The 112841-nt window shown below is 67.4% G+C and carries 104 protein-coding genes, 4 tRNA genes, 11 pseudogenes and 1 riboswitch (2 of these 120 cut by a window edge); of the genes and pseudogenes, 37 read left to right on the forward strand and 82 right to left on the reverse strand.

Annotation, left to right across the window (positions count from 1 at the left end; genetic code table 11):
• The 7 genes and pseudogenes from clpX to ACQ86A_RS12020 form a co-directional block, all read right to left on the reverse strand.
• Positions 1 to 855 (reverse strand): annotated as a pseudogene (gene clpX / locus ACQ86A_RS11990) (ATP-dependent Clp protease ATP-binding subunit ClpX) (its annotated part extends 402 nt beyond the left edge of the window); the annotation flags it as partial.
• A gap of 120 nt (positions 856 to 975) precedes the next feature.
• On the reverse strand, positions 976 to 1752 hold the full coding sequence (locus tag ACQ86A_RS11995) for an AAA family ATPase (protein WP_431277275.1): 777 nt from the start codon (positions 1750 to 1752) through the stop codon (positions 976 to 978).
• Between the two features lie 28 nt (positions 1753 to 1780).
• Positions 1781 to 2449 carry an ATP-dependent Clp protease proteolytic subunit gene (locus ACQ86A_RS12000; RefSeq protein WP_431277276.1) on the reverse strand — a complete coding sequence of 223 codons (669 nt, stop codon included), beginning with the start codon at positions 2447 to 2449 and terminating at the stop codon, positions 1781 to 1783.
• 26 nt (positions 2450 to 2475) lie between these two features.
• The gene (locus ACQ86A_RS12005) at positions 2476 to 3075 is read right to left on the reverse strand and encodes an ATP-dependent Clp protease proteolytic subunit (protein ID WP_431277277.1); all 600 of its coding nucleotides are present in this window, start codon (positions 3073 to 3075) and stop codon (positions 2476 to 2478) included.
• A 104-nt stretch (positions 3076 to 3179) separates the two neighbouring features.
• Complete coding sequence (locus ACQ86A_RS12010; RefSeq protein WP_431277278.1) at positions 3180 to 3653, reverse strand: tetratricopeptide repeat protein; 474 nt, start codon at positions 3651 to 3653, stop codon at positions 3180 to 3182.
• Between the two features lie 79 nt (positions 3654 to 3732).
• Positions 3733 to 5148 (reverse strand): trigger factor, encoded by a 1416-nt coding sequence (gene tig, locus ACQ86A_RS12015; protein WP_431277279.1) that lies wholly within the window; start codon positions 5146 to 5148, stop codon positions 3733 to 3735.
• A gap of 52 nt (positions 5149 to 5200) precedes the next feature.
• Positions 5201 to 5278, reverse strand: a tRNA-Pro gene (locus ACQ86A_RS12020).
• Positions 5279 to 5444: 166 nt separating this feature from the next.
• Between ACQ86A_RS12020 and ACQ86A_RS12025 the strand changes: the two genes are divergently transcribed.
• Positions 5445 to 5518, forward strand: a tRNA-Gly gene (locus ACQ86A_RS12025).
• Positions 5519 to 5640: 122 nt separating this feature from the next.
• Here the strand turns inward: ACQ86A_RS12025 and ACQ86A_RS12030 are convergent.
• The 5 genes from ACQ86A_RS12030 to ACQ86A_RS12050 all read right to left on the reverse strand — a co-directional run bounded on the left by ACQ86A_RS12030 (position 5641) and on the right by ACQ86A_RS12050 (position 10265).
• A complete protein-coding gene (locus tag ACQ86A_RS12030; protein ID WP_431277280.1) occupies positions 5641 to 7059 on the reverse strand; it encodes a cell wall-binding repeat-containing protein in 1419 nt (472 codons plus the stop codon).
• Positions 7060 to 7064: 5 nt separating this feature from the next.
• Positions 7065 to 7712: an HNH endonuclease family protein gene (locus tag ACQ86A_RS12035; RefSeq protein WP_431277281.1), complete on the reverse strand. Its 648-nt coding sequence runs from the start codon at positions 7710 to 7712 to the stop codon at positions 7065 to 7067.
• Between the two features lie 187 nt (positions 7713 to 7899).
• Positions 7900 to 8112, reverse strand: coding sequence for an Rv0909 family putative TA system antitoxin (locus ACQ86A_RS12040; protein WP_431277282.1), 213 nt, complete (start codon positions 8110 to 8112; stop codon positions 7900 to 7902).
• Between the two features lie 82 nt (positions 8113 to 8194).
• Complete coding sequence (locus tag ACQ86A_RS12045) at positions 8195 to 8851, reverse strand: response regulator transcription factor (protein ID WP_431277283.1); 657 nt, start codon at positions 8849 to 8851, stop codon at positions 8195 to 8197.
• A gap of 22 nt (positions 8852 to 8873) precedes the next feature.
• Complete coding sequence (locus ACQ86A_RS12050) at positions 8874 to 10265, reverse strand: sensor histidine kinase (RefSeq protein ID WP_431277284.1); 1392 nt, start codon at positions 10263 to 10265, stop codon at positions 8874 to 8876.
• A 220-nt stretch (positions 10266 to 10485) separates the two neighbouring features.
• Between ACQ86A_RS12050 and ACQ86A_RS12055 the strand changes: the two genes are divergently transcribed.
• Positions 10486 to 10968 carry a Dps family protein gene (locus ACQ86A_RS12055; protein ID WP_431277285.1) on the forward strand — a complete coding sequence of 161 codons (483 nt, stop codon included), beginning with the start codon at positions 10486 to 10488 and terminating at the stop codon, positions 10966 to 10968.
• 73 nt (positions 10969 to 11041) lie between these two features.
• On the opposite strand, the gene ACQ86A_RS12060 is transcribed toward ACQ86A_RS12055, so the two are convergent.
• Genes ACQ86A_RS12060 through ACQ86A_RS12075 form a run of 4 tightly spaced genes read right to left on the reverse strand, consistent with a single transcriptional unit; the run spans position 11042 to position 14617 of the window.
• Entirely contained in the window at positions 11042 to 12496 is a 1455-nt protein-coding gene (locus ACQ86A_RS12060; RefSeq protein WP_431277286.1) for an amidohydrolase, read from the reverse strand.
• On the reverse strand, positions 12493 to 13131 hold the full coding sequence (locus ACQ86A_RS12065) for an FMN-binding negative transcriptional regulator (RefSeq protein WP_431277287.1): 639 nt from the start codon (positions 13129 to 13131) through the stop codon (positions 12493 to 12495). The genes ACQ86A_RS12060 and ACQ86A_RS12065 overlap by 4 nt, the downstream gene beginning before the upstream one ends.
• 23 nt (positions 13132 to 13154) lie before the next feature.
• On the reverse strand, positions 13155 to 14129 hold the full coding sequence (locus tag ACQ86A_RS12070) for an Fpg/Nei family DNA glycosylase (RefSeq protein ID WP_431277288.1): 975 nt from the start codon (positions 14127 to 14129) through the stop codon (positions 13155 to 13157).
• Positions 14129 to 14617 carry a ribose-5-phosphate isomerase gene (locus ACQ86A_RS12075; RefSeq protein WP_431277289.1) on the reverse strand — a complete coding sequence of 163 codons (489 nt, stop codon included), beginning with the start codon at positions 14615 to 14617 and terminating at the stop codon, positions 14129 to 14131. The genes ACQ86A_RS12070 and ACQ86A_RS12075 overlap by 1 nt, the downstream gene beginning before the upstream one ends.
• A 115-nt stretch (positions 14618 to 14732) precedes the next feature.
• Between ACQ86A_RS12075 and pepN the strand changes: the two genes are divergently transcribed.
• The 9 genes and pseudogenes from pepN to ACQ86A_RS12120 all read left to right on the forward strand — a co-directional run bounded on the left by pepN (position 14733) and on the right by ACQ86A_RS12120 (position 24606).
• A complete protein-coding gene (pepN, locus tag ACQ86A_RS12080; protein WP_431277290.1) occupies positions 14733 to 17276 on the forward strand; it encodes an aminopeptidase N in 2544 nt (847 codons plus the stop codon).
• 109 nt (positions 17277 to 17385) lie between these two features.
• Entirely contained in the window at positions 17386 to 18297 is a 912-nt protein-coding gene (locus ACQ86A_RS12085; protein WP_431277291.1) for an ATP-binding cassette domain-containing protein, read from the forward strand.
• A complete protein-coding gene (locus tag ACQ86A_RS12090; RefSeq protein ID WP_431277292.1) occupies positions 18248 to 19120 on the forward strand; it encodes an ABC transporter permease subunit in 873 nt (290 codons plus the stop codon). Before ACQ86A_RS12085 ends, ACQ86A_RS12090 begins: the two co-directional genes overlap by 50 nt.
• A 10-nt stretch (positions 19121 to 19130) precedes the next feature.
• On the forward strand, positions 19131 to 19256 hold the full coding sequence (locus ACQ86A_RS12095; RefSeq protein ID WP_431277293.1) for a hypothetical protein: 126 nt from the start codon (positions 19131 to 19133) through the stop codon (positions 19254 to 19256).
• The gene (locus tag ACQ86A_RS12100; protein WP_431277294.1) at positions 19244 to 20470 is read left to right on the forward strand and encodes a sensor histidine kinase; all 1227 of its coding nucleotides are present in this window, start codon (positions 19244 to 19246) and stop codon (positions 20468 to 20470) included. The genes ACQ86A_RS12095 and ACQ86A_RS12100 overlap by 13 nt, the downstream gene beginning before the upstream one ends.
• Positions 20467 to 21143, forward strand: a pseudogene (locus ACQ86A_RS12105) (response regulator). The gene ACQ86A_RS12100 and the pseudogene ACQ86A_RS12105 overlap by 4 nt, the downstream one beginning before the upstream one ends.
• A gap of 54 nt (positions 21144 to 21197) precedes the next feature.
• Positions 21198 to 22349 (forward strand): mechanosensitive ion channel domain-containing protein, encoded by a 1152-nt coding sequence (locus tag ACQ86A_RS12110; RefSeq protein ID WP_431277295.1) that lies wholly within the window; start codon positions 21198 to 21200, stop codon positions 22347 to 22349.
• A gap of 1 nt (position 22350) precedes the next feature.
• Positions 22351 to 22737 carry a globin gene (locus ACQ86A_RS12115; protein ID WP_431277296.1) on the forward strand — a complete coding sequence of 129 codons (387 nt, stop codon included), beginning with the start codon at positions 22351 to 22353 and terminating at the stop codon, positions 22735 to 22737.
• A 207-nt stretch (positions 22738 to 22944) separates the two neighbouring features.
• Positions 22945 to 24606: an FAD-binding dehydrogenase gene (locus ACQ86A_RS12120; protein WP_431277297.1), complete on the forward strand. Its 1662-nt coding sequence runs from the start codon at positions 22945 to 22947 to the stop codon at positions 24604 to 24606.
• 29 nt (positions 24607 to 24635) lie between these two features.
• On the opposite strand, the gene ACQ86A_RS12125 is transcribed toward ACQ86A_RS12120, so the two are convergent.
• Positions 24636 to 25334, reverse strand: a complete 699-nt coding sequence (locus ACQ86A_RS12125) for a hypothetical protein (protein WP_431277298.1) — start codon at positions 25332 to 25334, stop codon at positions 24636 to 24638.
• Positions 25335 to 25376: 42 nt separating this feature from the next.
• On the opposite strand from ACQ86A_RS12125, the gene ACQ86A_RS12130 reads away from it, so the two are divergent.
• Complete coding sequence (locus tag ACQ86A_RS12130; protein ID WP_431277299.1) at positions 25377 to 26249, forward strand: acyl-CoA thioesterase; 873 nt, start codon at positions 25377 to 25379, stop codon at positions 26247 to 26249.
• Positions 26250 to 26260: 11 nt separating this feature from the next.
• On the opposite strand, the gene ACQ86A_RS12135 is transcribed toward ACQ86A_RS12130, so the two are convergent.
• The 3 genes from ACQ86A_RS12135 to ACQ86A_RS12145 are packed head-to-tail and all read right to left on the reverse strand — an operon-like array spanning position 26261 to position 27532.
• Positions 26261 to 26653 carry a hypothetical protein gene (locus tag ACQ86A_RS12135; RefSeq protein ID WP_431277300.1) on the reverse strand — a complete coding sequence of 131 codons (393 nt, stop codon included), beginning with the start codon at positions 26651 to 26653 and terminating at the stop codon, positions 26261 to 26263.
• Positions 26650 to 27027 carry an anti-sigma factor family protein gene (locus tag ACQ86A_RS12140; protein ID WP_431277301.1) on the reverse strand — a complete coding sequence of 126 codons (378 nt, stop codon included), beginning with the start codon at positions 27025 to 27027 and terminating at the stop codon, positions 26650 to 26652. The genes ACQ86A_RS12135 and ACQ86A_RS12140 overlap by 4 nt, the downstream gene beginning before the upstream one ends.
• Before the next feature lie 7 nt (positions 27028 to 27034).
• Entirely contained in the window at positions 27035 to 27532 is a 498-nt protein-coding gene (locus ACQ86A_RS12145; RefSeq protein ID WP_431280435.1) for a sigma-70 family RNA polymerase sigma factor, read from the reverse strand.
• A 147-nt stretch (positions 27533 to 27679) separates the two neighbouring features.
• Here ACQ86A_RS12145 and ACQ86A_RS12150 point away from each other — a divergent pair, with 147 nt between their 5' ends.
• Positions 27680 to 28105, forward strand: coding sequence for a ubiquinol-cytochrome c reductase iron-sulfur subunit (locus ACQ86A_RS12150; protein WP_431277302.1), 426 nt, complete (start codon positions 27680 to 27682; stop codon positions 28103 to 28105).
• Here the strand turns inward: ACQ86A_RS12150 and ACQ86A_RS12155 are convergent.
• The 5 genes from ACQ86A_RS12155 to msrA form a co-directional block, all read right to left on the reverse strand.
• Positions 28102 to 28599 carry an acyl-CoA thioesterase gene (locus ACQ86A_RS12155; RefSeq protein ID WP_431277303.1) on the reverse strand — a complete coding sequence of 166 codons (498 nt, stop codon included), beginning with the start codon at positions 28597 to 28599 and terminating at the stop codon, positions 28102 to 28104. The genes ACQ86A_RS12150 and ACQ86A_RS12155 overlap by 4 nt on opposite strands.
• 13 nt (positions 28600 to 28612) lie before the next feature.
• Positions 28613 to 30295 (reverse strand): energy-dependent translational throttle protein EttA, encoded by a 1683-nt coding sequence (gene ettA / locus ACQ86A_RS12160; protein WP_431277304.1) that lies wholly within the window; start codon positions 30293 to 30295, stop codon positions 28613 to 28615.
• Positions 30296 to 30349: 54 nt separating this feature from the next.
• Positions 30350 to 30877 (reverse strand): DUF6993 domain-containing protein, encoded by a 528-nt coding sequence (locus tag ACQ86A_RS12165; RefSeq protein ID WP_431277305.1) that lies wholly within the window; start codon positions 30875 to 30877, stop codon positions 30350 to 30352.
• A gap of 50 nt (positions 30878 to 30927) precedes the next feature.
• The gene (locus ACQ86A_RS12170) at positions 30928 to 31371 is read right to left on the reverse strand and encodes a single-stranded DNA-binding protein (protein ID WP_431277306.1); all 444 of its coding nucleotides are present in this window, start codon (positions 31369 to 31371) and stop codon (positions 30928 to 30930) included.
• A gap of 132 nt (positions 31372 to 31503) precedes the next feature.
• The gene (gene msrA, locus ACQ86A_RS12175) at positions 31504 to 32031 is read right to left on the reverse strand and encodes a peptide-methionine (S)-S-oxide reductase MsrA (RefSeq protein ID WP_431277307.1); all 528 of its coding nucleotides are present in this window, start codon (positions 32029 to 32031) and stop codon (positions 31504 to 31506) included.
• 47 nt (positions 32032 to 32078) lie between these two features.
• On the opposite strand from msrA, the pseudogene ACQ86A_RS12180 reads away from it, so the two are divergent.
• Both ACQ86A_RS12180 and ACQ86A_RS12185 read left to right on the forward strand, forming a co-directional pair.
• Positions 32079 to 33091 (forward strand): annotated as a pseudogene (locus ACQ86A_RS12180) (aldo/keto reductase).
• Between the two features lie 136 nt (positions 33092 to 33227).
• On the forward strand, positions 33228 to 33917 hold the full coding sequence (locus ACQ86A_RS12185; RefSeq protein WP_431277308.1) for a hypothetical protein: 690 nt from the start codon (positions 33228 to 33230) through the stop codon (positions 33915 to 33917).
• Positions 33918 to 34002: 85 nt separating this feature from the next.
• On the opposite strand, the gene nadE is transcribed toward ACQ86A_RS12185, so the two are convergent.
• A complete protein-coding gene (gene nadE, locus ACQ86A_RS12190; protein WP_431277309.1) occupies positions 34003 to 34854 on the reverse strand; it encodes an ammonia-dependent NAD(+) synthetase in 852 nt (283 codons plus the stop codon).
• 75 nt (positions 34855 to 34929) lie between these two features.
• Here nadE and ACQ86A_RS12195 point away from each other — a divergent pair.
• Together ACQ86A_RS12195 and ACQ86A_RS12200 are read left to right on the forward strand one after the other, a co-directional pair.
• Positions 34930 to 35929, forward strand: a pseudogene (locus tag ACQ86A_RS12195) (cation:proton antiporter).
• On the forward strand, positions 35926 to 36144 hold the full coding sequence (locus ACQ86A_RS12200) for a hypothetical protein (RefSeq protein ID WP_431277310.1): 219 nt from the start codon (positions 35926 to 35928) through the stop codon (positions 36142 to 36144). The pseudogene ACQ86A_RS12195 and the gene ACQ86A_RS12200 overlap by 4 nt, the downstream one beginning before the upstream one ends.
• A 25-nt stretch (positions 36145 to 36169) precedes the next feature.
• On the opposite strand, the gene ACQ86A_RS12205 is transcribed toward ACQ86A_RS12200, so the two are convergent.
• Complete coding sequence (locus ACQ86A_RS12205) at positions 36170 to 37024, reverse strand: LysR substrate-binding domain-containing protein (RefSeq protein ID WP_431277311.1); 855 nt, start codon at positions 37022 to 37024, stop codon at positions 36170 to 36172.
• Between the two features lie 155 nt (positions 37025 to 37179).
• Between ACQ86A_RS12205 and ACQ86A_RS12210 the strand changes: the two are divergent.
• The 3 genes and pseudogenes from ACQ86A_RS12210 to ACQ86A_RS12220 all read left to right on the forward strand — a co-directional run bounded on the left by ACQ86A_RS12210 (position 37180) and on the right by ACQ86A_RS12220 (position 39116).
• A pseudogene (locus tag ACQ86A_RS12210) lies at positions 37180 to 38483 on the forward strand (MFS transporter).
• 33 nt (positions 38484 to 38516) lie between these two features.
• The gene (locus ACQ86A_RS12215) at positions 38517 to 38999 is read left to right on the forward strand and encodes a DUF1905 domain-containing protein (protein WP_431277312.1); all 483 of its coding nucleotides are present in this window, start codon (positions 38517 to 38519) and stop codon (positions 38997 to 38999) included.
• A gap of 44 nt (positions 39000 to 39043) precedes the next feature.
• A tRNA-Arg gene (locus ACQ86A_RS12220) sits at positions 39044 to 39116 on the forward strand.
• Between the two features lie 18 nt (positions 39117 to 39134).
• Here the strand turns inward: ACQ86A_RS12220 and ACQ86A_RS12225 are convergent.
• Complete coding sequence (locus tag ACQ86A_RS12225) at positions 39135 to 39395, reverse strand: LapA family protein (RefSeq protein WP_431277313.1); 261 nt, start codon at positions 39393 to 39395, stop codon at positions 39135 to 39137.
• A 107-nt stretch (positions 39396 to 39502) separates the two neighbouring features.
• Positions 39503 to 39814, reverse strand: coding sequence for a thioredoxin family protein (locus tag ACQ86A_RS12230; protein WP_431277314.1), 312 nt, complete (start codon positions 39812 to 39814; stop codon positions 39503 to 39505).
• Positions 39815 to 39915: 101 nt separating this feature from the next.
• Here ACQ86A_RS12230 and ACQ86A_RS12235 point away from each other — a divergent pair, with 101 nt between their 5' ends.
• From ACQ86A_RS12235 to ACQ86A_RS12255, 5 genes and pseudogenes are all read left to right on the forward strand, one after another.
• The gene (locus ACQ86A_RS12235) at positions 39916 to 40704 is read left to right on the forward strand and encodes an SGNH/GDSL hydrolase family protein (RefSeq protein WP_431277315.1); all 789 of its coding nucleotides are present in this window, start codon (positions 39916 to 39918) and stop codon (positions 40702 to 40704) included.
• 9 nt (positions 40705 to 40713) lie between these two features.
• Positions 40714 to 41333 (forward strand): annotated as a pseudogene (gene orn, locus ACQ86A_RS12240) (oligoribonuclease).
• Between the two features lie 50 nt (positions 41334 to 41383).
• Positions 41384 to 41459: transfer RNA gene (locus tag ACQ86A_RS12245), tRNA-His, on the forward strand.
• A gap of 101 nt (positions 41460 to 41560) precedes the next feature.
• Positions 41561 to 42163, forward strand: coding sequence for a hypothetical protein (locus ACQ86A_RS12250; protein ID WP_431277316.1), 603 nt, complete (start codon positions 41561 to 41563; stop codon positions 42161 to 42163).
• 153 nt (positions 42164 to 42316) lie between these two features.
• Positions 42317 to 44344, forward strand: coding sequence for a glycosyl hydrolase family 28-related protein (locus ACQ86A_RS12255; protein WP_431277317.1), 2028 nt, complete (start codon positions 42317 to 42319; stop codon positions 44342 to 44344).
• Positions 44345 to 44404: 60 nt separating this feature from the next.
• On the opposite strand, the gene ACQ86A_RS12260 is transcribed toward ACQ86A_RS12255, so the two are convergent.
• Positions 44405 to 44959, reverse strand: coding sequence for an ArsR/SmtB family transcription factor (locus ACQ86A_RS12260; protein ID WP_431277318.1), 555 nt, complete (start codon positions 44957 to 44959; stop codon positions 44405 to 44407).
• 75 nt (positions 44960 to 45034) lie between these two features.
• Between ACQ86A_RS12260 and ACQ86A_RS12265 the strand changes: the two genes are divergently transcribed.
• The 4 genes from ACQ86A_RS12265 (at position 45035) to ACQ86A_RS12280 (ending at position 48852) form a co-directional block, all read left to right on the forward strand.
• A complete protein-coding gene (locus ACQ86A_RS12265) occupies positions 45035 to 46282 on the forward strand; it encodes an MFS transporter (protein ID WP_431277319.1) in 1248 nt (415 codons plus the stop codon).
• Between the two features lie 349 nt (positions 46283 to 46631).
• The gene (locus ACQ86A_RS12270; protein WP_431277320.1) at positions 46632 to 47384 is read left to right on the forward strand and encodes a hypothetical protein; all 753 of its coding nucleotides are present in this window, start codon (positions 46632 to 46634) and stop codon (positions 47382 to 47384) included.
• A gap of 35 nt (positions 47385 to 47419) precedes the next feature.
• Positions 47420 to 48496 (forward strand): hypothetical protein, encoded by a 1077-nt coding sequence (locus tag ACQ86A_RS12275; RefSeq protein WP_431277321.1) that lies wholly within the window; start codon positions 47420 to 47422, stop codon positions 48494 to 48496.
• A gap of 5 nt (positions 48497 to 48501) precedes the next feature.
• Positions 48502 to 48852: a metallopeptidase family protein gene (locus ACQ86A_RS12280; protein ID WP_431277322.1), complete on the forward strand. Its 351-nt coding sequence runs from the start codon at positions 48502 to 48504 to the stop codon at positions 48850 to 48852.
• Between the two features lie 12 nt (positions 48853 to 48864).
• Here ACQ86A_RS12280 and ACQ86A_RS12285 read toward each other — a convergent pair whose 3' ends face one another.
• From ACQ86A_RS12285 to ACQ86A_RS12310, 6 genes are all read right to left on the reverse strand, one after another.
• On the reverse strand, positions 48865 to 49131 hold the full coding sequence (locus ACQ86A_RS12285; protein WP_431277323.1) for a hypothetical protein: 267 nt from the start codon (positions 49129 to 49131) through the stop codon (positions 48865 to 48867).
• Positions 49132 to 49140: 9 nt separating this feature from the next.
• Positions 49141 to 49752: an ATP-binding protein gene (locus ACQ86A_RS12290; RefSeq protein WP_431277324.1), complete on the reverse strand. Its 612-nt coding sequence runs from the start codon at positions 49750 to 49752 to the stop codon at positions 49141 to 49143.
• Positions 49733 to 50515: an energy-coupling factor transporter transmembrane component T family protein gene (locus ACQ86A_RS12295; protein ID WP_431277325.1), complete on the reverse strand. Its 783-nt coding sequence runs from the start codon at positions 50513 to 50515 to the stop codon at positions 49733 to 49735. Before ACQ86A_RS12295 ends, ACQ86A_RS12290 begins: the two co-directional genes overlap by 20 nt.
• Positions 50512 to 52152 carry an ABC transporter ATP-binding protein gene (locus tag ACQ86A_RS12300; protein ID WP_431277326.1) on the reverse strand — a complete coding sequence of 547 codons (1641 nt, stop codon included), beginning with the start codon at positions 52150 to 52152 and terminating at the stop codon, positions 50512 to 50514. The genes ACQ86A_RS12295 and ACQ86A_RS12300 overlap by 4 nt, the downstream gene beginning before the upstream one ends.
• A complete protein-coding gene (locus ACQ86A_RS12305; RefSeq protein WP_431277327.1) occupies positions 52071 to 52691 on the reverse strand; it encodes an ECF transporter S component in 621 nt (206 codons plus the stop codon). The genes ACQ86A_RS12300 and ACQ86A_RS12305 overlap by 82 nt, the downstream gene beginning before the upstream one ends.
• A 33-nt stretch (positions 52692 to 52724) precedes the next feature.
• Positions 52725 to 52825, reverse strand: a riboswitch (TPP riboswitch).
• Between the two features lie 50 nt (positions 52826 to 52875).
• Entirely contained in the window at positions 52876 to 53202 is a 327-nt protein-coding gene (locus tag ACQ86A_RS12310; protein WP_431277328.1) for a spore germination protein GerW family protein, read from the reverse strand.
• A gap of 103 nt (positions 53203 to 53305) precedes the next feature.
• Between ACQ86A_RS12310 and ACQ86A_RS12315 the strand changes: the two genes are divergently transcribed.
• Positions 53306 to 54220, forward strand: a complete 915-nt coding sequence (locus ACQ86A_RS12315; protein WP_431277329.1) for an endonuclease/exonuclease/phosphatase family protein — start codon at positions 53306 to 53308, stop codon at positions 54218 to 54220.
• A gap of 38 nt (positions 54221 to 54258) precedes the next feature.
• Here ACQ86A_RS12315 and ACQ86A_RS12320 read toward each other — a convergent pair whose 3' ends face one another.
• Positions 54259 to 55527 carry a DNA polymerase IV gene (locus ACQ86A_RS12320; protein ID WP_431277330.1) on the reverse strand — a complete coding sequence of 423 codons (1269 nt, stop codon included), beginning with the start codon at positions 55525 to 55527 and terminating at the stop codon, positions 54259 to 54261.
• Positions 55528 to 55570: 43 nt separating this feature from the next.
• Here ACQ86A_RS12320 and ACQ86A_RS12325 point away from each other — a divergent pair, with 43 nt between their 5' ends.
• From ACQ86A_RS12325 to ACQ86A_RS12335, 3 genes are all read left to right on the forward strand, one after another.
• Positions 55571 to 56575 (forward strand): aldo/keto reductase family protein, encoded by a 1005-nt coding sequence (locus ACQ86A_RS12325; protein ID WP_431277331.1) that lies wholly within the window; start codon positions 55571 to 55573, stop codon positions 56573 to 56575.
• Positions 56576 to 56627: 52 nt separating this feature from the next.
• Positions 56628 to 57656 (forward strand): LLM class flavin-dependent oxidoreductase, encoded by a 1029-nt coding sequence (locus ACQ86A_RS12330; protein WP_431277332.1) that lies wholly within the window; start codon positions 56628 to 56630, stop codon positions 57654 to 57656.
• Between the two features lie 97 nt (positions 57657 to 57753).
• A complete protein-coding gene (locus ACQ86A_RS12335; RefSeq protein WP_431277333.1) occupies positions 57754 to 58692 on the forward strand; it encodes a hypothetical protein in 939 nt (312 codons plus the stop codon).
• A gap of 35 nt (positions 58693 to 58727) precedes the next feature.
• Here the strand turns inward: ACQ86A_RS12335 and ACQ86A_RS12340 are convergent, their stop codons facing one another.
• Complete coding sequence (locus ACQ86A_RS12340; protein ID WP_431277334.1) at positions 58728 to 59201, reverse strand: VOC family protein; 474 nt, start codon at positions 59199 to 59201, stop codon at positions 58728 to 58730.
• Positions 59202 to 59260: 59 nt separating this feature from the next.
• Between ACQ86A_RS12340 and ACQ86A_RS12345 the strand changes: the two genes are divergently transcribed.
• A complete protein-coding gene (locus ACQ86A_RS12345) occupies positions 59261 to 60049 on the forward strand; it encodes an SGNH/GDSL hydrolase family protein (protein ID WP_431277335.1) in 789 nt (262 codons plus the stop codon).
• A 41-nt stretch (positions 60050 to 60090) separates the two neighbouring features.
• On the opposite strand, the pseudogene ACQ86A_RS12350 reads toward ACQ86A_RS12345, so the two are convergent.
• Positions 60091 to 62540 (reverse strand): annotated as a pseudogene (locus ACQ86A_RS12350) (phosphoketolase family protein).
• 62 nt (positions 62541 to 62602) lie between these two features.
• On the opposite strand from ACQ86A_RS12350, the gene ACQ86A_RS12355 reads away from it, so the two are divergent.
• From ACQ86A_RS12355 to ACQ86A_RS12365, 3 genes are all read left to right on the forward strand, one after another.
• Entirely contained in the window at positions 62603 to 63451 is an 849-nt protein-coding gene (locus ACQ86A_RS12355; RefSeq protein WP_431277336.1) for an alpha/beta fold hydrolase, read from the forward strand.
• Positions 63452 to 63690: 239 nt separating this feature from the next.
• Positions 63691 to 64062, forward strand: coding sequence for a GNAT family N-acetyltransferase (locus ACQ86A_RS12360; RefSeq protein WP_431280436.1), 372 nt, complete (start codon positions 63691 to 63693; stop codon positions 64060 to 64062).
• Positions 64063 to 64079: 17 nt separating this feature from the next.
• A complete protein-coding gene (locus ACQ86A_RS12365) occupies positions 64080 to 64979 on the forward strand; it encodes an EamA family transporter (RefSeq protein WP_431277337.1) in 900 nt (299 codons plus the stop codon).
• Between the two features lie 42 nt (positions 64980 to 65021).
• Here ACQ86A_RS12365 and ACQ86A_RS12370 read toward each other — a convergent pair whose 3' ends face one another.
• From ACQ86A_RS12370 to alaS, 43 genes and pseudogenes are all read right to left on the reverse strand, one after another.
• The gene (locus tag ACQ86A_RS12370; protein WP_431277338.1) at positions 65022 to 65876 is read right to left on the reverse strand and encodes an ABC transporter permease; all 855 of its coding nucleotides are present in this window, start codon (positions 65874 to 65876) and stop codon (positions 65022 to 65024) included.
• Entirely contained in the window at positions 65863 to 66843 is a 981-nt protein-coding gene (locus tag ACQ86A_RS12375; protein WP_431277339.1) for an ATP-binding cassette domain-containing protein, read from the reverse strand. Before ACQ86A_RS12375 ends, ACQ86A_RS12370 begins: the two co-directional genes overlap by 14 nt.
• A complete protein-coding gene (locus ACQ86A_RS12380; RefSeq protein ID WP_431277340.1) occupies positions 66840 to 67913 on the reverse strand; it encodes a LolA family protein in 1074 nt (357 codons plus the stop codon). Before ACQ86A_RS12380 ends, ACQ86A_RS12375 begins: the two co-directional genes overlap by 4 nt.
• Before the next feature lie 111 nt (positions 67914 to 68024).
• On the reverse strand, positions 68025 to 69440 hold the full coding sequence (gene pyk, locus ACQ86A_RS12385; RefSeq protein ID WP_431277341.1) for a pyruvate kinase: 1416 nt from the start codon (positions 69438 to 69440) through the stop codon (positions 68025 to 68027).
• 91 nt (positions 69441 to 69531) lie between these two features.
• Complete coding sequence (locus ACQ86A_RS12390) at positions 69532 to 70989, reverse strand: glutamate synthase subunit beta (protein WP_431277342.1); 1458 nt, start codon at positions 70987 to 70989, stop codon at positions 69532 to 69534.
• Positions 70982 to 75558, reverse strand: a pseudogene (gene gltB, locus ACQ86A_RS12395) (glutamate synthase large subunit). The gene ACQ86A_RS12390 and the pseudogene gltB overlap by 8 nt, the downstream one beginning before the upstream one ends.
• A 149-nt stretch (positions 75559 to 75707) precedes the next feature.
• Positions 75708 to 76697, reverse strand: a complete 990-nt coding sequence (gene lgt / locus ACQ86A_RS12400) for a prolipoprotein diacylglyceryl transferase (RefSeq protein WP_431277343.1) — start codon at positions 76695 to 76697, stop codon at positions 75708 to 75710.
• Positions 76698 to 76770: 73 nt separating this feature from the next.
• Positions 76771 to 77577, reverse strand: a complete 807-nt coding sequence (gene trpA / locus ACQ86A_RS12405; protein ID WP_431277344.1) for a tryptophan synthase subunit alpha — start codon at positions 77575 to 77577, stop codon at positions 76771 to 76773.
• Positions 77574 to 78785 (reverse strand): tryptophan synthase subunit beta, encoded by a 1212-nt coding sequence (trpB, locus tag ACQ86A_RS12410; RefSeq protein ID WP_431277345.1) that lies wholly within the window; start codon positions 78783 to 78785, stop codon positions 77574 to 77576. Before trpB ends, trpA begins: the two co-directional genes overlap by 4 nt.
• Positions 78785 to 79555: an indole-3-glycerol phosphate synthase TrpC gene (gene trpC, locus ACQ86A_RS12415; RefSeq protein ID WP_431277346.1), complete on the reverse strand. Its 771-nt coding sequence runs from the start codon at positions 79553 to 79555 to the stop codon at positions 78785 to 78787. Before trpC ends, trpB begins: the two co-directional genes overlap by 1 nt.
• Positions 79556 to 79558: 3 nt before the next feature.
• Positions 79559 to 79789, reverse strand: a complete 231-nt coding sequence (locus ACQ86A_RS12420) for a DUF6704 family protein (protein WP_431277347.1) — start codon at positions 79787 to 79789, stop codon at positions 79559 to 79561.
• A gap of 106 nt (positions 79790 to 79895) precedes the next feature.
• Complete coding sequence (locus ACQ86A_RS12425) at positions 79896 to 80660, reverse strand: Trp biosynthesis-associated membrane protein (RefSeq protein WP_431277348.1); 765 nt, start codon at positions 80658 to 80660, stop codon at positions 79896 to 79898.
• Positions 80644 to 82194, reverse strand: a complete 1551-nt coding sequence (locus ACQ86A_RS12430; protein WP_431277349.1) for an anthranilate synthase component I — start codon at positions 82192 to 82194, stop codon at positions 80644 to 80646. The genes ACQ86A_RS12425 and ACQ86A_RS12430 overlap by 17 nt, the downstream gene beginning before the upstream one ends.
• On the reverse strand, positions 82191 to 82589 hold the full coding sequence (gene hisI / locus ACQ86A_RS12435) for a phosphoribosyl-AMP cyclohydrolase (RefSeq protein WP_431277350.1): 399 nt from the start codon (positions 82587 to 82589) through the stop codon (positions 82191 to 82193). Before hisI ends, ACQ86A_RS12430 begins: the two co-directional genes overlap by 4 nt.
• Positions 82586 to 83349: pseudogene (gene hisF, locus ACQ86A_RS12440) on the reverse strand (imidazole glycerol phosphate synthase subunit HisF). The gene hisI and the pseudogene hisF overlap by 4 nt, the downstream one beginning before the upstream one ends.
• Positions 83349 to 84188, reverse strand: a complete 840-nt coding sequence (gene hisG / locus ACQ86A_RS12445) for an ATP phosphoribosyltransferase (protein ID WP_431277351.1) — start codon at positions 84186 to 84188, stop codon at positions 83349 to 83351. The pseudogene hisF and the gene hisG overlap by 1 nt, the downstream one beginning before the upstream one ends.
• A 47-nt stretch (positions 84189 to 84235) precedes the next feature.
• Positions 84236 to 84499: a phosphoribosyl-ATP diphosphatase gene (locus ACQ86A_RS12450; RefSeq protein ID WP_431277352.1), complete on the reverse strand. Its 264-nt coding sequence runs from the start codon at positions 84497 to 84499 to the stop codon at positions 84236 to 84238.
• 9 nt (positions 84500 to 84508) lie between these two features.
• Complete coding sequence (gene rpe / locus ACQ86A_RS12455; protein ID WP_431277353.1) at positions 84509 to 85186, reverse strand: ribulose-phosphate 3-epimerase; 678 nt, start codon at positions 85184 to 85186, stop codon at positions 84509 to 84511.
• A 9-nt stretch (positions 85187 to 85195) separates the two neighbouring features.
• Positions 85196 to 86617, reverse strand: coding sequence for an RsmB/NOP family class I SAM-dependent RNA methyltransferase (locus ACQ86A_RS12460; protein ID WP_431277354.1), 1422 nt, complete (start codon positions 86615 to 86617; stop codon positions 85196 to 85198).
• Positions 86614 to 87525, reverse strand: a complete 912-nt coding sequence (fmt, locus tag ACQ86A_RS12465; protein WP_431277355.1) for a methionyl-tRNA formyltransferase — start codon at positions 87523 to 87525, stop codon at positions 86614 to 86616. Before fmt ends, ACQ86A_RS12460 begins: the two co-directional genes overlap by 4 nt.
• Before the next feature lie 61 nt (positions 87526 to 87586).
• Positions 87587 to 89587, reverse strand: a complete 2001-nt coding sequence (locus ACQ86A_RS12470) for a primosomal protein N' (RefSeq protein ID WP_431277356.1) — start codon at positions 89585 to 89587, stop codon at positions 87587 to 87589.
• A gap of 1 nt (position 89588) precedes the next feature.
• Positions 89589 to 90781, reverse strand: a pseudogene (metK, locus tag ACQ86A_RS12475) (methionine adenosyltransferase).
• A gap of 33 nt (positions 90782 to 90814) precedes the next feature.
• Positions 90815 to 92122 (reverse strand): bifunctional phosphopantothenoylcysteine decarboxylase/phosphopantothenate synthase, encoded by a 1308-nt coding sequence (locus ACQ86A_RS12480; RefSeq protein WP_431280437.1) that lies wholly within the window; start codon positions 92120 to 92122, stop codon positions 90815 to 90817.
• Positions 92123 to 92206: 84 nt separating this feature from the next.
• Complete coding sequence (gene rpoZ, locus ACQ86A_RS12485; RefSeq protein ID WP_431277357.1) at positions 92207 to 92464, reverse strand: DNA-directed RNA polymerase subunit omega; 258 nt, start codon at positions 92462 to 92464, stop codon at positions 92207 to 92209.
• 67 nt (positions 92465 to 92531) lie between these two features.
• A pseudogene (gmk, locus tag ACQ86A_RS12490) lies at positions 92532 to 93496 on the reverse strand (guanylate kinase).
• Positions 93489 to 94358, reverse strand: coding sequence for an orotidine-5'-phosphate decarboxylase (gene pyrF / locus ACQ86A_RS12495; protein ID WP_431277358.1), 870 nt, complete (start codon positions 94356 to 94358; stop codon positions 93489 to 93491). The pseudogene gmk and the gene pyrF overlap by 8 nt, the downstream one beginning before the upstream one ends.
• Positions 94355 to 97645, reverse strand: coding sequence for a carbamoyl-phosphate synthase large subunit (gene carB, locus ACQ86A_RS12500; protein WP_431277359.1), 3291 nt, complete (start codon positions 97643 to 97645; stop codon positions 94355 to 94357). Before carB ends, pyrF begins: the two co-directional genes overlap by 4 nt.
• A complete protein-coding gene (gene carA, locus ACQ86A_RS12505; protein ID WP_431277360.1) occupies positions 97645 to 98832 on the reverse strand; it encodes a glutamine-hydrolyzing carbamoyl-phosphate synthase small subunit in 1188 nt (395 codons plus the stop codon). Before carA ends, carB begins: the two co-directional genes overlap by 1 nt.
• A gap of 1 nt (position 98833) precedes the next feature.
• Complete coding sequence (locus ACQ86A_RS12510) at positions 98834 to 99157, reverse strand: hypothetical protein (protein ID WP_431277361.1); 324 nt, start codon at positions 99155 to 99157, stop codon at positions 98834 to 98836.
• Positions 99158 to 99351: 194 nt separating this feature from the next.
• Positions 99352 to 100710 carry a dihydroorotase gene (locus tag ACQ86A_RS12515; protein ID WP_431277362.1) on the reverse strand — a complete coding sequence of 453 codons (1359 nt, stop codon included), beginning with the start codon at positions 100708 to 100710 and terminating at the stop codon, positions 99352 to 99354.
• 2 nt (positions 100711 to 100712) lie between these two features.
• A complete protein-coding gene (locus ACQ86A_RS12520) occupies positions 100713 to 101666 on the reverse strand; it encodes an aspartate carbamoyltransferase catalytic subunit (protein ID WP_431277363.1) in 954 nt (317 codons plus the stop codon).
• Positions 101663 to 102202 carry a bifunctional pyr operon transcriptional regulator/uracil phosphoribosyltransferase PyrR gene (gene pyrR, locus ACQ86A_RS12525; protein ID WP_431277364.1) on the reverse strand — a complete coding sequence of 180 codons (540 nt, stop codon included), beginning with the start codon at positions 102200 to 102202 and terminating at the stop codon, positions 101663 to 101665. Before pyrR ends, ACQ86A_RS12520 begins: the two co-directional genes overlap by 4 nt.
• A 106-nt stretch (positions 102203 to 102308) precedes the next feature.
• Positions 102309 to 102974, reverse strand: coding sequence for a DsbA family protein (locus ACQ86A_RS12530; protein ID WP_431277365.1), 666 nt, complete (start codon positions 102972 to 102974; stop codon positions 102309 to 102311).
• Between the two features lie 104 nt (positions 102975 to 103078).
• The gene (nusB, locus tag ACQ86A_RS12535; protein ID WP_431277366.1) at positions 103079 to 103495 is read right to left on the reverse strand and encodes a transcription antitermination factor NusB; all 417 of its coding nucleotides are present in this window, start codon (positions 103493 to 103495) and stop codon (positions 103079 to 103081) included.
• A gap of 28 nt (positions 103496 to 103523) precedes the next feature.
• Positions 103524 to 104087: an elongation factor P gene (gene efp / locus ACQ86A_RS12540; RefSeq protein WP_431277367.1), complete on the reverse strand. Its 564-nt coding sequence runs from the start codon at positions 104085 to 104087 to the stop codon at positions 103524 to 103526.
• Between the two features lie 136 nt (positions 104088 to 104223).
• Positions 104224 to 104685 (reverse strand): type II 3-dehydroquinate dehydratase, encoded by a 462-nt coding sequence (locus ACQ86A_RS12545; protein WP_431277368.1) that lies wholly within the window; start codon positions 104683 to 104685, stop codon positions 104224 to 104226.
• Positions 104686 to 104748: 63 nt separating this feature from the next.
• Positions 104749 to 105855, reverse strand: coding sequence for a 3-dehydroquinate synthase (gene aroB, locus ACQ86A_RS12550; RefSeq protein WP_431277369.1), 1107 nt, complete (start codon positions 105853 to 105855; stop codon positions 104749 to 104751).
• Positions 105852 to 106367, reverse strand: a complete 516-nt coding sequence (locus tag ACQ86A_RS12555) for a shikimate kinase (RefSeq protein WP_431280438.1) — start codon at positions 106365 to 106367, stop codon at positions 105852 to 105854. Before ACQ86A_RS12555 ends, aroB begins: the two co-directional genes overlap by 4 nt.
• Positions 106368 to 106410: 43 nt before the next feature.
• Positions 106411 to 107625, reverse strand: coding sequence for a chorismate synthase (aroC, locus tag ACQ86A_RS12560; RefSeq protein WP_431277370.1), 1215 nt, complete (start codon positions 107623 to 107625; stop codon positions 106411 to 106413).
• 40 nt (positions 107626 to 107665) lie between these two features.
• Positions 107666 to 108808, reverse strand: coding sequence for a shikimate dehydrogenase (locus ACQ86A_RS12565; RefSeq protein ID WP_431277371.1), 1143 nt, complete (start codon positions 108806 to 108808; stop codon positions 107666 to 107668).
• Complete coding sequence (mltG, locus tag ACQ86A_RS12570; RefSeq protein WP_431277372.1) at positions 108801 to 110252, reverse strand: endolytic transglycosylase MltG; 1452 nt, start codon at positions 110250 to 110252, stop codon at positions 108801 to 108803. Before mltG ends, ACQ86A_RS12565 begins: the two co-directional genes overlap by 8 nt.
• Before the next feature lies 1 nt (position 110253).
• Complete coding sequence (gene ruvX / locus ACQ86A_RS12575; protein ID WP_431277373.1) at positions 110254 to 110721, reverse strand: Holliday junction resolvase RuvX; 468 nt, start codon at positions 110719 to 110721, stop codon at positions 110254 to 110256.
• Between the two features lie 8 nt (positions 110722 to 110729).
• Positions 110730 to 112841, reverse strand: the 3' portion of a protein-coding gene (alaS, locus tag ACQ86A_RS12580; protein ID WP_431277374.1) for an alanine--tRNA ligase. 543 nt of this gene lie beyond the right edge of the window; only the last 2112 of its 2655 coding nucleotides appear in the window; the start codon falls outside the window, past its right edge; its stop codon occupies positions 110730 to 110732.

Here is a 112841-nt window from a genome sequence, read left to right on the forward strand (position 1 = left end):
GACGTCGTCGCCCTTGCTGTGCAGCGGGGCGCCGAAACCGATGCCCTTCTTGCCCGCACGCTGGGAGATGATGTCTTCGAGCCCCGCGAACGCGCCCGCCACGATGAACAGCACGTTCGTCGTGTCGATCTGGATGAATTCCTGATGCGGGTGCTTGCGACCGCCCTGCGGCGGAACCGACGCGACCGTGCCCTCGAGGATCTTGAGCAGCGCCTGCTGAACGCCCTCGCCGGAGACGTCGCGGGTGATCGACGGGTTCTCGGCCTTGCGGGCGATCTTGTCGACCTCGTCGATGTAGATGATGCCGGTCTCAGCGCGCTTCACGTCGTAGTCGGCAGCCTGAATGAGCTTGAGCAGGATGTTCTCGACATCCTCGCCCACGTAGCCCGCCTCGGTGAGCGCGGTGGCGTCTGCGACGGCGAACGGGACATTGAGCCGCTTCGCGAGAGTCTGGGCCAGATACGTCTTGCCGCAACCCGTCGGGCCGATCAGCAGGATGTTGCTCTTAGCGATCTCGACGTCGTCGATGACATCCGCCGAGGTGATCGTGGCGCGAGCGCGAACCCGCTTGTAGTGGTTGTACACCGCGACCGCGAGCGCACGCTTGGCGGCCTCCTGGCCGATGACGTACTCCTCGAGGAAGCCGAAGATCTCTTTCGGCTTCGGGAGGTCGAACTCGCTCGACGCCTCCTCGCCGGCTTCCGCCAGGCGCTCCTCGATGATCTCGTTGCACAGCTCGACGCATTCGTCGCAGATGTACACGCCCGGACCGGCGATGAGTTGCTGTACCTGCTTCTGGCTTTTGCCACAGAAGGAACACTTGAGCAGATCGGCGCTTTCCCCGATGCGAGCCATCCGTCACCCTCCTCCGGGTCTCTTCTGTCGAGCCTAACCTGTGCGAGCGACAAAGGTGCGCACCCCGGCCGCAAATGGTCATCGGCGCGTTCGCCGTCAGCGATCCTCCTGTTGCGCGCCCTACCGAGCAGGCATGCGGGTGCCGTTCAGAGGAGATGCCGCAGATAGCGCTCGGGCGAGTCGAGGTACGACCGCCAGTGCTGCACGAGCTCCAGCTCCTCCCACCCGCTCTCCCGGATGCCCCACTCCCCCACTTCGAGCAGCTTTGCGCCCGGTAGCGAGGCCAGAATCGGCGAGTGCGTCGCGCACAGCACCTGCGTTCCGCGACTCACCATCTCGCTGAGGTTCGCGAGCCATTTCCAGCGTCGAGCCGAACGAGAGTGCCGCCTCCGGCTCGTCGAGCACGACCAGACCGGCGGTGAAGTGCGGATGGTTGAGCTTGTTCTCGAGGAGGTCGTTGAACGACTCGCCGTGGCTCAGGGAGTGCAGGTTCGCATCCGGACTGCCCGGTAACGACTCGAGATACGTGTAATAGCCGTGCATGGTCTCGGCACGCAGAAAGAAGCCCCACTTGGGCGCGCCCACGCTTCGTTCGACCTGCAGCCATGAGCCGAGCGGCGACTCGGACGCGCGCGTCACATGCGATCCCTGATTGCTTCCGCCCTCGGGCGGCAAGCCGTAGGCCGCAGCGATTCCTTCGACGAGCGTCGACTTGCCGCTGCCGTTCTCGCCGATCAGGAAAGTGACACCGCGCGCGAGTTCGAGGCCGTCGCGCAGCACCTGCGCGACCGCGGGGATGGAGCCGGGCCAGCTCTCCGCATCCCAGGCCGCGTCGGTGTATGCCCGTACACGACGAACGGGGCGATCGTCGTACAGACGATCGCCCTGTTCGGTCATGCTGTCGAGGGTACTCGACAGTGAGTCGCTACTTGACCAGTGCCGGCAGCGTCTTGCGGCTGGTGAGCACCTGGTCGATCAGGCCGTACTCGAGGGCCTCTTCCGCCGACAGGATCTTGTCGCGGTCGATGTCCTTGTTGACCTGCTCCTGCGAGCGGTTCGAGTGACGAGCGAGCGTCTCCTCGAGCCAGGTGCGCATCCGGAGGATCTCCTTGGCCTGGATCTCGATGTCGGACGCCTGGCCCTGACCAGCCTCGCCAACGGCGGGCTGGTGGATCAGGATGCGGGCGTTCGGCAGCGCGAGCCGCTTGCCAGGGGTGCCGGCGGCGGTCAGCACGGCGGCAGCCGAAGCAGCCTGACCGAGCACGACCGTCTGGATGTGCGGACGGATGTACTGCATCGTGTCGTAGATCGCCGTCATCGCGGTGAACGAGCCACCGGGCGAGTTGATGTACATGACGATGTCGCGGTCGGGGTCCTGGCTCTCGAGCACGAGCAGCTGGGCCATGATGTCGTCGGCCGATGCGTCGTCGACCTGCACACCGAGGAAGATGATGCGGTCTTCGAAGAGCTTCGCGTACGGGTCCTGGCGCTTGTAGCCGTAAGCCGTGCGCTCCTCGAAGCTCGGCAGGATATACCGCGAGCCCGGCGCCTGGACGCCGTTGAAGGCCTGGCCGCCGAAGTTGGGGATGTTCATGTCTGTTCCTATTCCTTCCGGGGCCTCTACTTGGCGTCCGACGTGATGTCGGTTCCGCCGCCGCCGACGACCTCGGTCGCGGTCTCACGGATGTGGTCGACGAAGCCGTACTCGAGGGCCTCCTGCGCGGTGAACCAGCGGTCGCGGTCACCGTCGGCGTTGATCTGCTCGACGCTCTTGCCGGTCTGCGCCGCGGTGATCTCGGCGAGACGCTTCTTCATGTCGAGGATGAGCTGCGCCTGGGTCTGGATGTCGCTGGCGGTTCCACCGAAGCCACCGTGCGGCTGGTGCAGCAGCACTCGCGCGTTCGGCGTGATGTAACGCTTGCCCTTGGTGCCCGCGGTGAGGAGCAGCTGGCCCATCGAGGCCGCCATTCCGATTCCCACGGTGACGATGTCGTTCGGCACGAACTGCATCGTGTCGTAGATGGCCATGCCGGCCGTGATCGATCCGCCGGGCGAGTTGATGTACAGATAGATGTCGCGCTTGGCATCCTCGGCGGCGAGGAGAAGCAGCTTCGCGGCGATCTCGTTCGCGTTCTCATCCCGCACCTCGGAACCCAGCCAGATGATGCGGTCCTTCAGCAGTCGGTCAAAAACACTCGGTTGCATGCCCATATCGGCCATGTGTCGCTCCATTTCCTTGTCGCTTCGTGAATGAATCTATCGGAGCCAACGCGCCGCATCAGGCGTGTTCGCCCTGGGCAGAGCGGCGTGGCGCGAGCTCACAGCTAGAGCTCTTCCGCGTAGGCCGCGACGGCGCGTCCGTATTGCGGCAGACGGGGTGCGAGTGCGGCCAACGCGACGCGTAATGCCGCCGTCGGCTCACCCGCGTCGTGGAGAGCCAGCGCCAGGAAGGCGCGCGCAGCATCCGCCAACGGGTGCTCAGGATGCTCGGCAAGCTCACGCTGCAACAGCGCCACGCTCTCGTCCGCCCGGCCGAGATTGCGCAGGGTGCTCGCCAACTGGATCATCGCCTGCGCGCGCTGTGGCTCTTCGAGGCCGAGTTCGAGCGCCCGACGATACAGTGGCTCGGCCTCGGCCTCACGGCCTGCGAAGTCGCGGGCGCCTGCGGATTCGAAGAGCGCGACCGCATCCGTCTCGCCTCGCTCTGCCACGAGGGCGTCGATCGCTGCAACCACCTCGTCTTCGCTGTTCTCCCCCGCGGACCCCCACACGGCATCCACCCGTTCCTGCCACTCCATCGCGTCAGTCTCCCATCGAGAACGTGCCGGGGTACGCGAGAGGCCGGGAGCCTTGCGACTCCCGGCCTCTCGACGTGGACTACTTCTTCTTGGCGGCAGCCTTCTTCTTGGGCTTCTCTGCCTCGGCGGCCGGAGCCTCGTCGGCGGCCTCTTCGGCCTCTGCCGCGTCAGCGGTCTCGACGACCTCTTCGAAGATGTTCTCGCCGTCTTCCTCGTCCTCCGGGAGGGCGGTGAACTCGGTGAGGTCGACCTTGTTGCCGTTGGAGTCGGTGACGGTGGCCTTGCCGAGCACGATCGCGAGCGCCTTGTTGCGGGCGACCTCGCCGACCATCGACGGGATCTGGCCGTTCTCGCTGAGGATCTTCACGAACTCGTTCGGGTCCATGCCGTACTGAGCCGCACCCTGGATGAGGTACTGGGTGAGCTCATCCTGGCTGACCTTGACGTTCTCGGCCTGAGCGATCTCGTCGAGCAGGATCTGCGTGCGGAAGGTCTTCTCGCTCGACTCGGCGACCTCGGCGCGGTGAACGTCGTCTTCGAGACGGTTCTCCTGCTCCAGGTGGCGGTGAACCTCGTCTTCGACGAGCTGCTCGGGGACGGGGATCTCGACGAGCTCGAGCAGCTTCTCGACCAGCTGGTCGCGGGCGCTCGTGCCCTGCCCGAAGGTCTTCGAGCGGGCGGCCTGCTCGCGCAGGCTGTCCTTCAGCTCGCCGATGGTGTCGAACTCGCTGGCGATCTGCGCGAAGTCGTCGTCGGCATCCGGAAGCTCGCGCTCCTTGACGGCGGTCAGCGTGACGGTGATCTCGGCGGCCTCGCCCTCGTGGTCGCCGCCCATGAGCGGTGCCGAGAAGGTGGTGGTCTCGCCGGCGGTCAGCGTGTCGAGCGCCTCGTCAATGCCCTCGATGAGCTCGCCGGAGCCGATCTCGTAGGAGATGCTGTTGGCGGTGTCGACCTCTTCATCGCCGATCTTGGCGACGAGGTCGATCTGGGCGAAGTCGCCGGTCTTGGCCGGGCGGTCGACGGTGACGAGCGTGCCGAAGCGGCTGCGCAGCGTGTCGAGCTCCTCGTCGACGTCGGCGTCGGTGACCTCGGCCGCGTCGACGGTGATCTTCACGTCGTCGTACTTGGGCAGCTCGATCTCGGGGCGCACGTCAACCTCGATGGTCAGCAGCAGGTCGCCCGAGAAGTCGCTCTCGTTCGGCCACTCGGTGATGTCCGCCTGCGGGCGGCCCAGGGGCTTGATGTCGTTCTCCTCGACGGCCTGACGGTAGAACCCGTCGAGACCCTCGTTGACCGCGTGCTCGAGAACGGCGGCCTTGCCGACGCGCTGATCGATGATCGCGGGCGGAACCTTGCCCTTGCGGAAGCCGGGGATGTTCACCTGCTCGGCGATGTGCCCGTAGGCGTGGGTGATGCTCGGCTTCAGCTCCTCGGGCGTCACCGAGACGGTGAGCTTCGTACGAGTGGGGCTCAGCTTTTCAACCGTGGTCTTCACGTTGTTGGGTTCTCCTGTAGTTGAACGATGGTCATTCGCAAGGTCTGAGGTCTGGTCGGGGCGACAGGATTCGAACCTGCGACCTCCCGCTCCCAAAGCGGGCGCTCTAGCCAAGCTGAGCTACGCCCCGGGTTCGTAAGACCTCACCCGCCGGTCCGTAACCGCGACGCGACACATGCCGTCGAGGGCGAAAGACCACGCGCAAGTCTACTGTACGCGCGCCGCCCCGGGCGCGCCCGTCAAGCCCGTAGCGAAACCTGTACTACGATATCCTGGTGCCCGCTTCCGGGCGGCGCGGGGATGTAGCTCAATGGTAGAGCCTCAGTCTTCCAAACTGATTACGCGGGTTCGATTCCCGTCATCCCCTCCATTTTTTCTTCTTTCGAGAGAGTCCCATCGTGCCCAAGAGTGCGGTTTCGGAGATTCGACCGCCCTTTTTGGCATGTCTACGTGCGAACTGCCGGGCCCGAGCGAGCCTCGGTCAGCGGAGACTCACGGCAACTGCTCGCACGCGATCAGGTCGTTGTCCTGATCGAGGCGCGCGATATCGCCGTAGTAGGGGTAGTAGTAGTTGAACCAGGCTTGTGCTGCGGCGTGTGTGGAGAAGTCACCGCAATTCTTCGTGTCGCCCGGATTGGCCGGCGGTCCCGGTGGCGGCGTCACAGGTGGCGCTGTGCAGTCTCGGTGTACACCCGTGGTCAAGAACGTCCCGCCGCTGTAACTCAGGCTGACGTACTGGTTTGTGTCCTCGGCCGGCGTCGGACCCGCATACGTTCCGGACGCGTGGGCCGGCACCACAGCGCTGGTAGCGGCGCCGGAGGCGAGTCGGATCGTCAGAGTGATGGCGAAAGAATTCGGATTGGACACTGTGGCTGTCAGGCTCGGTGCCGGTGAACAGGTGAACGCAACACTGCCTGTTGGTGAAATCGGGCAGGGTGTCAGGCTCTCGGCCGCGCCTGACACCGAAGCCGGACCGCCGAGAATAGTGATTTGCGCCGGCGCCATAGCCTGAATGTCGGCGAGGATGTTCTGCGGGATGCAACTCCCCGGAATCACGTAGAGCGGCGCGCTGAGTCGTCCCGCAAACGGTGCTCCGGCAAGCGCGTCAGGAAAGTTCAATCCCGTCGCGAGAAACACTTGGTTCGCCGCGGTGAATGTGTCGTGGTTGATGTTTCGTGATGCGTCGAATCGGTCGGCTCCCGTGAGTCGGGTGACACCGCTTGGCAGGCCGAGGCCGGAGAGCGCCGTCTGGATGCCTGAAGACACGGAGCCGGGTCCACCTGCGATCGCAACATCATTGGGATGCAGCGACTTGATCAGATCCGTCGTCTCCTGAGCGACGGTCGCGTCATTGCCCGGCACAAGCAGCACAGGTGCCCCGCGCGTGCCCGCCGCCGCGCTCGCCGACAGCGCGTCAGGGAAATTCTGGCCGGTCGCCACGTACACCCGTGGCGCGCCTGTAGCGCCGAATGCGTAGCTCACGACGTTACGAGACGCCTCATAGCGCGTTGCGCCGGCCAGACGGACAATCGACGGCGTCAGGGTACTCAGCTGGAGGTACACAGCCGGCTGAACGGACCCCTCGCCACCGACGACGACGATCTTCTTGGGCTGCAATCGCTGCAGTTCCGCGAGCACGACGGCGGGAATGGCGTTTGGCATGACCAGCAACAAGGGGCCGCCACCGACCACGGCTGCCGGGGCGGCTGAGAGCGCGTCGGGATAGTCGGTGCCCTTGGCGATATAGACGACAGGCACCCCGGGTGTCCAGTTCTGTGAGATGTTCACTGCGACCGAGTAGCGGTCGGCACCCGCGATCCGATTCACGGCAGTGCCGGACGGTGCACCAGTGGGCGCGCTGCCCTTCGCTGGAACCGTCACCGCAGTGTCGCCGCAGTCGCCCGACAGCATGCTCTTCAGGGTCGCATCTTCGGTCGGGTCGACGGTGAGGTTCCACCTGTACTTGACCTGAACCCAGTCGATTGCGTATTGACACTGAATCGAGGCTTCGGGGGAAGCCAGTGCGCTGGATCCCGGTCGCCCTTGGACGAGTTGACGTTGTCTGTGACCGCCACAAGCGTCAAGTCGAAGTCGAGGTCGTTCGCGTAGTCCTTGCGTTCGTCTGCAGTCCAATTTGCTGCGCCCGATCGCCAGGCGTCGCCAAGAGGGACGAAGTGGTCTATGTCGACGTCGGACGGATTCGTCCAGACCGCGCCGTCGTACCACGAGTCCCACTCGCCAGCCGTAACAGTGCACCCGCTGCCATAGGTCACTGGGACTACAGACTCGGCGACCAGCACCTCCTGACGCGTGTCGCACCCGTTTGCGTCTGCATCAATCCAGAGTTCGAACTCCGACCGGCTGTAGGGCGCAGTCAGGTCGGCGGCGACTGTGAGTTCTCCCAGCACGGTGGCCGCAGTGGACACATCCCCGGGTGAGAGGGCGACCGGGGCGGCGGCGACTGCGGGTCCCGCGATGGCCACGATCGACGAGAGTACGAGGGCAACAGCACTGCCAATGGAGAGCGCGCGCAAAATGAGTCCGTTCGGGTTTGACTTGTTCACAAGCTTTCGCAGCGCTCAGTCTCGAGCTCGACGACCTTGTTAAACACTCGGGTCCGGTCATCATGGCAGCTAAGCGTTGCGTTGGCTTGTCCCCGTTGTGAGGGCATCGGGCCGCTTCTGGCACGACTAAGCACGAACGGCCGGGTCCCGAGGGGCCCGGCCGTTCGTATTCAAGCGTCGTCTAGCGCTACTCGGTGCCGACGGCCTTGTCGGCGGAGTCGCGGGCGCCGTCGATCTGCTCCTCGAACTTGTTGCCGGTGACCTTCTTGGCCGCGTCGGCGACGCCGTCGAGGAGCTTGTCGCTGATGTCCTCTGCCTGCTCGCTCTTGAGGGCATCCTTGACCGCGTCGCTGTCGAGGAATTCTTTGGCCTTGTTGGTGATGTCGTCCAGACCAGCCATTGCGCACCTGCTTTCTGTCAGCCGAGCTCTTTGGCCCTCATTCTGACCTCGACACGAGGAACCGACAAGGGCTGCCGCCAAGTCAGCGCTGCAGGTAAGCCAGAACGGCGAGAACGCGCCGGTGATCGGATCCTGAGTCCTCAAGTCCCAGCTTCTGGAAGATCGAAGTGACGTTCTTCTCGACGGCTCCCACACCGATGACGAGTCGACGGGCGATGCCGGCGTTGGTGCGCCCTTCCGCCATCAGCTGCATGACCTCGGTCTCGCGCGGAGTCAGCGCCGCGAGAGGGTCGGTTCGGCGCACGAGAAGCTCGCGCACGACCTGGGGGTCGAGAACGGTGCCACCGTCGGCCACGCGCGTGATCGCATCCTTCAACTCGTCGAGGGAGGCGATGCGATCCTTCAACAGGTAGCCGGTGTAGCCGTTGCCCGCAGAGAGCAGTTCCTGCGCATACGTACCTTCCACGTACTGGCTGAGAAGCAGTACGGCGGTCGACGGATGCTCCTGCCGCACCTTGATCGCGGCCCGCACGCCTTCGTCGCGGAATGTGGGCGGCATACGTACATCGAGCACCGCGACATCCGGTCGCGTCTCGTCGATCTCGGCCAGCAGGCTGTCGGCGTCACCGTACGCGCCGACCGTGTCGAACCCGGCCTCGTCGAAGAGCCGGATGAGCCCCTCACGCAGGAGAACGGAGTCGTCGGCGACGACGACGCGAAGGCTGGAGGGGTCTGACACCCCTCCAGCCTAGAGCGCCGCTTCAGGCCGACGGCACCGGGATGTGGGCGCCGATCTGGGTCGGCCCGCCGACGGGGCTGTCGACGACGAGGTCTCCACGGAGGCCGCGCACGCGCTCGTCCAGGCCGCGCAATCCGTGGCCGTCGAGGAGCGTCGCCCCGCCCTTTCCGTTGTCGGTGAGCCAGACGTCCAGCCAGGTCACGCCCGCCGCATCCGTGCGCAGGTCGATGAACAGCCGCGCCGCCGTCGCCTCGGAGTGCTTCGCCAGGTTCGTGGCCAGCTCGGCCGCGACGTAGTACGCGCTGCGCTCGAGCTCGGGCGAGAACCGGGTTCCCGGTGCGATCGCCGTCTCCAGCTGGATCGGAATGGGGCTGCGAGCGACGAGCGACTCGACCGCGACGATGAGACCGCGGTCCTGCAGGATGGGCGGGGCGAAGCCGCGGGACAGCGCTCGCAGTTCCTCGAGCGTGTCGCGCGCCTGAGCGCCGGCCTCGGCGAGGATCGCCCGAGCACCCTCCGGATCGCTGTCCAACTTGCGTTCGGCCGTCGCGATGTCCATCTGCAACCGGATGAGCCGCTGCTGCGGTCCGTCGTGCAGGTCGCGCTCGAGGCGGCGCAGCGCCTGATCCTCGGCGGTGACAGCCGCACCGCGGGAGGCGGACAGGTCGGCCACCTCCCGCTGGAGCGCCTCAGAACGCCACGCGCCGAGCACACCGGCCGCGATCCCGTGGTGCATCAGGGTCAGTCCCCGGGTCACGAACGGCAGAGTCGCGGCGAAGACCACGCCGAGGATCAGCTGCAGGATGTTGTCCCCCACTCGCGGATCGAAGGTCGACTGCGTGCCGAACGCCCAGTCGACGATGGTGCGAGAGAGGAAGAAGTCCCGGTCACCCTGCGGGATGAAGCCGTACCAGATCCAACTCGTCAGTCCGCCGAGCGCGATCGACGCCCAGACGATAGTGACCGTCCAGGAGAAGATGCTCACGATCGGATTGATGATCATGGTGTGCAGCAGGTACAGCCAGTAGTGGCCGTTGACGAACGGTCCGAACGCCGAGCGCCAGAAAGTGCGCGGCTTGTTCGCGGGCTCCCACTGCGGCCGTGTGATCTCCGGCCGCCCGGCCCAGTTCAGCCGCACGAGCTCGAGCGTGCCGAAGCCGCGCACCGTGTAGAAGGTGCCGATGAGGATGAACAGGCCGACGTAGATGACGAGCGTGCCGACCCCCGTCCAGAAGAGCGATTGCGTCACTGCGAGTCCGACGATTGCGATCGGCATGGTGAGGAGCAGGAAGCCGAGCTCGCGGGGGACGCCCCGCCACAGCATCCCGTAACCCCGTCCCGCGCTCTTCGCGTTCTCGACGGGCTCTCCGGTTGTCGTCACGCCGTCAAGCGTGCCAGAGGTTTCAGTGGTCATGGGACATCTCCTGGGATCGGGGTTCGCCGGGCATGCATCCAGCCTCGCGAACGGGCCCGCGCCGCAGTATCGGGGAGACAACCGAACCCCTCGGGGGGATATCCCCCGGTCTCCGTAACGCACGGCCGGGCCAGGCGAACCTTACTTAGCACAGGCTCAGCTTCGTTGCGGAATTCTCCCAGCCGCGTAGCGTTGACCCAGGCAAACGAAAGGACGCCCCATGACGGATGTGACCGTATCCCAGAGTGTTTCCAACCCGGACGTCGCTGCCGGAGTCGCACAGTTCCTCACTCCCGTGGTGATCGACCTCACCGCCCTCGTCGTCAACGGCAAGCAGGCGCACTGGCATGTTCGCGGAGCCAACTTCATCGGCGTCCACGAGCTGCTCGACGACATCGTGGCCCACGCTCAGGACTGGGCCGACACGGCCGCCGAGCGGATCGTGGCCCTCGGCCTCCCGGTCGACGCGCGCCTCGGCACCGTGGCCGCCAAGACCAGCACCAAGGAGTTGACCGCGGGCTTCCGCCAGTCGAACGATACCATCGCCGAGGTCATTGCTCAGATCGACGCCGCCCTTGCCAGCGTGAACACCGCGGTGAAGGAACTGGACGAGCTCGACCAGACCAGCCAGGACGTCGCGATCGAGATCGCCCGTGGCCTGGACAAGGACCGCTGGTTCCTGTTCGCGCACATCAGCGAGTAGTTCCGCGACGACGTCGCACGCAGAAAGGGCCGCCCGCTTCGGGCGGCCCTTTCTGCGTGTGCGTACTGATGCGTCACCGGAGCGTGTCGTACGTGAAGGCGCCGGCCAGCAGTGTCGCTGCGACGGGCATGGAGCGCAGGGCGCCCAGGCTGCATCCGAAGGGATCGTCGTCGAGAACCGCGATGTCGGCCGCCGCCCCGACGGCGAGCTCCGAACGGACCGACGAGGCAAGTGCGACCCGTCTTGCGATGGTCTGCTCCGGATGCCAGGGCTCGCGCCCGCCACGCGACCGCGAGACGGCCGCCGCCATGGCGATCCAAGGATCGAGGGGCGCGACCGGGGCATCCGATCCGAACGCCAGACGCACACCAGCCCGGTGGAGCGCTGCGAGCGGGAACGCGCGCTCGGTGCGTCCTGGCCAGAGTGCATCGGCGACATCCCGATCGTCCATCGCATGCTCGGGCTGCACGCTGGCGACAACGCCGAGACGCGCGAAACGCGGCACATCCTCGTCGGTGAGCAGTTGGGCGTGCTCGATGCGGCCGGTGCACCCCACGGCCTCGAACGCATCCAGTGCGATGCGATTCGCGTGGTCGCCGATGGCGTGAATCGCGGGCTCGATGCCGTTCGCCGCGGCGAGGGACATCCACGACACCAGCTCATCGGGCATGAGGTTCTGTACTCCCCGACCGCCGTCCGGATACGGGTCGAAGCAGTACGCGGTGCGGGTGTTGAGGGATCCGTCGGTGATGACCTTGTACGGCCCGACCGTGAGACGGCCTTCGGTGCCCGGGATGCGCGTGCCCGTGCGCAGTCCGCTGTCGATCGCCGGCTGCAGGTGATCGGTATAGATGCCGAACTCGACGCGAAGGGAGTCGAAGCCGCCGGCGATCCGCCGCTGCCAGACGTCGAGGTTCCAGCCGTACTCGAGGTCGACGACGCCGACGACGCCTCGAGCGGCGGCGGCTCGGCCCGCATCCTGAGCCCAGCGGTCGAGGGTCTCGTCATCGGCCGCGGCGAGTCGCGTCGTCACCGCGAAGCTCGCGTCTTCGCGAAGAACGGCGGCCTCGGGATGCGCGGCGGTCTCGGGCGCGAAGAGCCGGGCTGCCGCTGTGTTCAGCCAACTGCAGTGCAGATCCCCCGCGATCAGCACGGCCGGGCGATCTCCGGCCGCCGCGTCGAGCAGGTCGCGGGTCGGGACGTCGGGCCAGAGCGCGTCGTGGAAGCCGAAGCCGATGATCGGGCCGTCGTCCGCATCCTGAACCGCGTGCTGACGCACCAGTTCGGCGGCCTCGGCTGCGGACCCGACGCCCGACACGTCGAGACGACGCGCCGTCTGCGCCCACTGGGTGAAGTGCACGTGCTGGTCCCAGAGGCCCGGAATCACCCAGCGACCGTCGAGCGCCACGACCTCGTCGCCTCGGAGCCGACCGGCGGGCGCGATCTGTGCGATCTCCCCACCCTCGATCAGCAGGTCGACGGTGCCGTCGGCGGTGGGCAGACGCCCGCCGCGCAGCACCAGGCTCATCGGGCGGCGCGCATCCGGTCGTGCACGCGCCGCATTTCGGCGGCGAGAGCCGTGCTTGCGTAAGGGCCGTCACCCTCGAGCTCGGCGACGATGCGGTCGACGGTGTGCGCCGGCTGGTTCTGGCTCATCTTGCTCTTCGCGACGATGCGGGTGGGAGTGAGCCGCAATCCGACCGTGCCGGACGAGATCCGTTGGGCGTAAGCCGCATTCTCGGGAGTGCCCTCCATGCGCCGCGGGTTCGGCATTGGGTCTTCGAAGTGGTCGACGAGCTTGCCGAGCACCCGGAAGTTCTCTTCGTCGCTCAGGATCTCGGGAACGCCACTCAGGTGGGCGACGATGAAGTTCCAGGTGGGCACGGCGGGCTTCGGGTCGTACCAGCCGGGAGAGATGTAGCCGTGGGGCCCCTGGATGATGACCAGCAGTTCGTGCTCGCCGAGCTCGTGGAGCTGCTCATCCGGACGCCCGACGTGGGTGACGATAGAGAGTTCTTCGCGAGACTCGTCGACGAGCACCGGGTAGTGGGAGGCGACGAGCCCCTCCGAAGTGTTGCTGACGAGCGTCGCCCACGGGTTGTCGCGGATGAGCCGCTTGATCTCGGTGGGATCGGCCAGCGTGAAGCTCGGATTCTGTCGCATCGTCTTCCTGTCGTGTCGCCTGATCAGGCCTGATCCACCGGGCACCAGTACAGCTTGCGGGAGCCCATCATCTCGAGCAGGATGTTCGTTCCGCACACCCGGCAAGGCAGGCCCTCGCGCTTGTAGACCCAGTGCCTGTCGTCGCGGGATGCCATCGCCTTGCGCAGCGCATCCTCGTCCAGATCGTCCATCGTGAGCATCTGACCGGTCTCGACACCGACCGTCAGGAGCTTGGCCCAGTCACGCCACAGCGCCCGCGCGGTCTCTTCCGGCACCTTCTTGCCCGGGGTGTGCGGGTTCAGGCGCGCGCGGAAGAGCAGTTCGGCGCGGTAGACGTTGCCGATGCCGCTGACGACGGACTGATCCATTAGGAGCAGCCCGATGGGGCTGGGCTTCTTGCGTACCGTCTCGACGAAGCGGTCTTCGATGGCCTGATCGTTCTCGAGCAGCGGGTCGGGGCCGAGCTTGGCGATCACCGCATCCACCTCGGCGGGGTCGAGCACCTCGCACGCGGTCGGCCCGCGCAGGTCGGCTACCGCGGTGTCGCTCAGCAGACGCACCCGCACCTGGCCGATCGGCTCAGGCGGGAACTCAGTGATCTCCGGCTCGAGCTTCTCGGATTCGGCCATCCTGAGCCGAGTTCGACGTGGCGCTCCGATGCTGTGCAGCGAGTTCTCGCCCGCCGAGTCGTACACGGTGCCGCGCTGATTGGTCTGGCCCATGCGTCCGTTCGCGGAAGCGATGGTCGGGTCGACCGAGATGTCGCCGGCGAAGTCCCAGGCGCCGTACATGCCGAGGTGGATGCGCAGCCACAGGTCGTTGTCGAACTCCAGGAACATCTGCTTGCCGACGGCCTTCGCGTCGGTCATCACGTGCCCGTCGATACGACCGGCACCCTCGGCGAAACGCCCCTGCGGGGAGGACGCCGCGATCCGGTGCCCCACGAAGTTCTGAGCGAACTGGCGCGCGATGCGGTGGACGGAGTGACCCTCGGGCATCAGCGGTCCACGTTCTTACCCGCGATGTCGCCGGTGGCCTCGTACTCCGCGAGCTGAGCGATGCGACGCACGTGCCTCTCCTCTTCAGAGAACGGCTCACCGATGAAGGTATCGATGAAGCTCGTCGCTTCTTCGACCGTGTGCTGCCGGGCGCCGATCGAGATCACGTTGGCGTCGTTGTGCTCGCGAGCCAGCTTGGCGGTGCTCTCGTTCCAGACGAGCGCTGCCCGCACACCCTTCACCTTGTTCGCAGCGATTGCCTCTCCGTTGCCCGACCCACCGAAGACGATGCCGAGCGCATCCACGCCCGCTTGCTGATCGAGGACGACCGCATGAGCGGCGTTGATGCAGAACGCCGGGTAGTCGTCGATCGGGTCGTAAGACTGCGGTCCGTGGTCGACGACCTCGTGTCCGGCGGCCGACAGATGCGTCTGAAGGTGCTTGCTGAAGTCGAGACCGGCGTGATCGGTGGCGATGTGGATGCGCATGGTGCCAGTTTAGGGAAACCCGCCGACGAAACCGCTCGCCGCATCCGTCACCGGCGATCGGTCTAGGGTTGTTTGTTGGACACGATCCACACACGAACAGCCGAAGGAGTCAGCGTTGCCCGGAGAAAACCTCACCCGCGTCGAAGCCCAGGAGCGTGCAGCGCTCGTCAGCACCCACAGCTACGACGTCACCCTCGACCTGACGACGGGCCCCGAGACCTTCTTGTCGACGACGACAGTGACGTTCTCCGCGTCCGAGGGCGCATCCACCTTCATCGATGCGATCACCCGCACCGTGCACTCGGTCACCCTGAACGGCGCCGAGCTCGACCCGGCCGTCGTGAGTGATGGCGTCCGCATCCAGCTCGACGGTCTGAAGGCCGAGAACGAGCTCACCGTCGTCTCCGACGCCATCTACACGAACACGGGCGAGGGCCTGCACCGCTTCGTCGACCCGGTCGACGGCGAGGTCTACCTCTACAGCCAGTTCGAGGTTCCGGATTCGCGGCGCATGTTCGCCGTGTTCGAGCAGCCCGACCTCAAGGCCGCTTTCACCTTCACGGTCACCGCGCCCGCGCACTGGGCCGTTGTGAGCAACTCCCCCACCCCCGAGCCGACGGATGCGGGCGACGGCAAGAAGACCTGGGCGTTCGCTCCCACCTCGGTCATCTCCTCATACATCACCGCCCTCATCGCCGGACCGTACGTGTCGGTGCACAGCGAGCTGACCAGCCGCGACGGGCGCACAATTCCGCTCGGCGTCTACGCACGCAAGAGCCTCGCCGAGTACCTGGATGCCGACTACATCTTCGAGAAGACCCGCCAGGGCTTCGAGTTCTACGAGGAGAAGTTCGACTACGCGTACCCGTTCGAGAAGTACGACCAGCTCTTCGTTCCCGAGTTCAATGCGGGAGCGATGGAGAACGCGGGCGCCGTCACGTTCACCGAGACCTACGTCTTCCGCTCGAAGGTCACCGACGCCATCAAGGAGCGTCGCGTGGTCACGATCCTGCACGAGCTCGCACACATGTGGTTCGGCGACCTGGTCACCATGAAGTGGTGGAACGACCTGTGGCTGAACGAGTCGTTCGCCGAGTACGCCTCCACCCTCGCCACCGCCGAGGCCACCGAGTGGCACGAGGCGTGGACGACCTTCGCCGCCATGGAGAAGAGCTGGGCGTACAAGCAGGACCAGCTGCCTTCGACCCACCCGATCGTGGCGACCATCAACGACCTCGAAGACGTGCAGGTCAACTTCGACGGCATCACATACGCCAAGGGCGCATCCGTGCTCAAGCAGCTCGTCGCCTGGGTCGGCCAGGATGACTTCCTCGCCGGTGTCGCCCAGTACTTCAAGAAGCACGAGCACTCGAACACCGAGCTGCGCGATCTGCTCGTCGAGCTCGAGGCCACGAGCGGTCGCGACCTGACCGAGTGGTCGCAGCAGTGGCTCGAGACCGCCGGCGTCAACACCCTGCGTCCCGAGATCGAGGTGGATGCCGACGGCAAGATCACCTCCTTCGCCGTGCTGCAGTCTGCCCACCCCGACTACCCGACCATCCGCCCGCACCGCCTCGCCATCGGGTTCTACAACCTCGTCGGCGGCAAGCTCGTACGCGACCACCGCATCGAACTCGACGTCGACGGTGAGCGCACCGAGGTCGCCGAACTCGTCGGGCTCGCGCGTCCCGCGCTCGTGCTGCTCAACGACGACGACCTCGCATACGCGAAGATCCGTCTCGACGACGAGTCGCTCAAGGTCGCCATCGAGCACCTCTCCGAGATCGAGAGCCCGCTGGCCCGGTCGCTCGTCTGGGGCGCGGCCTGGGATGCGACGCGCGACGCCGAGACATCGGCGAGCGACTACGTGCGCCTGGTTCTCGGCAACATCGCGCCCGAGACCGAGTCGACCACCATCCGCACCACGCTCAGCCAGCTTGTCCTCGCTGCGGGATCATACGTCGCACCTGCGAAGCAGGGATCGACGGTTCAGGATGCGGCATCCGCGCTCTGGACCCTCGCCCAGCAGGCCGAGGCCGGCAGCGACGCCCAGTTCCAGTTCGTCAAGTTCTTCGCCGCCCTGGCGTCGACGGATGAGCAGCTCGCCACGATCGCGGCCCTCCGCGACGGCGAGACCAAGCTCGACGGGCTCACGGTCGACACCGACCTCGCCTGGGAGCTGTTGATCGCGCTCGTCGCCGGCGGCAAGGCGGGCAAGGCGGAGATCGACGCGGCCCTCGAGGCGGACAACACGGCCAACGGTGCGCAGTTCGCTGCGCAGGCCGCCGCATCCGCCCCCACTATCGAAGGCAAGCAGGCGGCCTGGGATTCGGTGTTCGCTAGCGACAACCTGCCGAACACGATCGTGCGCTTCACGGGCCTCGGGTTCCAGCGCGCGGCCGACAAGAGCGTGCTCTCAGCGTTTGTCAAGCCGTACTTCGACTCGCTGCAGAGCGTGTGGGAGTCGCGCAGCTACAAGATCGCCGAGTACCTCGTCGCGGGCATGTATCCGGCACCGTTGGCGAACGCCGAGCTGCGGGATGCGACCCGTGCCTGGCTCGACGCGAACCAGGAGCCGGCCGCCCTGCGCCGCCTGGTCGTCGAGAACTTGGCGGGCGTCGAGCGCGCCATCGCCGCCCAGGAGCGCGACGCCAAGTAGGCAGCTTGAGAACGGGCGCGGGATGGTACTTCGGTACCATTCCGCGCTTTTCTTTTGCCACACCCGACTCCGATGTATCGGTACCGCGAACATCAATAGAGTCGTACCCATGATCCAACTCACCCGTCTCACCAAGACGTACGGCGCCAAGACCGCCGTCAACGATATCTCGGCGACGATCCAGCCCGGGAAGGTCACCGGGTTCCTCGGGCCGAACGGCGCAGGCAAGTCCACCACCATGCGCATGATCATGGGGCTCGACCGTCCGACGCACGGCACGGCGATCGTCAACGGCAAGCGTTACGTCGAGCACAAGTCGCCCCTCACCGAGGTCGGCGCACTCCTCGACGCGAAGGCGGTCCACACGGGCCGATCCGCGTACAACCACCTGCTGGCGATGGCCGCCACCCACGGCATCCCCAAGAGCCGGGTGCACGAGGTCATCGGCCTCACCGGGCTCGAAGCGGTCGCCGGCAAGCGCGTCGGCGGCTTCTCGCTCGGAATGGGCCAGCGACTCGGCATCGCCGCGGCCATGCTCGGCGACCCGGCGACGCTCATCCTGGACGAGCCGGTCAACGGTCTCGACCCCGAAGGTGTTCTCTGGGTGCGCCAGTTCGCCCGCCACCTGGCGAGCGAAGGCCGCACCGTGTTCCTCTCGTCGCACCTGATGAGCGAGATGGCTCAGACGGCCGACCACATCATCGTGCTCGGTCGCGGCCGCATCCTTGCCGATGCGCCTGTGCAGGACATCCTCGACGGCGCGATGCGCAACTCCGTGCGCGTTCGCAGCCCCCAGATCGACGCGCTCGCCCGTGCCATCCAGGGAGCCGATGTGACCATCACCGGCATCGAGAGCGAACTCGTCGAGGTCGACGGCCTGAGCGCCGCGCAGATCGGTGAGGCCGCCGCACAGTTCGGCATCGTGCTCCACGAGCTCTCCCCCATCAACGCCTCCCTCGAGGAGGCCTACCTTGCCCTCACGCAGGACGAGGTCGAATACCGCACGGAGGTCACCCGATGAGCACCGCAGTCGCAACACCCCCGCCTATCACAGCAGGTACGGGCACCTCACGTTCGCGCGCGTCGTACGCTCCGAGTGGATCAAGTTCCGTTCGCTCCGCTCCACGTTCTGGACGTACGCGATCGTGCTCCTCCTCGGGCTCGGGATCACGGCGCTCATCGCCTTCACCATCCCCGAGACGGTGCTTTCGCAGATGTCCGCCGCTGAGCGCGGCAGGCTCATCCTGAGCGCGGCAACGGGCGGGATCCTGATCGGCCAGCTGATCGTCGCTGTTCTCGGCGTGCTCGCGATCAGCGGCGAGTACTCGACCGGCATGATCCGGTCGTCGTTCGCTGCCGTTCCGCGCCGCACCCCGGTGTTCTTCGCCAAGGCTCTCGTCCTCTTCGTGTGCTCGTTCATCGTCGGGCTGGTCACGACCATCGCGGGATACGCCATCGCCATCCCCGCGCTCACCGGCAAGGGACTCACGTTCGAGTTCACGGCGGGCACGATGTGGGCGATCCTCGGTGCGGGGCTCTACCTCGGCCTCGTCTCGGTGTTCGCGCTCGGGCTCGGCACCATCCTCCGCTCTGCGGCCGGTGGCATCGCGGCCGCACTGGGCGTCGTCTTCCTGCTGCCGATCATCCTGAACATCGTGAACGGGCTCACCAACATCGACTGGCTGAAGGATGTGCCGAAGTACCTGATCAGCACGGCCGGTCAGGCCCTTGCCGGCGGCACCAACGCCGACTTCCTGCCGTATCAGAACGTCCTCATCGTCGTGGCGTGGACGGCGGTCTCGTTCGTCGCCGGCGCGATCATCATGAAGCGCCGGGACGCGTAGCGTTCCCACTATGACGAACGACCAGATCTCCCCCTCCCGGACGGCTTCTCCGGCCGGGGGAGATCTCGAACTCCCCGGCCGCCGGGCGTCATCCGGCGCTACCTCGCGGCGCATCCTGTGCTCGTGGATGCGGTGATCGCCGGTGTCTACCTGGTGCCGACGATCATCATCGGGATCGTGTGGATGTTCGCCGATCCGACCTGGCAGAACGCCCTCCGGCTGGGCTTGTCGGCGTTCGCGGGCGCCGCGCTGCTTCTACGGCGGCGCTTTCCCGTCGCGGTCTTCGCGATCGCCCTCGTCGCGATGTTGGCGACCCTCTTCCTCGGTCACGAGGTCGACTTCGTTGCCGTGCTTGTCGCCCTCTACGCGATCGCCGTCTACCGTTCGGCACCTGCTGCCTGGATCGCCTTCGGCGTCGTCTCGGTCTCGACGGCCGCTGCCCTCGGCCTCGGGGTTCTGCTTTTCGGCGGCGCGGCAGCGCAGCTCGGGGGCGAGTCTCCGGCGGCGGTGATCGCGGGCGACCGGAGCACGTACGAGCCCTTCGACTCGAACCCGACCGCATCCTGGATCACGGTCGTACTGATCTCGCTCTTCTGGGTGCTCATCGGCATCAACATCGGAAACCGACGTCGGTACCTGGTCGCACTCATCGATCGCGCGCAGCAATTGGCGCGGGAGCGCGACCAGCAGGCCGTGATCGCGGCGGCGGCGGAACGCGGCCGCATCGCCCGCGAGATGCACGACATCGTCTCCCACAGCCTCACCGTGATGATCACGCTGGCCGACGGATCGTCGCGGTTGGCCGAGACATCGCCCGAACGGTCGGCGGATGCGATGCGGATGGTCGCGGAGACCGGCCGCTCAGCACTCGGCGACATGCGAAGGCTCCTCGGCGTGCTGCGAGCCGCAGAAGGAGATGGCGCCGACCGAGAGCCGCAGCCGGGGATCGGTGAGCTCGGCGAACTCGTGGAACGCTTCCGCGCTGCCGGCCTTCCTGTCAGGATCACCGTCACCGGTGCGGCTCCCACCGACACCGGACAGCAGCTCACGGTCTTCCGCGTCGTGCAGGAGGCGCTCACGAATGCACTGCGCTACGCAGCGCTGGCGACAGCGGTCGACGTGAAGATCGCGTACGAAACCGGCGCGATCTCCATCACCGTGGAAGACGATGCCGCCGTTCACGGCGCGTCCGGACAGGGCACGGGACGCGGCCTGCTCGGCCTCCGCGAGCGCGTCGGACTGTACGGGGGCACCCTCGAGGCCGGACCTCGCTCCGGCGGCGGGTGGCGACTCCGCGCCGTCTTCGACACCATCGAGAACCACACAGACAACCGAGGAGACACCCAGTGACCGACGCGGCACCGATCCGAGTACTGCTCGTCGACGATCAGGCCCTGGTGCGCCTGGGATTCCGGATGGTGTTGGAGGCCGAGAGCGACCTCTCCGTCGTCGGGGAGGCGGCCGACGGAGCCGCAGCGGTCCGTCTGGCCGTCGAGGCCCGGCCCGATGTCATCCTGATGGATGTTCGCATGCCGAACCTCGACGGCATCGAGGCGACCAGACGCATCGTCGCCGCGAACCCTGCGGCTCGCATCATCATCCTGACCACGTTCGACCTCGACGAATACGCGTTCGGCGGGCTGCGAGCGGGTGCTAGCGGCTTTCTGCTGAAGGATGCGCGACCTGCCGAGCTGACGTCGGCCATCCGCGCCGTCGCAGGGGGCGACGCAGCGGTGTCCGGGCGGGTGACCCGATCGATGCTGGAGATGTTCGCGGACCGGCTCCCCGCATCCGCCCCCGTCGGCACCCAGCCCGCCGATCCGTTGGCAGCGTTGACCCCGCGCGAGCGCGAGATCCTTCTGGCCATCGCCCAAGGCCTCTCGAACGGCGAGATCGGCGAGAAGTTTTCCTGACGGAGTCGACAGTCAAGACGCACGTCGGACGGGTGCTCGCCAAGCTGCACCTGCGCGACCGCGTGCACGCGGTGATCTTCGCCTACGACCACGGCCTCGTCGAGCGCTGACCCAGCGGCCGCCAAGGCGGGGCTCGGTAGGCTCGGATACCTATGTTGCTGAAAATGAACTTCTGGACAGACCTGGGCACATGGGCGATCGAGAGCGGCTGGACGCTCGCCCGCATCGCCGGCATCATCATCGGAGCGTTCCTGCTCAGCTGGATCCTTCGCGTCGTCATCCGGCGAGTCGTGCACCAGATCGTCAGCGGGGTCAAGAAGAACCAGAGCGTCACCGACACGCAGGCTCTGGTCGCGTCGCCGCTCGCGGCCGTCCGAGTTGTGCAGCGGACGCGCACACTCGGCACGGTGCTCTCGAACGTCGTCAACGTGACGGTCGGCATCATCGCGATCATCCTCGTGTTCAACGAGCTGGCTCCGAACGCGCTGGGCTCCCTCGCACTGCTGACCGCGGCAATCGGTGCCGGCCTCGGTTTCGGTGCTCAGAACATCGTCAAAGACGTTCTGAACGGCCTCTTCATGGTGATGGAGGACCAGCTGGGCGTCGGGGATGTGGTCGACCTCGGTCCGGCCACCGGCGTCGTCGAGGCGGTCGGCATCCGGGTCACACAGGTTCGCGATGTCAATGGCGTTCTGTGGTTCGTGCGCAACGGCGAGATCCTCCGCGTCGGAAACATGTCCCAGGGCTGGTCCCGAGTCGTCATCGACCTCGCCGTGCCATACGACGCCGACGTCGAAGCCGTCGAGCAGAAGATGCTCGAGACGGCCACCGCACTGGCCACCAGCCCGAAGTGGCGCTCGCGCATCCTGGAGAAGCCTGAGATCTGGGGGCTCGAATCCATCTCGGCCGACGCGCTCGTCACGCGTCTCGTGATCAAGACGAGGACGACCGCGAGGGACGACGTCTCGCGCGAGCTGCGCAAGCAGCTGAAGGCCGCGCTCGACGAGATGGGCGTGCGGCTGCCCTCGCTCAACACCATCGTGCTGAGCGGCTTCGAGGGCGCTGCCAGCGTGAACGGCGCCAAGCCGCCGCGCACCCGCCCGACGCCCGTGATCGAAACGCAGCCGAAGGGTCGGAAGGCCCGTGCCGCGGCGAAGAGAACCGGAACGGTCGTCCCCGATCCGCGCTCGGTGACCATCAAGACCCAGCCCGATACCACGGCGAAGCCGCCGACGACGAAGCCGTCGGCGACCAAGCCGTCTACGACGAACCCGCCGACGACCAAGCCGTCGGTGACCAAGCCTCCGGAGGAGTGACGTGAGCACTGACGAGACGTTCTTCCAGGAGATCGGCGGCCACGAGACGTTCCGTCGGCTCGTCGACAACTTCTACCGCGGGGTGGCCGACGACCCCGTCCTGAAGCCGATGTATCCCGAGGAAGACTTGGGCCCCGCAGCCGAGCGCCTCACGCTGTTCCTAGAGCAGTACTGGGGCGGGCCCGGCACCTACAGCGAGCAGCGCGGCCACCCTCGGCTCAGGATGCGCCACATGCCGTTCAAGGTGAACCCAGACGCTCGCGACCGCTGGCTCAAGCACATGCGCGAGGCGGTCGAAGAGCTCGGGCTGCCGCCGCTGCAGGAGGAGACACTCTGGTCATACCTCGAACGCGCGGCCTTCGCGATGGTCAACACATTCGAGGAGTGACTTTCTAGCCCGCCAAGACGGATGCGCGGCCAGTTCCTCAGCCTCGCGTTCTGCCCGGCTGCGCTCGACGCAGAACTCGTTGCCCTCGGGCTCTTGCAGCACGGCCCAACCGCGGCCATCTGACGAGTTCGCCCTGTCGAACGTGATGTGGTTGATTCGAACCGTCATACTGCACAATAAGAGTCGCGTGCCGAAGGAGACACAAGGATGACATCGAACCCGAACACCACCGACGCCGATGCCATCGTCGTCGGGGCCGGCCTCGCCGGACTTGTCGCTGCGAGCGAGCTGATCGACGCCGGCAAGCGGGTCACGATCGTCGAGCAGGAGCCCGTGGCGTCGCTCGGCGGTCAGGCGTGGTGGTCGTTCGGCGGACTCTTCCTCATCGACTCCCCCGAGCAGCGCCGGATGGGCATCACCGACTCACTTGCCCTCGCCCGCCAGGACTGGATGGGCAGTGCCGCGTTCGACCGCGACGAAGACAGATGGCCGCGCCAGTGGGCCGAGGCCTATCTGCAGTTCGCGGCCGGCGAGAAGCGCGCCTGGCTGCACGAGAAGGGTGTGCGGTTCTTCCCGATCGTCGGCTGGGCCGAGCGAGGCGGGTACACGGCGGGTGGTCATGGCAACTCCGTTCCGCGATTCCACATCACCTGGGGCACCGGGCCGGGCGTGCTCGCGCCGTTCGTTCGACGAGTCCAGGCGGGGGTCGCATCCGGAGCCGTCACGATGCTGCACCGCCACCGGGTCGACGAACTGATCGTCGAGTCGGGAGCTGTCACCGGCGTCCGCGGCGCGGTACTCGCGCCCGACGGCGCGCTCCGCGGTGCGCCGAGCAACCGCGACCAGGTCGGCGACTTCGAGTTGCGGGCAGGCGCCGTGATCGTCACGAGCGGCGGAATCGGAGGCAGCCACGATCTCGTCCGCGCATCCTGGCCCGAACGACTCGGCACTCCCCCGGAGAAGATGCTCTCCGGGGTTCCCGCACACGTCGACGGCCGGATGCTCGCGATCACCGAGGCGGCAGGCGCGCGCCTGATCAACGGCGACCGGATGTGGCACTACACCGAGGGCATCGAGAACTGGAACCCGGTGTGGGAACGCCACGGCATCCGCATCCTGCCCGGGCCGTCATCGCTCTGGCTCGATGCGAGCGGCAACAGACTGCCGGTGCCGCTCTTCCCCGGATTCGACACACTCGGCACCCTGGAGCACCTGCGTGCGACCGGCCATGACTACAGCTGGTTCGTGCTCACCCAGAAGATCATCGAGAAGGAGTTCGCGCTCTCGGGCAGCGAGCAGAACCCCGACCTGACGAACAAGGATCTGCGCCTGCTGGCCAAGCGCGTCAGTTCGGGCGCACCCGCCCCGGTCGAGGCGTTCAAGGAGAAGGGCGCCGATTTCGTCGTCGCGGACACCCTCGACGGACTGATCGCGGGCATGCAACGCCTCGCCGATGTTCCGCTCGACGCCGATCTCGTCGCCAAGCATGTTCACGAGCGCGACAGGGAGCTCGACAACGATTTCAGCAAGGATGCTCAGATCACGGCGATCCGTGGCGCGCGCTCCTATCGAGGCGACAAGCTGATCCGGGTCGCCAGCCCGCACAAACTGCTGGACCCGAAAGCCGGGCCGCTCATCGCGGTGAAGCTGCACATCCTGACCCGCAAGAGCCTGGGCGGGATCGAGACGGACCTCGACGGTCGTGCACTCGCCCCCGACGGCACCCCGGTGCCCGGACTGTATGCGGCGGGCGAGGCGAGCGGGTTCGGTGGCGGGGGCGTGCACGGATACCGCTCGCTCGAGGGGACCTTCCTCGGCGGGTGCTTGTTCTCGGGCCGCCAGGCGGGCCGAGCGGTCGCTCGCGGCTGAACGTCGCGCGGTTTCCGAGGGGCTGGGCGTTAGCCGCGCAGGCTCCACGCCTGACGCCGCACCAGTATGTGGCCGCGCCGCGTCGTAAGCCGCGTCCACGGGCCGGTCTCGAGGATCGTGACCGGCTCACCCGCGCCGAGGAATCCCAGGCTCTCCGCGGCGAACGCGGCGCCGGCGGGCACGTACTCGAGGTCGTCGATCGGACGACCCCAGACCTCGGCTCGCACACGTTGCACGAGCTGCTCCCCCGTGCCCGTCGGCACGGCCTCGGCGACCTCGGCGATCCCGGTCTTCGCGGTCAGCTCCAGCAACTCGAAGGTCGTCTCGCCGACCGGACGCCACCCGCCCCGGGGCGGTGAGATTCCCGCCCAGGTGACGGTCGATACCTCGAGCGGCATACGAACCTCGACCGGGCCCTCCGGCGCGCCCTCAGAGGTCGTGCCCGCTGCAACTGCGTCGGCGATGCGCGCGAGACGATCGAGCAGCGACCGGATGGGGACGACCGCGTCGAACGCGACGCCCGGCTCGATCGCGAACGTGCGCAGGCCGAGAACGGTCGGCGTCTGATCGAGAAGACCGCGAGGGTACAGGATCGCCGTATAGACGGCGAGGACGCCCGACCCGCCGATCAGGCGGACCGAACCCTCCTCGACGCGCGCGGCCCTGGACAGGTAAGTCTGAAGGTCGGAAACGGCAAGGGAATCCACGAGTGAAAATGACTGGCTCATCTGCTGTCTAAACTACCAAGACGACCACAAGATGGAGGCATTGTGTCCGAGCCCCTGGCGTCCTTGTTGACCGCACTCGATCTGACCGACACCGGAGCACGCACCAGCGAGGACATCTTCACCGGGCCGTCGCAGTGGATGCCCCTGGGTCGTGTCTTCGGCGGACAGGTGCTCGCGCAGTCCATCGTGGCGGCGACGCGCACGGTTCCGGAGGACCGGAACATCCACTCGATGCACGGCTACTTCCTGCGCCCCGGAGATGTGAACCTGCCCATCACCTTCTCGGTCGACCGCATCCACGACGGCCGCTCCTTCTCGACGAGGCGCACGCAGGCGTACCAGAGCGGGCTGCCCATCCTGTCGATGATCGCGTCGTTCCAGGTCGATGACGAGGGCCTCGACCACCAGGTCAGCATGCCTGACGACCTGCCGGAGCCCGAGACGCTGCCGAACTCGGCGTCCACACTCGAGAACATCGCGCATCCCGTCGCCCAGTATTGGGCGAGCGAGCGCCCCTTCGACATGCGGCATGTGCCGTCGCCGATCTACCTGACTGTGGAGGGCGCTCACGTGGCCCACCAGGCGGTCTGGTTCCGAGCGATCGACCGGCTGCCCGACGACCCGCAGCTGCACCAGGCGGCTCTCGCCTACGCGAGCGACTACACGATCATGGAGTCGGTGATGCGCCGCCACGGCATCGCCTGGGCGACGCCCGGACTCAAGGCGGCCAGTCTCGACCACGCGATGTGGTGGCACCGACCAGCGCGCGTGGACGAATGGCTCCTGTACGTGCAGGAGTCCCCGAGCGCCAGCGGCGGACGCGGGCTCGCGCTCGGACGCATCTACGATCGCGAGGGTCATCTCGTCGCGAGCGTGGCGCAGGAGGCGACCATCCGGGTCCCTGAGCCGCGCTAGCCGACCCCGCGCTAGCCGAAGGTGGTTCGCAGCAGCACCGTGCCGTTCGTCGCCGACCGGATGTCGACGCTGGCGATGTCGGCGACCGGAACGCTCGTCGTCGCCGTCGGTTCGACCGTGGTGCCGGCTGCCGCCTTCCAGGTCGAGATCTGCGTCTGCTTGCCGGCCCGGTCAGTCACGACCATCGCGTACGTCCAGGTCTGTCCGGGCTCTTGCCCCTCCCACACCGCGTAGCTGCACCGCGACTCGATCCGCGTGCCCCACGGCTCGGTGACGAGCTTGAGGTCGGCCGACAGGGCGCTCGGTTCCACCTGCGTCATCACAACACTCTTGCCCGCGATCGGCGGAGCCTGGGTCGGCGCCAGGACGGAAGGAAGCACGATCGCCGTCAGCACCACGATCACGGCCGCCGCGGCGAGCGATCCTGCGGCCCACAGGCGTGTCCGGAAGCGACGCCGCCGCGCCGCACTGAGCAACGCAGGCAGTACGTCTGCACCGACATGATCCGTGGTGGAACGCTCGTGTTCGGGCTCCCGGATGCTCGCGACGTCTCCCCTGCCCCCGCCGTGTTCGGCGTCTGGTCGGCCTCGAGCAACGCGAAGGCATCGGCTTCCGAGACCCGGCCTAGGATCCCCGGAAGCCCGGCAAGCTCCGACACTGCGGCCGAGCAGGTCTCGCAGGTGCGCAAGTGCTCCTCATAAGCGCGCCGGTCGGCAGGCGACAGCGCCCCGAGCAGATAGGCGCCGTCCCAGGTGGCGAATTCATCGTGTGTCGTCATCGTTCCGTCACCCCCTCTCCTGCAGCGCGAGCCGCAGGGCACGCAACCCGTAGTGGATGCGCGATTTCACAGTTCCCTCCGGTATGTCCAGCTCTCGGGAGATCTCGGCGATCGACCGTCCGCCGTAGTAGGCGTGGACGATGACGGCCCGGTGCTCGAGCGAAAGCTCGGCAAGCGCATCCGACACAAGCCAGGCATCGAGCACGGCATCGGATTCGTTGCCCGCGGCACGCTCGGGGAGAACATCCGTGCCGAACTCGTGGATGCTGTGCGCACTCCGCTTGTCGTCGATGACGATGTTGCGCGCGACGGTGAAGAGCCAAGCACGCGCCGAACTCTGCGACTGGTCGAGCACGGCCGGTCTCTTCCAGGCCCTCAGCAGGGTCTCCTGTACAACGTCATCCGCCATCGCCCGATCGCCGGTCAAGTGCACGACGTAACGCCAGACCGCTTGCGCGTGCTGGTCGTGAAGCTCGCGCAGCAGTCGCGAGTCGTCGTTCGGCATGAACACCTCCACCAGGTACACGCTGACGGGGCCCGAAAAGTTCACCGATATACACGACTCGCTGAACCGAACGAGCCGTAGCCTCGTGGATACGGGTAAACCGGTAACCCGACACATCCAAGCTACGCCGACTCGTGAGGACTCCGCATGACCGAATCGACCCCGCTCACGCGCCGCACGCTTGTCTCGATCGGAAGCGCCGTGGCGCTCGGGGCCGGGGCGCTCGTGCTGACCGCGTGCACGCCCGACAGCTCGGCCTCCGGATCGGGTGCGGGCTCCAACCCCGTCAAGGTTCCGCTGTCTTCGATCCCGGTCGGCGGCGCGGTGTCGGCGAGACTCGGGTCGACGCCGATCGTGGTCTCCCAGCCGAAGGAAGGCACTGTCGTCGCCTTCAGTGCGGTCTGCACCCACCAGGGCTGCACGGTGGCTCCGGCTGACAAGGAGTTCGACTGCCCGTGCCACGGTTCGCGCTTCGACGCCGCAACCGGGGATGTGATCGCCGGGCCCGCCCGCACGCCGCTGACGAAGCTCACGGCCACCGTGTCCAGCGGCACGGTGACCGTCTCGAACTAGCCTCGCTTGGTGAACTGCACCGGTTCGTCGAGGTACGGCGTCCACGCCGCCCGCTCGTGGTCGTTGATGCGACGCGGTCGCTCGCTCTTCGCATCCACGAGCACGATCGTCGTCGCAGCGCGCGTGTACAGGATCTGCGGCTCGGTTCCCTCGGGCGACCACACTTCGTAGCAGACCTCGAGGCTCGCGCCACCGAGGCGGCCGAGCCATAGGCGGATGTCGAGCGGCTGCCTCAGGTACGGAATGGGGGCGAGGTACTCGATCTCCTGGCGGGCGATCAGCGTCAGCGTGTCTGCACCGGGTCGCCCGTCGAGCACGGCGGTGCTCGCACCGACCGCCTCAGCACCCGCACCATTCGCACCCGACGCCTCGTCCGTGATCCAGAACGCCTGGATGCGCGCCTCCTCGAGGAGGCGCAGCATCTCGGCATTGTTCACGTGACCGTATGCGTCGAGGTCGCTCCAGCGCAGACGGATCGGTACGTGCAGTCTCATGATCCGCTCCAGGTCAGTCGCGGGTCAGCTTGCGGTACGCGGAGCGGTGCGGCTTGGCTGCATCCGGACCCAGACGCTCGATCTTGTTCTCTTCGTAGGCCTCGAAGTTTCCCTCGAACCAGTACCAGTTCGCCGGGTCGTCTTCGGTGCCTTCGTAAGCCAGGATGTGCGTCGCGATCCGGTCGAGGAACCACCGGTCGTGGGTGATGACCACGGCGCAGCCGGGGAACTCGAGCAGCGCGTTCTCGAGGCTGCCGAGGGTCTCGACGTCGAGGTCGTTTGTCGGCTCGTCGAGCAGCAGCAGGTTTCCGCCCTGCTTGAGCGTCAGCGCGAGGTTCAGTCGGTTGCGCTCACCACCGGAGAGCACGCCGGCCTTCTTCTGCTGGTCCGGCCCCTTGAAGCCGAACGTCGAGACGTACGCCCGACTCGGCACCTCGACCTTGCCGACCTGGATGTAATCGAGCCCGTCGGAGACGACCTCCCAAAGCGACTTGTTGGGATCGATGCCGCCGCGCGACTGGTCGACGTAGGAGATCTCCACCGTCTCGCCGACCTTGAGGTCGCCGCCGTCGAGGGGCTCGAGGCCCACGATGGTCTTGAAGAGCGTGGTCTTTCCGACACCGTTCGGGCCGATCACGCCGACGATGCCGTTGCGCGGGAGCGTGAAGGTGAGGCCGTCGATGAGCCTGCGGTCGTCGAAGCCCTTCTGCAGGTTTTTCGCGTCGATCACGATCTGGCCGAGTCGCGGTCCCGGCGGGATCTGGATCTCTTCGAAGTCGAGCTTTCTGGTGCGCTCCGCCTCGGCGGCCATCTCCTCGTAGCGGGCCAGACGTGCTTTCGACTTGGCCTGGCGGCCCTTGGCGTTGCTGCGCACCCAGTCGAGTTCCTCGGAGAGGCGTTTCGAGAGCTTCGCATCCTTCTTGCCCTGAACCTCGAGGCGTGCCTGCTTCTTCTCCAGGTAGGTGGAGTAGTTGCCTTCGTACGGGTACAGGTGGCCGCGGTCGACCTCGGCGATCCACTCGGCGACGTGGTCGAGGAAGTACCGGTCGTGGGTCACGGCGAGAACCGCACCGTGGTACTTGGCCAGGTGCTGCTCCAGCCACAGCACGCTCTCGGCGTCCAAGTGGTTGGTTGGCTCGTCGAGCAGCAGCAGGTCGGGCTTCTGGAGGAGCAGCTTGCAGAGGGCGACACGGCGCTTCTCACCACCGGAGAGGCTTGTGACGGGCCAGTCCCCCGGCGGGCAGCGCAGCGCGTCCATGGCCTGCTCGAGCTGGGAGTCGAGGTCCCAGGCGTCGGCGGCGTCGATCTGCTCCTGCAGGGTCCCCATCTCGCCGAGCAGCTTGTCGAAGTCCGCGTCGGGATCGGCGAGCTCGGCCGAGATCTCGTTGAACCGGTCGACCTTGGCCTTGATCTCGCCGACGCCTTCCTGCACGTTCTCGAGCACGGTCTTGCTCTCGTCGAGCACCGGCTCCTGCATCAGGATGCCGACCGTGTATCCCGGGGACAGCTTCGCGTCGCCGTTGCTCGGGGTGTCAAGCCCCGCCATGATCTTGAGGATGGTCGACTTACCCGCACCGTTCGGTCCGACCACGCCGATCTTCGCTCCGGGAAGGAACGACATGGTCACGTCGTCGAGGATCAGTTTGTCGCCCACCGCTTTGCGGGCGCGCACCATCGAGTAAATGTATTCGGCCATGCCTTCAATCCTAAGGTCAGTGCGGGTCCCCCATGCGCGAGAGCCAGGTGACGCCTACCAGTCGATCGGGCGGGTCTCGCCGATGAGGCAGGCGCCGGTGGCGAGTACCGGGGTCACCTGGCTGTTGTAGCCGCCCGCGTCGGCACCGTTCTGGCCGATGAGGCAGGTGTCGCCCATCCGTACCGAGAACTGGATGGAGTTCGCCTTGAGGCCGATCGTCGTCGTGTCGACGGTGAGCTGCATGTCCTTCTTCGCGAATCCTGCAGCGACGAGGGCATCGATGAAGTCGCGCCCGACCGCGTTGGGCTTCGCAGCCAGCGTTGCCCGATTGACCTGGTCGAAGTACGGCAGGTTGTCCTGGGCCGAGCCATCGGGATGGAATTCGATCGCGGCCGGAGCCGTCGAGGTGGCAGTCGGTCCAGGTGTGACGGATGCGCTCGGCGTACTCGCGCCACCCGTCGTCCCGCCCACGCACCCGCTGAGCGCGAGCGCCGCGGCGAGCGCGATGCCCGAGACCACAGGGACGACCGACCAGCGCCTCCGGAAACCCAGAACGGGTGGCCGATGAGCGAGGTGCGGCATGGGGTCTCCGTGGTTCTGGCTGGGCCGGAAGGGACTGAACACCTTACATACTACGCATCCCCTCCTGGGGATTCGTCAGCGCCATCGTTCTCGGGCGCTGCACCCTCCGATCCGTCGGCGCTGCCATTCGGCGAGCGCTTGATCGTGCGGCAGAAGGCCGATGAGCCCCACGCGAGATCGTGCCCGATCGCATCCGCGTCGATCTCGACGACAATCCCGGAACGCTCCTCGCTTTCCCACTCCCGCACGCTCAGTCGCCCGGTCACGAGCACCGGGTCGCCCTTCGCCACACACCCCGCCGCATTCAGCGCCAGCTGCCGATAAGCCGACACCGTGAACCAGTTGGTGGCGCCGTTCTCCCAGGCTTTCGTCTCCCGGTTGAATCGCCTCCGCGTGCTCGCCAGCCGGAACGTGGTGATGGGCAGGCCCTCATCCGTCACCAGGTGGTTGGGAACCGTCGCGACGAAGCCGCGGACGGACAGGGATTCGGTCATGGTGCTCTCCTTCTCGTCTTCCGCTCTCTTTGGGCGGTAACGCGAGTCTTGAGCGCATCCGGACGCATAGACACGAGTGGCCCGGATCTGGGGAGAGTCCCCGGATCCGGGCCCTGTGGAGGAGCGCTCCGATCAGGCCGCGATGACGTAGTCCGCGTACGACTTGCGAATCTTGTTCACCTTCGGCTGAGCAACGGCCAAGCAGTATCCCTGTCCGGGGTTCTTCGCGAAGAAGTCCTGGTGATACTCCTCGGCGCGGTAGAACGTGCCGAGCGGCTCGAGGGTGGTGACCACGTCGCCGTCCCAATACGTGCAGGCGCGAGCGATCGCCTCCTCGAAGAGAGCCTTCTGCTCGTCACCGTCATAGAACATCGCCGAACGGTACTGCGTGCCGACATCGGCACCCTGCCTGTCGAGCTGCGTCGGATCGTGCAACGTGAAGAACACGTCGAGGATCACGCTCGCCGGAATGACCTCGGGGTCGAACGTCACCGCCACGGCCTCGGCGTGACCGGTCAGGCCCGTGCACACCTCGTCGTAAGTCGGATCGACGGCAGTGCCGCCTGTGTAGCCCGACACGACATCCTGAACCCCTCGAAGGACGCGGTAGACCGCGTCCAGACACCAAAAACATCCTCCGGCGACCACGAACGTCTGCATGGCAACCCCTTTCGTCTCGACAGACAACATTCTCCTACGATGTAGACATGACCTACGTTGCCGCGGACGACCGCTACGAGACGATGACCTATAACCGAAGCGGCCGCAGCGGCCTGAAGCTGCCCGCCCTCTCTCTCGGCCTGTGGCACAACTTCGGGGACGAGCGCCCCATCGAGACCCAGCGGGCCATCGTGCGCCGCGCCTTCGACCTCGGCATCACGCACTTCGACCTCGCCAACAACTACGGGCCGCCGGCCGGGACCGCCGAGACGAACTTCGGCCGCATCTTCCGCGAAGACCTCGCGCCGTACCGCGACGAGATCATCGTGTCGTCCAAGGCCGGATACGAGATGTGGAACGGCCCGTACGGCGAATGGGGTTCGCGCAAGACGATGCTCTCCTCCCTCGACCAGAGCCTCGGCCGCCTCGGCCTCGACTACGTCGACATCTTCTACTCGCACCGGCCCGACCCCGAGACGCCCATCGAGGAGACGATGGGTGCGCTCGCGACCGCCGTACAGCAGGGCAAGGCGCTCTACGTGGGCGTATCCAACTACGACCCCGAGCAGACTCGCGCCGCAGCAGCCGCTCCGCCGAGCACAAGGTGCCGCTGCTCATCCACCAGCCGCGATACTCGATGTTCGACCGTCACATCGAGGACGGCCTGTTCTCCGTGCTCGAGGAGGTCGGCGCCGGCAGCATCGTCTTCTCCCCGCTCGCCCAGGGGATGCTCACCGACCGCTACCTCGACGGCTCCGTTCCGGCCGGGTCGCGTGCCGCCACGAGCCGGTTCCTCTCGGAGAACCAGCTCAGCCCCACTTACCTCGAGCGTGCACGGGCACTCAACGACATCGCCGCCGGCCGGGGCCAGTCGCTCGCCCAGCTGGCCCTGACCTGGGTGCTGCGCCAGCCTGCTGTCACGAGTGCGCTGATCGGCGCATCGAGCGTCGCACAGCTGGAACAGAATGTGGCGGCACTGGATGCTCCCGCGCTGACCGCAGACGAGGTCGCCGCGATCGAGCCCTACGCCGTGCACGGCACCGAGCACACGGAGGCCTGAGCGCTGACCTCGGGCGCGCGAGGTGGCCGCCTCGGCAACGACGCGGCCACCTCCAAGGTCACCGCACGATCACGACTCCACGACACTGCGGCCAGGCTCCACGGATGCGCGCCCGACCAGGCTTACCATCGCGGACATGCAGTGGTGGAATGAATTCGTTGATTGGTTGACGTCGTCGGCAGCACGTCCGATGATCCTGAACGCGGTGGTGCTCGCGGTTGCCGTGATCATCTCCGGGTTGCTTGCGGCCCTCATCGCGCGTGGCGCGATCAAGGGTCTGCTCTCCCGCTCCGATCGCCAGCAGAAGGCGTCGGCCATCGCGGCCCTCGTCGATGCGGCGACCGAGGCATCCGTCTGGAACTCTCTGACCCCCGGCGAACAGGTGCTCTCGGACCGTGCCGTCGGCTCGGCCGACATCATGGTTCGACTGCTCCCGATCAAGGGCGCGGGGATCGCCGCCAACTGGGCGGGCCACCAGCTCGCCGAGATGAAGCGCGCATCCGCGACCTTCGGCTACCAGCTCGACCCGGCCATCGCGGAGTTCCGCGACCGGCTCATCGAGTGGCAGAACAAGCCGGGCCGCGCACGCCGCATCTTCCAGAGCGACCTCGAGCGGTGGCGTTTCGAGAACACCGACACCGACCGCGTGCTGATCGAGCGTCAGGATGCGTGGGTCGCCCAGCAGCACCACGAACAGTTCACGCCCGCGGCTCCGACCACGGATGCCGCAACCGCCCCGGCAGGCGCGCCTCTCACCCGCGAGTCGGAGACCGAGGCCGTCACCTCGGACACCGTACCCACGACCAGGTTGTCGACCCCGGTCTGACCCGGTAGCAACCAAGACAACTCCACCCGAACACAGAGGGCCGGCGGATCATCCGCCGGCCCTCTCTCGTGTCGCCTGACTGCGTCTAGCGCTCCACATCCGTGTAGTCGCCGCGCGCACGCCACCACTCGTCGAACATGCTGGCCGGAACTCGTCGCTTGTGCTCGGTCGAGAGATACCGCGCCTCGAGTGCGATCGCGACCTCGTCGGGAACGTCCTTGCCCTCGAGGTAGTCATCGATGTCCTGGTAAGTGTGGCCCAGGTTGTCCTCATCCGTCTGGCCGGGGTTGTCATCGAGCAGGTCGGCGGTGGGAGCCTTCGTGTAGAGACGCGCAGGCGCATCGAGGTGCTCCAGCAGAGCACGGCCCTGTCTCTTCGTGAGGCCGGTGAGCGGCAGGATGTCCGTGCCTCCGTCGCCGTATTTCGTGAAGAACCCCGTGATCGCCTCGGCAGCGTGGTCCGTGCCCACGACGAGGAGCCGTCGCTGCCCGGCGATCGCGTACTGGGCGACCATACGTGCGCGGGCCTTCACGTTGCCCTTGGTGAAGTCGGTCATGTCGTCGCCGACCGCATCCTTGTACTCGTCTTCGAAGCCGTCGACGGCACGCTGGATGTTGAACGTCACCGTGCGCTCGGGCTTGATGAACGACAGTGCGAGCTGCGCATCGTCCTCATCGTGTTGCACCGAGTACGGCAACCGCACGGCGATGAACTCGGCGTCGGTCCCCTGCTCCGCGAGTCGCTCGGTGGCGAGCTGGCAGAGACGACCGGCCAGGGATGAATCCTGTCCCCCGCTGATTCCGAGCACGTACCCGGCGGCACCTGTCGCCTTGAGGTACTGCACGAGGAAGTCGACCCGCTTCTCGACCTCTGCTGCGGGGTCGATCGTGGGGCTGACGTTCAGTTCTTCGATGATTCTGGCCTGAAGATCACGCATGCAGTCACACTATCCCCGGCGCGTTTCCGTCGTGTGAACGGCCACCAGGCATGGCTCCGCCTGTAGCATCGCGGCATGGACCCCACCGTCGGTACCATCGTCCTCATTCCGCTCGTCGCGGTCGCAGCTTCACTGCTCGCATCCGCCGTGGGACGGGTCGCGAAGATCCCGCTCGTCGTCTTCGAGATCGTGCTCGGCCTGCTGATCGGCCCCAGCGTGCTCGGTTGGATCCCGAAGTCCGAGGGTCTCGAGTTCGTCGCGAACTTCGGTCTCGCCTTCCTGTTCTTCATGGCCGGCAACGAGATCGACTTCGCCGCCATCAAGGGCCGGCCGCTGCGTCGCGCATCGCTCGGCTGGGTCGTCTCCCTCGTCGTGGGTGTCGGCCTGGGCATCCTGCTCGCGCCCGATCCCATCGCGGGTGTCTACGTGGGCATCGCGCTCACCTCGACCGCGCTCGGCACCCTCATGCCCATGCTCCGGGATGCTGGCGAGATGCATACCAAGTTCGGCCGCGCCGTGACAGCGGTCGGCGCCGTCGGCGAGTTCGGTCCGCTGCTCGCCATCTCGCTCTTCCTCAGCGGACGCCGTCCCCTCGGCCGCGCTCGTGCTCATCGGGTTCGCTGTCATCGCCGGGATCGGAATCTGGCTGGCCTCGCGGGGCGCGCACGAACGATTCCACGGGCTCGTGCGCGCGACGCTGCACACCAGCGGTCAGTTCGCCGTGCGATTCATCGTTCTCGTGATCGCCGCGCTCGTCGGGCTCAGCCTCGCACTCAGCCTCGACATGCTTCTCGGCGCGTTCGCTGCCGGCGTCATCTGCCGCGTTCTGCTTTCCGGGGCGAGCAAACCCGATGCCGAGTTGGTCGAATCGAAACTCGAGGCTGTCGCGTTCGGTGTTCTGGTCCCGATCTTCTTCATCAACACCGGGATCGGGTTCGACCTGAAGGCGCTCCTCGCGGACACACGGGCGCTCATCCTGTTGCCGATCTTCCTGGTGCTCTTCATCATCGTTCGCGGCATCCCCGGCTCATTCGCGGCTCCCCGGGCTCGACGTTCCGCGACCGCAGCTCGTTGACCCTGCTGAGCGCCACCGGTCTGCCGATCATCGTGGCGGTGACCAACATCGGACTCGAAGCGGGCGACATCGAGAAGGGCACGGCGACCGCGCTCGTCGGTGCAGGGATGCTCTCGGTGCTGCTGTTCCCAATCATCGCGCTCTCCCTTCGTAAGAGCTCCTCTGACGGCGGGCTGCGTGCGCCCGACACCGATCGAGTGCCCGTGGAGGGCTGACCCTCGCCTCACGACAAACAGCGGTTTACGGGATGCGCATGAGCGCGCGGCCGAGAATCGCCGCGGTGAGCGCCTCCACCGGCTCTCTTGCCGTCGACGGGTTGGACAGGAGCGTGAAGTCCACGCCGCCGAGCTCTGGCAGCGAGAAGCGGTTGCTGACCTTCACCAGGTCAGAGGGGATCAGAGACCGCGGGAAGACCGCTACGCCGATCCCGGCACGAACAGCGGCGAGCACGCCGTTCACCTCACGGGTGTTGCAGGTGATCCGCCAGGTTCGTCCCGCGGCCTCCAGAGCGTCGATCGTGATCTGACGGCTCAGGCTCGGCCCCTGGTAGGCGATCAGCGGGATGGGGTCGCCCGGCTCGATCACGGTCTTCTCCTGCCCGACCCAGACCAGCTCATCCGTCGCCACCACGGTGCCGTCGGTGGTGCCCGGGTTCTGCTTGATGAAGATGAGGTCGAGCTGTCCGGCCTTGAGCTTGCGGTGCAGTGGACCCGACTGATCGACGGTGAGCTCGAGGTTGATCTGCGGGTGCTGTTGGCGGAAGTGCCTCAGGATGCGCGGCAGCGTCGTGATCGCCAGATCGTCGGCCGCCCCGAACCGCAGCCGCCCGCGCATCGCCGACCCGCTGAAGTAGCTCTCGGCCTCGGCGTGCGCCGCGAGGATCGACCGCGCGAACCCGGCCATGGCGTCGCCGTTGTCCGTTAGGCGCACATCCCTGGTGTCCCGGGCGATCAGCACCCGTTTGGCCGCCTGCTCGAGGCGTCGCACGTGCTGGCTCACGGTCGGCTGACTGATGCCGAGCCGAGCGGCGGCCTTCGTGAAGCTGTGCGTGTCGGCGACCGCGAGAAACGTTCGGAGGAGCACAGGATCGAACATCGGGCTTCCATTCGAAAAGTCAATAGGAGTTATAGCTTCAATTCGCAGCAAGAATACCGCGAGTTGCGTAACGTCGAGAGGACAGACCTCTATACGGAACCAGATACGCAGGAAAGAACGTGGCAAACTCCACCGCAGCACCCCCCACGGGACCGATGCCGGTCCTCAGCACCCGACCACCGTGGCGGGAGACCTTCATCTCCCTCCGAGTACCCAACTACCGCAAGTTCGCCGCCTCCAACCTCGTCGCCAACACGGCCGTGTGGATGCAGCGCATCGCGATGGACTGGCTGGTGCTCCAGCTCTCCGGCAGCGTCGCCGCCGTCGGGGTCACGGTGTTCATGCAGTTCACGCCGATGCTCGTCTTCGGGCTCTACGGCGGCGTGATCGCCGACCGGTACTCGAAGCAGAAGTTGCTCATCATCACGCAGTCCACCGCCGCGCTGCTCGCTGCGGTCCTCGCGGTGCTGACGCTCACGGGACTGACCGAGGTCTGGCATGTGTACGTGATCTCGTTCGCGCTCGGACTGGTCACCGTCGTCGACAACCCTGCCCGCCAGGTCTTCGTGAACGAGCTCGTCGGCCCGCACTACCTGCGCAACGCGATCAGCCTCAACTCCTCGATCTTCCAGCTCGGCGGGCTGATCGGACCGGCCGTCGGGGGCATCCTGATCACCGCGGTCGGCGGTGGGTGGTCGTTCGCGATCAACGCCGTGGCCTGCCTTGCCGTCGTCGCTGCGGTGAGTTCCCTGCGCCGCTCTGAGCTGCACCACTCGCCCGCGCTCCCCGCCGTAAGGGGCAGTTGGCCGAAGGGATCCGGTACGTGCGTCACAAGCCGGTCATCTTCTGGACCGTCGTGATGGTCGCGGTGCTCGCGGTCTTCGCGTTCAACATGCCGGTGCTGCTCGCGGCCTACGCGAACAATGTCTTCGATGTGGGCGCTCAGGGATACGGACTGTTCAACTCGCTGGTAGCGGGAGGCGCGCTGGTCGGCGCGCTCGCCTCGACACGCCGCACGAGCATCCGGTTGAGCATGGTGGTCGGAACGGCGATCGCCCTCGGAACCGTGCAGGCCATCGCGGCGTTCGCACCCAATGAGTTGGCCTTCGGCGTGCTCCTCGTGGGCATCGGCGTGACGAACCTGCTCTTCATCACCGGAGCGAACTCGCTCGTGCAGATGTCCTCCAACGTGCAGATCCGCGGACGCGTCATCTCGCTGTACATCCTCGTGCTCCTCGGCGGTCAGGCTCTGGGCGGACCGCTGATGGGATGGATCGTCGAGATGTTCGGTCCGCACACCGCGATCATGATCTCGGGGCTGGTTCCGGCGGCGGCTGGAATCGTCATCGCCATCCTGATCGCCCGGAGCGCCAGCCTGCGGCTCGCCCTCAGCCTTCGTGGCCGTCGGCCCAGCATCACGATCGTCAACCGAGTGGGGAAGACAGGCGCCCGCCTGTGAGCGCCCGACGACGCCTGGACTAAACTTCGCACTGTGCCCAGCTACAGAGATCCAGGTCCGCTCGAGTTCGACGCCGAACTCCAGCGGGGCGAGGCCGAGAACTCGCAGACATTCGTCGACTTCCCGTTCGACGTACAAGAGACATTCGGAAGCAACGGACGCATCCCTGTCGTCGCGACCTTCGACGGCGAGGAGTACCGCGGGTCATTGGTGACCTACGGAGGCGCCCACCTCATCCTGGTGTTGAAGAGCATCCGGGAACGCCTCGGCAAGTTCGAGGGCGACACGGTTCATGTCACGATCGCTCTCGACACCTCGGAGCGGCTCGTCGAACTCGCCGCGGATGCGAGCGAAGCCCTCAAGGAGAGCGGCGCGTTCGATGCATTCCGGGCGATGAGCTACAGCCACCAGCGCGAGTACGAGCGCTGGATCGAGCAGGCGACCCGCCCGGAGACCCGCTCACGCCGTATCGCCAGAACGGCCGAACGCGTCAAAGCGGGCGAACGCCTCCGCTGAGTGCGACGGGGTGCGCCCGGCCCTGCGGTATCGTGGGACAGCCCGCCCTCGTAGCTCAGCGGATAGAGCAGGAGCCTTCTAATCTCTTGGTCGCAGGTTCGATTCCTGCCGAGGGCACCCTTAGTGAACGAGTGTTCAGCGACGGGCTCGGCGGGCGGCGCGATTGCGCGCGAAGATCCAGCCGACCACGCCTCCGATGATGAAGATGATCAGGACGAGCAACCAGGTCGGCATCGTCAGTTCCGCCCAGAGGAAGAAGATGGTCGCCTTGTCGTCACTGACGCCGTTCTGAATCGCGACGACGACCAGCAGGACGACGAGCAGGATCGCGAACCACTTGCGCTTGAGGAACCGGACGAAGCCGTTCTCCGTGCTGCTATGGGTGTCTGCGCTCATCAGTGAACCCCCTCGCCGGGTGCGCATTCCGCACCGATGAACACATCATGGCGGGAAAAGACCCGTACAGCGACAGATTCCGTCAATCGCGTCGGCGTGGCGAGCGCTCAGACCGCCTTTGCCGCCGCGATGAGCACCTGCTGCAACGTCGGTACGCCCTCTGCCCGGAACACTTCCTCGCCGTCCGCGGTGCTCACGATCACGGTCGGGGTGATCCGGATGCTATCGGCCTCGGCCCGCTCCATCTCGCGCGCGACGTCGAATTCCATGACGGTGGCCGTGGGCACCAGGCGCGACGCCTCGGCCAGCACCGCCCTCGTCTGCATGCACGGTTCGCAGAACGCGGACGTATACAGGGTGAGTTTCATGTCCGCGACCTCCTGCGCGCGGTGACGGGCCGGCAAACCGCCGATGACCAACGCTCACTGCCAGTGTACGTCGGGCGAACATCCGGCGACCATCGCGCCCTGAACGTGCGGGCTTCACCTTGCATTCGCCGCGGGTATGCACAATCACAAGTGTGAGCAGAGACGCATTCAACAGATACGTCGCCCTCGGGGATTCGATCACCGAAGGGCTCTGCGATGGCGCACCGGGACACCCGTCCGACTGGGTCGGCTGGGCCGACAGGCTCGCCGCGATCCTCGACGGGGACGCGCACCTGGCCGGCCACGGGTTCGAGTTCGCAAACCTGGCTGTGAGGGGCCGCCGGATCGGGGATGTGGTGGCCGATCAGATCCCCCGGGCAATGTCCCTGCAACCCGATCTGGTCTCGGTGATGGTCGGCGGCAACGATCTGATGAGCCCGGCCGCCGATCCGGATGCGCTGGCCGAGCGACTGGACACGGGCATCCGGTCGCTGAGAGCGACAGGTGCGACGGTGCTGCTCGCCAACCTCTTCGACCCGCAGTTCGCGTTCTTCCTCAAGCCGTTCCGCGGGCGTGCGGCGGTCTTCAACGCCAATGTCTGGAGCATCGCCCGGGACACCGAGTCGATCGTGCTCGACGTATGGGGCGTCCGGGAGTTTCAGGATGGCGCGATGTGGGCCTCCGATCGGGTGCACCTCAGCAGTCGCGGGCATCGCCTGCTCGCGGCGCGCGCGGCTCACACCCTCGGCGTTCCGTATGCGGAGATCGCCGCCAGGAGCATCGCGGAGACGCCTGCGCCGCCGCCGAAGCCGCTCCCCCTCCGAACCTGGCTGCGCGTGTATGCGATCCCGTGGGCTGGACGAAGGCTCCGCCACATCTCCGCCGGCGACGGACTCGACGCCAAACAGCCGGTGCCCTGCCGCGTCGGAGCCCAGCACTAGACTTTTCGCATGGCTAATTCCTCGGATCGACTGGTCTGGATCGACTGCGAAATGACCGGGCTCGACCTCGAGGTCGACGAACTCGTCGAAATCGCGGTGGTGATCACCGACTTCGAGCTCAACGTGCTCGACCCGGGACTCAGCATCGTGATCAAGCCCGACGACTCCGCGCTCGAGAACATGGGCGACTTCGTTCGCGACATGCACACCACATCCGGGCTCCTCGAAGAGATCCCGAACGGCAAGAGTCTCGGCGAGGCCGAGTACGAGGTGCTCGAGTACGTGCTCAAATTCGCACCGACCGCTCGGAGCGCGCCCTAGCCGGCAACACCATCGGCACCGACAGGATGTTCATCGCCAAGTTCATGCCGCGGCTCGACAACCACCTGCACTACCGCAGCGTCGACGTCTCCTCGATCAAGGAACTCTCGCGCCGCTGGTTCCCGCGCGTGTACTTCAACGCTCCCGAGAAGCACGGTGGACACCGCGCTCTCGCCGACATTCTCGAGTCCATCCGCGAGCTCGACTACTACCGCCGGGCGGCATTCGTGGGCGAGCCAGGGCCCACCACGGAAGACGTTCAGAGCGTCTCGCGGGACGTGGTGGGAAAATGGGCGTCCCAGATGTAATACAATCGACAAGTTGCTTTGACGAAATGCGGTAGCTCGTCGAAGTCATGGTGGGTATAGCTCAGTTGGTAGAGCGCCTGGTTGTGGTCCAGGAGGTCGCGGGTTCAAGCCCCGTTACTCACCCCAAGTTGTTCCGGTGATGTGATTGCCCCGAGTTGTCAGGGCTTCACCAGCGAACCCCGGCGTTCCAGTGGCGAGAATCCTGTGCGGGCGTACTGTGCTCTGGCATGGACACAACCACACTCATCATTGTGATCGTCGTCGTCGCGGTGCTGCTGATCGCGGTCATCGTCGTGCTCGCCCTCACAGCCGGTCGACGCCGCAAGAGGGAAGCCGACCGCACGCACGCAGCAGAGTTGCGACAGTCGGCCGCCGACGACGGGCTAGCCGCCCGAGAACGCGAGGCGAAGGCGGCCCGCGCTGCAGCTGACGCCCAGCAGGCCGAGGTCGACGCCCAGAGACTGCGCCAGGAGGCGGCCGCTCGTCAGGACGACGCGGCGACTGTTCGAGCCCAGTCCGAGGAGAAGCTGCGCAAGGCCGACGATCTGGACCCCGACGCGCGCCCGGTCGAGGATTCCCCGGTCCAGGGCCAGCCCGTTCAGGGCCAGCCCGTCCAGGGCCAGCCCGTTCAGGGCCAGCCCGTCCAGGGCCAGCCCGTCCAGGCGCAGCCCGTCCAGGCGCAGCCCGTCGAAGAACGCCCGGTTCAGGATGCTGCCGCACCCCTGTCGAGCAGACCAATCCGGACGCACGCCACGCCGCACCGCCGGAGAACCGCACGCCGTGAGCCTGGCGCCGTAACCCAGCCGCAGAAATTGCAGGCGCTTGCGTAGCATCCTGCAATAACTCGACAATTCGTCGACATTTCCTCTCAAGCCCTTGTGGAGCGGTCCAGGGCCGCCGTATCGTCTGGGCAACTCTCCGGGCGTCGGATGCGCCCCGAGCGTGTCCGACGACGTGCACCTTACGAGAGGATCCAGTCAACGATGACCAGAATCAGCCCCTTCGCCATCCGCCCCGTCGCGATCGCAGCAGCCTTGGCCGCCGCGGTCGCCATGGTCGGCTTCGCCGCTCCAGCCGCTGCAGCCTCCGCTTCGCCAACCCCCGTGACACGCGCCGCTCTCGACCCGGCCCTGGTGGCCGGTCGGGGCGCCACGGTCGACTTCGCCGAACAAGAGGCCGAGAAGGCCGTGACGAATGGCACGATCATCGGACCCGACCGCTCGGCATACACCCTTCCTGCCGAGGCTTCGGGGCGGAGCGCCGTCTCGCTCACCCCGGGACAGTATGCGGAGTTCACCCTCCCGAGCGCCACCAACGCGATAACTGTGCGCTACAGCCTCCCCGATTCGAGCACGGGCGGCGGCATCACAGCGCCCCTTGCCGTGACCGTCAACGGCGGGGCGAAGAAGACCATGACGCTCACCTCCCAGTACTCGTGGCTCTACAACCAGTACCAATTCACGAACGATCCGAATGCTGACCTGCTGCATCCCGACTGGTGGATCACGGAGTGCGGCTGCGTCCCGAGCGCGACAACGCCGACTCCAGTGATCACGAAGCCGTTCCGTCCGATGCACTTCTACGACGAGCAGCGACTTCTGCTGGGCCGCACGTACAAGGCGGGCGACAAGATCCGTCTGACCGCACCGGTCGGCTCACCCGCCGCGACAACGACGATCGATCTGCTCGACTCGCACCTGGTGGCCGCTCCCCACGTGCGGGTTCTGGCAGCGAACGTGCTCGTCTTCGGCGCCGACCCGTTCGGAAAGCGCGACTCGGCGAGCGCGTTCGACAAAGCGATCGCCTTCGCCAAGAAGGCCCACCTGAAGGTCTACGTTCCGCCGGGGGTGTACCAGGTCAACCGGCACATCATCGTCGACGACGTCACCATCGAGGGTGCGGGAAGCTGGTACACGATCATCAAGGGCAGCGAGGTCGCATTGTCCACCCCGGCTCCCGACGGCTCGACGCACACCGGCGTCGGGTTCTACGGAAAGGACGCCTCAGCCGGCGGCAGCACCAACGTGCACCTCTCCGGCTTCACGATCGAAGGCGACGTACGCGAACGCATCGACATCGACCAGGTCAACGGGATCGGCGGGGCGTTCAACCACTCCAGCATTGACGGCCTCTACATCCACCACACCAAGGTGGGCATCTGGCTCGACGGCCCGATGACGGATGTGAGCATCACGAACAACCAGATCGCGGACCAGATCGCCGACGGACTCAACTTCCACACCGGTGTCACGAAGTCGACGGTGGCGAACAATTTCGTGCGCAACACCGGCGACGACGGGCTCGCGATGTGGTCGGAGAAGGCGGCGAACACCGGCAACACGTTCGACCACAACACGGTTCAGACGCCGACGCTCGCCAACGGCATCGCGATCTACGGCGGAACCGACAACACCGTATCGAACAACCTCGTCGCTGATCCCCTGCGCGAAGGCAGTGCCATCCACGTCGGTTCACGCTTCGGTGCCGAGCCGTTCGCCGGACACCTGTGGATCACGAACAACACCACGGTGCGCGCCGGAACCTACGAGCTCAACTGGAACATCGGACTCGGTGCGATCTGGTTCTACGCGCTGGAGCGCAACATCGACGCAGACATCCAGGTCGTCGGCGACGACTTCCTGGACAACACGTACAACGCGATCATGCTGGTCACCGACTTCCCAGTGAAGGACCTCTACACGATCACGAACGTGCACTTCCAGAACATCAGGGTCGACGGAACCGGAACGTCGGTCGTGAGCGCTCGAACCGCCGGATCGGCGTCGTTCCAGAACGTGGATGCGCGCAACGTCGGCGCCGTCGGCGTCAACAATTGCGGGTCGTTCAACTTCAAGCCGACCGGATCGGAGTTCTCACTCACCGACCTCGGCGGCAACGACGGAGGCGGCGTGACCGGGCCGTGGCTCGCGTCATGGGAGCTCCCGAACACGATCACCTGCGATGACCGCCCTGCGGTGAACCCGCCGCCGGCGCCGTCGCCGTGGAACTAGCCGGGCACTGATCGGGCTCTGCCCGGATAAGGCTGGGCCGGGTGCCTGAAGGTGCCCGGCCTAGTCGGCCGAGCGGTGCAGGATGAAGAACCCGCCGTGAACCGGCAGGTGCGAGCGCTGGTCCTCGGTCTCGACGTACTCGTCGAGCACGGCCACGATCCGGCGATCCAGCTCGACCACATCTTCGGGCGAGAGATGCAGGGAGAAGCGAGCGTAGGTCGCGATCGAGGACGGACCCGCCTCGGACAGCTCCTGCTGGAAGGCTTCGACGGGACCGAACGGAGCGCCGAGGTCCGAGACGTCGAGCGCATCCGAGAGCCACCAGCTGCGCCCCGTCGATCGGTACGGTTTCTCGAGCGCGCCGCTCTCGCCCGTGCGAACAGGCGCGGGCTCCAGGAACCCTGCGTCGACGAGCTGCTTCACGTGATAGTGGGCGGTGCCCGGGTCGATCGCGAGTCGATCGGCCAGTTGCTTGTTGGTCAGCTCGTGCTGCCCGCAGAGGCGAATCATCCGCACGCGCAACGGATGCGCGACGGCCTTCGCCTCTTTGACGGTGGCGGGGCGTCGCTTCGCGTCGACGGGATTCACCTCGGCCGTATTCTCGTTCGGCTCCATACTCCACAGGATAGCGCGTGATTGACTTTTTCCTGATCGATTGAATTTTCTCAATCGATGTGGGATTCTTCCATTATGACCGCTTCGCTCGGCGCCGCCTTCTGGAAACTGTGGACATCTTCTGCTCTCTCCAACCTCGCCGACGGTGTCATGAAGGTCGCTCTCCCCCTCGTTGCGATCCGCTTCACGGACTCGCCCGCGTTGATCGCAGGGCTGGCCTTCGCGTTCACGCTCCCGTGGCTGCTGTTCGCCCTGACGGCTGGAGCGCTCGCCGACCGGTTCGATCGGCGGCGCTTGATGCTGATCGCGAACACGGCGCGCGCAGGCTTCCTCGTGATCCTCACGCTGACCACCCTCTTCGGCGCGGGATCGATCTGGGCTCTCTACGTCGCCGCCGTTCTCATCGGCACGGCGGAGACGATCTACGACACGTCGTCGCAGTCGATCCTGCCCCAGATCGTCGGCAGAACGGCCCTGTCGCGCGCCAACGGCCGCCTTTATGCCGCCGAGCTCACGACGAACCAGTTCGTGGGTCCGCCACTCGGCGGTCTCCTCGTCGCCGCGGGTGCGGCGGTCGCGTTCGGCGTGCCGGTCGTGCTGTGGGTTCTGGCCATCGGGATGCTGCTCCTGCTGCGCGGGAACTTCTCGACCGACCATCCGGGCACCACCACCGTGCGCGCGGATATCGCCGAAGGCCTGCGGTTCCTCTGGCACAACACCCTTCTCCGGGTTCTCGCAATCATGGTCGGCGTCTTCAACTTCGCCGGAAACGCCGTCTTCACCGTGCTCGTGCTCTACGCCGTCGGCCCGCACTCTGCGATGAAGCTCACCGACCCTGGCTACGGCCTGCTTCTTACGGCGTCAGCGGCGGGGAGCGTGGCCGGGTCGCTGCTCGCCGAGCGCATCGAGCACCGACTGGGGCGCGCGCGTGCACTGACCCTCACGATCCTCGGCAGTCTCCTCTCGCTCGCCACTCCTGCCTTCACCGCGAATCCCTGGGTGATCGGCTCGGCCTTCCTGATCGGGGGCGTGACCGTCTCGGTCTGGAACGTCATCACGGTCTCCCTGCGTCAGCGCATCACGCCGCCCCGGCTCCTCGGGCGCCTGAACAGTGCGTACCGGCTCGTGGCGTGGGGGACGATGCCTCTCGGCGCCGCGGCCGGCGGCATCCTGGCGCAGTTCCTCGGCCTGCAGCCCGTCTTCGCGATCATGGGCGGGTTGATCCTCACCCTGCTGATCGGGATGTTCTGGGTCACCGACAAGAGGATGGTTCAGGCCGAGCTAGACGCGGAGACCGAGTACCCGGTCGACGCCCCTCGCTGAGACGCCGCTGAGCGGCGCACACACGACCCTCCCAGGCTCTCCGCCTGTTCTGTCCAGATTCACCGTTTACCGTTGATCAGTCGTCGGCACAGTAAGCCGTCGTGTCGTGCGTTGCGCGCATCCTCCCCCAGAAGTCCCGAATCCGGATGCGCTGCCTCTGTCGCTCGGCACACCGCGTCCGCGTGGCGCCTCCTCTGACCACTGGTCGTCGGTCGTTTCCGCGCATCCAGACGCGGACATCCAACCCGTCTGATCGTCCTTCTCCTCACGGAGGCTGGGCCGATCTGCGCCCGGGCACGGTCGAGAGCCGCGTCGGTCGCGGCGGGGCAGCGAAGAACTCTGGAAGAGAATGCTCAGAACCATCCGCAAGACCAACCTCCCGCTCGGCCGCCTCGTGACCGGCGTGGCAGCCACCCTCATGACCGTCTCCCTCGTCGCTCCGGCGATGGCCCAGCAGCAGGCCGTGAAGGACACCCGCGCACTGTCTGAAGCCACCGGCATGCACCACGAACAGCTCTCCGTCTACGAGACGATCGTGCGCAACCGTCTCGAGGCCGAAGCCAAGGAGACCACCGCAGCGGCGACAGCCACCGTCGCGGCGAACGAGACGAAAGCTGACGCTTCCGCAGCGAAGACCGCCATCGCGGGCCTCGGAAACGTCACGAAGCTGAACGACTCGAAGCTGCGCAAGAACATCGACGCCACCAAGGCCGCGACAGCGACCCTCGCAGCAGCCGGCGCCGAAGCCGACCGAAAGGCCGCCGAGGCCGCCGCGCAGGCGCTCGCCGCCGCGAACACCCCCGCCGGCGCAAAAGCGACCGCACAGACACTCCTCGCCGCCCACGGCTGGGGCGCCGGTGAGTTCCAGTGCCTCAGCAATCTGTGGCAGAAGGAATCCGGCTGGAACTACAAGGCCTCCAACGGCGGCAGCGGTGCGACCGGAATCCCGCAGGCCCTCCCCGGCAGCAAGATGGCGACGGCCGGTGCGGACTGGCAGACCAACGCGGCTACCCAGATCAAGTGGGGACTCGACTACATCGCCCGCGGCTACGGAACCCCCTGTGGCGCCTGGTCGCACTCGCAGTCGATGAACTGGTACTGAGAAAAACCCGACACGAGGACCGGTAAACTCGCCGGGTGACCAGCCCAGCGAATCCTGAAACCCCCACCGTGCGCGGCGCGCACCTCGTCGGCAGCATCAATCTGCCGGATGCTGAGAGCGTGCTGCGCACGGTCAGCGATCGCCTGGGCGACCGCCTGCGGCGCATGCCGGACGGCGAGGTGGGCGAACGCTTCTACTGGATCCAGTTCCAGACGAAACGGTTCGACACGATGCAGGGACTCACCCGCATTCCCGTCGAACCCTTCTATATTCGCGGGATCTTCGACGGCCGCCCGTTCGCCATCGACGAGGGCGTCGCCGCCGACGATCTCGTCTTCCCTGATCTCGGGTACGCGGATGCGGCGCTCGAGTCGTACGCGACCTTCGCACGCCTTCGCGAGAACGGCGTCATCGCACCCGGCATCCGTTTCCAGGTCTCGCTCCCGACCCCGGCTGCCATCACCGGCGCGTTCGTGGTCGCCGCCGACCGCGCGGCTTTCGAGCCCGCGTATGAGCGAGCCCTCTTCGCCGAGCTCCGTCGGATCGTCGACGGGATCCCGCACGAGGATCTTGCTATCCAGTGGGACACGGCCGTCGAGTTCGCCCTGCTGGAATCCGTGAACATCCGGTCGACCCAAGCCATCGTTCCGTGGTTCGACGACGTGCTCGGCGGTGTCGTCGAGCGCGCTGCGCGACAAGCCGCCGCCGTGCCCGCCGACGTCGAGGTCGGGTACCACCTCTGCTACGGCGACGTCGAGGAAGCGCACTTCGTGCAGCCGACGGATGCCGGAAACCTCGCAGACGTCATCACCGGAGTGCTCGCGGCGTCACCGCGTGCGATCACCTGGTTCCATCTGCCCGTCCCCATCGAGCGCGACGATGAGGCGTTCTTCACCCCGCTCGCCGGCGTCGAGATCCCGGAGACCACAGAGCTGTACCTCGGCCTGGTCCACCACGAAGACGGTGTCGACGGTGCATCCCGGCGTATCGCGGCTGCGGCGTCTGCGGTCACCCGGTTCGGCGTCGCCACCGAGTGCGGCTTCGGCCGGGGGCCGAGCGAACGCACGCCCGGTCTCCTCGACCTTCACGCGGCCGTCGCCCAAGCCTGGTAACAAGGATGATCGACCTCGACGCGGACGCTTTCGAGCGTCTGGTCACGGCTGAACTGGATGCTCTCCCCGATGAGATGATCGACGGCCTCGACAACGTGGTCTTCGTCGTCGAGGACCGGCCGGAGGACGGCTCTCTCGACCTACTCGGGCTGTACGACGGTGTGGCGCTCACGGAGCGCGACACATACGGTTTCGGCGAGATGCCGGACCGCATCATCCTGTACCGCGAGCCGCTCCTCGACATCTGCGACGACGAGGAACAGCTCCGCGACGAGATCCACGTGACGCTCGTGCACGAGATCGCGCACTTCTACGGCATCGACGACGAGCGACTGCACGAGCTCGGCTGGGCCTGAGCGCCGCTGGGCTTAGAGCGACTCCTCTTCCTTCTCGGTCTCGACGGGGTCGCTGTCGGGAGCGTCGAAGCTGTACTTGACGTACTGCTCGCCGCCGATCGTGCGAACGTCGCCCGCGACGTACCAGAAGACGGACTCGAGTCCCTCGATCGCGGCCACCGCGCTGACGCGCTCATCGACCTTGCCGTCGATCAGCAGGCGACGGTCCGTCGTTCCCGCCAGCGGTCCGTCGACGTACTCGACGATGTATTCGGTCACAGTCTGGTCTTGATCGCTCATGGTTCAACGTTAGACCAGTGCGGGCCCTGCTCCGAGCGACCAGGTCGTGACGTCGAGAATCAGGCCGGCATTGTCGCGGGGATGCTCGCGGTCGACATAACGCTCGAAGTCGCTCTGCCACTGATCCCAGTGGGTCTCGAACGAGAGTCCGTCGCGCGCGAGGGCCCGGTCTTTGCGCAGCACGTCGTCCGCGTCGAGCCAGATGCCCAGGTCGGCCAGAGGGGCGTTCGCCCGGGCAAGCGTGCCGCATCCCTCGACGATGAGCGGTCGCGCCGGGTCGACGACGTTCCAGTCACCCGAGGCGCCTGCCGCCCAGTTCCAGCGGCGCCAGCCACCCGGCAGCCCCGCCTTCAGCGGCGACAACAGCTCTCGCCCGAGCGACTGGCTGGCAGCGTCCAAGCCGGACCAGCCCGGATACAGGTCGTCCATCCGAACGAGTTGGGGCACGTCGGGCGTCGGCCACTCCGCGACGAGGAGATCTGCGAGAGAGCTCTTGCCCGCGCCGCTCGGTCCATCGACGAGCACGACCGCGCCGCGACCGGATGCCCGGCTCGCCGCATTCAGCGCACCCATCACGGCCGCGCGAAGCAGCAGCGCGGAATCACGATCCGACGATGACATTCCAGCTCCCTACCGCCATCGCCACGCCCGCGGCGAGCAGCGCCACGGCGAGGGCGATGACGATCGCCGCCCAGTCCCGGCCGCGGAAGACCGAGGGACGCGCCCAGGTGCGTGCGACCGGCGCCCCGAATCCCCTCGCCTCCATAGCCGTCGCGAGCTTGGAGCCGCGTCGGATCGAGAGCACGAACAGCGCGAAGGACTGCCCGAGCATCCGTCGAACCGCCCCCGATTCGGCCACTCCGCGAGCCCGCCGGGCCAGCGTGAGCGCGCGCCAGTCGTCGACGAAAAGTCCCACCAGGCGAAGGCCCGCCAGACCGCCGAGCACGAACCGGGCAGGGAGCTTGAGCACCTGCGCAAGCCCGTCGGCGAGGTCGGTCGGATCGATCGTCACGAAGAGCAGCACCGCAGGGAGACCGATCGCGAGGATGCGCAGAGCGGTCGCGAGCGCGAGCTCGATCGATCCGTCGCTGATCTCGATCAAGGCCCACTGGAAGTACACCGTGCCACTCGTGCGTCCGTAGAGCAGCGTCGTGAGCCCGGCGAGCGGTGCGGCAATCCAAATCGGCGCCGTACGAACGATGACCGTGCGCAGCGGGATGCGCGCAAAGGCGAGAAGGATCAGCTCGGCGGTCAATGCCACCGCCGCCGATACCCAGTCGATCGAGATCAACAGGACGATGCTGATCAGGAGCGCGGCCGCCAACTTGGACACGGGGTTCAGCTTCGTGAGAGGGCCTTGCTGAACCGGGGCGAGGATGCTCATGCGGCTCCCCCGCCCAGAGTGAGTGCCGATTCCTCGACCGAGGACAGGTCGAGTCGCTGCACCTCGGCACCGATCGCCGCGACGAACTCCGCGTCGTGCGTGGAGGCGACGATCGAGTGACCCTCGGCGCGCAGCTCCCCGATCATCGAGACCAGGGATGCCCAGGTGAGCGCATCCTGTCCGAAGGTCGGCTCGTCGAGCACGAGCATCCGGGGACGAGTCGCCAGCGCAGTGGCCACGGACAGCCGGCGCTTCTGTCCACCCGACAGCGTGAACGGATTCGCGTCTGCGAGTGCGCCGAGGTCGAGCCGCTCGAGAAGCTCGTCCACCCGGCGGTCGATCTCGCCCTGTTCTTCGTGGAGTGCGCGCGGTCCGACCGCTAGCTCGTCGCGCACCGTGGAGGCGACGAATTGGTGCTCCGGATTCTGGAACACGTTCCCGATCCGCGTCAGCAATTCCCGGGATCGCCATGACGACGGCTCGTCCGCGGCACCACCTGCCAGCGCCTTCTCGGCGCGCAGCGTTCCGCCCAGGGGCGGAAGCAATCCGCCCACCGTGAGCGCCAGCGTCGATTTCCCCACCCCGTTCGGCCCCGTCAACGCAACCGCGGAGCCCTCGCTGATCGCGAGGTCGATCCGAAGCGGGAGCGGTGATCCGGATGCGCGTCGCTGCTTTCGCTTCGACCGCCGCGCCCGCGCGGCACTCCCACGGCCGACGACCAGGTTCTCCGCGGTGATGAGCGGGGCTCCGAGTGCAACCTCAGGCGGCGCAGGAACCCGCTCGTCGGGAAGCCAGACCCCCGCGCGGCGCAACTCACTCGATGTATCTGCGAGAACGGCATCCGGCCGCCCGTCGGCCAGCACACCGCCGTCGGCGGCGAGAACGATGACCCGGTCGACGAGATCTCGCCACACGCTCACCCGATGCTCGACGACCACGAGGGTCGCACCGGTGCGCTCGACCGTCTCGGCGACGGCTCGTCGGATGTCGACGACACCCTCGGGATCGAGGTTCGCGGTCGGCTCGTCCAACAGGAGCAATCCAGGGCGCATCGCGAGGAGGCCGGCCAACGCCAGACGCTGCTTCTGCCCGCCCGAGAGCGCAGCAGTCGGATGTTCGAGCGGCACCTGCAACCGAACGGCGTCGAGGGATTCCCGCACCCGCGGCCAGATCTCGTCGCGGGGCACGCCGAGGTTCTCGCACGCGAAGGCCACGTCGTCGCCGACACGCGCGAGGATGACCTGAGAGTCGGGATCCTGAAGCAGCAGACCGCTCGTGCCGCCCAGTCCGCGCGGGTCGATGCCGCCCACTTGCAGTGTGCCGGTCGTCTCACCGTCGTCGTCACCGCCCAGTACCCCGGCCAGGGCCGCGAGCACCGTGCTCTTACCGGCACCGGATGCGCCGAGCAGCAGCACGCGCTCCCCCGGCTCGATGGTCAGCGTGAGGTCGCGGACGGCCCACGCCCGGCGCCCCGAATAACGCCAGCCCCAGTCGCCGACCCGAACGGCGGCTGGGACTGACGAGCTGTGCGGCGGCGCGCTCGATGCGGGGATGGCTACACCCGTCCCGTGACCTCGCGGCCGGCCGCGAACCGGCTGAGCGCTCCCGTGCGCGCGAGGGCCCTGACGAGCCACCACGACCCGAGGCCTGCGACCACGATGCCGGAGATCGTCGTCGTGATCGTGTAGATGACGATGAACTCGATCTTGGAGCCCGGGTACCAGACGGTGAGGTCGAGGATCGACTCGGCGATTCCTGCTCCGGCGCCCGCGAGCAGAGCGACCATCAGGCTCCAGTTCGCATAGAGGAACAGGGCGACGACGATCTCGACGCCAAGGCCTTGAACCACGCCGGACAGCACGGTGAGAGCACCCCACTGCGTTCCGATCAGGGCTGAGACGATCGCCGCGACGAGTTCGGTGAAGATCGCCGCACCCGGCTTGCGGATGACGAGCGCACCCAGAACGCCGGCGAACAGCCACGGGCCGTTCAGGATGCCCTGGAAGCCGGGCAGGACGGCCGAGACCGGAGCGGAGAGCGGGTTCGCAGCCTGCCCCCAGGCCCAGAAAACGACGCCGGAAGCGACGGCGATGACGCTGGCCACTACGATGTCGACGACCCGCCAGCGGAGGACGCGCGTCGGACGTGCTGTGAGGGTGTTGATTGTTGCGTGCACTGTTCGTGCCCTTTCACTAGAGGAAAAGAGGGCACGGGATCGAGAATGTCTCCCTGCGCTGGCATGATCCAGATCAGGTTCAACGGTCGAAACTTGAGAAGTTTCCTCTCAGCCCGGCTCACCGGACTCCCGTGTTCGGGTTCAGTCTAGTGCGTCGGTGCTGCAGCGCGTGGAGCTGTCTGCGCTACTTCTTCAGCGCTTTGATGACGCGCGCCCACGCCTGCCCGGCGACCCATACGAAGGGGATGCCGACGACGAGCAGGGTGATGATGTTCGGGCGGAAGTGCGTTCCGGTTCCGTCACTGATATAGGCGCCGAACGGGATGCTCACTCCCCCGCCTCCCGCACCGCCGGGAGCCTCCTCGTCACCGGTCGACCCGGCTCCGAAGCCGTACTGGACGGCCGCGACGGGAACGAGCGTCGTCCCATCGATCGTGACCGGCTCGCCGTACACCGACTTGATGCCGTTCGAGGTGATGGTTTCCGCGAGTCTCAGCGAGATGTTGGTCATGCAGCAACCGTACCCTCCCCTTCCCAGGCTCACCAGGGCATCCCTCAGGCCCCGCACAGCGTTTACGGCGGGTTCTCAGCGGCTCGACCGCAATAATCGGCAGGTGTCGATCACCAGTCCCAGCCGCCCCCGCGGCCTCGCGATCGGCATTCTCGCCCTCGGCGCGGGAGCCCTCCTCGTCTGGCACGGCCTGTTGCCGAACATCGGCGGCTCGGCCTCCCTGATCGAGACTTTTCTGCCCTGGCTGGGTGTCCTCATCCTCTTCCTCGGGCTCGTCGCGATCGTGCGATTCTCGCTGATCGGCGGTCTCTGCGTGGCGGCGGCGGCCACCGCGTGGGCGCTCGCGTTCATGCCTGCACTGCTGCCCGGGATGCGCCTCGGCACGCCCAGCCTCACCGTCGCGAGCGAGAACATCCACGCCCAGAACGCTGCCGCCGGGAGCATCGCGCAGGACCTCGCAGAACGCGACCCGGATGTGATCGCCCTGCAGGAGCTCGACGCGACGTCGCGCGAAGCCGTCTCCACCGCTCTCGCCTCGAAGTACCCGTACAGCGAGGTCGTCGGCACCGTCGGCGTTTGGAGCAAGTACGCGATCGCGGACGAGAAGCGGCTCGACCTCGGCCTCGGCTGGGACCGTGCCCTGTCGCTCGACCTCGCCACCCCGGGCACCGCCACGCGGCTCTACGCCGTGCATCTGGCTTCCGTGCGTCCGGGACAGTACGAGCAGCGCGACACAATGCTCAGCGAGCTCACCAGCACGCTCAAGGCGGACACGTCTGCGCGCATCCTGGTCGTCGGCGACTTCAACACCGCGACGACCGACCGCAAGTTCGCTCCGCTGCTCTCGACGATGACGGAGGCCGCGGACAGCGACCTCGGCCTCGGCTTCACGTGGCCAGCGGAGTTCCCGGTCGCGCGTCTCGATCATGCGCTCGTGCGCGGTCCGACGACCGTCTCGAGTTCCGTGCTGCCCGACAACGGCAGCGACCACCGCGGCATCCTCGTGGGCGTGCGCTGACGCATCCGGGTAGCGAGCCGTCCGGGCTTCGGGACGCGCTAGTCGCTGATCCAGCGCGGGTTGCGGCCGTCTTCGGCACCCGTGTCCGCGTCGTTCTGCGGCTTCACGAGAGAAGCCGGGCCGATCATCCCGCGGCCGAAACGCGCACTCACCGCGTCGAGGGTGCGCTCGGTCTCACGCCATTCCTCATCCGGATCCCACAGGGCGAGCCTGCTGTCTCCGCCGTCGGCGAGCTGCTCCATCCGCACACCGATCAGCCGGATGGGCGTGCCGCCCAGGCCGAGCCCTTCGTATACCTGCCAGGCCTCCTCGAAGATGCGCCGGCCCACGTTGGTCGGCTCTGCGAGAGTTCGCGATCGGGCGATCGTGCGGAAGTCCGAGAAGCGGATCTTGAGTGCGACCGTGCGCCCCACGAGGTCGCTGCTCCGCAGCCGAGCGCCCACCTGGTTGGACAGTCGCAGCATCTCGCGACGGAGGTGGTCGGGATCGGACACGTCCTGTTCGAACGTCATCTCGTGCCCGACGCTCTTCTCGCGGGATTCGACGGTGACGCCGCGAGCATCCCTGCCGTTCGCCAGGTCGTGCAGCTTGCGACCCGCCGCCTCGCCGACCGTCTTCTGCAGCACGTGCAGCGGCGCATCGGCGAGATCGGCCACCGTTCTGAGGCCCATCCGTTGCAGCGACTCCTGGGTGCTCGCCCCGACACCCCAGAGCGCGCCGACGGGCAGGGGCCGCAGGTAAGCGATCGTCTCCGACTCGGGGATGACGAGCAGTCCATCGGGCTTGGCACGACCCGAAGCGAGCTTCGCGACGAACTTGGTCGACGCGGCACCCACGGAACAGGTCAACCCGGTCTCCTCGAACACCCGGGCCCGGATGAGTTCGGCGATCCGTCGCGGTGAGCCGAGCAGCCGTCGCGCCCCGGACACATCCAGGAACGCCTCGTCGATGCTGAGCGGCTCGACCAGCGGCGTCACCTCGGAGAAGATCGCCATCACCTTTTGCGAGTACTCGCGGTACTTGTGCATGTGCGGCGGCAGGATGATCGCCTGCGGACACAGCCGCAGCGCCTGCGACACCGGCATGGCCGAGCGCACCCCGAACTTGCGGGCCTCGTATGTGGCGCTCGTAACGACCGAGCGGGGTCCAGGATGCCCGACGATCGCAGGCTTGCCGCGCGCGTCGGGGCGGTCGAGCAGCTCCACGGAGGCGAAGAACGCATCCATGTCGACGTGCAGGATGGTGGCGGTGGAGTCGTCGATGGGCGCGGTCGTCACACGTCTGTCGCTACCGTCAGTCCTTCCCACTCTCCCAGCTTGCCACGTGCGTGCGACAGCGTAGCTTTGAGCCATGGAATTCAGATACCTCGGAAACAGCGGTTTCAAGATCTCGGAGATCATCTACGGCAACTGGCTCACCCACGCGTCTCAAGTGGAGAACGACATCGCGACCAAGTGCGTCAACGCCGCACTCGACGCGGGGATCACCACATTCGACACCGCCGACGCCTATGCGAACACAGCGGCCGAGCAGGTGCTCGGCGACGCGCTGAAGGGCCAGCGCCGCGCATCCCTCGAGATCTTCACGAAGGTCTACTGGCCGACCGGGCCGAAAGGGCACAACGACGTCGGACTCTCGCGCAAGCACATCCTGGAATCGATCGACGGTTCGCTGCAGCGGCTCGGCACCGACTACGTAGACCTGTACCAGGCGCACCGGTACGACAGGGAGACACCGCTCGAAGAGACCATGCAGGCGTTCGCGGATGTGGTCCGCGCCGGCAAGGCGCTCTACATCGGCGTCTCGGAGTGGAACGCCGAGCAGCTGCGGGCAGGACACGCCCTGGCCAAGGACCTCGGGATCCAGCTCATCTCGAATCAGCCGCAGTACAACATGCTCTGGCGGGTCATCGAGAAGGATGTCATCCCCACCTCGGGTGAGCTCGGCGTGTCCCAGATCGTCTGGTCGCCGGTCGCCCAGGGCGTGCTCACCGGCAAGTACCTGCCGGGCGGAGACGCGCCCGCAGGCAGCCGCGCCGCCGACGAGAAGGGCGGAGCCAACGCGATCAAGGGGTTCATGCGCGACGACGTTCTGACCAGCGTGCAGAAGCTGAAGCCGATCGCCGACGAGCTCGGCCTGACGACGGCCCAGCTGGCGGTCGCGTGGGTTCTGCAGAACCCGAACGTCGCGGGTGCGATCGTGGGCGCATCCCGCCCCGAGCAGGTCGACTCGAACGCCGCCGCGGCCGGCGTGAAGCTCTCGGGCGATGTACTCGCCCGCATCGACGAGGCCGTCGGCGACGTCGCCGAGACCGACCCCGCCAAGACGGTCTCCCCGGAGCACCGCCCCGCCTGATCGACATCGGCGGCCGCGGTGACGGAATACCGCGGCCGCCGCCCAGCTTGGAGTGATCGTGAAACGCATCGGATTCCTCTCCTTCGGCCACTGGCAGCCGATCCCCGGCTCGGTCTCGCGCACTGCGTCAGATGCTCTGCTCCAAACGATCGAACTAGCCGTCGCCGCCGAAGAACTCGGCATCGACGGAGCCTTCGTGCGCGTGCACCACTTCGCCCGGCAGCTCGCGTCGCCGTTCCCGCTGCTGGCGGCGATGGCCGCGCGCACCAGCCGTATCCAGCTGGGCACCGCGGTGATCGACATGCGCTACGAGAACCCGCTCTACATGGCCGAGGATGCGGCAGCAGCCGACCTCATCAGCGGCGGTCGGCTGCAGCTCGGTGTGAGCCGAGGTTCACCCGAGACCGCCCTCCGCGGCTCCGAGTCGTTCGGCTTCGTTCTGGGCGACGATGAGACGGATGCCGACCTCGCCCGCGCGCACACCGCACTCTTCCGCGCGGCCATCGAGGGTGCGGCCGTCGCCAACGCCGACCCGAAGATGACCGGGACGACCGGAGGCCTCGCCATCCAGCCCCAGTCCCCCGGCCTCTCCGACCGCATCTGGTGGGGCTCCGGTACACGGCAGACCGCCGTCTGGACGGGGCAGCAGGGCATGAATCTGATGAGCTCGACCCTGCTCACCGAGGACACAGGCGTGCCCTTCGGCGACCTCCAGGCCGAACAGATCGACCTCTTCCGGCAAGCGTGGAAAGAGGCAGGCTGGGAACGTGAGCCCGGTGTGTCCGTGAGCCGCAGCATCCTGCCGATCGTCTCAGATCTCGACCGCAAGTACTTCGGAGCCTCAGCGCTTGGCGAGCGCGACGACCAACTCGGCTACCTCGATGGCGGGATCGCCCGGTTCGGCAAGTCCTACGTCGGCGAGCCGGAGCAGATCGTGGCCGAACTGCGCGACGACCGTGCCGTACAGGAGGCTGACACGGTTCTGGTGACGGTGCCGAATCAGCTCGGTGTCGAGTACAACGCCCACCTGCTGGAGACGATCAACACGCAGATCGCACCGGCGCTGGGCTGGCGCGACTGACCTCCCCGAATTGGTGTGATCGGCGGGTCGGAGTCCTGTGACAGTATGTGAGGGCTGCAGACCCGACCCTGGCAGCTTCTTCTCCGAGAGGTTTGCCATGCCGGCACCGAGGGTCAAGTCCGTGTTCGTCGGCGCGTCGCTCGCCATCGCAGCCACGGTGATCGCCGTCTCCGGAGTCACCGCCACCTCGGCTGACGCCGTCGAGAGCACGATCGAGGGATCCGCGCCGTCGGCCATCACGAGCATGTGGGCGTGGGGAAACCCGATCGACCCGGCGACGGATGCACGCGGACTCGGTCAGCCCGAATTCGAACCGGATGCCCTGGTCGCCTTCGCGCAGGCGCACGGGCTGCACTCGGTCTACCTCTCCGTTCCCTGGGCCGCGAACCAGGGCGCCTTCGCCACCTGGCTTCCGGAAGCCGTGAACGCCCTCCACGCCGCAGGGATCTCGGTCTCCGCCCTCGGTGGCGACTCCGGATGGGCGACGCAGCCGTCCCTCGCCGCGCAGTGGGTGTCAGACGCGCTGGCCACCGCATCCTTCGACGCCGTCCAGTTCGATGTCGAGCCCTGGGCGGGCGTGCCCGACCCCGACCTCGGTGCCATCGTCACGCAGTACACGGCGATGCTCGACGCGGCCGCGCAGGTCGCGAATGGAGTCCCGATCGGCGCCGACCTGCCCTGGTGGCTGGCCGCGAAGACCGTCGGAACCGGTACGGCGTTCGACGCGATCCTGTCCCACCTCGACAGCGTGGCCATCGTCGCCTTCTCCGACCATGCGGCGGGATCGGACGGGATCGTGGCGCTCGCGCAGCCGGCAGTGACCGCGGCGAGCGCATCCGGAACCCCCTTCACGATCGGGGTCGAGACCGACACCCCCGCTGTGGCGGGAGGAGCCCAGTACACCTTCGGTGACGACGGCGCAGACGTGCTCGAGATGGAGACCGCGCTGGTGCGCAGCTCGTTCTCGTCGACCACCGGCTATCACGGCGTAACGGTCGAGCACCTCATCGCCTGGCGCAAGCTCCTCGGCGACTAGCTCGTCGTCAGCAGTTCGGGATCAGCAGTTCGGGGTCAGCCGTTCGCTGCGGCCTCGAGTGCGGCGATATCGAGCTTGCCCATCGCGAGCATCGCCTGCGTCGCCCGCTGTGCGCGCTGCGGGTCGGGATCGGAGAGGAGTTCGCCGAGCCGGCTGGGCACGATCTGCCACGAGAGACCCCAGCGATCCTTCAACCAGCCGCACTGGCTCGGCTCGCCTCCGTCGGCGATGAGCGCATCCCAGAGCCGGTCGATCTCCTCCTGGGTGTCGGCGGTCGTGAACATCGAGAACGCTTCTGTGAAGTGGAAGACGGGTCCGGCGTTGAGCGCCTGGAACTCGACTCCCTCGAGCTCGAACCGCACAGTCATCACGCCCGCGGGTTGCCCGGGAGCATCCTGGCCGTACTTGGTCGTCTCGAGAATGCGAGAGTTCGGGAACAACGAGACGTAGAACTCGGCTGCTTGCTCCGCTTGGTCGTCGTACCAGAGGAATGGGGTGATCCGCTGCATCCTGAAACTCCTTCGTTCGGTGTGCGGCCCATGGTACTCAGGCGAAGTAGCGTTAGAGGATGTTCTCGAGCTATATCGCCGTCGGCGACAGTTTCACCGAGGGTCTCGGCGACGACCTTCCCGACGGCCGCGTGCGCGGCTGGGCCGACTTCGTCGCCGTCGGACTCGCCATCAACGCCGCCAAGACCACGTCGGAGCCGGTGCGCTACGCCAACCTGGCGATCCGCGGGCGCAAGCTCGGTCCTCTCCTGGCCGAGCAACTGACACCGGCCATCGCACAGGCGCCGGAGCTGATCAGCCTCAACGGCGGTGGAAACGACATCATGCGGCCCCGCGTCTCCACCCAGTCGGTCGCGCGTCAGCTCGAGACGGCGATGGACAGCGTGACCGGAGCAGGCATCCACATGCTCCTGCTCTCGGGCGCGAACCCGAGCGACCACCTGCCCATGGGCAGCCTGCTCTCTCGCCGAGGCGACCAGCTCGCGGCCGAAGTCCGGCCCCTGTTCCCGCGCGAGAACGCGACCTTCGTCGACAACTGGGCGGACACCGGATTGCGCGACCTCCGCTACTGGTCGGCCGACCGGCTGCACCTCAACTCGCTCGGCCACGCCCGCGTCGCCAGCAACGTTCTCAAGGCCTTCGACGTACCGGTTCCGCCGGAGTGGGGCGTCGAAGAGGTCGCGGCCGCTCCTGCCGGTGCGCGCTCTCGCCGCACGATGGAGTACTACCGCACCTATGTGCTGCCGTGGATCGGCCGACGTCTCACGGGTCGTTCATCGGGCGATGGGCGCGCCGCCAAGATCGCGACGCTCACGCCCGTCGATCCGTCGACGGCGACGCCCGTCTAGGAAGGCGGGAACCGAGCGGTCCTGTTCGGCACGTGCGATGCTCAGTCGTTGTCGCCGCCCGTCGCGTCGAACCGCGTCTTCGCCTCACCGCCGCCCCACGTCCACTCGGCGACCTCGGGGATGTCCTCGCCGTGTTCGCGCGTGTACTGGCGTGCGGTGAGCCGCGCATCCTGCATCTCCTGACGCAGCGCGCCCTCGCGTACCCCCAGACCGGGGACCCGATCGAGCACGTCGATGACCAGGCGGTACCGGTCGAGGTCGTTCAGCATCACCATGTCGAACGGCGTCGTCGTGGTGCCCTCCTCCTTGTACCCGCGCACATGCAGATTGTCGTGCCCGTGCCGGCGGTACGTGAGCCGGTGGATCAGCCACGGATAGCCGTGATACGCGAAGATCACGGGCTTGTCGGAGGTGAGGATCGCGTCGTATTCGGCGTCGCTGAGGCCGTGCGGATGCTCCCCCTCGCTCTGCAGCCGCATCAGGTCGACCACGTTCACCACGCGCACCTTGAGTTCCGGCAGACGGTCGCGCAGGATCGACGCGGCCGCGAGCACCTCGAGGGTCGGGATGTCGCCGGCGGCCGCGAGCACCACATCCGGCTCCTCCCCGCGCTTCTCCGTGCCCGCCCACTCGAAGATGCCGATGCCGCGGGTGCAGTGCTCGATGGCCTCGGCCATGGTCAGCCAGTTCGGCGCCGGCTGCTTTCCCGCGACGACCACGTTCACGTAGTCAACACTACGGAGGCAGTGGTCGTAGGTGGAGAGCAAGGTATTGGCATCGAACGGCAGGTAGACCCGCACCACGTCGGCCTTCTTGTTGATGACGTGGTCGATGAATCCCGGGTCCTGGTGGGATGCGCCGTTGTGGTCCTGACGCCAGACGTGCGAGCTCAGCAAATAGTTCAGGGAGGCGACCGGCCTCCGCCATTCGATCTGCCGCGATGTCTTCAGCCACTTGGCGTGCTGGTTGAACATCGAGTCGACGATATGGATGAAGGCCTCGTACGAGGTGAACACCCCGTGCCGGCCGGTCAGCGTGTATCCCTCGAGCCAGCCCTGGCACTGGTGCTCGCTGAGCACCTCCATCACGCGCCCGCTCGGCGCAAGGTGGTTGTCGTCGTCGATGGGCCAGCGCTCGGCGTTCCACTGCTTATTCGTCACGTCGAACACAGCCTGCAGCCTGTTCGATGCGACCTCATCCGGCCCGAACAGGCGGAAGTTGTCTGGATTCGCGACCATCACGTCGCGCAACCACTCGCCCAGCACCTTTGTCGCCTCGGCCGAGGTCTCCCCGGCGACGGCACGTCCACTGCATAGTCGCGGAAATCGGGCAACCGCAGCTGTTTGCGCAGCAGTCCGCCGTTCGCGACCGGATTGGCGCTCATCCGGCGATCTCCGATGGGTGCGAGCTCGGTGACGAGCGCGACCGGTGCACCCGACTCGTCGAAGAGCTCCTCCGGCCGGTAGGAGGCCAGCCAGCTCTCGAGCAGCTTGGTGTGCGCCTCGGTGTCGCGCGCATCCGACAGCGGCACCTGGTGCGACCGCCAGTTGTTCTCGGCCGGATGCCCGTCGATCTCCTTCGGGCACGTCCAGCCTTTGGGCGTGCGCAGGATGAGCATCGGCCAGGCGGGACGCTCGGTGAGCTCGCCCGCCTCGGCCGAGCGCTTGATCGCCGCGATCTGGTCGAGGATCTGGTCCAGCGTCGCGGCCATGCGCTCGTGCACGGCCCGCGGGTCCTCACCGTCGAACCCGCCCGACACCAGGTACGGCGTGTAGCCGTAGCCGCGCATGAGGTCGAACAGCTCGGACTCCGGGATGCGCGCGAGCACGGTCGGATTGGCGATCTTGTACCCGTTGAGGTGCAGGATCGGCAGCACGACCCCATCCGTCACCGGGTTGAGGAACTTGTTCGAGTGCCACGCCGTCGCGAGCGGACCCGTCTCGGCCTCGCCGTCACCGACGACGGCGGCCACGATCAGGTTCGGGTTGTCGAACGCGGCGCCGTACGCGTGCGAGAGCGAGTAGCCGAGCTCACCGCCCTCGTGGATGGACCCGGGCGTCTCCGGCGCCGCGTGACTCGGGATGCCGCCGGGGAACGAGAACTGGCGGAAGAGCTTGCGCACGCCGTCGACCGACTTGTCGATGTTCGTGTAGATCTCGCTGTATGTTCCGTCGAGATAAGCGCTCGCGACCACACCGGGACCTCCATGGCCGGGCCCCGCGATGAAGATCGTGTCGAGATCGCGCTCGCGGATGACGCGGTTGAGATGGGCGTAGATGAAGTTGAGCCCGGGCGTCGTTCCCCAGTGCCCGAGGAGACGCGGCTTGATGTGGTCGCGCGTCAGCGGTTCGCGCAGCAAAGGATTGTCGAGAAGGTAGATCTGACCCACCGAGAGGTAGTTGGCGGCGCGCCACCAGGCGTCCAGTCGATCGAGGGTGTCGGGGTCGAGGGTGTCTTCGGCGGGGGCGAGTTTGGCGGTGCGAGTTCTCATCGGATTCCTTCCAACCGGCTCTTGGGGGAATCCTACGCGGCGGTCCGTTCCGAACAAGAGGTATGGACAGATCGACGGTGGAGACGCGGCTCGGACCGGTGGCGGTGCGTCGCGGCGTCCGCGAGACGGACACCGCGACGATCCTTCTGCACGGTGCGGCAGGGTCCTGGACGACCTGGCGGGCCTCGATCGCAGCGGCGGAAGACAGCGGGGCGGTCCCCGATCTGGTGATCCCCGATCTGCCGGGCTGGGGCGACTCCCCCGTCGCAGATCTGGCCGCTCTGGATGCGCACACCATCGCCGAAGCCGTTGCCACCGTGGCCCGCGCGCTCGGCTACCACTCGTGGCGCGTAGTGGGTCACTCGCTCGGCGGCTTCATCGCTCTCGAGCTGGCCGCGCAGGAACCCGGCGCAACCAAGTCGGTGGCGCTCGTTTCCGCCACGACGTTCGGCGGCCGCGGCGACCGGCTCAGCGCCCTCGGCCGCTTCTTCCGGTACCCGGCGCTGGTCGGACTGCTGTTCGGGATGCGCCTCCTCCTGCTCCTCGGACCGCTCGGGTCGCGCTTCGTGCGCTTCCTCGACCGTCACGACATCCTCCCGGTCCTCGCCTCGCCCCTGTTCACCCGGGTGGACCGCGAAGCCGTGCACGAGCTCGCCCGCGATCTTCGTCCGCGCGCTTTCGTGCGCGCGATGCAGAGCTCGCGGACGTACCCGGCGGGCGAGCGCTGGGCGCGCATCCGGTGCACCGTGCTCGGACTGCACGGCGACGACGATGTGTTCGTGGGACGGCACGACGATGCGTTGCTCGCGCGGATCATCCCTGGCTTCCAGGCTGTCGTCGTACCGGCCACCGGCCATTTCGGACACGTCGAGCATCCGAGCCTGCTCGCCGGGGTGCTGCACGCGCGCTGAGTCGGTGGCTGTGCCTAAGGTGGGCGCTATGGCTGACGAGACGATCACCGTCGAACCCGTCCGCGCCGAGTTGTGGCCCGAGCTCCAGGAGGTCTTCGGCGAGCGCGGCGATCCGTCGGGATGCTGGTGTCAATGTCAAGCTCTCCGGCGCGGAGTTCAAGCAGACCTCGCGTGAGGGCAAGGCAGAGCGGCTGCACGAGAGCCTCGAGCACGAGGCGGCGCCCGGTGTCGTCGCATGGATCGACGGCGTGCCGGTCGGCTGGGCTGCTGTCGAGCAGTTCTCGGCCTATCCCGGTCTCGCGCGGTCGCCGATCACCAAGCGGGTCGGCGACGATCCGGCCGATCCCTGGGCCGTCACCTGCTTCGTCGTTCGGCTCGAGTACCGCAAGCGCGGTGTCGCGAGGGCGCTGTTGCGGGGCGCCGTCGACTACGCCCTGAGCCAGGGGGCGACGGTCGTCGAGGGATATCCCGTCGACCCCGACGTGCGTCCGTCGCTCTCAAGCGCGGAACGGTTTCACGGAACGGTCTCCCTGTTCGACTCCTCCGGCTTCCGTGTCGTCCGGCGCCCCTCCGCCACGAGGGCGATCATGCGGTTCGAGGCCTCTGCCTGACGCCCTAAGCTCGAAGAGTGACCGACCAGAGCGACAGCACCACTCGTCGCTCCCTGATCGGGGCGAGCACCCAGGTCGGCACCGAGGTCAGCATCAACTTCGGCTCCGCTATCGCCGGGTTGCTCATCCCCATCGTCGGCTCGGTCGTGGTCGTTGCTGTGCGTCAGGTGATCACCGCGATCGCCGTTCTCCCGTTCTACCGGCCGAAACGGGCCGAGCTGACCTGGCGGCGCTTGTGGCCGGCACTTCTGCTCGGCGTGGTGCTCGTCACGATGAACCTGAGCTTCTACGAGTCGGTCGGCATCCTGGGGCTCGGGATCGCCGCGACCATCGAGTTCATCGGCCCGTTCGCTCTGGCGCTCGCGGGGTCGCGCCGGGTGCTCGACATCGTCTGCGCCGTGGCGGTGGCTGCCGGCGTGTTCCTGCTCACCGGCACATCCGGGGAGATCAACCTGCTCGGTGTGCTGCTCGCCCTGACAGCTGCAGCATCCTGGGCCGCCTACATCGTGCTCACTCGGAAGGTCGCCCTGCGCCTGCCCGGCCTCGAAGGGCTGAGCATCGCGAGCGTGGTCGCGACCGTGCTCCTGCTCCCGGTCGCGCTGATCATCGTCGACTACAGCCGGCTTGACTGGCGGGTCATCGGGCTGCTCGTTGCGGCCGGCGTGCTGTCGTCGGCGATCCCGTACAGTCTCGACACGTTCATCCTGCGCCGCATCCCGCCACGGCTGTACGCGATCATCACGAGCTTCGGACCGGTGATCGCGACCCTCTTCGGAGTTCTCATCCTGGGTGAGCACTTCACGCCGGTGCAACTGATCGGCATCCTGATCGTCTGCCTCGCTGCGGGGGTGTCGATCGCCACGGCGAAGGAGCGCCCGCGGTCGACCCTGGAAAGCACCGCAGAGACGATCCCCTGAGGTCGGCCTTCTCGAAGCCAGCCTCTACGAGAGGATGTCCTTCTACGAGAGGATGTCCTTCGTCGTGAATCGCCCGATCGCCAACGCACCGAACACCGCGATGTAGCCGAGCTGCAGCAGCGCGTTGCTGCCGAACGAGTCCCACGAGATCGGGTCGCGCAGGAGGTCGGCGAAACCGAACCAGTAGTGGCTGAAGAGCCAGGGATGCAGCGCATCCAGTTGCGGAAGCTGGTCGAGCACCTGCGACACGACGGACAGCACGATCGTCGCCGCCATCGCTCCGACGGGAACGTCGGTGAGCGTCGAGAAGAACAGTCCGATCGCGCAGAGTCCTAGCAGTGAGACCGTCACGAAGGCTGCGATCGCGAGAAGCCGCAGAAAGGCCTCGCCCACGCTGACGACGGTGCCCGACAGCAGCGTGACCGGCCCGATCGGGAAGAGGGTGGCGCCGATCGCCGACCCCGCGAGGATCACGACGAGCGCCGCGACGAGGCAGAACGTCGCCGCCCCCGCGTACTTGATCGCCAGCAGCCGGAGACGGCCGGCAGGAGCGATGACCAGATACCGCAGCGTTCCGTGACTGGCCTCGCCCGCGATCGTGTCACCGGCCACGACGCCGACCGTGAGAGGCAGGAACAGCGGAACGCAAACGACCAGGGCAGTGAAGCCGACGAAGAGCCCGTTGGCGGTGATCTGGTCGAGGAACTGCGGGCCGCGCCCCGACCGGCTGCCGCCCGTCAATCGAACGGCAACGGCGATCAGGATGGGCACGGCCGCCAATGCAGCGAGCAGCGCCCACGTGCGCCACCGGCGGAACAGCACGGAGAGCTCCGACCACAGCAGGGACCAACCCGCGGTGCGCCGCGGAAGAACGGTCAGCGTGTCACTGCTCGACATCGAACCCCTCCCCTGTGAGCGCGACGAACCGCTCTTCCAGCGAAGAAGCGTGGACCGCGAAGCCGCGCACGCGCACACCCTCGGCCACGAGCGCGTTCACGATCTCCTCCGGGACCGGGGCCGGATCCGGCAGAACACCGTCGAGCGTGCCGTCGTCGGCGAGCTCGGGCCCGATGCCGAGGCGGGCGAGCACGTCGGCCGCGATCGCCGCATCCGGAGTCGTCACTCGGACTCTCGGCCCTCCGGCCGCACGCAATTCGTCTAGCGAGCCCTGGGCGACGATCCGGCCGGTGCGCATGATCGCGGCGTGACTGCAGATCTGCTCGATCTCAGCTAGCAGATGACTCGACACGAACACGGTCGTGCCGCCATCCGCCAGCGACCGGATGAGCGTGCGCACCTCGCGCGTGCCCTGCGGGTCGAGCCCGTTGGTCGGCTCGTCGAGAACGAGCAGATCCCGCTCCGTGAGCAACGCCCCGGCGATGCCGAGGCGTTGCTTCATGCCGAGCGAGTATGCCTTCACCCGCCGGTCTGCGGCGTGTGAGAGGCCGACGCGTTCGAGCGCATCGGCGACGCGCTGCCGTCGAGTGGACGGGGACGCGTAGCGATCGCCCGAATCGCGTCGCACCAGGTTGGCCGTGCCCGACAGATAGGGCGCGAACGCAGGGCCTTCGACGAGCGCGCCGACTCGCGGCAGAACCCGGGAACCGTTGCTCGGCATCGACTGTCCGAGCAACCGGATCTCGCCCGCCGATGCTGCGACGAGACCGAGCAGCATCCGGATCGTCGTCGTCTTGCCCGACCCGTTGGGACCGAGGAACCCGAACACCGAACCTCGCGGCACGCGCAGGTCGATGCTATCGACGACGGTGCGCGAACCGAACCGCTTGGACAGACCGTCCGTCCCTATCGCGTCGTCTGTTCCGAACGCGGCCCCCGCTCCGAACGCAGCCCCCGGGGCGCTCACTGCGCGGCGACTGCCTGCAATGCGGAGACCGGCACTGCGCCGGCGAGCACTCGGCCATCGTCGGTGACGAGCACGGAGACGAGCGAAGTGGAGAGAGCGTGGCCACCGTCGACCGCGCGGGTCAACTGGGCGAAGAGCGGCGACGATGTCAGGGACGCCGGGGCCGACCCCGCAGGCAGGGTCACGATCGCGTCCCAGCCCTTTCCGGTGACCACGGGCTTCGGATGCTCGCCGTGAGCCTTCTCGGTTCCCCGCGCGGGCAGCTTCTGCTCCGACACCGTGGCGCCTGGCGCCGGCTTGAACTGGAACACCGTCGCTGCCGGCTTCTGGTCGCTGAAGCTGGTGAAGCCCACCTCGACGGCCGGGTCCTTCTGCCCGCGGGCATCCACCTGCACCCGCAGCGGGAGTCCCGTCGAGCCGTCGACCGCGATCGACACCGATCCGACCAGGGTTCCGGATGCGCGCGGCGTGAGCACGAGATCATAGGCGTCGCGTCCTGCGACGGACACGTTCTTGCCGAGGGTGACGGATGTGCTCGGGTCCGCGGCCTTCAGGAAGCGCTGCGCAAGCGCTGAGGGCGTGAGGTCGGACGCATCCGGAGCCTTGGCATCCGGAACCGACTTCGCCTGGTGTGCGGGCAGTGTGACGTGCGTGGCTTTCTGGCCCGTGGACTGGTAGAGCCAGACATCCTGACCGTTGCGGATCACATCCCGCTCGGCGAGCTGGTCGAGCACCTGCACGCGCACCTTGGCGGCTCCGTCGACCCACACCTTGGCGGTGTGCGATCCGGTCAGCAGTTCCAGCGCCGTTGAAGCATCGTTCTGGGAGCTCGATGACGACCCCGCGCCCGGGCCGGTATTCGGAAGCGTCGGCAGCCCGAGGTTCGAGCTCTGCTCGATCGTTCCCGAGAATGCCTTCGTGTCGCTCGAAGCGACGAGTGCCAGCACCTCCTGCGGCGACTTCGCCGGCAGATCGGCCGCGCCCGCGGCGAGAGGAGCGATGAGCACGCCCGCGCCGATCACGACCGGCACGACGGCGGCCGGCAACCAGCGGACCCAGCGACGTTTCATGAATTCGAGACTACGCCGGTGCCGGGCCGACGAACCCTCCGGATTGCTGGCAAGTCGGTGGGAACGAGAAAGGCCCCCGATCGCTCGGGGGCCTTTCTCGTTGATCCGCGTTTAGAGCACGTCTCCGACTCGGTGGACGCGGATGTCGTTGGTCGTTCCGGGGATTCCGGGAGGGGAACCCGAGATGATGATGACCTTGTCACCGTTCTCGGCGCGGCCGGTCGACTTGAGCGCCTCGTCCACCTGGGCGACCATCTGGTCGGTGTGAGTCACGCGGGAGACGACAAAGGACTGGACGCCCCAGTTGAGCGACATGCGCCGGCGAACCGACTCCTCCGGGGTGAACGCGAGGATCGGGATGCTGTTGCGCAGGCGGGACATCCGGCGAGCGGACTCCCCGGACTCCGTGAACACGCACAGATACTTGGCCTCGACGAAGTCCGCGACCTCGACGGCGGCCAGCGTGATCGCACCGCTCTGGGTGCGCGGACGGGTGCCGAGCGGGGCGATGCGGTCGAGACCGTGCTCCTCCGTCGACTCGACGATGCGGGCCATGGTCTGCACCGTGATGACCGGGTACTCGCCGACGCTGGTCTCGCCGCTGAGCATGACTGCGTCAGCCCCGTCGAGAACGGCGTTCGCCACATCCGAGGTCTCGGCGCGGGTGGGCACCGGGCTGGAGATCATCGACTCGAGCATCTGCGTCGCCACGATGACCGGCTTCGCCGCACGGCGGGCCAGTTCGACGGCGCGCTTCTGCACGATCGGCACGGCCTCGAGCGGAAGCTCGACACCCAGGTCGCCACGGGCGACCATGATGGCGTCGAAGGCCTCGATGATCTCCTCGAGGTTGTCGACCGCCTGCGGCTTCTCGATCTTGGCGACGACGGGGAGCTTGCGCCCCTCTTCGGCCATGATCTCGTGCACGCGCTCGATGTCGCTCGCGTTGCGCACGAACGACAGCGCGATGAGGTCGGCTCCGAGCTTGAGACCCCAGCGGAGGTCTGCCTCGTCCTTGTCCGAGAGAGCGGGAACGTTCACCGCGACACCCGGAAGGTTGATGCCCTTGTTGTTCGAGACCGGACCGGCCACGATGACCTCGGTGGTCACCACGGTTCCGTCGGTCTCGAGCACCTTGACGCGCACCTTGCCGTCGTCGATCAGCAGGAAGTCGCCCGCCTTGACGTCCTGGGGCAGCCCCTTGAACGTCGTCGAGGAGATCTCCTTGGTGCCGATGATGTCTTCGGTGGTGATCTTGAAGATGTCACCCTCGGCGAGGTCGTATGGACCGGCCTCGAACTTGCCGAGGCGGATCTTCGGGCCCTGGAGGTCGACCAGCACGGCCACCGGCTTACCGGCGTCGTCTGCGGCCTTGCGCACGTTCGCGTATACGCCCTCGTGGACGTCGTAGCTGCCGTGGCTGAGGTTCATGCGGGCTACGTCTACACCGGCGTCGATGATCGCGCGGATGTTCTCGTAGCTCGAGGTCGCCGGCCCGAGGGTGGCGACGATTTTGGCCCGTCTCATACTTTTCTTCTTGCTCCGTGATTCTGCGCCCCTGACGGCGCTCGATTCGGTGGGGACATCACGCGGCGGATGCGCGTGGTCGTCTGAGATCTCAGACCAGGATCCCCCGGTCGGTGGGTCGGACGGGGAACGGCAACTGCGTCTCCCCTTCAAGATACCGGTCAACGGCGGATGCCGCTGCACGGCCTTCGGCGATCGCCCAGACGATGAGCGACTGGCCGCGGCCCGCATCCCCGGCCACGAACACGCCGGGCTGGCTCGTCTGGTAGTCGGCGTCGCGCTGCACGTTGCCGCGCTCGTCGAACGGAACCTCGAGCTGGGTGCCCAGGTCGTCGCTCTCGGGGCCGGTGAAGCCGAGGGCGAGCAGCACGAGATCGGCGGGGATCTCGCGCTCGGTGCCCGCCTTGGGAACGCGGCGTCCGTCGAGGTACTCGGTCTCAGCGACGCGGATGGCCCGCACTTCGCCGTACTCGTTGGCGAGGAACTCGACGGTCGAGGCGAGGAACTCGCGGTGACCGCCCTCTTCGTGCGCCGTCTGCACCTCGAAGAGCGTCGGCGTCGTCGGCCACGGCTGGTGGCTGGGACGCTCGCTCGGCGGCTGCTTGCCGATGGCGAGGTTGGTGACCGAGGCCGCCGCCTGGCGGTGTGCGGTGCCGATGCAGTCCGCACCGGTGTCGCCGCCGCCGAGGACGACGACGTGCTTGCCCTCGGCCGTGATCTGGTCGGCGACCGTGTCGCCCGCACCGACCTTGTTCTGCTGAACGAGGTACTCCATCGCGAAGTGCACGCCGCTGAGGTCGCGTCCGGGAACGGGGAGGTCGCGCGGAACCATCGCGCCGGTCGAGATCACGACGGCGTCGTAGCGTGCGCGCAGGTCTTCCCAGGTGATGTCGACGCCGATGTTGACGCCCGCCCGGAAGCGGGTGCCCTCGGCCATCATCTGGTTGAGTCGCGCCTCGAGGTGCTTCTTCTCCATCTTGAAGTCCGGGATGCCGTAGCGAAGCAGTCCGCCGATTCGGTCGTCGCGCTCGTACACGGCGACCGTGTGGCCGGCGCGAGTGAGCTGCTGAGCGGCCGCGAGACCCGCAGGGCCTGAACCGACGACGGCGACAGTCTTGCCGGTGAGGCGCTCGGGCGGATGCGGCTGCACCCAGCCGTTCTGCCAGGCCTGGTCGATGATCGAGACCTCGACCTGCTTGATCGTGACGGCGGGCTGGTTGATGCCGAGGACGCACGACGACTCGCAGGGCGCCGGGCACAGCCGCCCGGTGAACTCCGGGAAGTTGTTCGTCGCGTGCAGGCGGTCGATGGCCTGCCGGCCTTCGCCGCGCCACATCAGGTCGTTCCACTCCGGGATCAGGTTGCCGAGGGGGCAGCCCTGGTGGCAGAACGGCACGCCGCAGTCCATGCAGCGTCCGGCCTGCTGACGCAGTGTGCTCGGGTCGCCGGCCTCGTAGACCTCTTTCCAGTCCATGAGACGGACCGAGACCGGACGGCGCTTGGGGAGCTCGCGCTCCGTAACCTTGAGGAAGCCCTTCGGGTCAGCCACCGGTCACCTCCAGAATTCTGTTCCAGACAACGTCGCCGTCGGGGTCCAGCCCCTCGTCGACCGCGTTCTGACGGGTTTGCAGCACGGCCGCGTAGTCACGCGGCAGCACCTTGACGAACTTCGCGACGGTGTCGTCGAAGTTCTCGAGCAGGTCGGCCGCGAGAGCCGATTCGGTCTCGGCGGAGTGGCGTTCGAGGAGATCGCGGACGATCTCGACATCGGCGCTCCCGAGCGGGAGGAGTTCGAGCTCGCCGCTGGCGAGAGCGTCGCGGTTCACGCGATCCTCCTTGAGCTCGTACACGTAGGCGGTGCCGCCGGACATACCGGCTCCGAGGTTGCGCCCCGTTCCGCCGAGGATGACCGCGAGGCCACCGGTCATGTACTCGAGAGCGTGGTCGCCCACGCCTTCGACAACGGCCGTCGCGCCGGAGTTGCGCACCAGGAAGCGCTCGCCCACGATGCCACGGATGAACATGCTGCCCTGGGTCGCGCCGTAGCCGATCACGTTGCCGGCGATCACGTTCCGCTCTGCCGGGAACACGCTGTTGCGGTCGGGTCGAACCACGATCTGGCCGCCAGAGAGCCCCTTGCCGACGTAGTCGTTGGAGTCGCCTTCGAGGCGCAGCGTGATGCCGCTCGGAAGGAAGGCGCCGAGCGACTGCCCGGCGGATCCGGTGAGCGTGATCTCGATCGAGCCGGTCGGCAGACCGTTCTCGCCGTGACGCACAGTCACCTCGTGTCCGAGCATGGTTCCGACCGCGCGCTCCGTGTTCCGGATGGGCAGGTCGATCTCGATGTGACCACCGCGTGCCAGCACCTCGGCGCTGCGCTCGATGAGCTGGTTGTCGAAGTGCTTGTCGAGCTCGTGGTCCTGCTGACGCGCGTTCTTGCGGGGCGCATCTGCCGGGAAGTCCGGGCCGGTCAGGATGGGCGCCAAGTCGAGTCCGGACGCCTTCCAGTGCTCGATCGCACCGTTCACGTCGAGGAGCTCTGCGTGGCCGATGGCCTCATCGAGCGACCGGAAGCCGAGCTCGGAGAGGTACTCGCGCACCTCCTGCGCGATGAACTCGAAGAAGTTCACGACGAACTCGGGCTTGCCCGTGAAACGCGAGCGCAGCTCCGGGTTCTGGGTGGCGACACCGACGGGGCACGTGTCGAGGTGGCACACGCGCATCATGATGCAGCCGGAGACCACTAGCGGAGCGGTTGCGAAGCCGAACTCCTCAGCGCCGAGCAGGGCGCCGACGATGACGTCACGGCCGGTCTTCAGCTGGCCGTCGACCTGCACGACCACGCGATCGCGCATCCCGTTGAGCATCAACGTCTGCTGCGTCTCGGCGAGTCCGAGCTCCCACGGTGTTCCCGCGTGCTTGAGCGAGTTGACCGGCGATGCGCCCGTGCCGCCGTCGTGGCCGGAGACGAGCACGACATCGGCCAGCGCTTTCGCGACACCCGCCGCGACCGCGCCGATGCCCGACTCGCTGACGAGCTTGACGTGCACCCGGGCATCCGGATTCGCGCGCTTCAGGTCGAAGATCAGCTGCTTCAGGTCTTCGATCGAGTAGATGTCGTGGTGAGGAGGCGGCGAGATGAGGCCGACGCCGGCCGTTGCGTGCCGGGTGCGGGCGACCCACGGGTAGACCTTGGTCGGCGGCAGCTGACCGCCCTCGCCCGGCTTGGCGCCCTGGGCGAGCTTGATCTGGATGTCGTCTGCATGCGTCAGGTACATGCTCGTGACGCCGAAGCGTCCGGATGCGACCTGCTTGATCGCGCTCCGCCGCTCCGGGTCGAGCAGACGGTCGAGATCCTCGCCGCCCTCACCGGTGTTCGACTTGGCGCCGAGCCGGTTCATGGCGATCGCGAGGGTCTCGTGCGCCTCCTTGGAGATGGAGCCATAGCTCATCGCGCCCGTGGAGAACCGCTTGACGATGCTCTCGACCGACTCGACGTCGTCGAGCGGGATCGCTGGACGCACGCCGCTCTGCAGCTTGAACATGCCGCGCAGAGTCATGAGCGACTCGGCCTGCTCGTCGACCGCCGACGTGTACTCCTTGAAGATGTCGTAGCGGCGTGTGCGCGTGGAGTGCTGCAGCCGGAAGACCGTCTCCGGGTTGAACAGGTGCGGGGCGCCGTCGCGGCGCCACTGGTACTCTCCCCGGTCTGGAGACGCTCGTGCGCAAGCACCGCGCCCTCGGACGGGTAGGCCGACGCGTGACGGGCGAGGTTCTCGGCCGCGAGCACATCGATGCCGATTCCGCCCAGCTTGCTGGTGGTGCCGGTGAAGTACTGGTCGACGAGCTCCTGGCTGAGACCGACGGCCTCGAAGGCCTGGGCGGCCGCGTACGACGAGACCGTCGAGATCCCCATCTTCGACATGATCTTGAGGACGCCCTTGCCGAGCGCCTTGATCACGTTCTTGACGGCCTTCTCCGGTGTGATGCCGGTGATGAGGCCGCTGCGGACGAGTTCCTCGCAGGTCTCCATCGCCAGGTACGGGTTGATCGCGGACGCTCCGTAGCCGATCAGCAGGGCGACGTGGTGCACCTCGCGGACGTCGCCGGCCTCGACGATGATCCCGACCTTCATGCGGTTCTCGGCGCGGATGAGATGGTGGTGCACGGCCGCGAGCATCAGCAAGGACGGGATCGGAGCCAGATCTTTGTTCGAGTCGCGATCGCTCAGCACGATGAACTGGGCGCCGGCCTCGATCGCCTCGTCGACCTCCGCACACATCTCGGCGAGCCGTTCCGCCATCGCGTCGGGGCCGTCGTTGAACCGGTACAAGCCCTTGACCGTGGTGGTCAGACGGCTGCCGGGTCGCGGGTCGATGTGCTGGATCTTCGCCAGCTCGTCGTTGTCGATCACCGGGAAGTCGAGCACCACCTGGCGGGCGTGCTCCGGACCGGCGGAGAGCAGGTTGCGCTCCGGGCCGAGGCCGAGCTTCAGCGAGGTGACGACCTCTTCGCGGATGGAGTCCAGCGGCGGGTTGGTGACCTGCGCGAACTGCTGCGTGAAGTAGTCGAAGAGCAGGCGCGGGCGGTCGGAGAGCACTGCGACGGGCGTGTCGGAGCCCATGGCGCCGAGGGGCTCCGCACCCGTCGTGGCCATGGGCTTCAGAAGGATGCGCACCTCCTCCTCCGTGTAGCCGAACGTTCGCTGGCGCCGCGTGATCGAAGCCGGGGTGTGCACGATGTGCTCGCGCTCCGGCAAGTCTTTGAGGTTGATCCGGCCCTGCTCGAGCCACTCGCCGAACGGCTCGCTCGCCGCGAGCTCCGACTTGATCTCGTCGTCTTCGATCAGGCGACCGGCGACGGTGTCGACCAGGAACATCCGGCCGGGCTGCAGTCTGCCCTTGCGCACGACACGGCTCGGCTCGATGTCGAGAACGCCGATTTCGCTCGCGAGAACGACGAGACCGTCGTTGGTCACGACGTAGCGGCCGGGACGGAGTCCGTTGCGGTCGAGGGTCGCACCGACGACGGAGCCATCGGTGAAGACGATCGCGGCGGGGCCGTCCCACGGCTCCATGAGCATCGAGTGGTACTCGTAGAAGTCACGGCGCACCGGGTCGATCTCCGACTGGTTCTCCCAAGCCTCCGGCACCATCATCATGACCGCGTGCGGCAGCGACCGGCCGGAGAGCGAGAGCAGCTCCACGACCTCGTCGAACGAGGCGGAGTCGCTGGCGCCCGGCGTGACGATCGGAAGCACGGGTGCGAGGTCGCCGAGCAACTCGCTTTCGAGCTGCGACTGGCGGGCCCGCATCCAGTTGCGGTTTCCCTGCACGGTGTTGATCTCGCCGTTGTGAGCGATCATGCGGAAAGGCTGCGCGAGCGGCCACGACGGGAACGTGTTCGTCGAGTAGCGGGAGTGGACCAGAGCGAGCTTGGACGCGAATCGCTGGTCGGACAGATCGGGATAGAACGGCTCCAGCTGCAGCGTGGTGACCATTCCCTTGTAGACGAGCGTCCGGCTCGATAGAGAGGTGAAGTAGACGTCGAGCTCGCGTTCGACCCGCTTGCGCAGGAAGAACGTCTGACGGTCGAGAAGGATGCCGCCGACCGGCTCCCCGTCCTCTCCCGTTCGTGTGCTCGACACGAAGAGCTGTTCGATGGCCGGCATGGCGTCGCGCGCCAGGTTGCCGATCTCGGCGGGGCTCACGGGGACCTCGCGCCAGCCGATCACGACGAGCTCCTGCTCGACGGCGATCGCCTCGATAGCGGCCTTGACGGCCGCGCGCTCCCCCGCCTCGAGAGGCAGGAAGGCGTTGCCGACGGCGTAGCGACCGGCACCGGGCAGGTCGAGGCCGGCGACGGCTCGAAGGAACGCATCCGGAACCTGCGTGATGATGCCGGCGCCGTCACCGGTGCCGGCGTCGGAGCCGACCGCACCGCGGTGCTCGAGGTTGCGGAGAGCGTTCAGGGCCGCATCGATGATGTCGTGGCCTGCGGTGCCGCGCAGAGTCGCGACCATAGCGAGACCGCAGGCGTCCTTCTCGAGGGCAGGGTCGTAGAGACCCTGCTTCTCGGGAAAGGAACCGAAGCGGGAGTGGGGAGGCTTGAGTGCCATATGTCGACCGTCCTCACGTCTTGACGTCAATTACGGAGGGACGCCATCGGCCCGGGAACAAGGGGGAAGTTTCCGCTCGTTTCCACCTGGTGCGGTGCGGGGAGGCGGTTCTGTCCGAGGTGCTTTTAGAGGGTCCTCGGCTGAAAGACTTACGAGCCGAGTGAGCTTGTGGCTTTGGCTGCGCGCGATCCGGTCGGTTCAGTGGCGTCATCGCCGTGAGCGTCATCATCCGAATCGGTGTCGTCAGAGTCTACCTCAGCATCCGGGCGAATCCACGCACGTCCGGGTCGGTACACGCTCGGCTCGAGTCCGGGGTGGCGGCGCGACTGCACGATGAAGAGCACGACGCCCAGCACCACGGCGGCGAACGCGGCCCACACGTTGGTCTGGATGCCCAGGAAGTTGAACTCACTCGGGTCGATGCGGATCGACTCCAGGTAGGACCGGCCGAGGCCGTACCAGATGAGGTAGACCGCGAACGCCTTGCCCCAGCGCAGCTGGAACTTGCGCTCAAGCCAGATGATCACGAAGATCCCGATGATGTTCCAGATGATCTCGTAGAGGAACAGCGGCTGGAAGAGCGTGCCCTCGGGGAGCCCGACCGGGATCGCCTTGTTGCCGGCGTCGATCTCGAGGCCCCACGGAACGTTGGTCGGCAGGCCGAACAGCTCCTGGTTGAAGTAGTTGCCGAGGCGGCCGAGGGCCTGAGCCAACAGCATCGCCGGGGCGAGCGCATCCGCGAACGACCAGAACCGGATTCCCGACCAGCGGCAGCCGATGTACGCACCGACGGCGCCACCGATCAGTGCACCGAAGATGGCGTTTCCGCCCTCCCAGATGTAGAGGGTCTTCAGCAGGTCGGCGCCCGGGTAGAAGTAGTCGGCCGGGTGCGTGATCACGTGATAGATGCGCGCGCCGATGATTCCGAGGGGAACCGCCCACAGGATGATGTCGAGCACGACGCCCGGCTCGGCACCACGCTTCGAGAGACGGCGCGACGTCCACATCGCGGCCACGACGATACCGATCAGGATGCAGATCGCGTACGTCTGGACACGCCAGTGGATGAACCAGAAGTCGATCGGGATCTGCTGCCACTCGGGCCCCGGGCTGGGAATGCTCGCGTACCAGCTGCTCATCGTCGCAAACACCCGATGACTCACCTTTCGAAGTTGATCAGACCGCGCAGAACGTGCGCGCGGCCACCATAGTCTATTTTGCTTTTGCGGTGCCCTTTGACAGCTCCGCAGCGACCTCGGCGACGCGCTCGACGCCTCCGTCTGCCAGAGCTTTCACCAGAGCCGACCCGACGATCGCGCCATCGGCGTATTCGAGCACCTCCGCCACCTGGTCGGCGGTCGAGATGCCGACGCCCACGCAGGCGCTGGTCGCGCCGACGTCACGGAGACGGGCGATGAGCGACCGGGCCGCGGCGTCGACGTCCGACCGGGCACCGGTGATGCCCATCGTCGAGACGGCGTACACGAAGCCACGGCTCGCCTCGACGGCCTGACGCAGGCGCGCCTCTGTCGATGATGGGGCCGCAAGGAAGACGCGGTCGAGCCCAGCGCGCTCCGAGGCTGCGAGCCAGTCGGCTCCTTCGTCGGGGATCAGGTCGGGAGTGATGAGGCCCGCTCCCCCGGCAGCGACCAGGTCGTCGGCGAACCGATCGACGCCGTACTGCACGACCGGGTTCCAGTACGTCATCACCAGAACGGGCACGTCGACGCGCGCAGTGATCTCGCGAACGGCGGTGAAGCCGTCGCGAAGCCGGAAACCGCTCGCCAGGGCCTTCTGAGTCGCCGCCTGGATGACCGTTCCGTCCATCACAGGGTCGGAGTACGGAAGGCCGAGTTCGATGATGTCGACGCCGTTCTCGGCGATCGCGACGGCGGCGTCGATGCTGGTCTGCAGATCGGGGAAGCCGGCAGGCAGGTAGCCGATGAAGGCTCCGGCGGCATCCCGATTGCGTTGGGCGATCGTGTCGGCCACGCGACTCGCCGAGGTGGTTCCGCTCACGACTGCACCGCGCTCTCGTCGATCAGGTCGAAATAGCGTCCAGCGGTCTCCATGTCCTTGTCGCCTCGGCCACTGAGGTTGACCAGGATGATGGCCTCCGGTCCGAGCTCGCGCCCCAGTGCGAGGGCGCCCGCAAGAGCGTGTGAGGATTCGATGGCGGGGATGATGCCCTCGGTGCGACTGAGCAGCCGCAGCGCATCCATCGCCTCGGCGTCGGAGATCGGAAGGTACTGTGCACGACCGATGCTCGCGAGCCAGGCGTGCTCGGGGCCGACCCCCGGGTAGTCGAGTCCGGCCGAGATCGAGTGCGACTCGATGGTCTGCCCGTCCTCGTCCTGCAGCAGCATGCTACGGGCGCCGTGCAGCACGCCCGGACGGCCCTTCGTGATCGTCGCAGCGTGACGCGGGGTCTCCGCGCCCTCACCGCCGGCCTCGTAGCCGATCAGGCGCACGTCTTCGTCGTCGAGGAAGGCGTGGAAGATGCCCATCGCGTTCGAGCCGCCTCCGACGCACGCGACGACGGCATCCGGAAGCCTGCCGGTCAGCTCGAGCACCTGCTGGCGCGCCTCTTCGCCGATGATCTTCTGCAGGTCGCGCACCATGGCGGGGAACGGATGCGGTCCCGCGACGGTGCCGAAGATGTAGTTGGTGTTCTCGACGTTGGTCACCCAGTCGCGCATCGCGTCATTGATCGCGTCTTTGAGCGTGCGCGAGCCCGTCTTGACAGCCACGACCTCGGCGCCGAGCAGGCGCATCCTGGCCACGTTCAGCGCCTGTCGTTCAGTATCGACCTCGCCCATGTAGATGGTGCAGTCGAGGCCGAAGAGGGCTGCAGCGGTCGCCGTGGCGACACCGTGTTGACCGGCGCCGGTCTCGGCGATGACCCGGGTCTTGCCGATCCGCTTGGTGAGAATGGCCTGGCCGAGCACGTTGTTGATCTTGTGAGATCCGGTGTGGTTGAGGTCTTCGCGCTTCAGGATGATGCGCGCGCCACCGGCGTGCTCGGCGAAGCGCGGCACCTCGGTGATGATCGAGGGGCGGCCCGTGTATGTGCGGTTCAGCTCGTCGAGTTCGGCGATGTACGCCGGGTCGACCTTCGCCTCTTCCCACGCCGCGGACAGCTCGTCGAGGGCGGCGATCAGCGACTCCGGAACGAAGCGCCCGCCGAAGTCGCCGAAGTACGGGCCGGTTTCGGAACGAAGGGACATCAGACCACCAGGAATTCCTCGAGCGTCGCGACGGGGTCGCTCGTGACGAGCGCCTCGCCGACGAGCACGACATCCGCGCCCGCGGCCCGATAGTGCGCCACATCGGCCGCCGTCTTGACGGCGGACTCTGCGACGCGGATGACACCGGACGGGATGCTGTCGGCGAGCCTGCCGAAGAGATCCCTGTCCAGTTCGAACGTTGAGAGGTTGCGGGCGTTGACGCCCACGAGACCCGCGCCCGTGTCGAGCGCACGGCTCAACTCGTCGGCGGAGTGGGCTTCGACGAGGGCCGTCATGCCGAGAGAGGTGATCAGTTCGTAGAGCGACACCATCGACTTCTGGTCGAGGGCGGCGACGATCAGCAGCACCAGGTCGGCGCCGGCAGCACGGGCTTCGAACACCTGGTACGGGTCGGCGATGAACTCCTTGCGGAGCACCGGGATCGAGACCGCGGCACGGACGGCTTCGAGATCCGCGAGCGAGCCGTTGAACCGGCGCTCCTCGGTGAGGACGCTGATCGCACTGGCGCCGCCGGTCTGGTACGACACGGCGAGGGCGGCGGGGTCGGCGATCTCGGCCAGGGCACCGCGCGACGGGCTCGAGCGCTTGACCTCGGCGATGATCTTCACGCGCTCGGCGGGCGAGAGTGCGGCGAGTGCGTCGAGAGCGGGGGCACGGTCGGCGGCGGCCGCCTCGACGACAGCGAGCGGGCGATCAGCCCGCCGCCGCTCGGCGTCCTGGAGCGCGCCGGCGACGAGGTCGGCGAGCACGCGTCAGTGGCCCTTCGGCTGGGTCTTGGCTCCCCCGACGCCGTAACCGGCACGCTTCATGCCCCAGCCGACGATGAGGCCGACGATCGCGAGGCCCGCAGCGGCCCACACGACGATCGGAAGCTCGTAGAAGAACGCGATCGCGCCAATCGTGAAAGCGATCAGCATGATGATGACGGCCGTCCACGCCGCCGGAGAGTGACCGTGGCCTGGTTCGACGGACTCGGTGCTCATGGGACTCCTGCTCGTGAGGTGTGCGGCTCGATGTGCCGCGCACGGTGGATCAATGGGGTTCTGTTCAAGTCTAGCGAGTGCGGTCGCAGGGGTTCGTGCAGCCCGCTCAGCGCGTGGGATCCTCGCCGCGGCTGAGCTCGTCCCAGCTGTCGATGGCCTGATCGCGTTCGAGGGGTTTCGCGGGTGCGTTCGCCGCTCCCGCGTCGCCGCTCTCGGCGACAGCGCGCGCCTCGGTGTCGTCGTCGGCGGGGATGGTGGCGGCATCGGCGGTGTCGACCGCATCCTGAGCCGCGAAGACCTCAGCGGCATTCGCGCCGTTCTGGTCTTCGAATCGGGCCTCGTACCGTTTCGACGCCCCCGGCCAGAGCCGGCCTGTCACGATCACGGCGACCGCGGCCAGAAGCAGCACGATCCCGCCGGCGACCGCGACCGCCGGCCAGACCTGCGTGTCAACGCGTGCGACCAGCCGCGCGACGGATGCGTCCCCCGACACCCCGGTCGCCGACGTGATCGCCGACGACGCGGCCTGAACCGGATTGCTGATCGCCGTGAAGGAGGAGATCAGGACGCTCGCGCCCAGCAGGAGCCCGAGCACCGCGAGCACGATCCGGAACACCGGGCCGGCGATCGCCAGCGCCGCCGCCAGGGCGAGCCCGGCCAGAGCCAGCGCGGTCAGCGCGGGCGCGGCAGCCGAACCCTGCACGACGAGTGCGCCCGCGTGGCCGCCCGCAGCGGTGAGAACGACGGAGAACCACGGTTGCGTCGCCGCTAGGAGCACGAGCCCGGCGCCGATCACGACCGCGAGGATCGTCAGGTACTTCGCCCGACGCGACCCGCGACGTACGGTGGCTTCCTCAGTCGCTTCCGACACCGTGCACCCGTCTCATGGCGTTCGCGACGGCGACCGCGCGAAGCGGTGCAGCAGCCTTGTTCTGCGACTCCTGGAACTCGCTCTCGGGAATCGAGTCGGCCACCAGTCCGCCGCCGGCCTGCACGCGCGCGACGCCGTCCATGATGGTGGCCGTGCGGATCGCGATGGCGAGGTCGGCGTCGCCGGCGAAGCCGAAGTAGCCGATCACGCCACCGTAGACACCGCGCTGGGCCGGTTCGAGCTCATCGATGATCTCGAGCGCCCGCGGCTTGGGAGCCCCCGACAGCGTTCCCGCCGGAAACGTCGCTCGGAACACGTCGATGGCCGTGGCCGTCGGCAGCAGGTCGCCCTCGACGGAGGAGACGATGTGCATGATGTGGCTGAAGCGCTCGACGCGCATGAACTCGGTCACCTCGACGGAGCCCGCCCGGCAGACCTTCGCGAGATCGTTGCGAGCGAGGTCGACGAGCATCAGGTGCTCGGCGCGCTCCTTGTCGTCGCCGAGCAGGGTGGTCTCGAAGTCGAGGTCCTCCTCGGGCGTCGCTCCGCGAGGCTTCGAGCCGGCGATGGGATGCGTGAACGCGCGACCGTTCTGCACCTTGAAGAGCGCTTCGGGTGACGATCCGACGATGGAGTACGCCCCGCCGTCCGGACGCTCCAAAGCCAGCAGGTACATGTACGGGCTCGGGTTCAGGCTGCGGAGCACACGGTAGACGTCGAGCGGATGCGCGGAGCACTCCAGCTCGAATCGCTGGGAGACGACGACCTGGAAGATGTCGCCGTCGACGATCCGCTCCTTGGCGGTGACGACCGCAGCGAGGAAGTCCTCGCGCTTCGTGCGCGACACGGGGTCGGCCGGGGTGGCGAGGTCGACCTGGGCGAGCCAGGCTTCCGACGGCTGCGCGAGACCGGTCTGCATCCGATCGAGTCTGCTCTGGGCCTCTGCCCACAGCGCGTCCTCGTCGTCCTGTCCATCGTTCAGGACGTTGGCGATGAGCTGGACCGTACCGGAGCGGTGGTCGATGACGACGAGGTCGGCCGAGAACGCCAGCGCCTGCCCGGGGATGTCGTAGTCCGCTGGTGGCTGGTTGGGCAGGCGTTCGATCTGCCGGATCGCCTCCCAGCCGATGAAACCGACGAGGCCGCCGGTCAGCGGCGGCAAACCCTCGACGCGCGGCGTCTGCCAGCGGGCGTACAGGGCCGACAGCGCCTCGAGTGGCGGGAGGTCCGCGGCGGTGCCGAGGGCGCGCTCGGCGGAGACGCCGTAGTCGAGCCAGCGCACCGCATCCCCGTCCTGGGTCAGCACCCCGAACGAGGAGACGCCGACGAACGAGAACCGCGACCAGATGCCGCCCTGTTCGGCCGACTCGAGCAGGAACGTGCCCGGACGGTTCGCAGCCAGCTTGCGGTAGATGCCTACAGGTGTCTCACCGTCGGCGAAGAGCTCGCGCGCCACCGGTACGACCCGATGGTCGGCGAGCAGGGCACGGAACCTGTCGCGGCTGGTGGAGCCGGTGTCCGTGGTGGCGATCACGAGGCCTCCGAGGTGGTCTGGGCCGTGTCCGGCACGTGGCCGACGACCGGCGCGAGCTGGTCGCCGTCGAAGCATGTGTGCGTGCCGGTGTGGCAGGCGGCGCCGATCTGCTCGACGCTCACCAACAGAGTATCGCCGTCGCAATCCAGTGCGGCGCCCTTGACGTACTGCGCGTGGCCCGAGGTGTCGCCCTTGCGCCAGTACTCCTGGCGCGACCGCGACCAGAACGTCACACGTCCCTCGGTGAGAGTGCGACGAAACGCCTCGGCGTCCATCCAGCCCATCATGAGCACCTCGAGGGTGTCCCATTGCTGGATGATCGCGGGAACCAGCCCGTCGGAGTTGAACGCGACCCGGTCCAGGATGGCCGGATCGATCGTCGCTGCTTCCGTCATGACCTGACCTCCAGACCCGCCTTCGCGAGTTCTTGTTTGACATCGCCGATGCTCATCTCACCGGAGTGGAGGACGCTGGCGGCGAGCACTGCATCCGCCCCCGCCCCGATGGCCGGCGCGAAGTCGGTGACCTTGCCCGCGCCGCCCGAGGCGATCACGGGAACGCTGCTGATCTCGCGCATGAGCCGGATGAGCTCCAGGTCGAAGCCCTCCTTGGTACCGTCAGCGTCGATCGAGTTCACCAGCAGTTCTCCGGCGCCGAGCTCGATCGCCGTCGCCGCCCAGTCGAGGGCGTCGAGGTCGGTCTCGGTGCGTCCGCCGTGAGTGGTGACGACGAATCCGGATGCTGTGCTCGCGGACCGCTTCACGTCCAGCGACAGCACGAGCACCTGAGCGCCGAACCGGTCCGCGATCTCGGCGACCAGCGCCGGGCGTGCGATCGCCGCAGAATTGACGCCGACCTTGTCGGCGCCGCTGGCCAGCAGCCGCGAGACGTCTTCGGTGCTGCGCACTCCCCCGCCGACGGTTAACGGGATGAAGACCTGCTCGGCCGTCGCCCGCACGACGTCGTACGTCGTGGCGCGATTGTCCACGGTCGCCGTGACATCGAGGAACGTCAGCTCGTCCGCGCCCTGCTCGAAGTACGACCGCGCCAGTTCGACGGGATCGCCCTGGTCGCGCAGGTTCTGAAAGTTCACTCCTTGACGACGCGGCCGTCGGCCACGTCCAGACACGGGATGACCCTGACCGCGACGCTCATCAGATGCGCGCCGCGTGGATCGACGTGACGAGGATGGCGCGCGCGCCCAGCTCGTACAGGCCGTCCATGATGTGGTTCGTCTGCTCGCGCTTGATCATCACGCGCACGGCCACCCAATCGGGTTCGCCGAGTGGTGACACCGTCGGCGACTCGACGCCCGGCGTGAGGGCGACAGCCGCGTCCAAGAGTGCGACCGGAAGGTTGTAGTCGACCAGCACATACTGGCGCGCGACCATCACGCCCTGCAGACGCCGCAGCAGGGTGTCGACTCCGGATGCGGTGGCGGGCGACGAGATCAGCACCGCCTCCGACTCCAGGATCACCGGACCGAAGATCTCTAAGCCTTGCTTGCGGAGAGTAGTGCCGGTCTCGACGACGTCTGCGACCGCATCCGCGACCCCGAGCCGCACGGCGGACTCGACCGCGCCGTCGAGGTTGACGAGCGTCGAGTCGATCCCGTTGTCGGTGAGGAAGGCGCCGACAAGACCGGGATAACTGGTGGCGACGCGCTTGCCGTCGAGGTCGGCGAGGTCGGTGAAGACACCGGTCGGTCCGGCGAAACGGAACGTCGAGGCGGCGAAGTCGAGGGCGGCGATCTCCGCCGCGGGCGACTCGGAGTCGAGCAGGAGGTCGCGGCCGGTGATACCGACATCTAGAGCCCCCGAGCCCACATAGGTGGCGATGTCGCGCGGGCGGAGGTAGAAGAACTCCACGTCGTTGCGCGGGTCGGCGACGATCAGCTCTTTCGGGTCGCGGCGGCCGTGGTAGCCGGCCTCGGCGAGCATCTGAGCCGCGGTCTCGGAGAGCGAACCCTTGTTGGGGACGGCGATTTTCAGCATTGGTCAGTCTTTCGTGTACGAGGGGTGATCAGAACGGTGGGTTCGGATCACAGATGTCGGTACACGTCGGCCGGGGCGAGGCCTTTGGCCAGCAGAAGCACCTGCAGGTGGTAGAGCAGCTGCGAGATCTCCTCGGCAGTCTCTTCGTCCGACTGGTACTCGGCAGCCATCCAGACCTCGGCGGCCTCCTCCACGATCTTCTTTCCGATGGCGTGCACGCCCGCATCCAGCTCGCGCACCGTTCCGGAACCCTCCGGACGGGTGGCGGCCTTCTCGCTGAGCTCGGCGAAGAGGTCGTCGAAGGTTTTCACCCCTCCAGTCTAGGAGGTCGCGGGGCCGTGGAGGTGCCGGGTGGCGCTCTCGCGCAGCAGGCTGATCTGGTCGGCGGGGTTCTCGGCGCGGAACACGGCGGAACCAGCGACGAAAGTGTCCGCGCCGTTTTCGGCCGCGGTCACGATCGTCTCCTCGTTGATGCCCCCGTCGACCTGAAGCCAGATGTCGGCTCCGGATGCGTCGACCGCGGCACGCAGACGCGCCAGCTTGGGCATCGTCTCGGCCATGAAGGACTGACCTCCGAAGCCCGGCTCCACGGTCATGACGAGGAACTGATCGAACTCGGGGAGGAGGTCGAGATAGTCGTCGACCGCGGTTCCCGGCTTGAGCGCGAGACCGGCTCGCGCCCCGATGGCCCGCAGTCGTCGGGCGAGACGCACCGGGTCGGCAGCGGCTTCCACGTGGAAGGTGACCGAGTATGCGCCGAGCTCCGCGTAGCCGAGCGCCCATTCGTCGGGATTGTCGATCATCAGGTGCACGTCGAGCGGGATCTTCGACACATCTTGGATGCGTCCCACCATCTGCGGCCCGAACGTCAGGTTCGGCACGAAGTGGTTGTCCATCACGTCGACGTGGACGAGGTCTGCCGAGGCGATCTTGTCCAGGTCGCGCTCGAGGTTGACGAAGTCGGCGGCCAGAATGCTGGGGTTGATCCGTGCGGGCATGCCTTGAGCCTATTTCTCGGTCGAGCCGTTTTTGGTGAGGAGCGCGATGAACATCGCGTCGGTGTTGTGCCGGTGGGGCCAGAGCTGCACGTGCGTCGGTTCGCCCGCGAGGTCGAGTCGATCGTCGACGAACTCCTGAACGACACCGGCGGTATCCATCGGCTCCAGCGTGTCGCGGTTCCGGTCGAGCGCGTTCGCCACGATCGCCCGCGTCTCGGCGATGTGCGGTGAGCAGGTGACGTATGCGAGCACGCCGCCCGGCTTGAGCGCGGCGATGGCCGAGTCGATCAGACGCGACTGCAACTCCGTGAGTTCGGCGACATCGCGCGGTGTCTTCCGCCAGCGCGCTTCGGGACGGCGACGCAATGCGCCGAGACCCGTGCAGGGCGCGTCGAGCAGGATGCGGTCGAACGACTCGGGATGCGACTCGCCGATGGTCGTGCCGTCGCGCTCCCACACCTCGACGGTCTCCGGCACCGCGGCGAGTGCCCGGCGAACGAGGTCGGCGCGCGCTGGAACCAGCTCGTTCGCCACCAGCTCTGCGCCACCGGCGAGCGCCTCCGTCGCCAACAGGGCCGCCTTTCCGCCTGGTCCCGCGCAGAGGTCGAGCCAGCGCTCGCCCTGCTCGATGGGGCGCGCTCGGCTGAGGGCCAGCGCGGCGATCTGCGAGCCCTCATCCTGAACACGGAGACGGCCGTCGGTCGCGTCCATCAGGCGCAGCGGGTCGCCGCCAGCCGTCGTGAAGCCGACCGGCGAGAACCGGTCGGGCGTCGACTCGACCGGAGCCTCGGCGAGGCCCGGCAGGGCGACCATGTTGACGCGTGGAGCGGCGTTGTCGGCTTCGAGCAGTCGCTCGAGTTCTTCCCCGCGATCCTCCGCCTCCAGCGAGCGGCGGAAGGCGCGCACGATCCAGGTGGGGTGCGACGTGACGTCGGCGAGCTCCTCGTTCGCGTTCTTCGCGTCGGCGAGGATGCGGATGCGCCACTCCTCCGGGCTGTGCCGCCCGATCTCTCGCAGGACGCCATTCGTGAATCCGGTGGCCGACTGCGACCCGACCGATCGGGCGAGCGCCACGGACTCGTTGACGGCGGCGTGGGGCGCGACCCGGGTGGAGAGCAGCTGATGGGTGCCTAGGCGCAATACGTCGAGGATCGGCGCGTCGATCCGCTCGACCGGACGCCCAGCAGCACGTGCGATGACCTTGTCGTAGTAGCCCTGCATCCGGAGCGTGCCGTATGTGAGCTCCGTGGCGAGCCCGGCATCGGCGGGCGACAGACCGGCACGCGAGATCCTGGTCGGGAGCAGCAGATTGGCATACGCGTCGGATTCGCGCACGGCCGAGATCACGTCGTACGCCACCCGGCGCGCTGGCTGCACGCGTGACTGCTCGCGGGTTCCCTCGCGGGATCGCCTTGGTCGGTCGGCGCTCATGACAGGACCACCCTTTCGGCGGACGCACCGCGCCACCAGTCGGCGGCGGGCATCGACTTCTTTCCCGACGGCTGAACTATGAGGAGTTCGAGGGGATTCGTGCACGTGCCGACGAGCACGTGCTTGTCACGCACCAGCACCTCTCCGATGGGGAGCGCTTCGCCCTCAGCGGGACGGGCGGCGTGGATCTTGAACCGCTCACCGTCGAGAAGGGCGAACGCTCCCGGTTCGGGAGACACGCCGCGGAGCCGGGCGTAAACGGTCTCGGCGGGCTGGGAGAAGTCGAGGTGCGCATCCGGAAGCCCGAGCTTCGGAGCCAGAGTCGTCTCGCCGGTCTGAGGAACCGCGCTCGCCGTCCCGTCGTCGAGGGCGTCGACCGTGTCGGCGAGCAGGGTCGCTCCCGAGAGCGAGAGCGCCTCGAGCAGCTCGCCTGCGGTCTCGTCGGGACCGATCGGCCGGCGCAGCTCGGAGAAGACGTCGCCCGCGTCCAGATCGGGGACCAACTTGAAGACGGCGGCGCCCGTGATCGGATCGCCGGCGATGACCGCATGCTGAACGGGAGCGGCGCCGCGCCAGCGCGGAAGCAGAGAGAAATGCAGGTTGACCCAGCCGAGGCGAGGGGTCGACAGGAGAGGCTCCCGCACGAGGCCGCCGTACGCGACGATGGCGCCGAGATCCGCATTGAGGTTCCGGATGCGCTCGGTCACCTCGTCATCGAGGCGATTGGCCTTGATCACCTCGATCCCGAGTTCGTCGGCCGCGACCGCGACCGGCGACGGCGTCAGCACGCGTTTGCGGCCGAGTTCCGCGTCGCGTCGCGTGATGACGGCGACCACATCGTGCCGTGCGGCAAGCTCCCGGAGGGAGGGAATGGCGACCGCCGGGGTTCCGGCGAAGACGAGGCGCATGAAGGTTCTTTCGGTTCTGGGATCGGTAAGGATTTTACCTGGCCGCGCTGGAGCCGGGCCGTTAGAGGATGTCGGGGTCGTCGAAGCGCACCCGAAGGGTGGGCGCGGGGCGGAAGCCCGTCTTCCCCGCCGGTGCGCGACGACGCCTCGTCGCATTCCGTACCGTCGCAGCCCGCACGGCCGCAGCGACCTCTGTGCCTCTGGCGTAGTCGAACCGCAGGATGCTGCGCACGAGCCCATCGCCGTGGGGCGCCGGGCCGAGCACATCGATGAGCAGCGTGGGATCGACGGCAGACACCGCCTCCTCGACCACGTCCGCGGCCCCGGTGATCGAAGCGAGTCGCACTGCCGGTGGAAACCGGAGCTCGCGCCGGCCGGCCAGTTCGGCGCGCGCGAAGTCGGCGAAGCGCCCCGTCGCGAAGGCGCGGCCGAGCGCACCGGACACGCCGACCAGCACCGTCGGTGCTCCGGGGGCGGCAAGGGCAGCCGCATTGGACCACCAGCGGAGGCAGTCCTCGGCGACGCGCAGATTCTCGCGCGCGAGCATCCGTTCGCCGTCGAGCAGCAGGATCGCACGGTACCCGCCCGCGGCGATCGGTTCGGCGCCTCGCGTCGCGACGACGATCGCCGCAGCGTCGCCCACGGTCTGCACCGGATGGTCGCCGTCGGAGACGATGACGCGAACGCCAGGAAACGCCCGGCCCAGCTCTTCCGCTGTGCGCCCCGCGCCGACCGTGACCATCCTGAACCGCGTGTGCTCGCAGTGCTCGCACTTCCAGTCGGTGGCCAGTGCGCCGCACCATCCACAAGCCGGCACTGCACCCGCCCGAGATTGGCCGAGCGGTCCCTCGCACCGATTGCATCGGGCCGCCTGGCCGCACGAGGCGCAAGCGAGCACGGGCGCGTATCCCGGACGGCCCACCTGAATGAGCACCGGCCCTCGCGGCACACCTTTGTCGCCGGTGAGTGCGGCGCGGGCCGCCTGCCATGCGGTCGACGGGATGCGCGCGGCCCGCGCCGCCGACTCCGCCGCCGTCTGGTTGGCGGTCAGCACGACCTTCGGGAGAACCGCCCGTTCCGGCCCGAGATCGCGCATCCAGCCGATGTCGACGAGCCGCTGTGCCTCGACGCTGCGGGTGTGTCCGGCGAAGATCAGGGCGCCGCCCTGGAGCTCCTGACGAACAAGTGCCGCATCCCTGGTGTTCACGTACGGGCTGAGCGGTTCGGCATGCAGTGGGTCGCTGTCATCCCAGACCGCGACCATCCCCAGCTTGGATGCGGGTGCGTAGACGACCGAACGATTGCCGATCACGATGCGCGAGCCGCTCAGGGCTGCGAGAAACGCGCGATAGCGATCGGGATTCGACTGCGAGGCATCTGCGCGCACGACCGCCTCCGCCGGCGCGATGGCAGCAAGCGCTGCCGCCAGCTGGTCGAGGTCGCGGTAGTCGGGAACGGCGACGATCGCGGACTCGCCGCGCGCCCAGCATCCTGTGGCCAGGGTCGCGAGGGTGACCGCCCATTCGCCGACCCATTCGCCGCTGGGAAGCTGCGCGAGCCGCGGGATCACCTGCAGGGCGAGCCTCTCGCCCTTCGCAACCGCGTCTTCGAGAACCCGGTCGCCGTATCCTCGCACCGGCGGTTCGGAGATCGACGGATGCGCGGGCTCGGCCCCCGCGGCCGCCTCCCGCTGGGCGAGCCACCCCTTCTCGACGCGCACCTGCCTGCCGGGAACGGCGAGCCGGAGGATGTCGTTGGCCGTGCCCGCGCTCCGGTCGGCCACCCGCCTCGCGAGCGCCCACACTTCGGGAGTGAGCACGGGAACCGGTGAGACCACCGCCTCGATCGGGCTGAGAGTGCCTTCGAAGGCGTCGTCGTCCGCGGCGAGCTCGACGAGGTATCCCTCGGCGATGCGCCCGGCCGAGCGCAGCGGCACCTTCACCCGCACGCCCGGAACGGCGGAGTCGGCGAGCTCGTCGGGCACGCGGTAGTCGAAGAAGTGATCGAGCTGAGGAAGCGCCGAGTCGATCACGATGCGGGCGACCCGGCCGGCCGCCGCCACGCTAGAGACCCGCGGCGGAGCGCAGGTCGTCGACCCGGTCGAGACGCTCCCAGGTGAAATCGGGGAGCTCTCGGCCGAAGTGACCGTAGGTGGCCGTCTGCGCGTAGATCGGGCGCAGCAGGTCGAGGTCGCGGATGATCGCGGCCGGGCGCAGGTCGAAGACCTCCCGGATCGCCGCGATGATGCGCTCATCCGGAACCTTGCCCGTGCCGAACGTCTCGACGTAGAGTCCGACCGGCGCCGCCTTGCCGATCGCGTAGGCGATCTGCAGCTCGAGCCGGTCGGCGAACCCGGCCGCGACCGCGTTCTTCGCAGCCCAGCGCATGGCGTACGCCGCGGAACGGTCGACCTTCGACGGGTCTTTGCCGGAGAACGCACCGCCGCCGTGACGGCTGGCGCCGCCGTAGGTGTCGACGATGATCTTGCGCCCGGTCAGACCGGCGTCGCCCTTCGGGCCGCCGATCTCGAACCGGCCGGTCGGGTTGATGAGGGTGCGAACGTGCGAGGACTCGAGCCCCGCTGCGTGCAGCACCGGCGCGATGATCTCCTCGATCACCTCGGCCTGCAGGGTCTCGTTCGAGACGCTCGGGGCGTGCTGCGTGGAGAGCACGACGGTCTGCACCGACTTGGGCACGATGCCCTCGTAGCCGATGGTCACCTGGGTCTTGCCGTCGGGACGGAGGTAGTCGAGCGTGCCGTCCTTGCGCACCTCGGCGAGCCGCTCCGCGAGGCGATGCGCCAGCCAGATCGGCAAGGGCATGTACTGCGGTGTCTCGGTGGTCGCGTACCCGAACATGATGCCTTGGTCGCCTGCACCCTGACGGTCGAGGCCGTCTTCGCTCTGCTCGGTGCGCGATTCGAATGCATTGTCCACGCCCTGCGCGATATCCGGCGACTGCGCGCCGATCGACACGGACACACCGCACTGGTTGCCGTCGAAGCTCACGTCGGACGAGTCGTAGCCGATCTCCACGATCTTCTCGCGCACCAGCGCCGGGATCTCGACATATCCGCTGGTCGTGACCTCGCCGGCGACGTGCACCAGGCCGGTCGTGACGAGGGTCTCGACCGCCACACGACTGTGCGGGTCGACCGCGAGGAGTGCGTCGAGGATGCTGTCGGAGATCTGGTCGCAAATCTTGTCCGGATGTCCTCGGTGACGGACTCGGATGTGAATAGGCGCAGATCTGCCATGTTGCTCCCTGGTCGGTGCTGTACGAGGACCGCTTAGACGATGACGTCGAGAATACGATCGGCCACCGACAGCTTGCTGCCCGAGGCCTCCATCACTATATCGCCGCCCCGGCGGAGGACCACGACCTCGTTACTGTCCGTGGCGAAGCCCTGGGTCCAGCCGACCTGATTGAGGACGAGGAAGTCGCAGCCCTTCGACGCCAGCTTGGTGCGTCCGAGGTCGATGAGCGACGATGGGTCGGGCTCGGTCTCGGCAGCGAATCCGACGATGACCTGGCCCTCGGGCTTGACCGAGGAGAGCGTGGCAAGGATGTCGGGGTTGGCGACGAGTTCGAGTGTGAGCCGCTCCCCCGCCTCCGACTTCTTGATCTTGGCCTCGCGCACCTCGACGGGTCGGTAGTCGGCGACCGCCGCCGTCATCACGACGATGTCGGCGCCCTGCGACGCTGTCGTCACCGCCTCCTGCAGTTCGAGGGCGGTCTGCACCTCGACGAGCTCGACGCCGTCCGGCGGCGCCACCTCGATGTGCGCGGCGACAAGCGTCACGTCCGCTCCGCGGGCACGAGCCGCCTGTGCCAGCGCGACGCCCTGACGCCCGCTCGATCGGTTTCCCAGGAAGCGCACCGGGTCGAGCGGCTCGCGCGTTCCACCGGCGGTGATCACCACCCGCTTGCCCGCCAGGTCGTCTCCGCCACGGGGCTTGCGGGTCGCCTCGTTCGCTCGGCGCCGCTCCGACAGCACCACCACGTCGTTCACGCCGGGCGTTTCGGCCGCGTGCTCGACATCGGAAGCCGTCGTCTCACGCGGTTCAGGATGCTCGCCGACAGCCTCGAGCGCCGCGCGCACGATCACCGCCGGCTCCTCCATCCGGCCCGGGCCGGAGTCCTTGCCCGTGAGCTGGCCGGAGGCGGGCCCGACGATCGTCACCCCGCGCTCGCGGAGAGTCGCGATGTTCGCCACCGTGGCAGCATTGCGCCACATCTCGGTGTGCATCGCCGGGGCGATCACGAGCGGAGCAGTGCTGGCGAGCACGGTGTTGCCGAGCAGATCGTCGGCGAGGCCCGCCGCGAGCTTCGCGATCGTGTTCGCTGTGGCCGGGGCGATGACGATGAGGTCGGCCGACTGACCGATGGCGACGTGACGCACTTCGGCGACGCCTTCGTAGAGGTCGGTCGCGACCGGGTTGCGGCTGATGGCCTCGAGTGTCGGCCGACCGACGAAGCGGAGGGCCGCCTCGGTCGCGACGACGTGAACCGAGTGCCCCTCGAGCACCAACGACCGGATCACCCCGACCGCTTTGTACGCGGCGATGCCGCCGGTCACTCCGACGACAATGGTCAATCGTGCGCTCACGACGGCATCCCCTCACGTGCCGGGCGGGCCCGGCGGCAAAACCTTACGGCGGTGCTGTTTCGAGTCTCGGTGCTACTCGACGATCGGCTTGATCGTGAGCTTGTCCTCGTTGATCTCGTGCAGGGCGACCGAGAGCGGCTTGTCTTCGACGCTCGAGTCGACGAGCGGTCCGACGTTGTCGAACAGGCTTCCCTCGTGCAGGTCGGCGTAGTAGTCGTTGATCTGACGGGCGCGCTTGGACGCGAAGATCACGAGCGCATACTTCGACTCGACCTTGGCGAGAACGTCGTCGATGGGCGGGTCGATGATGCCTTTGTTGCTGATTGCCATGCGTGTATTGCTCCTTCGAAGGGGGTCGTCGATACCGCGACGATTGTCGCGGAGACGAAAAAACGGTCTACGGGCGCGACGGCGCCGTACGGATCTTCATCAAGTCTACGACCTCCCGCGCGGCATCGGCCACGTCGGTGTTCACCACGCGGTGATCGAACTCGTCCTGAGCGGCCAATTCGACCTTCGCGGTCTCCAGTCTGCGCTGCTGTTCCTCGGGGCTCTCGGTGCCGCGCCCGATGAGCCGGCGGACCAATTCCTCCCAGGTCGGCGGGAGCAGGAAGATGAGTCTCGCCTCGGGCATCGTCTGCCGCACGCTGCGCGCTCCCTGCAGGTCGATCTCGAGCAGAACGCTCTTGCCCGACTCGAGTGCGCGCTCGATCGGAGCACGGGGGTGCCGTAGCGCGACAGGTTGTGCACGGTCGCGTATTCGAGCAGTTCGCCCTCCGCGATCATGCGATCGAACTCCGCGTCGTCGACGAAGTAGTAGTTGACGCCGTCGATCTCTCCTGGTCGTGGTGCGCGGGTCGTCGCGGAGACCGAGAGCAGCACATCCGGATAGTTCTCGCGGATGTACGTGGAGACGGTGCCCTTGCCGACAGCGGTCGGGCCCGCGAGCACGACGAGGTGGTGCTTCAACCGCCCGCTTCGCGATTCGCGCTCGATGAGGAACTCGCGCAGCCGCAGGCGCTGATGACGGCCCAGCCCACCGAGGCGTTTCGCCGGAGAGATCGAGAGCTTCTCCAGCGCGTCGGCCATCTTGGTCGTGCCGATGGCCGGGACACTCAGGAGAAACTCGGTCACGCGCAGACGTCCCTCGACGCCCTCGGGGTCGGCTGTCGCCTTATCGAGCACGGCCAAGGGCGACACGTCGTGCCCGGCGATCGCGGCCTTCACCGCAGCGCGGGCCCGACGAGCCGCCACCGCGGCCTGCGAAGCCGCGCGACGGTCCACCTCGGGAGGAGCGGGACGCACGGAGGGCGCCGACTCAGAAGACGCGGACGGCTCAGAAGACACGGACGACTCAGACATCGACGCTCCGAACCTCCGCTGCCCGCCGCTCGATGGCGTCGGCGATGGCACGGGGACCCGCCTTCAGGAGTCCACGGGACTCGCTCACGATCACGCCGCCGGCCAGCGAGCCGAACAGGCGCGCCGCATCCTGCACCCGGGCGCCCTGGTGGCCGAAGCCGGGGGCGAGCACGGGCGTGGCGACGACGGATGCGGTCGCCGTGTCGATCCCGTACGAGCCGAGATCGAGCGTCGCCCCGAGAACGAGCCCGACCGTGCCGAACGCGTGCGCGGGTTGGGCCTGGTTGAAGGAAGTCACATCATCGATGATCGCACGCGCCACCGTCGACCCCGCGCGCGGGCCCGATTCGACGACCGCCTTCTGGATGCCCTCTGCCTCGGGATTCGAGGTCGCGGCCAGCACGAACAGCCCCTTGCCCGCATCCTCGGCGAGGCGCATCGGCTCCGCGATGGAGCCCACGCCCTGGAACGCGGAGATCGTCATCGCATCGGCCTCGAGGGGCGCACCCGGTGTGAGCCAAGCCTCCGCATACGCGGCGACGCTCGTCCCGATGTCGCCACGCTTCGCATCTGCGATCACCAGGAGTCCGGCCTCGCGGGCCGCGGCGAGCACGTCCTCGAGCGCCGCATACCCGGCGGAGCCGTAGCGTTCGAAGAAGGCGACCTGCGGCTTCACGATTCCCGCACGACCGACGGCCGCCTCGACGACCGCCAGACCGAACTCCCGCACGCCCGCGGCCGAGTCGGTCAGGCCCCAGGACTCCAGGAGATGTGCGTGCGGGTCGATGCCGACGCAGAGCCGGCCGTGGGCGTCGAAGACCTCGGCGAGCCGGTCACCGAAGGCCACGCCGCCGCGACTCATGCGCGAGCGGCCCGATCGAGGGCGTACTCCTGCAGAGATCGCACGTCGAAGCCCTCGCGGATGGCGTCGACGGATGCGACGGCGGCGCTGAGCTCGGCGATCGTCGTGAACAGCGGCTTGTCCCCGGCGACCGCAGCCGCACGGATCTCATAACCGTCTGCGCGCGCTGAGCGGCCGCTCGGCGTGTTGATGACCACATCCACCTCGTCACGGGTGATCAGGTCGACGATCGACGGCTCGCTGCTGTCGGCGGTGGTCTCGCTGAACTTGCGCACGATGCGCGCCGCGATGCCGTTCCGGTTCAGCACCTCGGCGGTTCCCTCCGTGGCGAGGATCTCGAAGCCGAGCTGCTGAAGCCGGAGCACCGGGAGCACGATCGAGCGCTTGTCACGGTCGGAGACCGACACGAACGCCGTTCCGCCGAGCGGCATGCCGCCGTACGCAGCGGCCTGGCTCTTCGCGAACGCCCGCGGGAAGTCCTTGTCGATGCCCATGACCTCTCCGGTCGAGCGCATCTCCGGGCCGAGCACCGAGTCGACGACGTTGCCCTCCTTGGTGCGGAAGCGCTTGAACGGCAGCACCGCCTCCTTGACGGCGACCGGGGAGTCCATCGGGATGATCGACCCGTCCTGGGCGGGCAGCAGCTCCGAGTCCACGAGCGAGGCGATGCTCTCCCCCACCATGATGCGGGACGCGGCCTTGGCCAGCGGGATCCCGAGCGCCTTCGACACGAAGGGCACGGTGCGGGATGCGCGCGGGTTGGCCTCGAGCACGTAGAGCACGCCGGCGCCGATCGCGAACTGCACGTTGAGCAGCCCGCGCACGCCGATCCCCTCGGCGATCTTCAGTGTCGCTTCGCGCACCCGGTCGATCTCGCGACGGCCGAGCGTGATCGGCGGGAGGGTGCAGCTCGAGTCGCCGGAGTGGATCCCCGCCTCCTCGATGTGCTCCATCACACCGCCGATGTACAGCTGCTCACCGTCGTAGAGCGCGTCGACGTCGATCTCGATCGCGTCGTCCAGGAAACGGTCGACGAGCAGCGGATGCGCCGGCCCGACGATCCCCTGGCCCGCGACCCGCTCGAAGTAGTCCGCCAGCGACGGGCTGTCGTAGACGATCTCCATACCGCGGCCGCCGAGCACGTAGCTCGGACGCACCAGCACGGGGTAGCCGATCTCCTCGGCCACCTGCACGGCGCCGGGATAGTCGAATGCGGTGCCGTTGCGCGGTGCGAGGAGCCCGGCGTTCTCGAGGATCTCGGCGAACAGGCCGCGCTCCTCCGCCAGGTCGATGGCCTCGGGAGTGGTGCCGAGGATGGGCACACCGGCCGCCTCGAGTCCCTTCGCGAGTCCGAGGGCGGTCTGGCCTCCGAGCTGCACGACGACGCCGACGAGTTCGCCGCTCTGGCTCTCGGCATGGATGACCTCGAGCACGTCTTCGAGCGTCAGCGGCTCGAAGTACAGGCGGTCACTGGTGTCGTAGTCGGTCGAGACCGTTTCGGGGTTGCAGTTGATCATGATCGTCTCGAACCCGGCGTCGTGCAGCGCGAACGAGGCGTGCACGCACGAGTAGTCGAACTCGACGCCCTGCCCGATGCGGTTCGGCCCGGAGCCCAGGATGACGACCTTGCGCCGGTCGCTCGGCGCAACCTCCGTCTCGAGGTCGTAGCTGGAGTAGTGGTACGGCGTGAGGGCCGGGAACTCGCCCGCGCAGGTGTCGACCGTCTTGTAGACCGGGCGCACATCCAGGATGTGGCGGATCTCGCGCACGTCGGTCTCGCCGAAGCCGCGCAGCTGACCGATCTGCGCATCCGAGAACCCGTGGTCCTTGGCGTAGCGCAGAGTGTCGGTGTCGAGCGTTTCGGCGTTCTTGAGCTGGTCGGCGACCTCGTTGATCAGCACGATCTGGTCGAGGAACCAGGGATCGATCTTGGTCGACTCGAAGACCTGCTCGATGCTCGCCCCGAGGCGGAGCGCCTGCTGCACGTCGACGATCCGGCCGTCGGTGGGGGTCCGGATGCTCTCCAGCAGCTCCTCGACCGTGCGGCTCTCGGGTCCCCAGTGGAACGACGATCCGCGCTTCTCGAGCGAACGGAGCGCCTTCTGCAGCGCGCTCGTGAAGCTGCGGCCGATGGCCATCGCCTCGCCGACCGACTTCATAGTGGTGGTCAGCGTCGGGTCTGCGGCCGGGAACTTCTCGAACGCGAACCGCGGGACCTTGACGACCACGTAGTCGAGCGTCGGCTCGAAGCTGGCCGGGGTCACCTTGGTGATGTCGTTTGGGATCTCGTCGAGTCGGTAGCCGATGGCCAGCTTGGCTGCGATCTTCGCGATCGGGAAGCCGGTGGCCTTGGAGGCGAGCGCCGACGAGCGGGAGACGCGCGGGTTCATCTCGATCACGATGATGCGCCCGTTCTCCGGGTCGACCGCGAACTGGATGTTGCAGCCGCCGGTGTCGACGCCCACCGCGCGGATGATGTCGATGCCGATGTCGCGCATCCTCTGGTACTCGCGGTCGGTCAGGGTGAGCGCGGGCGCAACGGTGATGGAGTCACCGGTGTGCACTCCGACCGGGTCCACGTTCTCGATCGAGCAGACGACGACCGTGTTGTCGGCGGTGTCGCGCATGAGCTCGAGCTCGTACTCCTTCCAGCCCAGGATGGACTCCTCCAGGAGCACCTCGGTGGTCGGGCTCTGGTGGAGGCCGTCGCCGACGATGCGCCGCAGCTCGGTCTCGGTGTACGCGAATCCGGAGCCGAGGCCGCCCATGGTGAACGACGGCCGCACGACGAGCGGGTACCCGAGGTCTTCGGCGAACTCCACCGCCTCCTCGACGGTGTGCGCGATGTGCGAGCGGGCAACCTCGGCGCCCGCCTCGATCACGAGCTCCTTGAAGATCTGGCGGTCCTCGCCCTTCTGGATCGCCTCGAAGTTGGCGCCGATGAGCTCCACGTCGTACTTCTCGAGGATGCCGTGCTCGTGCAGCTGGATGGCCGCGTTGAGCGCGGTCTGGCCGCCCAGGGTCGGCAGGATCGCATCCGGCTTCTCCTTGGCGATGATCGACTCGATGACCTGCCAGGTGATCGGCTCGACGTACGTGGCGTCGGCGAAGTCCGGGTCGGTCATGATCGTCGCGGGGTTGGAGTTGACGAGGATGACGCGCACGCCCTCCTCGCGCAGCACCCGGCACGCCTGAGTGCCGGAGTAGTCGAACTCGCAGGCTTGGCCGATCACGATCGGGCCGGAGCCGATGACGAGAACGGAGCTGATGTCGGAACGTTTCGGCATTAGTTCGTGCCCTCTTCGTCGGTGGTGGATGCGTCGTCTGCGGCTGCGGGATGCGCGTTCTTCGAACCCTGGATCATCTCCAGGAACCGGTCGAAGAGGTAGTTGGCGTCGTGCGGGCCCGCCGCCGCCTCGGGGTGGTACTGCACGCTGAACGCGTTCAGGTCGAGGCAGTTGAGCCCCTCCACCACGTTGTCGTTGAGGCTGAAGTGGCTCACCTCGACGCGGCCGAAGCCGGCAGGAGAGTCGAAAGTCCCCTCGATGGGCGCCTCGACCGCGAAGCCGTGGTTCTGCGAGGTGATCTCGACGCGGCCGGTGCGCTTGTCGAGCACGGGCTGGTTGATCCCGCGGTGACCGAACGGCAGCTTGTACGTTCCGAGGCCGAGCGCGCGGCCGAGCAGCTGGTTGCCGAAGCAGATGCCGAAGTACGGGACTCCGGCGCGGAGCACATCCTGAAGCAGCTGGACGTGCTTGTCGGAGGCGGCCGGGTCACCGGGGCCGTTCGAGAAGAACAGGGCAGACGGCTGGAGTTCGAGCACGTCGCGCGCGGTCACCATCTGCGGCAGCACGTGCACGTCCAGGCCGCGGGCCGCCAGATTGTTGAGGGTCGAGGTCTTCACGCCGAGGTCGAGCACCGCGACCGAGCCGACCTTCTCGCCGACGGCGGGCACCGTGAAGGGCTCCGGCGTCGACACCTCTTCGGAGAGATTGCGTCCGGCCATCTGAGCGCCGCCGAGCACCAGCTCGAGCTGCTCGCTGTCGCTGAGGTCGAAGTCCGCTCCCGAGAAGATGCCCGAGCGCATGGCTCCGGCCGACCGGATGTGGCGGGTCACCGCGCGCGTGTCGATCCCGCTGATCCCGACGACGCCCTGGGAGACGAGGTCCTCATCGAGGCTGCGCTGGGCCCGGTAGTTCGACACGATGCGCGAGGGCTCGCGCACGACATAGCCGGCGACCCAGATCTGACGCGACTCCATGTCCTCGTCGTTCGTACCGGTGTTCCCGATGTGCGGGGCCGTCATGAGCACGATCTGGCCCGCGTACGACGGGTCGGTGAGCGTCTCCTGGTATCCGGTCATCCCGGTGGCGAACACGGCCTCACCCAGGGTCCGGCCGAGTGCGCCGTACGCCCGTCCGACATAGCGCGATCCGTCTTCGAGGACGAGGACCGCCGGTTCTGCACCTGCCACGTCACACCTCACTTTCCGTGGTCTGGCCCGCCGGGGACTGCGCGGGAAGAATCGTCTCGACCGCCCCGATCACGGGCGTGCGGTCTGCCGGGTCGACGACCCGGAGAAAACTGTCTGCGGCGGCGCCGGCGCTGGTCGTCCAGGAGATCCTGAGCAACCCGTCCTTCTCGACCACCCGGTCGATCGCCGTGTTGGTCACGCCGACGCCGGTGAGCGCGGCGGCCTCGATGAAGACCGGGCTCTCGCCGGTGATCGCGATCGTCACGCCGTCGCGCGAGACCGTGAGCCTCGCCTTGCCACGGAACTTCAGCCCGGGGATGGCCAAGCGCTCGAGGTGCTCGCCGCCGCGGGTGGTGGCGACATAGAACGTGTCGGTCTCGACCAGGGCTCCGGATGCGGTCGCCGGCGCCGCGTATCCGGCACCGATGGCCGCGTCGCGGCGTGCGGCGTCGCCAGCCCCAGAGCATGAGCAGCAGCACGATCACGAGGACGATCACCACGGGGATCGCCGGAAGGAACTTATCCACGGACGGCCTCCTTTCGCTCGGTAGCGGATGTACGGGCCCGGTCGGCGACCTCGGCGGCGTCGACGACGACCCCATCGAGCACGGTCGGGTACCCCTGGTGGAAGGTGGCGACCACCCGCCCGGGCAAGGTCATCGACAGGTACGGCGAGTTGATCCCCTTGCCTGCGAGGTCCGCCGTCGAGAACTCCCGCGAGGCCGTCGGGTCGTAGAGCGTGAACTCCGCCGGGGTGTCCGCCTCGAGTGCGTGTCCGTGCCCTGCCAGGCGGCCGATCCGCGCCGGAGTGTATGAGAGCACCCGGGCCACGTCCTCCCAGCCGAGAAGCCCGTTCTGCACGACGGATGCGTGAACGACCGACAGCGCGGACTCGAGCCCGACCATGCCGAACGCGGCCGCATCCCACTCACAGTCTTTCGCCTCGACCGGATGCGGGGCGTGGTCGGTGGCGACGATGTCGATCGTGCCGTCGGCGAGTCCCGCGCGCAGAGCCTTGACGTCCTCATCGCTGCGCAGCGGCGGGTTGACCTTGTAGCGCGCGTCGTAGCCCCGGGCCAGCTCCTCGGTGAGGATGAGGTGGTGCGGGGTGACCTCGGCCGTCACATCGATGCCGCGGGCCTTCGCCCAGCGGATGACGTCGACCGAACCGGCGGTGGAGACGTGGCAGACGTGCAGCCGGGAGCCGACGTGCTCGGCGAGGAGCACATCCCTGGCGATGATCGACTCCTCTGCGACGGCCGGCCAACCGGCCAGCCCCAGTTCTCCGGAGAGCGCGCCCTCGTTCATCTGTGCGCCGATGGTGAGCCGCGGCTCCTGCGCGTGCTGCGCGATGACGCCGTCGAAGGCCTTCACGTACTCGAGCGCGCGGCGCATGAGCAGCGGATCCGCGACGCACTTGCCGTCGTCCGAGAACACCCGCACTGCGGCACGGGAGTCGGCCATCGCACCCAGTTCGGCGAGTCTCTCGCCCTCGAGTCCGACGGTGACGGCGCCGATCGGTCGCACCGTGGCGTAGCCCGCGGCGTCGCCGAGCGAGAGCACCTGCTCGACCACTCCGGCCGTGTCGGCGACCGGCGACGTGTTCGCCATGGCGAAGACCGAGGTGAATCCGCCTGCAGCCGCAGCCCTGGTTCCGGTCAGAACCGTCTCGCTCTGCTCGAAGCCGGGCTCGCGGAGGTGCGTGTGCAGGTCGACGAGGCCGGGAAGCGCCAGCAGTCCCGTCGCATCCACGACGGTCGCGCCGGCCTTGGAGAGGCCCGTACCCATGTCGGCGATGCGCCCGTTCTCCACCAGCAGGTCGGCCGTGCGGCCGTCTGCGAGCGTCGCGCCCGCGATCAGATAAGTCTCGTTCACCATGTTCAACCGTCCTCCCGGTCTGCACCGGACAGCAGGAGGTACAGGGCGGCCATCCGCACGGACACCCCGTTCGCAACCTGTTCTCTAACGGTCGAGCGGGGTGAGTCCGCCGCCGCCGCCGAGATCTCCAGACCCCGATTCATCGGCCCGGGGTGCATGACAATGCTACCCGTGCCCAGGCGGGCGAGACGTTCGTCGTCGAGCCCCCAGCGCTTCGCATACTCCCTGGTGTTCGGGAAGAACGCCGCGTTCATCCGCTCCGCCTGGATGCGCAGCATCATCACCACATCCGGGTCCGCGTCGATCGCCGCGTCGAGGTCGTAGCCGATCGTGGCCGGCCAACCGCTGACGTCCACAGGCAGCAGCGTGGGCGGCGCGACCAGCGTGACCTGCGCGCCGAGAGTCTCGAGCAGCCAGACGTTCGAGCGAGCGACCCGCGAGTGCAGGATGTCGCCGACGATCGTCACCGTCACGCCGTCGAGATCGCGACCCCGTGACGCCGAGCCGTGCAGACGGCGCCTCATGGTGAAAGCGTCGAGCAACGCCTGGGTGGGATGCTCGTGCGTGCCGTCACCCGCGTTGACGATGCCCGCGTCGATCCAGCCGCTCGTGGCGAGGGTCTGCGGTGCACCGGACGCGTGGTGGCGTACGACCACCGCATCCGCCCCCATGGCTGCCAGGGTTTGAGCCGTGTCCTTGAGGCTCTCGCCCTTGGACACGCTCGACCCTTTGGCGCTGAAGTTGATCACATCGGCCGAGAGGCGCTTCGCCGCCGCTTCGAACGAGATGCGCGTGCGGGTCGAATCCTCGAAGAAGAGGTTCACCACCGTCTTGCCGCGCAGCGTCGGGAGCTTCTTGACCTCGCGCTCCTGCACATCCGCCATGTCCTCGGCGACATCCAGCAGCAGGATGGCTTCGTCGCGACTCAGCTCCTTGGTCGAGAGCAGGTGCCTCATGCGCCGGCCTCCTCGATGGTGACGGATTCGTCGCCGTCGATCTCGGTCAGGCGAACGTTGATCCGCTCGGACGCGGCACTGGGCAGGTTCTTGCCCACGAAGTCCGCGCGGATCGGCAGCTCGCGGTGGCCGCGATCGACGAGCACCGCCAACCGCACCACCTTGGGGCGGCCGAAGTCGTTCAACGCGTCCAGTGCCGCCCGAATGGTGCGCCCCGAGTAGAGCACGTCGTCGACCAGCACCACGGTCTTCCCGTCGATCGACCCGGGAACCGAGGTCGGCGACGGCGTGCGCGTGCGGGTGCGCGACAGGTCGTCGCGGTACATCGTCACGTCGAGCGCGCCGACGAGATCGCCGGTGCCCGGTTCGATGCGCTGGATGTTCTCCGCGATCCGCTGGGCCAGAACCACGCCGCGCGTGGGGATGCCGAGAATGACGAGATCGTTCGTACCCCGGTTGGACTCCAGGATCTCGTGGGAGATCCGAGTCAACGCCCGGGAGATGTCAGCCTGTTGCAGCACGGTACGCGCCGTCATGCCGACCCCCTTCCCCGCCTCACAGGACGGCTCTTTAAAGGTTGTCTACCGCAGACGAGCATAGCAGTGCGCATCCGTCGTCCGCGTCACCTCACGGGCGGCGCGGTCAGTTCTCGTCGAGGAAGCTCTTGAACTCGTCGGCGTTGGTGATGTCGCCCGTGAACTGCTTGCCGTTCACGAGGATCGTCGGGGTCTGCGAGATCGACTTCAGGTCAGAACCCTTGACGTTGATCGGGCCGGTCTGCGACTTGGCCGTGTTCTGCTGCGCCCAGGCCTGGTACGGCCCGCTGTCCGCCTGGCAGTCCGTGATGTCCTTGATACCGAGCGCCGTGGCCCGCGCGGCCAGTTCCTTGTCTGTCAGGCCGTTCGAGCCTTCCTCCGGTTGGTCTTTGTACAGAGCCTGGAAGTACTTCAGCGCGTTGTCCGGGTCGTTGACGCCGACGCAGGTGAGCGCCGCGACCGCTCGCGTTGAGTATCCGGTGCCGTTGGAGAGCCTGTCGAGGAAGGTGAGGGGATGCAGTAGCAGCGTGATGTCGCCGCTCGACACCGCAGATGCCAGAGTCTCGCCGTTCGCCTTCTCGAACGCACCGCATGCCGGGCACATCGGGTCGAACCAGAGGTCCACGCGCTTCTCGCCGTCGCCCGTCTTGATGTAGCCGCCGTCGAAGTTCACCGCCCCTGCGGTGCCCGTGGCGGGCTTGGCCGTGGCCGTCGGAACGTTCGATGAACCGCCGGCCAGCGAGCATGCCGCCGTGCCGGCGACGAGAGCCACCGCAACGAGAGCTGCCCCGAGCGCCCGCAGACCGCGGCTCCGGGTTGAACGGTTCCGGGTTGAACTGTTCCGGGCGATGCGGGTCATCTTGTCCTCGGGTTCGTCTACTTGCTGTTCGACTGGGCGATCTTGGCGAGCAATCCGTTGATGAACCCGGCGGAGTCGTCGGTCGAGAGCACCGTTGCGGATTCGACCGCCTCGGAGATCGCGACGCCCTCGGGGATCTCATCGTTGAAGAGCAGCTCCCAAACGCCGATCCGCAGGATCGCGCGGTCGACGAGCGGCATCCGCGCGAGCGTCCAGCCCTGCGAATACGTCTCGATCTGCTCGTCGATCTCGTCGAGGTTGTCGATCACGCCGTCGACGATCTCGCGGGCGTAAAGCCACGAGGACTCGCGCTGCGGCTCGTTGGCCGCCCGCTCCGCCTCGGTCGCGAGGGCCTGGTTCAGCGGGATCTGGCGAACGTCGGCGCCGTACAGCACGTCGAGCGCGCGCTTCCGTGCCTTGCTTCGTGCACTCATCGTCTAGCGATACCGGGATTCGCGGGAATCAGTCGTTCACGCGGCCGAGGTAGTCCCCGGTGCGCGTGTCGACCTTGACCTTGGTGCCGGTCTCGAGGAACAGCGGAACCTGGATCTGGTAGCCGGTCTCGACGGTCGCCGGCTTGGTGCCGCCGGTCGAGCGGTCGCCCTGCAGACCCGGCTCCGTGTAGGTGATCTCCAGCACGACGGATGCGGGCAGCTCGACATAGAGCGGCTCGCCCTCGTTGAGCGCGACCGTGACGTTCTGGTTCTCGAGCATGAAGTTGGATGCGTCGCCGACGACGACGGCGGGAACGCTCAGCTGGTCGTAGTCGCTGGTGTCCATGAAGACGAACGAGTCGCCGTCCTGGTAGAGGTACTGGTAGTCGCGTCGGTCGACGTTGGAGGTCTCGATCTTCGAACCGGCGTTGAACGTGCGGTCGACTGTCTTGCCTGAGGTCACGTTCTTCAGCTTGGTGCGCACGAAGGCGCCGCCCTTGCCCGGCTTCACGTGCTGGAACTCGATCACGGTCCAGAGCTGGCCGTCCATGTTGAGGACGACGCCGTTCTTGATGTCAGCCGTTGTTGCCATACCTGTGTTCCGTTCGATTGGGAGAAGTTGCGGGTGGATGCGCGCGCGGGGCGGTCCACGGAGGCCGGCTCTCCGCACTGCGCTGGGCAGTGCCGAGGGCGGCGGCCTCAAGAGATTCTAGTTGCCGGTGCCCGATTCAGCGAATGGTCGGGCTGTTTCGCAGGATGTACGCGAGCGCGAGACGGTACGACTCGAACCCGAATCCCGCGATCACACCCGTCGAGACGGCGCTGATCACGCTCGTGTGCCGAAACTCTTCGCGGGCGTGCGGGTTCGAGATGTGCACCTCGATGACTGTGCCGCCGCCCTTGGTCACGAGAGAGACCGCATCCCGGAGCGCGTAGGAGTAGTGGGTCCACGCGCCGGCGTTCAGGATCACGGGCGCACCGGAATCCGCCGCCTCGTGCAGCCACGCCAGCAGCTGTGCCTCGTCGTCGGTCTGGCGCAGGTCGACCGTCGTTCCGGCCGCATCCTGAGTCAGGGATGCGCGCAGATCGTCGAGCGTGCCCGAGCCGTAGACATCGGGCTCACGGGTGCCGAGACGGCCCAGATTGGGCCCGTTCAGAACGAGGACACTGGTGGCGGGGTCGCTGCTCATGTCGCTACCCTAGCGGCGCTTCGCACAACGCAAGGTCCGGAAGGACGCGCGCCGAATCCGCCGTCACTCTCCGATCTCCTGGTACGCCGCGAACAGGAGGCTCTGGTCGGGACCGGCCAGGATGGTCGGTCGCGCGAGGTCGTCGAGCACGATGAACCGCAGCAGGTTTCCCCGCGTCTTCTTGTCCCGCTGCATCGTGGCGAGCAGGGTCTGCCAGCGGCCGAGCGGATAAGTCGTCGGGAGTGTCAGGAGTTCCAGGATGCGCTTGTGCCTGTCCGCGACCTCGTCCGACAGCCGTCCGCTGAGCCGGGCGAGCTCGGCGGCGAACATCATGCCCACCGAGACAGCCGCTCCGTGGCGCCACTGGTACCGCTCAGCGTGCTCGATCGCGTGCCCTAGGGTGTGGCCGTAGTTGAGGATCTCGCGCAGCCCCTGCTCGGTGAAGTCCTGACCGACCACACGGGCCTTGATCCCGATCGACAGCTCGACCAGACGGCGGAACTCCGGCGTGTTCGGGTCGGTCGCCCGGTCGACATCGCGCTCGATGATGTCGAGGATCTCGGGCTCGGCGATGAACCCGTACTTCACGACCTCGGCGAACCCGGCGAGGATCTCGTTGCGGCTCAGGGAGGTCAGCGTGTCGAGGTCGCAGACGACCGCCGCGGGCGCGTAGAACGCGCCGACGAGGTTCTTGCCCTCTGCCGTGTTGATGCCGGTCTTGCCGCCGACCGCCGCATCCACCATGCCGAGGAGCGTGGTCGGAACCTGGACCAACCGGACGCCGCGCAGCCAGGTGGCCGCCACGAAGCCCGCGAGGTCGGTGACCGCTCCCCCGCCGAAACCGATCACCGCATCCGACCGGGTGAAGTCGGCCTGGCCCATGACCTGCCAGCAGAACGCGGCGACCTCGACCCGCTTGGCGGCCTCCGCATCCGGAACCTCGGCGAGGAGCACCTCGTATCGCCCGACCAGCGTCTGGCGCAGCTCGGCCGCGGCGGCGCCGAGTGTCGGCGGGTGCACGATCAGCACCTTGTTGACGCCCGCGCCGAGGTAGGGCGCGAGGTCGTCGCGCAGGCCGCGCCCGATCACGACCGGATACTGACGATCGCCGGCCACCAGGATCTCGGTGGCTGGCTCGTTCGCTCCGTCGGGCATCTCGTTGTCGGTCATCGCTGTCCTTCTTCGGTGTTGCGTGTTTCGATCCAGTGGGCGATCTCTTCCACGATGGCGTCGATCGGTCGGCTGGAGGTGTCTGCGGTGTAGTCGGCGAGGGAGGCATACAGGCTCGAACGCTGGGCGACCAGCCGTTTCCACGACTCGAGATCGGTGACGAGTGGGCGCTTGGCGTTGGCGATCCGGGCGGCGATCGCCTCCGGCTTCACCGTGAGGAGAACGACGGACGCGTCCACGAGGTCGTTCTGGGTGTCAGGATGCAGCACCGCACCGCCACCGACGGAGACCACGCCAGGCTCGCTCAAGGCCTCTTCGACCGCCTGGCGCTCCAGCATCCGGAAATGGGGTTCGCCGAGCTCGGCGAAGATCGCCGGGATGGGGCCATGGTGCGACACGATGACCGCATCCGTGTCGACGAAGGGCAGCCTCAGGCGCTTGGCCAGACGCTTGCCGACACGGGTCTTGCCCGCTGCGGGCGGGCCGATCAGAACGATGGTCACGGTCAGGATGCTCTCGGTACGGACGCTCTCGGTACGGACGCTGCGGACGCGCTCATTCGCCGGCGTACGGAGCCGACAGCCGCGTCGTCGCCAGGTTCTCGGGGATGGCGTCGAGGTATCCGCGCAGGTTGCGCGACGTCTCCTCGATCCAGTCTCCCCCGAACTTCTCCAGCACGGAGTTGGCGAGCACCAACGCGACCATCGCCTCGGCGACGACGCCCGCCGCCGGGACGGCACAGACGTCGGAGCGCTGGTGGTGCGCGGGCGCGGCCTCGCTCGTCGCGATGTCGATGGTGCGGAGAGCGTGCGGAATCGTCGCGATCGGCTTCATGCCCGCACGGACGCGCAGAACCGTGCCCGTGCTCATCCCACCCTCGGTTCCGCCGGCCTTGTCGCTCGTGCGCCCGATCCCGTCCGCCTGCTGGACCAGTTCGTCGTGGGCCTCGGAACCGCGACGGGTCGTTGTCAGGAAGCCGTCACCGACCTCGACACCCTTGATCGCCTGGATCCCCATCAGTGCGGCGGCCAGCTGGCTGTCGAGACGCCGGTCCCAGTGCACGTGCGAACCGAGCCCGGGCGGAAGGCCGTAGGCGAGAACTTCGACGACGCCACCGAGGGTGTCGCCGTCCTTGTGCGCGGCATCGACCTCAGCGACCATCTTGGCCGACGTCTCCGGATCGAAGCACCGCAGCGGATCGGCGTCGAGAACGGCCACGTCGCTCGGCTCGGGCAGCGGCGATCCCTCGGGAACCCGCACGGGGCCGATCGACAGCGTGTGGCTGACGAGCGTGATGCCGAGCTGTTCGAGGAATGAGCGCGCGACAGCGCCGAGCGCTACGCGAGCGGCCGTCTCCCGGGCGCTCGCGCGCTCGAGGATCGGCCGAGCCTCGTCGAAGCCGTACTTCTGCATGCCGACCAGGTCGGCGTGCCCCGGGCGAGGCCTGGTCAGGGGCGCGCCGCGACCGGAGGAGAGCTTGTCGGAGTCCACCGGCTCGGCGCTCATCACGTCGACCCACTTGGGCCATTCGGTGTTGCCGATCCGTACCGCGATCGGGCTGCCCAGGCTGTAACCGTGCCGCACGCCGCCCGACAGCTCCAGCGCATCCTGCTCGAATTTCATGCGGGCACCGCGGCCATAGCCGAGCTTGCGGCGCGCGAGGTCGGCGCGGATCGCGTCGAGGGTGACCGGCACGCCGGCCGGAAGCCCCTCGAGCAGGGCGATGAGTTCGGGGCCGTGGGATTCCCCGGCGGTGAGCCAACGAAGCATGATTCGATTCTGGCATAGCGGGGAGCAGCGCCCCGCCGGGTTACTCCGCGAGCGGAGAGCCTGTGGCGTCGATACCGACGGCGTCGAGCATCGCGGCGAGTACCGCATCCTCGTCGTCCAGAGGCTGAAGCGGATCGCCAGACACGAAGATGCGCACCTGCAGGAGCGCCTGGTGGGCGAGCATGGCGAGTCCGGAGACCACTCGACCATCCACGGCCTGCCATGCCGAGGCGAGGATGCTCGGCCACGGGTCGTACGACACATCGAGGAGCACCGAGCGGCGGCGCGTCGAATCTGTGTACAGCGCCGCTGTCGACACGCCCCCGGGGAGGGTGCTGATGACGAGATCGGGGATGTCCAACGACCGGTCGGCCTGGCTGAGCGCCCGGATGCGGACCATCAGCCCCAGCTCGTGTGCGAGCGGCTCCAGCCAGACGCTGCGCTCGAGGGAGCGCACGTAGATGTCGACCCGTTCGGCGCCGAGCTCGGCGGCCGCGACGAGAGCGGATGCGGCTGTCGCACCGCCGCCGAGGATGTGGACGAACTTCGCGCTCTCGAGTCCGGCCGCCTCCAGCGCCCAGACGATGCCCGAGACATCCGTGTTGAATCCGCGGACGACACCGTCGTCGAGGAGCACCGTGTTCGTCACGCCGGTCTGCTCGCCGAGGTGGTCGACCTCCGCGAGAAGCGGTACGACGGTCTGCTTGAGCGGCATCGTGAGCGAGAGGCCACGCCACTCCGACCCGAGGCCGCCGATGAAGTCGGCGAGATCGTCCTCCGCCACCTCCACGGCGTCGTACTCCCAGTTCAGTCCGAGCGCCTCGTAGGCCGCTCGGTGCAGGGCGGGAGACTGGGAGTGGCCGATCGGCGACCCCAGTACTGCGAGCTTGCGGGCGGCCGGTTTCGCCTTCTTGACCGGCTTCGCCTTGGCAGGCACCGCCGCGGGCTCGGGTTCAGGCTCTGCCTCAACGGCCTCAGCCACCTCGTCGTCCGCGGGCTCCTCGACCTCGGCTGCGAGCTCTGCCTCGGCGACGACGGCCTCCTCGGCCTCCGCCTCGCGCTCGGCTTCGACGATGGCGGCGATCTGCGCCTCGGCTGCGGCCTCGGCGACCCCGTTCTCATCGAGCGGCTCGGGCTGCGCCGTCTCGGCCGCGTCGGGGCTCTCGGGAGTCTTCTTATCCATAGTCGGGGTTGTCCCTCATCCATTGCTGCCACTTGGCGACGGCCGCGTCGTGCTCGGCTGCCGTCGTCGAGAAGATGGTCTCGCCTGTCTCCAGGTTCCACGTCACGAAGAACATCCAGGGTCCGTCCGAGGGGTGAAGGGCCGCGTTGATCGCCAGGTCGCCCGGGTTCGAGATCGGACCGACAGGAAGTCCCGGATGTACGTACGTGTTGTAGAGATTGCCCGCGTCGGCGCGCTCTTTATCGGTCGTAGTCACCGTGTGCGTGTTGCCGGTGCCGTAGGCGACCGTCGCGTCCGACTGCAGTTTCCAGCCCTGCGCCAGACGGTTGAGGAAGACCCGGGAGACCTTGGGGTAGTCATCTGCGAGCCCGGCCTCCCGCTGGACGATCGAAGCGAGCACCACCGTCTTCCACCGGTCCTCCGGCGCGACTCCCGCCTGATCGAGCGCCTGGAACATCCGGTCGACCAGAGTCTTGATCGCATCGTGCGCGGTGGTTCCCGGTGTGAACGTGTACGTCGCCGGGAAGAGGAAACCCTCGAGGGTCTTCGCCTCGGCCGGCACTCCGTAGTCTGCGGGATTCGCGGCCGCGGCCTGCAGGTCGGCCACCGGCAGCTTGGTCGCTGCCGCGAGGATCGGCATGATGTCCTTCTCGGCCGTCCCCTCGGGGATCACCGCCGTGTCCTGGACCTTGTTGGCCGGGTCCTTGAGCGCCAGCAGGGCGGCCTGTGCGCTCATCCCCTTGGCCAGCTTGAAGGCGCCTGGCTGGAACTCGACCTGCGGCTGCTGGCGCAGCAGAAGCGAATAGAAGGCCTGATAGGTCTTGGTCACACCGGCCTTGTAGAGATTGTTCGCGATGTCCGAGCCGTTGTCCCCGCTCTTGATCGCGAAGAGCACCTGGCCTGTGCCGTTGCCCTTGTAGTCGGTCTCTTGCGGGGTGAGAGCATTGACGAGCTTCGTGACCTGGGGCTGGAAGACCGCGTACGCGCCGCCGACGAGCCCTCCGAAGATGGCGACGATGATGATGGTCACCCACAGCGCCTTGAAGCTGCGCTTCTTCTTGGGCTCCGCGTGCGAGAGGTAATTCTGCTGACGCCAGGCGAGAGGCGACTCCCCCGACTCCCCTGAATCCGAGGCGATGGGACCCGTCGTGAGCTCCTCGAAGGTCGCGAACGGGGCCTTCTCCTCGCCGGTGACGGCGGGAGTGGCGGGAGCGGCGGGAGCAGCGGGCTGCTCTGGCGGCGTCGCCGCCTCGGTCTCTCGGGCTTCGCGGGCCTCACGGGCCTCACGGCGCGTCATCGGGGGCCTGGTCGCTTGATCGGCGGAGTCGACAGCATCGTCTTCCGCGAAGATCGCCTCGAAGGGGTCGAATTCGCGCGGCGCCTCGCGGTCGCCGTCCGTGGGTGTGGTCTCGCCAGTCCCCGGAGTCAGTGGGTTGTGCGGCAAACTAGGGTCCAATGTTCGGTTCAATGGGCTTGCCCGGCGGATGACCTGTAGCGCGCTCCGCGTCGAGGGCGTGCTGCAAAATTATCGTGGCGGCTACCTGATCCACCACCGGACGCGCACTTTTCGAGTTCTTGCCCGACGCTCGCAGTGCCGCGTGGGCGGAGACCGTCGACAGGCGCTCATCCACCAGTCGCACGGGGACCTCCACCTCGTGGCCGAGGGCTTCGGCAAAGCCGATCGCGTCAGCGGTGGATGCCGTGTGCGCCCCCGAGAGCGCCAAAGGTAACCCGACGATAATCTCGAAAACTCCGAGTTCGGTCACAATTCCGGCGATCCTGCGGCGATCCGCAGCATCTTCGGAGCGTGCGACGGTCTCGACCGGGGTGGCGAGCATCCCGTGGAGGTCGGAGCGGCTGACGCCGATCCGCACCTTGCCCACGTCGATACCCAGCCGCACTCCGGATCTCACAGGCGTCCCTATCCGATGGCCGACGTGACCGCGCTGAGCGCCGCCGGGATCGCATCGGCGTTGGTTCCGCCGCCCTGAGCGAGATCCGCCTTGCCACCGCCACCGCCACCCAGGATGCTCGACGCGGTCTTGGCGAGCGCACCCGCGTTGACGCCCGCATCCCGAGCCGCCTGGTTCGTGGCAACGATGACGACCGGCTTCTCGCCCACACGCGCGGCGAGTGCCACGACGGCGGAGTCGGATCCCAGGCGCTCTCGAACCGTGGTGGCCAGCAGACGCAGGTCGTCGGCGGAGTTGAGTGTTCCCGCGTCTTCGCCGACCACGATGACCGCTCCCTGGCGGGATGCGCTCTGCAGCAGGGTCGGCACCTTATCGAGCACGGCGCGCGCCTCGAACGCCGCGATCCGCTTCTCCGCCGCCTTCAGGTTCGCTATCAGGTCGGCGATCTTCTCGGGAAGCTGTTCGCGCGGAGTCTTGAGACTGCCCGACAGCTGCGAGACGATCGTGCGTTCGACTGCGAGGTCGCGGAAGGCTTCGAGTCCGACGAGGGACTCGACGCGGCGATTGGTCGACCCGACCGACGACTCGCTGACGAGGTTGATCATGCCGATCTCGGCGCTGGAGACGACGTGCGTTCCCGCGCAGAGCTCGCGCGACCACGGCCCGCCGATGTCGACCACCCGAACGGTGTCGCCGTACTTCTCGCCGAACAGGGCCATCGCGCCGAGCGCTTTTGCCTCGGCGAGCGGCAGCTCACGGGTCGTCACTTCGAGGTTCTCGCGGATCGCGTTGTTCGAGATCTCCTCGATCTCGGTGCGGGTCTCCGCAGAGAGCGCCTGGTTCCACGAGAAGTCGAGTCGCAGATAGCCGGCCTTGTTGTACGAGCCCGACTGGTGGGCGTTCGAGCCGAGCACCTGACGCAGCGCCGCGTGGATGATGTGGGTTCCGGAGTGCGCCTGACGCGCGCCCCGACGGTATTCGCGGTCGACGACGCTGCTCGCGGGAGCCCCGACACCGATCTCGCCGCTGCGCACGAGCACCTTGTGGCTGATGAGTCCCTTGACGGGCTTCTGCACGTCGAGAACGTCGAGTTCGTAGCCCGGGCCGACGATCGAGCCCGAGTCAGCATCCTGACCACCCGACTCGGCGTAGAGCGCCGTCGCGCCGAGGATGACCTCAGCCACCTGGCCCTCGGTCGCCTTCGACACGGATGCGCCGTCGACGATGATGCCCAGGATGCTCGACTCGGTCTCGAGCTCGGTGTATCCGGTGAACACCGTCTCGCCCAGGGAGCGGAACGTGCTGTAGACCGAGAGGTCGGCCAGCGCCGTCTTCTTCGCCTTCGCATCCGCCTTCGCCCGCGAGCGCTGATCGGCCATGAGCGTGTCGAACGCCTTGCGGTCGACGCTGAGCCCGGCCTCTTCTGCCATCTCGAGCGTGAGGTCGATCGGGAAGCCGTATGTGTCGTGCAGCAGGAACGCGGTGTCGCCCGCGAGCTCCTTCTTGCCGGCCCGCTGCGTGTTCGACACGGCGACGTCGAGGATCCCCGTGCCCGCGACCAGCGTGCGGAGGAAGGTCTCCTCTTCTGCATACGCCAGCTGCGAGATGCGCGCGAAGTCGTGCTCCACCTCGGGATAAGCCGCCTTCATCGCGTCGCGCGAGACGGTGAAGAGCTCGGGGAAGGTCGGGTGGTCCACGCCGAGCAGGCGCATCGCGCGGACGGTACGACGCAGCAGCCGGCGCAGGATGTAGCCACGACCCTCGTTGGACGGCGTCACGCCGTCGGACATCAGCATCAGCGAGCTGCGCACGTGGTCTGCGATCACGCGCAGCCGCACGTCATCGTCGTGCACCTCGCCGTACGTCTTCTTCGCCAGCTGAGCGGCGCGGTCGAGCACCGGGCGCACCTGGTCGATCTCGTACATGTTCTCGACGCCCTGCTTGAGGAAGGCGACCCGCTCGAGGCCCATGCCGGTGTCGATGTTCTTCTTGGGCAGGTCGCCGAGGATGTCGAAGTCGCCCTTGCCCGTGCCCTCGCCGCGGAGGTACTGCATGAAGACCAGGTTCCAGATCTCCACGTAGCGGTCGTCGTCGGTGGCCGGGCCGCCGTCCGCTCCGTA

The organism is Leifsonia poae, from assembly GCF_050632195.1.
Lineage (GTDB): Bacteria > Actinomycetota > Actinomycetes > Actinomycetales > Microbacteriaceae > Leifsonia > Leifsonia poae_C.

What these genes read in the sequence shown, in the direction of transcription:
- ACQ86A_RS12050 (WP_431277284.1), bottom strand. Translation starts at nt 10,265, where the DNA reads ATGACCACTGAAACCTCTGGCACGCTTGACGGCGTGACGACAACCGGA.
- ACQ86A_RS12545 (WP_431277368.1), bottom strand. Translation starts at nt 104,685, where the DNA reads ATGAGCAGCGACCCCGCCACCAGTGTCCTCGTTCTGAACGGGCCCAAT.
- ACQ86A_RS11995 (WP_431277275.1), bottom strand. Translation starts at nt 1,752, where the DNA reads ATGACCGAACAGGGCGATCGTCTGTACGACGATCGCCCCGTTCGTCGT.
- ACQ86A_RS12150 (WP_431277302.1), top strand. Translation starts at nt 27,680, where the DNA reads ATGACCGAATCGACCCCGCTCACGCGCCGCACGCTTGTCTCGATCGGA.
- ACQ86A_RS12380 (WP_431277340.1), bottom strand. Translation starts at nt 67,913, where the DNA reads ATGAAACGTCGCTGGGTCCGCTGGTTGCCGGCCGCCGTCGTGCCGGTC.
- rpe (WP_431277353.1), bottom strand. Translation starts at nt 85,186, where the DNA reads ATGCCCGCACGGATCAACCCCAGCATTCTGGCCGCCGACTTCGTCAAC.
- ACQ86A_RS12085 (WP_431277291.1), top strand. Translation starts at nt 17,386, where the DNA reads ATGATCCAACTCACCCGTCTCACCAAGACGTACGGCGCCAAGACCGCC.
- hisI (WP_431277350.1), bottom strand. Translation starts at nt 82,589, where the DNA reads ATGACGGAAGCAGCGACGATCGATCCGGCCATCCTGGACCGGGTCGCG.
- ACQ86A_RS12460 (WP_431277354.1), bottom strand. Translation starts at nt 86,617, where the DNA reads ATGAGCGCCGACCGACCAAGGCGATCCCGCGAGGGAACCCGCGAGCAG.
- aroC (WP_431277370.1), bottom strand. Translation starts at nt 107,625, where the DNA reads ATGCTTCGTTGGCTCACCGCCGGGGAATCCCACGGCCCCGAACTCATC.
- ACQ86A_RS12170 (WP_431277306.1), bottom strand. Translation starts at nt 31,371, where the DNA reads ATGACCGAATCCCTGTCCGTCCGCGGCTTCGTCGCGACGGTTCCCAAC.
- ACQ86A_RS12145 (WP_431280435.1), bottom strand. Translation starts at nt 27,532, where the DNA reads ATGCCGAACGACGACTCGCGACTGCTGCGCGAGCTTCACGACCAGCAC.
- ACQ86A_RS12340 (WP_431277334.1), bottom strand. Translation starts at nt 59,201, where the DNA reads ATGCAGCGGATCACCCCATTCCTCTGGTACGACGACCAAGCGGAGCAA.
- msrA (WP_431277307.1), bottom strand. Translation starts at nt 32,031, where the DNA reads ATGCAGACGTTCGTGGTCGCCGGAGGATGTTTTTGGTGTCTGGACGCG.
- carB (WP_431277359.1), bottom strand. Translation starts at nt 97,645, where the DNA reads ATGCCGAAACGTTCCGACATCAGCTCCGTTCTCGTCATCGGCTCCGGC.
- ACQ86A_RS12280 (WP_431277322.1), top strand. Translation starts at nt 48,502, where the DNA reads ATGATCGACCTCGACGCGGACGCTTTCGAGCGTCTGGTCACGGCTGAA.
- ACQ86A_RS12095 (WP_431277293.1), top strand. Translation starts at nt 19,131, where the DNA reads ATGACGAACGACCAGATCTCCCCCTCCCGGACGGCTTCTCCGGCCGGG.
- trpB (WP_431277345.1), bottom strand. Translation starts at nt 78,785, where the DNA reads ATGTCCCTTCGTTCCGAAACCGGCCCGTACTTCGGCGACTTCGGCGGG.
- nusB (WP_431277366.1), bottom strand. Translation starts at nt 103,495, where the DNA reads ATGAGTGCACGAAGCAAGGCACGGAAGCGCGCGCTCGACGTGCTGTAC.
- ACQ86A_RS12285 (WP_431277323.1), bottom strand. Translation starts at nt 49,131, where the DNA reads ATGAGCGATCAAGACCAGACTGTGACCGAATACATCGTCGAGTACGTC.
- ACQ86A_RS12110 (WP_431277295.1), top strand. Translation starts at nt 21,198, where the DNA reads ATGAACTTCTGGACAGACCTGGGCACATGGGCGATCGAGAGCGGCTGG.
- pyrR (WP_431277364.1), bottom strand. Translation starts at nt 102,202, where the DNA reads ATGACGGCGCGTACCGTGCTGCAACAGGCTGACATCTCCCGGGCGTTG.
- ACQ86A_RS12005 (WP_431277277.1), bottom strand. Translation starts at nt 3,075, where the DNA reads ATGGCCGATATGGGCATGCAACCGAGTGTTTTTGACCGACTGCTGAAG.
- aroB (WP_431277369.1), bottom strand. Translation starts at nt 105,855, where the DNA reads ATGACCGACAACGAGATGCCCGACGGAGCGAACGAGCCAGCCACCGAG.
- ACQ86A_RS12120 (WP_431277297.1), top strand. Translation starts at nt 22,945, where the DNA reads ATGACATCGAACCCGAACACCACCGACGCCGATGCCATCGTCGTCGGG.
- hisG (WP_431277351.1), bottom strand. Translation starts at nt 84,188, where the DNA reads ATGCTGAAAATCGCCGTCCCCAACAAGGGTTCGCTCTCCGAGACCGCG.
- nadE (WP_431277309.1), bottom strand. Translation starts at nt 34,854, where the DNA reads ATGCGTGATCTTCAGGCCAGAATCATCGAAGAACTGAACGTCAGCCCC.
- ettA (WP_431277304.1), bottom strand. Translation starts at nt 30,295, where the DNA reads ATGGCCGAATACATTTACTCGATGGTGCGCGCCCGCAAAGCGGTGGGC.
- ACQ86A_RS12335 (WP_431277333.1), top strand. Translation starts at nt 57,754, where the DNA reads ATGCCGGCACCGAGGGTCAAGTCCGTGTTCGTCGGCGCGTCGCTCGCC.
- ACQ86A_RS12030 (WP_431277280.1), bottom strand. Translation starts at nt 7,059, where the DNA reads ATGCTGTCGGGCGACTGCGGCGACACTGCGGTGACGGTTCCAGCGAAG.
- ACQ86A_RS12225 (WP_431277313.1), bottom strand. Translation starts at nt 39,395, where the DNA reads ATGAGCGCAGACACCCATAGCAGCACGGAGAACGGCTTCGTCCGGTTC.
- ACQ86A_RS12070 (WP_431277288.1), bottom strand. Translation starts at nt 14,129, where the DNA reads ATGCCCGAGGGTCACTCCGTCCACCGCATCGCGCGCCAGTTCGCTCAG.
- ACQ86A_RS12295 (WP_431277325.1), bottom strand. Translation starts at nt 50,515, where the DNA reads ATGAGCATCCTCGCCCCGGTTCAGCAAGGCCCTCTCACGAAGCTGAAC.
- ACQ86A_RS12075 (WP_431277289.1), bottom strand. Translation starts at nt 14,617, where the DNA reads ATGCGCATCCACATCGCCACCGATCACGCCGGTCTCGACTTCAGCAAG.
- ACQ86A_RS12370 (WP_431277338.1), bottom strand. Translation starts at nt 65,876, where the DNA reads ATGTCGAGCAGTGACACGCTGACCGTTCTTCCGCGGCGCACCGCGGGT.
- lgt (WP_431277343.1), bottom strand. Translation starts at nt 76,697, where the DNA reads ATGAGCAGCTGGTACGCGAGCATTCCCAGCCCGGGGCCCGAGTGGCAG.
- ACQ86A_RS12055 (WP_431277285.1), top strand. Translation starts at nt 10,486, where the DNA reads ATGACGGATGTGACCGTATCCCAGAGTGTTTCCAACCCGGACGTCGCT.
- ACQ86A_RS12250 (WP_431277316.1), top strand. Translation starts at nt 41,561, where the DNA reads ATGGACACAACCACACTCATCATTGTGATCGTCGTCGTCGCGGTGCTG.
- ACQ86A_RS12325 (WP_431277331.1), top strand. Translation starts at nt 55,571, where the DNA reads ATGGAATTCAGATACCTCGGAAACAGCGGTTTCAAGATCTCGGAGATC.
- ACQ86A_RS12155 (WP_431277303.1), bottom strand. Translation starts at nt 28,599, where the DNA reads ATGAGACTGCACGTACCGATCCGTCTGCGCTGGAGCGACCTCGACGCA.
- fmt (WP_431277355.1), bottom strand. Translation starts at nt 87,525, where the DNA reads ATGCGCCTCGTCTTCGCCGGAACCCCGGCGGTCGCCATTCCCTCCCTC.
- ACQ86A_RS12265 (WP_431277319.1), top strand. Translation starts at nt 45,035, where the DNA reads ATGACCGCTTCGCTCGGCGCCGCCTTCTGGAAACTGTGGACATCTTCT.
- ACQ86A_RS12205 (WP_431277311.1), bottom strand. Translation starts at nt 37,024, where the DNA reads ATGTTCGATCCTGTGCTCCTCCGAACGTTTCTCGCGGTCGCCGACACG.
- ACQ86A_RS12065 (WP_431277287.1), bottom strand. Translation starts at nt 13,131, where the DNA reads ATGCGACAGAATCCGAGCTTCACGCTGGCCGATCCCACCGAGATCAAG.
- rpoZ (WP_431277357.1), bottom strand. Translation starts at nt 92,464, where the DNA reads ATGGCAATCAGCAACAAAGGCATCATCGACCCGCCCATCGACGACGTT.
- ACQ86A_RS12060 (WP_431277286.1), bottom strand. Translation starts at nt 12,496, where the DNA reads ATGAGCCTGGTGCTGCGCGGCGGGCGTCTGCCCACCGCCGACGGCACC.
- pyrF (WP_431277358.1), bottom strand. Translation starts at nt 94,358, where the DNA reads ATGAGTCGCGGCGGCGTGGCCTTCGGTGACCGGCTCGCCGAGGTCTTC.
- ACQ86A_RS12520 (WP_431277363.1), bottom strand. Translation starts at nt 101,666, where the DNA reads ATGAGGCACCTGCTCTCGACCAAGGAGCTGAGTCGCGACGAAGCCATC.
- ACQ86A_RS12255 (WP_431277317.1), top strand. Translation starts at nt 42,317, where the DNA reads ATGACCAGAATCAGCCCCTTCGCCATCCGCCCCGTCGCGATCGCAGCA.
- ACQ86A_RS12310 (WP_431277328.1), bottom strand. Translation starts at nt 53,202, where the DNA reads ATGACCAACATCTCGCTGAGACTCGCGGAAACCATCACCTCGAACGGC.
- ACQ86A_RS12290 (WP_431277324.1), bottom strand. Translation starts at nt 49,752, where the DNA reads ATGTCATCGTCGGATCGTGATTCCGCGCTGCTGCTTCGCGCGGCCGTG.
- ACQ86A_RS12185 (WP_431277308.1), top strand. Translation starts at nt 33,228, where the DNA reads ATGCAGTGGTGGAATGAATTCGTTGATTGGTTGACGTCGTCGGCAGCA.
- ACQ86A_RS12040 (WP_431277282.1), bottom strand. Translation starts at nt 8,112, where the DNA reads ATGGCTGGTCTGGACGACATCACCAACAAGGCCAAAGAATTCCTCGAC.
- efp (WP_431277367.1), bottom strand. Translation starts at nt 104,087, where the DNA reads ATGGCAACAACGGCTGACATCAAGAACGGCGTCGTCCTCAACATGGAC.
- ACQ86A_RS12515 (WP_431277362.1), bottom strand. Translation starts at nt 100,710, where the DNA reads ATGGTGAACGAGACTTATCTGATCGCGGGCGCGACGCTCGCAGACGGC.
- ACQ86A_RS12420 (WP_431277347.1), bottom strand. Translation starts at nt 79,789, where the DNA reads ATGAGCACCGAGTCCGTCGAACCAGGCCACGGTCACTCTCCGGCGGCG.
- ACQ86A_RS12565 (WP_431277371.1), bottom strand. Translation starts at nt 108,808, where the DNA reads ATGGATAAGAAGACTCCCGAGAGCCCCGACGCGGCCGAGACGGCGCAG.
- ACQ86A_RS12355 (WP_431277336.1), top strand. Translation starts at nt 62,603, where the DNA reads ATGGACAGATCGACGGTGGAGACGCGGCTCGGACCGGTGGCGGTGCGT.
- ACQ86A_RS12140 (WP_431277301.1), bottom strand. Translation starts at nt 27,027, where the DNA reads ATGACGACACACGATGAATTCGCCACCTGGGACGGCGCCTATCTGCTC.
- ACQ86A_RS12010 (WP_431277278.1), bottom strand. Translation starts at nt 3,653, where the DNA reads ATGGAGTGGCAGGAACGGGTGGATGCCGTGTGGGGGTCCGCGGGGGAG.
- ACQ86A_RS12165 (WP_431277305.1), bottom strand. Translation starts at nt 30,877, where the DNA reads ATGCCGCACCTCGCTCATCGGCCACCCGTTCTGGGTTTCCGGAGGCGC.
- ACQ86A_RS12270 (WP_431277320.1), top strand. Translation starts at nt 46,632, where the DNA reads ATGCTCAGAACCATCCGCAAGACCAACCTCCCGCTCGGCCGCCTCGTG.
- ACQ86A_RS12260 (WP_431277318.1), bottom strand. Translation starts at nt 44,959, where the DNA reads ATGGAGCCGAACGAGAATACGGCCGAGGTGAATCCCGTCGACGCGAAG.
- ACQ86A_RS12125 (WP_431277298.1), bottom strand. Translation starts at nt 25,334, where the DNA reads ATGAGCCAGTCATTTTCACTCGTGGATTCCCTTGCCGTTTCCGACCTT.
- ACQ86A_RS12345 (WP_431277335.1), top strand. Translation starts at nt 59,261, where the DNA reads ATGTTCTCGAGCTATATCGCCGTCGGCGACAGTTTCACCGAGGGTCTC.
- pyk (WP_431277341.1), bottom strand. Translation starts at nt 69,440, where the DNA reads ATGAGACGGGCCAAAATCGTCGCCACCCTCGGGCCGGCGACCTCGAGC.
- ACQ86A_RS12000 (WP_431277276.1), bottom strand. Translation starts at nt 2,449, where the DNA reads ATGAACATCCCCAACTTCGGCGGCCAGGCCTTCAACGGCGTCCAGGCG.